The 112,968-nt window shown below is 61.5% G+C and carries 105 protein-coding genes, 6 tRNA genes and 1 pseudogene (2 of these 112 cut by a window edge); 42 read left to right on the top strand and 70 right to left on the bottom strand.

What is annotated here, in order from left to right; all coding sequences use genetic code 11:
- Window positions 1-2,217: the 3' portion of a TonB-dependent siderophore receptor gene (locus ACQ4WZ_RS05610; protein WP_436572762.1), read on the top strand. 261 nt of this gene lie to the left of the window's left edge; only the last 2,217 of its 2,478 coding nucleotides appear in the window; its start codon lies beyond the left edge, outside the window; its stop codon occupies window positions 2,215-2,217.
- Between the two features lie 9 nt (window positions 2,218-2,226).
- On the opposite strand, the gene ACQ4WZ_RS05605 is transcribed toward ACQ4WZ_RS05610, so the two are convergent.
- From ACQ4WZ_RS05605 to ACQ4WZ_RS05585, 5 genes are all read right to left on the bottom strand, one after another.
- Complete coding sequence (locus tag ACQ4WZ_RS05605) at window positions 2,227-3,114, bottom strand: pirin family protein (protein WP_133990513.1); 888 nt, start codon at window positions 3,112-3,114, stop codon at window positions 2,227-2,229.
- Window positions 3,111-3,509 (bottom strand): OsmC family protein, encoded by a 399-nt coding sequence (locus ACQ4WZ_RS05600; RefSeq protein WP_101481810.1) that lies wholly within the window; start codon window positions 3,507-3,509, stop codon window positions 3,111-3,113. The genes ACQ4WZ_RS05605 and ACQ4WZ_RS05600 overlap by 4 nt, the downstream gene beginning before the upstream one ends.
- A gap of 78 nt (window positions 3,510-3,587) precedes the next feature.
- On the bottom strand, window positions 3,588-4,307 hold the full coding sequence (locus tag ACQ4WZ_RS05595) for an SIMPL domain-containing protein (protein ID WP_243858019.1): 720 nt from the start codon (window positions 4,305-4,307) through the stop codon (window positions 3,588-3,590).
- A 62-nt stretch (window positions 4,308-4,369) separates the two neighbouring features.
- Window positions 4,370-6,676: an SUMF1/EgtB/PvdO family nonheme iron enzyme gene (locus ACQ4WZ_RS05590; RefSeq protein ID WP_436572761.1), complete on the bottom strand. Its 2,307-nt coding sequence runs from the start codon at window positions 6,674-6,676 to the stop codon at window positions 4,370-4,372.
- Window positions 6,677-6,695: 19 nt separating this feature from the next.
- Window positions 6,696-9,011 (bottom strand): coiled-coil domain-containing protein, encoded by a 2,316-nt coding sequence (locus tag ACQ4WZ_RS05585; protein ID WP_436572760.1) that lies wholly within the window; start codon window positions 9,009-9,011, stop codon window positions 6,696-6,698.
- Window positions 9,012-9,376: 365 nt separating this feature from the next.
- Here ACQ4WZ_RS05585 and ACQ4WZ_RS05580 point away from each other — a divergent pair, with 365 nt between their 5' ends.
- From ACQ4WZ_RS05580 to ACQ4WZ_RS05570, 3 genes are all read left to right on the top strand, one after another.
- Window positions 9,377-9,613, top strand: a complete 237-nt coding sequence (locus ACQ4WZ_RS05580) for a hypothetical protein (protein WP_133990507.1) — start codon at window positions 9,377-9,379, stop codon at window positions 9,611-9,613.
- Between the two features lie 188 nt (window positions 9,614-9,801).
- Entirely contained in the window at window positions 9,802-10,500 is a 699-nt protein-coding gene (locus ACQ4WZ_RS05575; RefSeq protein ID WP_243858018.1) for a YXWGXW repeat-containing protein, read from the top strand.
- 116 nt (window positions 10,501-10,616) lie between these two features.
- Window positions 10,617-11,645 carry a transporter gene (locus tag ACQ4WZ_RS05570; RefSeq protein ID WP_436572759.1) on the top strand — a complete coding sequence of 343 codons (1,029 nt, stop codon included), beginning with the start codon at window positions 10,617-10,619 and terminating at the stop codon, window positions 11,643-11,645.
- Between the two features lie 54 nt (window positions 11,646-11,699).
- Here ACQ4WZ_RS05570 and rnk read toward each other — a convergent pair whose 3' ends face one another.
- Complete coding sequence (gene rnk / locus ACQ4WZ_RS05565) at window positions 11,700-12,107, bottom strand: nucleoside diphosphate kinase regulator (protein WP_166674740.1); 408 nt, start codon at window positions 12,105-12,107, stop codon at window positions 11,700-11,702.
- Window positions 12,108-12,688: 581 nt separating this feature from the next.
- On the opposite strand from rnk, the gene ACQ4WZ_RS05560 reads away from it, so the two are divergent.
- The gene (locus ACQ4WZ_RS05560; RefSeq protein WP_436572758.1) at window positions 12,689-14,581 is read left to right on the top strand and encodes a putative bifunctional diguanylate cyclase/phosphodiesterase; all 1,893 of its coding nucleotides are present in this window, start codon (window positions 12,689-12,691) and stop codon (window positions 14,579-14,581) included.
- A gap of 48 nt (window positions 14,582-14,629) precedes the next feature.
- On the opposite strand, the gene ACQ4WZ_RS05555 is transcribed toward ACQ4WZ_RS05560, so the two are convergent.
- Window positions 14,630-16,306 (bottom strand): peptide chain release factor 3, encoded by a 1,677-nt coding sequence (locus tag ACQ4WZ_RS05555; RefSeq protein WP_101484606.1) that lies wholly within the window; start codon window positions 16,304-16,306, stop codon window positions 14,630-14,632.
- A gap of 174 nt (window positions 16,307-16,480) precedes the next feature.
- Between ACQ4WZ_RS05555 and ACQ4WZ_RS05550 the strand changes: the two genes are divergently transcribed.
- Together ACQ4WZ_RS05550 and ACQ4WZ_RS05545 are read left to right on the top strand one after the other, a co-directional pair.
- The gene (locus tag ACQ4WZ_RS05550; RefSeq protein ID WP_436572757.1) at window positions 16,481-18,538 is read left to right on the top strand and encodes a methyl-accepting chemotaxis protein; all 2,058 of its coding nucleotides are present in this window, start codon (window positions 16,481-16,483) and stop codon (window positions 18,536-18,538) included.
- A 225-nt stretch (window positions 18,539-18,763) separates the two neighbouring features.
- Window positions 18,764-19,573, top strand: coding sequence for a Crp/Fnr family transcriptional regulator (locus ACQ4WZ_RS05545; RefSeq protein ID WP_034783188.1), 810 nt, complete (start codon window positions 18,764-18,766; stop codon window positions 19,571-19,573).
- Window positions 19,574-19,655: 82 nt separating this feature from the next.
- Here the strand turns inward: ACQ4WZ_RS05545 and ACQ4WZ_RS05540 are convergent, their stop codons facing one another.
- From ACQ4WZ_RS05540 to ACQ4WZ_RS05485, 12 genes are all read right to left on the bottom strand, one after another.
- Entirely contained in the window at window positions 19,656-21,071 is a 1,416-nt protein-coding gene (locus ACQ4WZ_RS05540; protein WP_101481817.1) for a sensor histidine kinase, read from the bottom strand.
- A 144-nt stretch (window positions 21,072-21,215) separates the two neighbouring features.
- Window positions 21,216-21,848 (bottom strand): response regulator, encoded by a 633-nt coding sequence (locus tag ACQ4WZ_RS05535; protein WP_034783185.1) that lies wholly within the window; start codon window positions 21,846-21,848, stop codon window positions 21,216-21,218.
- A 201-nt stretch (window positions 21,849-22,049) separates the two neighbouring features.
- Window positions 22,050-22,454 carry a MerR family transcriptional regulator gene (locus ACQ4WZ_RS05530; protein ID WP_133990499.1) on the bottom strand — a complete coding sequence of 135 codons (405 nt, stop codon included), beginning with the start codon at window positions 22,452-22,454 and terminating at the stop codon, window positions 22,050-22,052.
- 10 nt (window positions 22,455-22,464) lie between these two features.
- Window positions 22,465-22,812 carry an integration host factor subunit alpha gene (locus ACQ4WZ_RS05525; RefSeq protein WP_010399205.1) on the bottom strand — a complete coding sequence of 116 codons (348 nt, stop codon included), beginning with the start codon at window positions 22,810-22,812 and terminating at the stop codon, window positions 22,465-22,467.
- Window positions 22,813-22,982: 170 nt separating this feature from the next.
- Window positions 22,983-25,409 (bottom strand): phenylalanine--tRNA ligase subunit beta, encoded by a 2,427-nt coding sequence (gene pheT / locus ACQ4WZ_RS05520; protein WP_101481819.1) that lies wholly within the window; start codon window positions 25,407-25,409, stop codon window positions 22,983-22,985.
- A gap of 79 nt (window positions 25,410-25,488) precedes the next feature.
- Window positions 25,489-26,505: a phenylalanine--tRNA ligase subunit alpha gene (gene pheS / locus ACQ4WZ_RS05515; RefSeq protein ID WP_034751917.1), complete on the bottom strand. Its 1,017-nt coding sequence runs from the start codon at window positions 26,503-26,505 to the stop codon at window positions 25,489-25,491.
- A 145-nt stretch (window positions 26,506-26,650) separates the two neighbouring features.
- Window positions 26,651-27,010, bottom strand: coding sequence for a 50S ribosomal protein L20 (gene rplT, locus ACQ4WZ_RS05510; protein ID WP_010399214.1), 360 nt, complete (start codon window positions 27,008-27,010; stop codon window positions 26,651-26,653).
- A 26-nt stretch (window positions 27,011-27,036) separates the two neighbouring features.
- A complete protein-coding gene (rpmI, locus tag ACQ4WZ_RS05505; protein ID WP_010399216.1) occupies window positions 27,037-27,234 on the bottom strand; it encodes a 50S ribosomal protein L35 in 198 nt (65 codons plus the stop codon).
- Window positions 27,235-27,461: 227 nt separating this feature from the next.
- A complete protein-coding gene (gene infC, locus ACQ4WZ_RS05500) occupies window positions 27,462-28,022 on the bottom strand; it encodes a translation initiation factor IF-3 (protein ID WP_205711303.1) in 561 nt (186 codons plus the stop codon).
- Between the two features lie 12 nt (window positions 28,023-28,034).
- Window positions 28,035-29,942 (bottom strand): threonine--tRNA ligase, encoded by a 1,908-nt coding sequence (thrS, locus tag ACQ4WZ_RS05495; RefSeq protein WP_101484607.1) that lies wholly within the window; start codon window positions 29,940-29,942, stop codon window positions 28,035-28,037.
- 211 nt (window positions 29,943-30,153) lie between these two features.
- Window positions 30,154-30,230, bottom strand: a tRNA-Val gene (locus tag ACQ4WZ_RS05490).
- Between the two features lie 79 nt (window positions 30,231-30,309).
- Window positions 30,310-30,386 (bottom strand) — tRNA-Val (locus ACQ4WZ_RS05485).
- A gap of 148 nt (window positions 30,387-30,534) precedes the next feature.
- Here ACQ4WZ_RS05485 and ACQ4WZ_RS05480 point away from each other — a divergent pair.
- Entirely contained in the window at window positions 30,535-30,999 is a 465-nt protein-coding gene (locus tag ACQ4WZ_RS05480; RefSeq protein WP_101481820.1) for a hypothetical protein, read from the top strand.
- A 15-nt stretch (window positions 31,000-31,014) separates the two neighbouring features.
- Here the strand turns inward: ACQ4WZ_RS05480 and ACQ4WZ_RS05475 are convergent, their stop codons facing one another.
- Window positions 31,015-32,124 (bottom strand): acyltransferase family protein, encoded by a 1,110-nt coding sequence (locus ACQ4WZ_RS05475; protein WP_436572756.1) that lies wholly within the window; start codon window positions 32,122-32,124, stop codon window positions 31,015-31,017.
- 139 nt (window positions 32,125-32,263) lie between these two features.
- Between ACQ4WZ_RS05475 and ACQ4WZ_RS05470 the strand changes: the two genes are divergently transcribed.
- A complete protein-coding gene (locus ACQ4WZ_RS05470) occupies window positions 32,264-33,226 on the top strand; it encodes a M14 family metallopeptidase (RefSeq protein ID WP_436572755.1) in 963 nt (320 codons plus the stop codon).
- Here the strand turns inward: ACQ4WZ_RS05470 and ACQ4WZ_RS05465 are convergent, their stop codons facing one another.
- A complete protein-coding gene (locus ACQ4WZ_RS05465; RefSeq protein WP_101484608.1) occupies window positions 33,227-33,556 on the bottom strand; it encodes an SMR family transporter in 330 nt (109 codons plus the stop codon). It lies immediately after the preceding gene.
- A gap of 147 nt (window positions 33,557-33,703) precedes the next feature.
- On the opposite strand from ACQ4WZ_RS05465, the gene ACQ4WZ_RS05460 reads away from it, so the two are divergent.
- Both ACQ4WZ_RS05460 and ACQ4WZ_RS05455 read left to right on the top strand, forming a co-directional pair.
- Window positions 33,704-34,144, top strand: coding sequence for a hypothetical protein (locus tag ACQ4WZ_RS05460; RefSeq protein WP_436572754.1), 441 nt, complete (start codon window positions 33,704-33,706; stop codon window positions 34,142-34,144).
- Window positions 34,145-34,817: 673 nt separating this feature from the next.
- On the top strand, window positions 34,818-35,921 hold the full coding sequence (locus ACQ4WZ_RS05455) for a hypothetical protein (protein ID WP_436572753.1): 1,104 nt from the start codon (window positions 34,818-34,820) through the stop codon (window positions 35,919-35,921).
- Between the two features lie 46 nt (window positions 35,922-35,967).
- Here the strand turns inward: ACQ4WZ_RS05455 and ACQ4WZ_RS05450 are convergent.
- Both ACQ4WZ_RS05450 and sugE read right to left on the bottom strand, forming a co-directional pair.
- A pseudogene (locus ACQ4WZ_RS05450) lies at window positions 35,968-36,303 on the bottom strand (integrase core domain-containing protein); the annotation flags it as partial.
- Window positions 36,304-36,337: 34 nt separating this feature from the next.
- Window positions 36,338-36,658, bottom strand: coding sequence for a quaternary ammonium compound efflux SMR transporter SugE (gene sugE, locus ACQ4WZ_RS05445; protein WP_070217981.1), 321 nt, complete (start codon window positions 36,656-36,658; stop codon window positions 36,338-36,340).
- 213 nt (window positions 36,659-36,871) lie between these two features.
- Here sugE and ACQ4WZ_RS05440 point away from each other — a divergent pair, with 213 nt between their 5' ends.
- From ACQ4WZ_RS05440 to ACQ4WZ_RS05430, 3 genes are all read left to right on the top strand, one after another.
- Window positions 36,872-37,231 carry a DUF1304 domain-containing protein gene (locus ACQ4WZ_RS05440; protein ID WP_101484609.1) on the top strand — a complete coding sequence of 120 codons (360 nt, stop codon included), beginning with the start codon at window positions 36,872-36,874 and terminating at the stop codon, window positions 37,229-37,231.
- A 159-nt stretch (window positions 37,232-37,390) separates the two neighbouring features.
- Entirely contained in the window at window positions 37,391-37,687 is a 297-nt protein-coding gene (locus ACQ4WZ_RS05435) for an ArsR/SmtB family transcription factor (protein ID WP_133990493.1), read from the top strand.
- Between the two features lie 55 nt (window positions 37,688-37,742).
- Window positions 37,743-38,807 carry an alkene reductase gene (locus ACQ4WZ_RS05430; RefSeq protein ID WP_101481827.1) on the top strand — a complete coding sequence of 355 codons (1,065 nt, stop codon included), beginning with the start codon at window positions 37,743-37,745 and terminating at the stop codon, window positions 38,805-38,807.
- Between the two features lie 49 nt (window positions 38,808-38,856).
- Here ACQ4WZ_RS05430 and ACQ4WZ_RS05425 read toward each other — a convergent pair whose 3' ends face one another.
- Window positions 38,857-39,078, bottom strand: a complete 222-nt coding sequence (locus ACQ4WZ_RS05425) for a hypothetical protein (protein ID WP_101481828.1) — start codon at window positions 39,076-39,078, stop codon at window positions 38,857-38,859.
- A 250-nt stretch (window positions 39,079-39,328) separates the two neighbouring features.
- On the opposite strand from ACQ4WZ_RS05425, the gene ACQ4WZ_RS05420 reads away from it, so the two are divergent.
- Complete coding sequence (locus ACQ4WZ_RS05420) at window positions 39,329-39,940, top strand: 1-acyl-sn-glycerol-3-phosphate acyltransferase (protein WP_101481829.1); 612 nt, start codon at window positions 39,329-39,331, stop codon at window positions 39,938-39,940.
- Here ACQ4WZ_RS05420 and ACQ4WZ_RS05415 read toward each other — a convergent pair.
- From ACQ4WZ_RS05415 to tssK, 12 genes are all read right to left on the bottom strand, one after another.
- A complete protein-coding gene (locus ACQ4WZ_RS05415; protein WP_436572752.1) occupies window positions 39,937-40,497 on the bottom strand; it encodes a HupE/UreJ family protein in 561 nt (186 codons plus the stop codon). The genes ACQ4WZ_RS05420 and ACQ4WZ_RS05415 overlap by 4 nt on opposite strands.
- Window positions 40,494-41,132: an urease accessory protein UreG gene (ureG, locus tag ACQ4WZ_RS05410; RefSeq protein WP_092714505.1), complete on the bottom strand. Its 639-nt coding sequence runs from the start codon at window positions 41,130-41,132 to the stop codon at window positions 40,494-40,496. The genes ACQ4WZ_RS05415 and ureG overlap by 4 nt, the downstream gene beginning before the upstream one ends.
- A 23-nt stretch (window positions 41,133-41,155) precedes the next feature.
- Entirely contained in the window at window positions 41,156-41,836 is a 681-nt protein-coding gene (locus ACQ4WZ_RS05405) for an urease accessory protein UreF (protein ID WP_133993384.1), read from the bottom strand.
- Window positions 41,836-42,360, bottom strand: coding sequence for an urease accessory protein UreE (gene ureE / locus ACQ4WZ_RS05400; protein WP_101481831.1), 525 nt, complete (start codon window positions 42,358-42,360; stop codon window positions 41,836-41,838). Before ureE ends, ACQ4WZ_RS05405 begins: the two co-directional genes overlap by 1 nt.
- Window positions 42,361-42,372: 12 nt before the next feature.
- Entirely contained in the window at window positions 42,373-44,073 is a 1,701-nt protein-coding gene (ureC, locus tag ACQ4WZ_RS05395; RefSeq protein WP_436572751.1) for an urease subunit alpha, read from the bottom strand.
- 1 nt (window position 44,074) lies between these two features.
- Entirely contained in the window at window positions 44,075-44,404 is a 330-nt protein-coding gene (locus ACQ4WZ_RS05390; RefSeq protein ID WP_101481833.1) for an urease subunit beta, read from the bottom strand.
- A gap of 93 nt (window positions 44,405-44,497) precedes the next feature.
- Window positions 44,498-44,800, bottom strand: coding sequence for an urease subunit gamma (locus ACQ4WZ_RS05385; protein ID WP_034751936.1), 303 nt, complete (start codon window positions 44,798-44,800; stop codon window positions 44,498-44,500).
- A 25-nt stretch (window positions 44,801-44,825) separates the two neighbouring features.
- Window positions 44,826-45,668 carry an urease accessory protein UreD gene (locus tag ACQ4WZ_RS05380; RefSeq protein ID WP_436572750.1) on the bottom strand — a complete coding sequence of 281 codons (843 nt, stop codon included), beginning with the start codon at window positions 45,666-45,668 and terminating at the stop codon, window positions 44,826-44,828.
- Between the two features lie 154 nt (window positions 45,669-45,822).
- Window positions 45,823-48,027: an EAL domain-containing response regulator gene (locus tag ACQ4WZ_RS05375; RefSeq protein WP_101481834.1), complete on the bottom strand. Its 2,205-nt coding sequence runs from the start codon at window positions 48,025-48,027 to the stop codon at window positions 45,823-45,825.
- Window positions 48,028-48,201: 174 nt separating this feature from the next.
- On the bottom strand, window positions 48,202-50,367 hold the full coding sequence (locus ACQ4WZ_RS05370) for a sensor histidine kinase (RefSeq protein WP_436572749.1): 2,166 nt from the start codon (window positions 50,365-50,367) through the stop codon (window positions 48,202-48,204).
- On the bottom strand, window positions 50,364-53,426 hold the full coding sequence (locus tag ACQ4WZ_RS05365) for a sensor histidine kinase (RefSeq protein WP_436572748.1): 3,063 nt from the start codon (window positions 53,424-53,426) through the stop codon (window positions 50,364-50,366). Before ACQ4WZ_RS05365 ends, ACQ4WZ_RS05370 begins: the two co-directional genes overlap by 4 nt.
- 165 nt (window positions 53,427-53,591) lie before the next feature.
- Complete coding sequence (gene tssK / locus ACQ4WZ_RS05360; protein WP_133990481.1) at window positions 53,592-54,938, bottom strand: type VI secretion system baseplate subunit TssK; 1,347 nt, start codon at window positions 54,936-54,938, stop codon at window positions 53,592-53,594.
- Between the two features lie 175 nt (window positions 54,939-55,113).
- Between tssK and tssF the strand changes: the two genes are divergently transcribed.
- The 7 genes from tssF to ACQ4WZ_RS05325 all read left to right on the top strand — a co-directional run bounded on the left by tssF (window position 55,114) and on the right by ACQ4WZ_RS05325 (window position 64,404).
- Entirely contained in the window at window positions 55,114-56,919 is a 1,806-nt protein-coding gene (gene tssF, locus ACQ4WZ_RS05355; RefSeq protein WP_436572747.1) for a type VI secretion system baseplate subunit TssF, read from the top strand.
- Window positions 56,883-57,908 carry a type VI secretion system baseplate subunit TssG gene (gene tssG / locus ACQ4WZ_RS05350; RefSeq protein WP_133990477.1) on the top strand — a complete coding sequence of 342 codons (1,026 nt, stop codon included), beginning with the start codon at window positions 56,883-56,885 and terminating at the stop codon, window positions 57,906-57,908. Before tssF ends, tssG begins: the two co-directional genes overlap by 37 nt.
- A gap of 28 nt (window positions 57,909-57,936) precedes the next feature.
- Window positions 57,937-58,191, top strand: a complete 255-nt coding sequence (locus ACQ4WZ_RS05345) for a PAAR domain-containing protein (RefSeq protein WP_101481840.1) — start codon at window positions 57,937-57,939, stop codon at window positions 58,189-58,191.
- 12 nt (window positions 58,192-58,203) lie between these two features.
- On the top strand, window positions 58,204-60,801 hold the full coding sequence (locus tag ACQ4WZ_RS05340; RefSeq protein WP_436572746.1) for a type VI secretion system Vgr family protein: 2,598 nt from the start codon (window positions 58,204-58,206) through the stop codon (window positions 60,799-60,801).
- Window positions 60,798-62,726, top strand: coding sequence for an esterase/lipase family protein (locus ACQ4WZ_RS05335; protein ID WP_436572745.1), 1,929 nt, complete (start codon window positions 60,798-60,800; stop codon window positions 62,724-62,726). Before ACQ4WZ_RS05340 ends, ACQ4WZ_RS05335 begins: the two co-directional genes overlap by 4 nt.
- A 2-nt stretch (window positions 62,727-62,728) precedes the next feature.
- Entirely contained in the window at window positions 62,729-63,847 is a 1,119-nt protein-coding gene (locus ACQ4WZ_RS05330) for a T6SS immunity protein Tli4 family protein (protein WP_243858016.1), read from the top strand.
- Between the two features lie 77 nt (window positions 63,848-63,924).
- Window positions 63,925-64,404, top strand: coding sequence for a GNAT family N-acetyltransferase (locus tag ACQ4WZ_RS05325; protein ID WP_436572744.1), 480 nt, complete (start codon window positions 63,925-63,927; stop codon window positions 64,402-64,404).
- Window positions 64,405-64,408: 4 nt separating this feature from the next.
- On the opposite strand, the gene ACQ4WZ_RS05320 is transcribed toward ACQ4WZ_RS05325, so the two are convergent.
- The 6 genes from ACQ4WZ_RS05320 to ACQ4WZ_RS05295 all read right to left on the bottom strand — a co-directional run bounded on the left by ACQ4WZ_RS05320 (window position 64,409) and on the right by ACQ4WZ_RS05295 (window position 67,889).
- Window positions 64,409-64,582, bottom strand: coding sequence for a hypothetical protein (locus ACQ4WZ_RS05320; protein WP_436572743.1), 174 nt, complete (start codon window positions 64,580-64,582; stop codon window positions 64,409-64,411).
- Complete coding sequence (locus ACQ4WZ_RS05315) at window positions 64,575-64,952, bottom strand: DUF2750 domain-containing protein (protein ID WP_436572742.1); 378 nt, start codon at window positions 64,950-64,952, stop codon at window positions 64,575-64,577. The genes ACQ4WZ_RS05320 and ACQ4WZ_RS05315 overlap by 8 nt, the downstream gene beginning before the upstream one ends.
- Complete coding sequence (locus ACQ4WZ_RS05310; protein WP_436572741.1) at window positions 64,942-65,223, bottom strand: hypothetical protein; 282 nt, start codon at window positions 65,221-65,223, stop codon at window positions 64,942-64,944. The genes ACQ4WZ_RS05315 and ACQ4WZ_RS05310 overlap by 11 nt, the downstream gene beginning before the upstream one ends.
- A 1-nt stretch (window position 65,224) precedes the next feature.
- Complete coding sequence (locus ACQ4WZ_RS05305) at window positions 65,225-65,614, bottom strand: Imm1 family immunity protein (RefSeq protein ID WP_436572740.1); 390 nt, start codon at window positions 65,612-65,614, stop codon at window positions 65,225-65,227.
- Window positions 65,611-67,251, bottom strand: a complete 1,641-nt coding sequence (locus ACQ4WZ_RS05300) for a SulP family inorganic anion transporter (protein WP_436572739.1) — start codon at window positions 67,249-67,251, stop codon at window positions 65,611-65,613. Before ACQ4WZ_RS05300 ends, ACQ4WZ_RS05305 begins: the two co-directional genes overlap by 4 nt.
- 68 nt (window positions 67,252-67,319) lie before the next feature.
- Window positions 67,320-67,889 carry a TetR/AcrR family transcriptional regulator gene (locus tag ACQ4WZ_RS05295; protein ID WP_101481849.1) on the bottom strand — a complete coding sequence of 190 codons (570 nt, stop codon included), beginning with the start codon at window positions 67,887-67,889 and terminating at the stop codon, window positions 67,320-67,322.
- Window positions 67,890-68,016: 127 nt separating this feature from the next.
- Between ACQ4WZ_RS05295 and ACQ4WZ_RS05290 the strand changes: the two genes are divergently transcribed.
- The 3 genes from ACQ4WZ_RS05290 to ACQ4WZ_RS05280 all read left to right on the top strand — a co-directional run bounded on the left by ACQ4WZ_RS05290 (window position 68,017) and on the right by ACQ4WZ_RS05280 (window position 72,308).
- Window positions 68,017-68,994: an SDR family oxidoreductase gene (locus tag ACQ4WZ_RS05290; protein WP_436572738.1), complete on the top strand. Its 978-nt coding sequence runs from the start codon at window positions 68,017-68,019 to the stop codon at window positions 68,992-68,994.
- Window positions 68,995-68,997: 3 nt separating this feature from the next.
- The gene (gene ku / locus ACQ4WZ_RS05285; RefSeq protein ID WP_101481851.1) at window positions 68,998-69,873 is read left to right on the top strand and encodes a non-homologous end joining protein Ku; all 876 of its coding nucleotides are present in this window, start codon (window positions 68,998-69,000) and stop codon (window positions 69,871-69,873) included.
- A 122-nt stretch (window positions 69,874-69,995) separates the two neighbouring features.
- Window positions 69,996-72,308 (top strand): PAS domain S-box protein, encoded by a 2,313-nt coding sequence (locus ACQ4WZ_RS05280; protein WP_436572737.1) that lies wholly within the window; start codon window positions 69,996-69,998, stop codon window positions 72,306-72,308.
- Here ACQ4WZ_RS05280 and ligD read toward each other — a convergent pair.
- On the bottom strand, window positions 72,292-74,790 hold the full coding sequence (ligD, locus tag ACQ4WZ_RS05275) for a DNA ligase D (RefSeq protein ID WP_436572736.1): 2,499 nt from the start codon (window positions 74,788-74,790) through the stop codon (window positions 72,292-72,294). The two genes, ACQ4WZ_RS05280 and ligD, sit on opposite strands and share 17 nt — an antisense overlap.
- 232 nt (window positions 74,791-75,022) lie before the next feature.
- Here ligD and ACQ4WZ_RS05270 point away from each other — a divergent pair, with 232 nt between their 5' ends.
- The 6 genes from ACQ4WZ_RS05270 (at window position 75,023) to ACQ4WZ_RS05245 (ending at window position 78,289) form a co-directional block, all read left to right on the top strand.
- Window positions 75,023-75,334, top strand: coding sequence for a hypothetical protein (locus ACQ4WZ_RS05270; protein WP_101481853.1), 312 nt, complete (start codon window positions 75,023-75,025; stop codon window positions 75,332-75,334).
- Window positions 75,335-75,556: 222 nt separating this feature from the next.
- Entirely contained in the window at window positions 75,557-75,907 is a 351-nt protein-coding gene (locus ACQ4WZ_RS05265) for a hypothetical protein (RefSeq protein ID WP_101481854.1), read from the top strand.
- Window positions 75,908-75,948: 41 nt separating this feature from the next.
- Window positions 75,949-76,281, top strand: coding sequence for a hypothetical protein (locus ACQ4WZ_RS05260; protein WP_101481855.1), 333 nt, complete (start codon window positions 75,949-75,951; stop codon window positions 76,279-76,281).
- 212 nt (window positions 76,282-76,493) lie between these two features.
- Window positions 76,494-77,516 (top strand): serine hydrolase domain-containing protein, encoded by a 1,023-nt coding sequence (locus ACQ4WZ_RS05255; RefSeq protein ID WP_218973457.1) that lies wholly within the window; start codon window positions 76,494-76,496, stop codon window positions 77,514-77,516.
- A 115-nt stretch (window positions 77,517-77,631) separates the two neighbouring features.
- Window positions 77,632-77,982, top strand: a complete 351-nt coding sequence (locus ACQ4WZ_RS05250) for a hypothetical protein (RefSeq protein ID WP_101481857.1) — start codon at window positions 77,632-77,634, stop codon at window positions 77,980-77,982.
- Window positions 77,983-78,025: 43 nt separating this feature from the next.
- A complete protein-coding gene (locus tag ACQ4WZ_RS05245; RefSeq protein WP_101481858.1) occupies window positions 78,026-78,289 on the top strand; it encodes a hypothetical protein in 264 nt (87 codons plus the stop codon).
- Window positions 78,290-78,356: 67 nt separating this feature from the next.
- Here ACQ4WZ_RS05245 and ACQ4WZ_RS05240 read toward each other — a convergent pair whose 3' ends face one another.
- From ACQ4WZ_RS05240 to ACQ4WZ_RS05215, 6 genes are all read right to left on the bottom strand, one after another.
- Window positions 78,357-78,914, bottom strand: coding sequence for a fasciclin domain-containing protein (locus ACQ4WZ_RS05240; RefSeq protein ID WP_436572735.1), 558 nt, complete (start codon window positions 78,912-78,914; stop codon window positions 78,357-78,359).
- A 176-nt stretch (window positions 78,915-79,090) separates the two neighbouring features.
- Window positions 79,091-80,536 (bottom strand): efflux transporter outer membrane subunit, encoded by a 1,446-nt coding sequence (locus ACQ4WZ_RS05235; protein ID WP_436573856.1) that lies wholly within the window; start codon window positions 80,534-80,536, stop codon window positions 79,091-79,093.
- A gap of 44 nt (window positions 80,537-80,580) precedes the next feature.
- Window positions 80,581-83,781, bottom strand: coding sequence for an efflux RND transporter permease subunit (locus ACQ4WZ_RS05230; RefSeq protein WP_133990450.1), 3,201 nt, complete (start codon window positions 83,779-83,781; stop codon window positions 80,581-80,583).
- 2 nt (window positions 83,782-83,783) lie between these two features.
- Window positions 83,784-85,028 carry an efflux RND transporter periplasmic adaptor subunit gene (locus ACQ4WZ_RS05225; RefSeq protein WP_133990448.1) on the bottom strand — a complete coding sequence of 415 codons (1,245 nt, stop codon included), beginning with the start codon at window positions 85,026-85,028 and terminating at the stop codon, window positions 83,784-83,786.
- Between the two features lie 281 nt (window positions 85,029-85,309).
- The gene (locus tag ACQ4WZ_RS05220) at window positions 85,310-86,170 is read right to left on the bottom strand and encodes an alpha/beta hydrolase (protein ID WP_436572734.1); all 861 of its coding nucleotides are present in this window, start codon (window positions 86,168-86,170) and stop codon (window positions 85,310-85,312) included.
- Window positions 86,167-86,337, bottom strand: coding sequence for a hypothetical protein (locus ACQ4WZ_RS05215; protein ID WP_166674734.1), 171 nt, complete (start codon window positions 86,335-86,337; stop codon window positions 86,167-86,169). Before ACQ4WZ_RS05215 ends, ACQ4WZ_RS05220 begins: the two co-directional genes overlap by 4 nt.
- Window positions 86,338-86,527: 190 nt before the next feature.
- Here ACQ4WZ_RS05215 and ACQ4WZ_RS05210 point away from each other — a divergent pair, with 190 nt between their 5' ends.
- From ACQ4WZ_RS05210 to ACQ4WZ_RS05200, 3 genes are read left to right on the top strand one after another with little or no spacing between them, the layout of a single operon-like run.
- The gene (locus ACQ4WZ_RS05210; protein ID WP_101481862.1) at window positions 86,528-87,487 is read left to right on the top strand and encodes a LysR family transcriptional regulator; all 960 of its coding nucleotides are present in this window, start codon (window positions 86,528-86,530) and stop codon (window positions 87,485-87,487) included.
- The gene (locus ACQ4WZ_RS05205) at window positions 87,484-88,455 is read left to right on the top strand and encodes a D-2-hydroxyacid dehydrogenase (RefSeq protein ID WP_436572733.1); all 972 of its coding nucleotides are present in this window, start codon (window positions 87,484-87,486) and stop codon (window positions 88,453-88,455) included. Before ACQ4WZ_RS05210 ends, ACQ4WZ_RS05205 begins: the two co-directional genes overlap by 4 nt.
- A complete protein-coding gene (locus ACQ4WZ_RS05200) occupies window positions 88,452-88,904 on the top strand; it encodes a hypothetical protein (protein ID WP_436572732.1) in 453 nt (150 codons plus the stop codon). The genes ACQ4WZ_RS05205 and ACQ4WZ_RS05200 overlap by 4 nt, the downstream gene beginning before the upstream one ends.
- A gap of 3 nt (window positions 88,905-88,907) precedes the next feature.
- Here the strand turns inward: ACQ4WZ_RS05200 and ACQ4WZ_RS05195 are convergent, their stop codons facing one another.
- From ACQ4WZ_RS05195 to ACQ4WZ_RS05160, 8 genes are all read right to left on the bottom strand, one after another.
- A complete protein-coding gene (locus tag ACQ4WZ_RS05195) occupies window positions 88,908-89,420 on the bottom strand; it encodes a DUF1993 family protein (RefSeq protein WP_436572731.1) in 513 nt (170 codons plus the stop codon).
- On the bottom strand, window positions 89,417-89,881 hold the full coding sequence (locus ACQ4WZ_RS05190) for a hypothetical protein (protein ID WP_133990442.1): 465 nt from the start codon (window positions 89,879-89,881) through the stop codon (window positions 89,417-89,419). Before ACQ4WZ_RS05190 ends, ACQ4WZ_RS05195 begins: the two co-directional genes overlap by 4 nt.
- A gap of 96 nt (window positions 89,882-89,977) precedes the next feature.
- The gene (locus tag ACQ4WZ_RS05185) at window positions 89,978-90,853 is read right to left on the bottom strand and encodes a CE1 family esterase (protein ID WP_436572730.1); all 876 of its coding nucleotides are present in this window, start codon (window positions 90,851-90,853) and stop codon (window positions 89,978-89,980) included.
- A 75-nt stretch (window positions 90,854-90,928) separates the two neighbouring features.
- On the bottom strand, window positions 90,929-92,152 hold the full coding sequence (locus ACQ4WZ_RS05180; protein ID WP_436572729.1) for a sensor histidine kinase: 1,224 nt from the start codon (window positions 92,150-92,152) through the stop codon (window positions 90,929-90,931).
- The gene (locus ACQ4WZ_RS05175) at window positions 92,149-92,850 is read right to left on the bottom strand and encodes a response regulator transcription factor (protein WP_436572728.1); all 702 of its coding nucleotides are present in this window, start codon (window positions 92,848-92,850) and stop codon (window positions 92,149-92,151) included. The genes ACQ4WZ_RS05180 and ACQ4WZ_RS05175 overlap by 4 nt, the downstream gene beginning before the upstream one ends.
- Window positions 92,847-93,386 carry a GNAT family N-acetyltransferase gene (locus ACQ4WZ_RS05170; protein ID WP_436572727.1) on the bottom strand — a complete coding sequence of 180 codons (540 nt, stop codon included), beginning with the start codon at window positions 93,384-93,386 and terminating at the stop codon, window positions 92,847-92,849. The genes ACQ4WZ_RS05175 and ACQ4WZ_RS05170 overlap by 4 nt, the downstream gene beginning before the upstream one ends.
- Window positions 93,387-93,405: 19 nt before the next feature.
- Window positions 93,406-93,753 carry an SMI1/KNR4 family protein gene (locus ACQ4WZ_RS05165; RefSeq protein WP_166674733.1) on the bottom strand — a complete coding sequence of 116 codons (348 nt, stop codon included), beginning with the start codon at window positions 93,751-93,753 and terminating at the stop codon, window positions 93,406-93,408.
- Entirely contained in the window at window positions 93,750-94,313 is a 564-nt protein-coding gene (locus tag ACQ4WZ_RS05160) for a GNAT family N-acetyltransferase (protein ID WP_436572726.1), read from the bottom strand. The genes ACQ4WZ_RS05165 and ACQ4WZ_RS05160 overlap by 4 nt, the downstream gene beginning before the upstream one ends.
- 179 nt (window positions 94,314-94,492) lie before the next feature.
- On the opposite strand from ACQ4WZ_RS05160, the gene ACQ4WZ_RS05155 reads away from it, so the two are divergent.
- The 3 genes from ACQ4WZ_RS05155 (at window position 94,493) to ACQ4WZ_RS05145 (ending at window position 96,653) form a co-directional block, all read left to right on the top strand.
- Window positions 94,493-95,260, top strand: coding sequence for a CPBP family intramembrane glutamic endopeptidase (locus tag ACQ4WZ_RS05155; protein ID WP_436572725.1), 768 nt, complete (start codon window positions 94,493-94,495; stop codon window positions 95,258-95,260).
- 41 nt (window positions 95,261-95,301) lie between these two features.
- On the top strand, window positions 95,302-95,952 hold the full coding sequence (locus ACQ4WZ_RS05150) for a hypothetical protein (RefSeq protein ID WP_436572724.1): 651 nt from the start codon (window positions 95,302-95,304) through the stop codon (window positions 95,950-95,952).
- A gap of 194 nt (window positions 95,953-96,146) precedes the next feature.
- Window positions 96,147-96,653 (top strand): P-loop nucleotide/nucleoside kinase family protein, encoded by a 507-nt coding sequence (locus tag ACQ4WZ_RS05145; protein WP_436572723.1) that lies wholly within the window; start codon window positions 96,147-96,149, stop codon window positions 96,651-96,653.
- Here ACQ4WZ_RS05145 and ACQ4WZ_RS05140 read toward each other — a convergent pair.
- The gene (locus ACQ4WZ_RS05140; protein WP_436572722.1) at window positions 96,650-97,795 is read right to left on the bottom strand and encodes an alpha-hydroxy acid oxidase; all 1,146 of its coding nucleotides are present in this window, start codon (window positions 97,793-97,795) and stop codon (window positions 96,650-96,652) included. The genes ACQ4WZ_RS05145 and ACQ4WZ_RS05140 overlap by 4 nt on opposite strands.
- Before the next feature lie 94 nt (window positions 97,796-97,889).
- Window positions 97,890-98,846, bottom strand: coding sequence for a phytanoyl-CoA dioxygenase family protein (locus tag ACQ4WZ_RS05135; protein WP_436572721.1), 957 nt, complete (start codon window positions 98,844-98,846; stop codon window positions 97,890-97,892).
- Between the two features lie 115 nt (window positions 98,847-98,961).
- Between ACQ4WZ_RS05135 and ACQ4WZ_RS05130 the strand changes: the two genes are divergently transcribed.
- Window positions 98,962-99,834 carry a helix-turn-helix domain-containing protein gene (locus ACQ4WZ_RS05130; protein WP_436572720.1) on the top strand — a complete coding sequence of 291 codons (873 nt, stop codon included), beginning with the start codon at window positions 98,962-98,964 and terminating at the stop codon, window positions 99,832-99,834.
- 55 nt (window positions 99,835-99,889) lie between these two features.
- On the opposite strand, the gene ACQ4WZ_RS05125 is transcribed toward ACQ4WZ_RS05130, so the two are convergent.
- From ACQ4WZ_RS05125 to ACQ4WZ_RS05110, 4 genes are all read right to left on the bottom strand, one after another.
- A tRNA-Arg gene (locus tag ACQ4WZ_RS05125) sits at window positions 99,890-99,966 on the bottom strand.
- Between the two features lie 176 nt (window positions 99,967-100,142).
- Window positions 100,143-100,219 (bottom strand) — tRNA-Arg (locus tag ACQ4WZ_RS05120).
- Between the two features lie 78 nt (window positions 100,220-100,297).
- A tRNA-Arg gene (locus ACQ4WZ_RS05115) sits at window positions 100,298-100,374 on the bottom strand.
- An 82-nt stretch (window positions 100,375-100,456) separates the two neighbouring features.
- Window positions 100,457-100,533 (bottom strand) — tRNA-Arg (locus tag ACQ4WZ_RS05110).
- A 425-nt stretch (window positions 100,534-100,958) separates the two neighbouring features.
- On the opposite strand from ACQ4WZ_RS05110, the gene ACQ4WZ_RS05105 reads away from it, so the two are divergent.
- Window positions 100,959-103,430, top strand: coding sequence for a hybrid sensor histidine kinase/response regulator (locus ACQ4WZ_RS05105; RefSeq protein WP_436572719.1), 2,472 nt, complete (start codon window positions 100,959-100,961; stop codon window positions 103,428-103,430).
- 300 nt (window positions 103,431-103,730) lie between these two features.
- Window positions 103,731-104,714 carry a GGDEF domain-containing response regulator gene (locus ACQ4WZ_RS05100; protein WP_101481878.1) on the top strand — a complete coding sequence of 328 codons (984 nt, stop codon included), beginning with the start codon at window positions 103,731-103,733 and terminating at the stop codon, window positions 104,712-104,714.
- A 74-nt stretch (window positions 104,715-104,788) separates the two neighbouring features.
- Here the strand turns inward: ACQ4WZ_RS05100 and ACQ4WZ_RS05095 are convergent, their stop codons facing one another.
- The gene (locus ACQ4WZ_RS05095; RefSeq protein WP_436572718.1) at window positions 104,789-105,184 is read right to left on the bottom strand and encodes a hypothetical protein; all 396 of its coding nucleotides are present in this window, start codon (window positions 105,182-105,184) and stop codon (window positions 104,789-104,791) included.
- Between the two features lie 307 nt (window positions 105,185-105,491).
- Here ACQ4WZ_RS05095 and ACQ4WZ_RS05090 point away from each other — a divergent pair, with 307 nt between their 5' ends.
- Window positions 105,492-106,205: a sensor histidine kinase gene (locus ACQ4WZ_RS05090; RefSeq protein ID WP_133990416.1), complete on the top strand. Its 714-nt coding sequence runs from the start codon at window positions 105,492-105,494 to the stop codon at window positions 106,203-106,205.
- Window positions 106,206-106,282: 77 nt separating this feature from the next.
- On the top strand, window positions 106,283-106,798 hold the full coding sequence (locus ACQ4WZ_RS05085) for a DUF6265 family protein (protein ID WP_101481881.1): 516 nt from the start codon (window positions 106,283-106,285) through the stop codon (window positions 106,796-106,798).
- A 42-nt stretch (window positions 106,799-106,840) separates the two neighbouring features.
- Here the strand turns inward: ACQ4WZ_RS05085 and ACQ4WZ_RS05080 are convergent, their stop codons facing one another.
- From ACQ4WZ_RS05080 to ACQ4WZ_RS05055, 6 genes are all read right to left on the bottom strand, one after another.
- Window positions 106,841-108,139 carry an NAD(P)/FAD-dependent oxidoreductase gene (locus tag ACQ4WZ_RS05080; protein WP_133990414.1) on the bottom strand — a complete coding sequence of 433 codons (1,299 nt, stop codon included), beginning with the start codon at window positions 108,137-108,139 and terminating at the stop codon, window positions 106,841-106,843.
- 20 nt (window positions 108,140-108,159) lie between these two features.
- Window positions 108,160-108,654, bottom strand: a complete 495-nt coding sequence (locus ACQ4WZ_RS05075; RefSeq protein WP_436572717.1) for a hypothetical protein — start codon at window positions 108,652-108,654, stop codon at window positions 108,160-108,162.
- A gap of 93 nt (window positions 108,655-108,747) precedes the next feature.
- Window positions 108,748-109,515 carry a transporter gene (locus tag ACQ4WZ_RS05070; protein ID WP_243858011.1) on the bottom strand — a complete coding sequence of 256 codons (768 nt, stop codon included), beginning with the start codon at window positions 109,513-109,515 and terminating at the stop codon, window positions 108,748-108,750.
- 84 nt (window positions 109,516-109,599) lie between these two features.
- Entirely contained in the window at window positions 109,600-111,255 is a 1,656-nt protein-coding gene (locus tag ACQ4WZ_RS05065; RefSeq protein WP_208327700.1) for a methyl-accepting chemotaxis protein, read from the bottom strand.
- A gap of 184 nt (window positions 111,256-111,439) precedes the next feature.
- A complete protein-coding gene (locus ACQ4WZ_RS05060) occupies window positions 111,440-112,822 on the bottom strand; it encodes a multicopper oxidase family protein (protein WP_101481884.1) in 1,383 nt (460 codons plus the stop codon).
- Window positions 112,823-112,824: 2 nt separating this feature from the next.
- Window positions 112,825-112,968: the 3' portion of a TolC family protein gene (locus ACQ4WZ_RS05055; protein ID WP_436572716.1), read on the bottom strand. The gene runs 1,212 nt beyond the window's last position; 144 of the gene's 1,356 nt are visible here — the last part of the coding sequence; the start codon falls outside the window, past its right edge — the gene reads right to left on this strand; the stop codon is at window positions 112,825-112,827.

Genomic DNA, 112,968 nt, shown 5'->3' with positions numbered 1-112,968 from the left:
GGCAGCTTCAACGTAGCCCAAGGCTTTTCCCAGGTGCTGGCCGGCAGCGGCATGGAAGCGGTGCAGCTGCCGAACGGCGCCTACGTGCTGCGCCAGGCGGCGCCATCCTCCACCTCGGAGGCTGGCGTAGAAAAGACCATGGCGCCCGTGATGGTCAGCGCCAGCATGGAGCGCGACCCCGTCAGTGAGCACAGCAGCTCGTACGCGGCGCGCGCCGTCACCGTCGGCAAGGGCGTGCAGACCCTGCGCGAAATTCCCCAGTCCGTCAGCGTCGTCACGCGGCAGAAAATGGACGACCAGAACCTCAGCACCATTGACGCCGTGCTGGCCAATACCACCGGCATCACCATGTACGATAGCCCCATGGGCGGACGCTATGTGTATTCACGCGGTTTCATGGTCGAGACCTACCAGTTCGATGGCGTCAACCGCGCCATGTACTACCCGCAGGCGAACAGCTTTACCAGCAATACCGCCCTGCTGGATCGCGTGGAAATCGTGCGCGGCGCCACGGGACTGCTGCAGGGCACGGGTTCGCCGGGCGCCGCCATCAACATGGTGCGCAAGCGCCCGCTGGCGGAAAAACAGACGCAACTTGCGCTCAGCGCGGGCCGCTGGAACGACGTGCGCGGCGAAGTCGACGTCACCGGCCCCTTGAACGAGTCGGGCAGCATCCGCGGCCGCGTCGTGGCTGCGCACGACCAGCGCGATTATTTTTATGACGTGGCCAACAGCCGCACCGACGTACTGTACGGCGTGCTGGAATTCGACCTGGCGCCGGGCAGCAAGCTGACGACGGGCGCCAGCTACGAAAAACTGCACTCGACCCCGTTTTTCTCCGGCATGCCCCGCTACCTCGACGGCAGCGACCCGAAACTGCCCCGCTCGACCTACCTCGGCGCCGATTGGAACCGGTGGGACAGCCGCCAGACGGCCGCCTTCGCCGAATTCGAGCACCGTTTCGATGCCGACTGGTCGCTGAAAGCCAGCGCCAACTACACGCGCGAACAGCATGACGTGAAATACATGTTCAACCTGGGTGCGCTCAACCCCGCCACCCTGGCCGGCATGATGATGTACGCCGGCGTGTTCGACTATGGCACCACCAACAAGGGTGTCGACTTGTCGCTCGATGGCAAATTCAACGCCTTTGGCCGCCGCCACGGCTTCAGCGCGGGCATCAGCACGAACCGGCTGGAAAACGACAGCGATTACAGCCTGGCCATGATGAAGCTGCCCAATAGCGCCCTGCAACCCAATCACGGCGTAGCGGAACCGAGCGATGCCTGGCTTCGCGAAAATCGCTATGGCGGTGCTCACAGCCTGACGACCATGACGCAGACGGGCGCGTATGGCGTGGCCCGTTTCAGCGTCAGCGACCCGCTCACCGTGGTGGCCGGCGCGCGCGTGTCGAACTACAAATCGAGCAGCGTGTACCGCGACACGGGCGAGGTGTATCTCGACCCCTACCGCGAAAACGGCGTCGTCACGCCGTATGGCGGCGTGATCTACGCATTCGACAAGGACTGGTCCGGCTACGCCAGCGTCTCCGACATCTTCCAGCCGCAAAACCAGCGCACGGCCGATGGCGCCTTGCTCGACCCGCTCAAAGGGCGCAACCTGGAAGTGGGCGTGAAAGGTGAACTGTTCAACGGCAAGGTCAATACCTCGCTGGCGCTGTTCCGCATCGAGCAGCGCAACCGCGCCGAGGCTGATCTGGTCAATATCTGTACCAGCGGCACGGAGTGCTATTTCTCGACGGGCAAGGTGCGCAGCGAAGGCCTCGACGCGGAAATCAGCGGCGAAGTGGCGCCGGGCTGGCAGCTGTTCGCCGGCTACACCTTGAACAACTTCAAATACCTGGACCAGACCTCGATTGTGGGCGTGATGTTCGCCAGCACCTACTCGCCGCGCCACATGCTGCGCGCGTGGAGCGACTACCGCCTGTCCGGCGCCTTGCAGAAGTGGAGCGTGGGTGGCGGCGTGAACTTCCAGACGGAGAGCTCGCGCACCACGCGCGACGTGAAGGTGGCGCAAGGCGCGTACGCCTTGTGGAGCGCGCGCGCCGCCTACCAGATCGACCGCAACTGGACGGCGGCGCTGTCCGTGACGAACTTGCTCGACAAGCGCTACTACCAGACGGTGAGCGCGCCTGCGTGGGGCAATTTCTATGGCGAACCGCGCAAGGCGCAACTGACCTTGCGCGCGCGTTTCTAAACGAAATGCCTATGCCGAAGGCCGCAATGGCGCCTTCGGCAGCGGAATGAATTCCGTCTCGCCCGGCACCTGCCCCATGCGCTGGGCGCTCCAGTCGTCGGCCGCCTGCGACAAGCGCTCCTTGCTCGATGAGACGAAATTCCAGAACAGGAAGCGGTGGCCGTCCAGCGGCTCACCGCCGATGACAACAAACTGCACCGGGCCGCTGCCTGCCGTCACGACAGGCACCTTGCCCTCCTCCAGCAAGGCCATGGTGTGCGGCAGCAGCGCCACGCCATCGACCAGCACGTCCCCGCTGATCGGGTAAATCGCCGCTTCCGCCGGCAAGCCCTCCAGGCGCAGCGCCTTGCCCGCCTGCAGCGCCACGTCCAGGTACAAGGTCTGCATATAGGTGCGCACGGGCGAGGTCTTGCCAAACGCCGTGCCAATCAACACTTTCACGATGGCGCCATCGAGCGGCACGACGGGAATGTCGGCCTGCGGCGTGTGCGTGAAACTCGGTTCATCCTCTTCATGCGCCTTCGGCAGCGCGGCCCACAGTTGCAAGCCGTGGGTACGGTGCGGTTGTCCCGCCAGGTCGTGCGGCGTGCGCTCGGAATGCACGATGCCGCGCCCGGCCGTCATCCAGTTGATGGCGCCCGGTTCGATGCGCTGATAAGACCCTATGCTGTCACGGTGGTCGATCGCGCCTTCGAAGAGATAGGTGACGGTGGCCAGGCCAATATGCGGATGGGGGCGCACGTCGTGGTTGGCGTCCGGCGCCACGTCGATGGGGCCGAAATGGTCAAAGAAAATGAAGGGGCCGACGGCCTGTTTTACTGCAGAAGGCAGCAAGCGCCGCACGACAAAGCCGCCCCCGAGGTCCTTTTCGTGGCTTTTCAGGATGGCCGCGCTCATGCCAGCACCGTCGTCACTTCGGTGGTCACAGCCGTCATCAGCTTGTGCAGCGGGCATTTGCCGGCTGCGGCCAGCAATTCCTGGCGCTGCGCGTCGCTCAAGTCACCGGTCAGGTGCAGGGTGGCGGCCAGGCGGTACACGCCCTTGCGCTCTTCGCTGGCATCGCGCTCGGTCGACACTTCCACGTGTTCCAGGGGGATGCCCTTGTGCCTGGCGTACCAGACCACCGTGAGCGCCTTGCAGGCCGACAGGGCTGCGTCGTACAGGTCGTGCGGAGACGGGCCTGCATCGCCGCCACCTTCCTCTATCGAGGCGTCGGCGGAGATGATGTGATCGCGCACGTGCACGATGTGGCGCATGGGTTGCGACTGGTCGCGGATGGCTTTGATGGTCATGGCGTTCCTTGGTGCGTTTGGAAAGCCACAATTTACACCGTTTGCCCGCTTTGCGCAGCCCGCTCCCGGGGCGCCTGGCTATTTGATGCGGAACACGGCGTCGACCGTCTGCGCCATCTTCAGGCTGGTGACGATCAGCATGTCGTCGGGATTTTTCTGCGCGCGACTGTTGGCGCGCTGGTAACGATCGGACGGCACCAGGCCCACCGCATTACCCAGGTTTTTCAGCTGGTCCGACGAGATGCCTGCCACGGCGCCCGCCCGCTTGCCGAAGCCGCGCGCCATCGCGTCGGCCTTGCGCTGCGCATCCTTGACGGCCTCGCCCACCAGTTCCTCCTCCAGGCGGACGCGCTGCGTGGCGCCGAAGGTGGTGGCAAACGCATCGAGATTGGGCATGGCCAGCAGCGGGCGCATGACGGCGGGCCACTTTGACAGATCCGCCACGTTGATATGCACGCTGGCCTTGATCAGGTACTGCGGATTGGCCGGGTCCTGCTCGGCGCCCTTGCGGATTTCCTTGCGTACGTCGCGCACCTCGATGCCTGCCGCCGCCTCGGCCAGGCCTTGCTCCAGCAACAGCGCCTTGATTTCCGTGATGCGCGTCTGCACGAGGGCCGTGGCCACCTCCGGCACGGGGTCGTAGACGCTGACGTCGAAGTCGATCTCGCCCAGGTCCGGCATGATGAAACTGTAGGCCGTGCCCGTCGCATGGATGAAGGGGTAGGCAGGCAAGTCGCCGGCAAGGGCAGGCATGGGCAGGCAAACGAAGAGGATGGACAGCAGGCGGTTCTTGAACACGGATACTCCAGCGCAGTTAAGATGCATGAAGTATCCGTCAAGATGACACTTTTGACAATTAATTAGTCGAGCGTGCGCGCCACCCGGAAGCCCACGATGTCGTTCGACAGCACGGTGGAAAAGCTATTGCGCACGGCCGAGCGCAGGTAGCGCGGGTGGTACAGCCAGGAGCCGCCGCGCAGGATGCGCCGGCTGCTGTCGCTGCCCTCTTCCCACGCGCTGCCATCGACGGGCGCGCCTTCGTAATTGTCGTGCACCACGTCCTGCACCCATTCCCACACATTGCCATGCATGTCGAACAAGCCCCAGGAATTCGGCGCGAAACTGCCCAACGGGCTGGTGCCGCCCCGGTACACACCGCGCGGGCCGCCGTTGTAGACATACAGGCCATCGTAGTTGGCTTGCTCGGTGCTGATCGTGTCGCCCACGTTGAAGGCGGTGCGCGTGCCGGCGCGGCAGGCGTATTCCCATTCGGCTTCGCTGGGCAAGCGGTACTGCCGGCCCGTGCGCTCGCTCAGCCACGCCAGGTACAGCTGCGCGTCATTCCAGCTCACGCCCACCACCGGGTGCTGGTCGTTCTGCACGAACCCAGGATTGTCCCAGTCCGTTTCGGAACCGCCCGCCCATTGCGTCGCTTGCACAAAGGCGCGCCATTCTCCCACGCTGACGGGATGGCGCGCCAGCGCGAACGGACGCTCGATGCCGACCCAGTGCTGCGGCGTCTCGCGCTCGAGCCAGGCCTGCTGCGAGCCTGCCTGGATGGCGGCCTTGTGTTCCGTCTCGTGCGCACCCATCTGGAAGCGGCCGCTGGGAATGAGCACCAGTTCCGGCCCCTGCCCCGGGCCATCGAGGAAATCATCGCGCAAGATGCCTTCGGCATTGGCCACCGGTGCCACGTGTTCCGTTTCTGCTGCCGGCACGGATGCCGGCGCCGGGACAGATGCGGCGGCGGCGCGGCTGGCCTCTTCCCTGCGCGCGCGTTCCTGCTCGGCGCGATAGGCCGCCTCCGCCTTGGCGACGATGGCCTTGCGCTGCAATTCCTGGTGTTCCTGCAAGGCGGTGGCGGCATCAGCTTCGCGGCGCGCGCGCAACTGGCCGCGCAGCGCTTCCTTGCGCAGCTTGCGCGCCTCTTCGGCTTCGAAATGGCGCTGCGCCTCCTGCTCGCGGCGCAGTTTGTCCTGCCGCTGCTTTTCCAGCGCAGCGGCCTGGATTTCCGCCTTGCGCCGCTGGTCCAGTTCTTCCTGGCGCGCGCGCGCTTCCTTCAGCGCCGCTTCGCGGGCCTGTTCGGCGGCCAGCGCCGCCTGCTTTTGCTGCTGCGCCGCCCGCGCCTGCTGCTGGCGCGCCTGTTCCGCCAGTTCTTCAGGCGACGGTCCGGCGGCGCGCTCCAGCCCTTCCAGCAAGGCTTGCACGGAGTGCGGCCGCAACTCCGCCATCAAGGAAAAGCCGTTCTGCAGCACCTGCCACTGCGCTGCATTGAGCGACTGCGGTGACGACGGCAAATGGCTGGCGCTGCGCGCATCGTCGAACGGCATGCGCCCTTCGAGCATCTGATAAATCATCACGGCCACCGCATAGACATCCAGGCGCGGGCTGGGCTGGCGCTGATTGGCGCCTGCCTCGGGCGCCCGATAACCGTGCGTGCCCGCATTCGGCGTTTCCAGCGCCAGGCTGCTGTCCGCATTGCGCACGCGTGTAGCGATGCCGTAATCGAGCAGCTTGATGTCGCCTTTCGCCGTCAGGAAGACATTCCCCGGCTTGATGTCGCGGTGCACCAGCTTGTGCTTTTCCCACGCATACGACAAGGCATCGGCTACCGGCTGCAGCAATTGCTGCACGGTCGACAGAGGCAGCGTGCCCTGGCGCCCAAGATAGTGCTCGAGGTCTTCTCCATCGAGGCATTCCATGATGATGAAATAGCTGGCCGTGGCCGGGTCTTGCGCCCACTCATAGACGCGCACGATGTTTTCATGCGCGAGTTTGCGCGCCTGGGTGGCTTCCTCGATCAGCAGCTTGGCATGCGTGGCGCTCTGCGTCAGCTGCGCCGGCAAGATCTTCAGCGCCACCATTTCGCTGCTGCCCAGCTCCGCGTGCGTAGCCAGGTCGGTGGCTTGCCACACCTGCCCCATGCCGCCCGTGCCAATAAGCCGTTCGAGCCGGTAGCGGCGGTTTTGCGGGCCGATTTCCTGGCCCGTCATGAAGCCCAGTTCCGTACCCTGGCGCACGGGCAGAGGCGCGGGCGCGGCGCCCGGCGGCGCGTACTCGGCGTCAAGGATGGCGTTCTTGCGGCGTTCAAATTCCTGCTCGCTGAGCAGCCCGTCGTCGTGAAGGGCGCGCAGTTCCCGCAGTTTGTCTCGTGCTTTTTGCATCATCTGGGGTGAAACGCTTCCATCAAGGCTGCAGGGCGACGCCGCAGGTGGCGCAGAATTTATCTTCCGGATGGCCCGCGCGCTGCGCATGGCCGTTCTTGCAGCGTGCCGGCGCGGCAGCGGCGGCACCTGGCTGCAGCGCCTGGGCCACGGCCACGCCCAGCTGCGCCTGCGCCGACAGGCCATGCGCGTGCGCAGCGTTGTGCAAGTTGATCAGGTCCAACTGCTGGCGCCGTTCACGCTCCGCCTGGCCTTCCAGGTAGCTGCGCTCCTGCGCCACGCTGTCCTGCGCCATGCGCATGGCATCCAGCGGCGCGACGCTGTTCTCGGCCGCCGCCAGCGCAGCCAGCGCGTGGATCTGCTCGGCGCTCATGCCCGCCTGCAACTGTACCTTCAGCACTTGCGCCAGCGCGGCCGCATTCTGCCCGGCGGCCATGGCCACCTTGCCCGTGTCGCTCAGCGTGCCGATTTTCTCGATGCGATCGATGTCGATGCGCGCCAGTTCGGCGGCATGCGCCTGTTGCGCCAGCAAGGCTTCATATTCGCCCTTCCAGCGCGCGTAGTCGCTTTCGCGCTGCTGCGCCATGGCCAGCAGATCGCGCTGCCATTGCGCTTCCTGCTCCAGCTGGCGCAGCTGCTGGCGCTGTTCCTCGATGGCCAGCGCGTCGAGCTGCGCCAGCTGTGTTTGCTGCTGCAACTGGCGTGCGTGCACGCCATCGGCCTCGATGGTGCGCAGCAGCTTTTCCTGCTGCGCGATGGCGTCCTCGCGCGCGCCGCCGCGCCGCAGCACCGCCACTTTTTCCGCGATTTCTGCCGCCTGCACCTGGGCCGCTTCATCCTTGTGCGCCTCGGCGCGCAGCAGCTCGCGCTGGCGCGCCAGCTGCATCTGGTCTTCCCACTCCTGCACCCGCTCGGCCTCGCGCTTGCGCGCCGCATTCGCCAGCATCAAGCCCTGCCAGGCTGCCTGGTGCTGCTCCGCCTCCAGCTGCGCCTCGCGCTGCGCCGCATCCGCTTCGGCCTGGCGCAGGCGCGCCAGCTGGGTGCGGCGCCCGGTCTCGTCGTCGATCAGCAGCGCGCTTTCAATTTGCTGCGCGATCGACTGCAAGTGGACTTGATGGGTAAAGCGCTGCTGCGCCAGCTGGATTTGCTCGCGCCCATGCAGTTGCGACAGTTCCAGCTCGCTGCGCATCTTGATGGTGGCCAGCGCGCGCACGTGTTCCCAGTTGGCCGCTTCATCGGCGCGCTGCGCGCCCTTTTGCGCCAGTTCCTGTTCCAGCTCCCCCAGCGCCAGCGCGGCGCCATGGTCGAGCGCCTGGCGCCGCGATTTCGCTTCCAGGATGCGGCCATACAGGTCGATCTGGCGCCCGCGCAGCGCTTGCAGGCGCTCCGCTTCCTGGTAGCCCAGCTCCGCCTTTTCCACCGTCGCATCCTGCTGCAGCTCGGCGCGCCGGTGCGCATGGCGCGCCGCCAGTTCTTCGCGGCGAATGCGCTGCCACTCTTCCTCGTCATACAGCTGGTCGAGCTGCTTCATGCGCTCCAGACTGTGCTGTTCCAGTTCCTGCGCCGGCAAGCCGCCCAGCCACAGGGTGCCGATGGCTGCGTCGCCGTTGCCCTCGCGCTTGTCGTGCCGCAGGCTGAGGGTGTCCACGCGCGCCACGGCCAGGCCGCTGGGCGCCAGGCGTTGGGTCAGGGCCGATTGCAGGCGTTCGTTCAATTCGGGCCGCAAGTCGGCATTCGCGTCCATTTCGCGCAACGCGCGGCTGCCGATGAATTCCAGCGCAATCTGGCGCACGGACGGCAGCAGCAAGGCGTGCAGGTGGGCGCGCGTGACGGCGCCCGGCGCGCGCATGAACTGGCGCGCGAACGCATCGGGCTGGCCCAGCGCGATATCTACGTGCAGGGATGCGGCGACGTTCAGCAACTCCGTGCTGGCCAGGCCGGGCAGGTCGAATTCCAGGCTGACGGCGTCGGCGCGCGCAATCAGCACTTCCGCCGGACGCGCCGGCAGCAGCGCAGGCAGGCGCGCAAAGAAGGTGGCGCTATCGTAGTCGCCGGCTGGTATCAAGGTGAAAGCGTCCGATTGCACGATCCAGGCACGCGACTCGGCGGGCACCTGCAGGCGGCGCGCCGCGCCGCCGAACAGCGAGGACAGTTCGCGCACGCCGAAGAACAGGGCCAGTTGCCCATCGGCAAGATGCCACTGATTGGCGTGCAGCACCGCGTCGCTGTCGGGGGCGCCCAGCGACAAGCCGCAATGCGCGCAATAGCCGGCGGCAGCGCCGTTCTTGTGCTCGCAGCGCGGGCAGCGGGCGCCGCCAAAACCAAACAATTGGAACATGTGTGACTCCTGATGAGAATGATTGTGTGCACAAGTATGTGCAACACCGCTGCCATGCCGATTCTAGCAGGACAGCTGGCGCAGCACCTGGCACGCGCCATGTGTGCGCGACGCGGCTCACAACAGGCGCACAACACTGTGCAGTGTCAAATAATGCCATAGGGCAATTGCATTCATATCTAGGGATACAGGGCGAATTAGGCCTCAATTCAAGCGGTCGCCCCCAGTACCGGGCGCAGGCATTTCAGCGCCGTTTTTTTGCAGGCCATCCCGCCAAAACCACGGCTGGTCGCATCCGTATGGCGCATGGGCGCGCGCATGGCTACAGTGCAGACATACCCACCCGCCACCAGAAAGGAACGATCATGAAAGCCTTGAAAAACATGGAAGCCATCTTTACCGTCGCCGTCGCCATCGCCTGCGGCGCCAGCTATGCCAGCTTCGCCCAGCCAACGGCCACGAAAACAGCCGCTGCGACGCAAGCCGGCGCCATCCCCGTGGTCGTGGTGAGCGCCAAGCGCCTGACGGAACAGGAAAAGAAAATCTCGCTGATCGAGGAACGGCAAGCCTTGCTGGGCAACGCCACCGCCAGCACCATGTGAAGCATCCATGCTGACTCCACGCCGCCTGGCGCCCCACGGCTAGCCAACGCGTCAGGCCGCCATTTGTATCTGCCACGGATACACGGACACACATTATTGTGTCAATTGTAATAAGTTGAATCAAAGGCGAAAAACCGCCAGCAAGCGCCTATAGTCCATTTCATGCAATCACCGAAATGGAGAACACCATGAAACCCATCACACTCTACGCAGCAGCCATGCTTGCCATCAGCGCCGCGGCCTTTTTGCCCGTGCAGGCCATGGCACAGAATCAGCTCGGCGTCAGCATTGTCGTCGGCAACGCCCCGCCTCCCCCACGCTTTGAAAGCGCGCCAGCTCCGCGTGCCGGCTATGTCTGGGCACCGGGCTACTGGAACTGGGATGGCCAGCGCCATGTGTGGAACAGCGGCGAATGGCTGCGCGAACGCGGCGGCAACGAGTACCGCCGGGCCGCCTGGATACAAGAGAACAACCGCTGGCGCCTGGACCGTGGCGGCTGGGTCGCCGCGCAAGTGCAGCCCGTGCGCTATGACGAGATCCGCATCGCCCCGCCGCCACCGCGCCGCGAAGCCATCCCGCGCGCGCGCCACGGCTACATCTGGGCGCCCGGCCACTGGGAATGGCGCGGCCAGCGCTACGCCTGGACGCCAGGCGTGTGGATCGCCGAACGCCCCGGCTATGTGTATGCGCCGCCCGCCTGGAACCAGCGCGATGGCCGCTGGCAGATGGAGCAAGGCCGCTGGTCGCCACGCGGGCCGAACGGCGACCGCGACCGCGACGGCATCCCCAACCGCTATGACCGCGACAATGGCAATCGCCACGACCGCGACGGCGATGGGGTACCGAACCGCGACGACCGGCGTCCGAACAACCCGAACCGCAGCTAATACGCGGCAGTAGTTCCCACCAAGGCCACCCATCGCGGTGGCCTTGTCATTTTCCGGACATATCCGTGTATTAAAATCGCGCGACGATCAATCACACTGCACGAGAAAGATTCACGATGGCGATGGAAACTGCCGGTTTCACCTATGGTTCGGACACCTCGGGCCTGGTCTGGGGCTTCCTGTTTGGCCGCGCGGCGCAGCCGCTGGCGCTCGATTCGACGGCCGCGCTGGCCTGGCTGGCCGATGGCGCAGCCAGGCCGGCGCAGGAATTTGTCTGGCTGCATTTCAATTTGTCGCATGCGGCCAGCGAAAAATGGCTGATGACGCATACGCAGCTGGCCGACGAATTTTATGAAACCCTGCACCAGGGTTCCCGCTCCACGCGTATCGAACAGGCGGAAAACACCCTGATCGCCGTGGTCAACGATGTGGTGCACAATTTCTCGTTCGAAGCGTCCGATATTTCCACCATGTGGGCCAGCGTGGCGCAAAACCTCGTCATCACGGCGCGCCGCGCGCCGCTGCAGTCGATCGAGCGCCTGCGCCAGGCCGTCATCAAGAACCACGAGCCGATCCGCTCGTCGGTGGAACTGCTGATCCATCTGCTGCGCGACCAGGCCGACGTGCTGGTCAACATCGTGCGCGATGCCGTGGCACGGGTCGACGATATCGAAGACCATTTGCTGGCGGGTCGCCTGGTGCCCAAGCGCGAAGACCTGGGCGCCATGCGACGCGTGCTGGTGCGGCTGCAGCGCCTGCTGGCGCCGGAACCGGCAGCCCTGTTCCGCCTGCTGCAACGCCCGCCGGCGTGGGTATCTGAGCTGGACAGCCTGGAACTGCGCCAGTCTACGGAAGAATTTTCCGTGGTGCTCAGCGACATGTCGTCCTTGCAGGAACGCATCAAGCTGCTGCAGGAAGAGATTGCCGCCAGGGTCAACGAGGAAAACAGCCGCAGCCTGTTCGTGCTGACCATCGTCACCGTGCTGGCCTTGCCGATCAATATTATCGCCGGCATGCTGGGCATGAATGTGGGGGGGATTCCGCTGGCCCAGCACCCGCAGGGTTTCTGGATCATCGTTGCCATTATCATCACGTTTACCGTCGTGGCGGGATGGCTGGTGGTGCGCGTGCAACGCAATAGCTAATGATTGGAAACACGGCCAGACAGGCGAACGGCAGGCGCCGTCCGCCATCACGACTTAACGGTGGTATTCGCCGGCCCGTTCAGGCTGATAAACGATTTCCTCGATCTTCACCTTCACCACGCCGCCCGGCATGGGCCAGGCGATGCTGTCGCCGATGGATAAGCCCAGCAGTGCGCTGCCGACGGGCGCCAGCACGGAAATGCGATCAGCCTGGCCTTCCACATCCTTCGGATACACGAGCGTCAGGCAGAATTCCTCCTTGTTTTCCACCGTGAAGCGCACGGTGGAATTCATCGTCACGACGGTGGGCGGTATTTCTTGTGGCTCGAGCACCTCGGCACGGCCCAGCTCATCGAGCAAGGCGGCCTTGTCCGGCGACAAGTTATTTCCCAAGGCATACAACAACGCTTCCAGTCGTTCCAGGTCTTGTGACGACAAAATAATTTTTGGTTTTTTTTCCAAGATATCCTCACTATTGATCATTAGGGCGACGTCCGGTTTTGCTGGCGGCAGTTTACTTGGCCGCGGCAGACAAAACAAACAGCATCAGAACGTCCATCATCAGCGGATTATGGACGAACTCGCGGAGCAAGGCCATAGCGTTCTCGCATTCTTCATTAAAATTTATTAAAATCAATGACTTGCAATGCCCGATACAGACAAAAATATTAATCCCTGCTGAGATGACAGGAGGCAATCAAGTTATTCTTCATGACATTTTGTTTACCTGCAGCATGTTTTTAAGAGAAAAAACCCACCAGCAAAAAAAGGATTAAAATTCAGTCTGCATTATTATTAGAAAGACACGCCCCGCATTTTCCGCCTGACTTGTCGCCTTGCATGCGGCCATCGGCCTGCGGCATGGCCACTAAATTGCCGCGCACCCTGTACTTTCACGCTGCGAAATGACAATATATCGGCCTTAACAACACGTTGAGAGTTCCGGCTCACTTCGGTTTTCATCAGACTGGAACGTAAAGTATGGCAGGGCGAGGCGGGATCACACGGGGCGGCGGCAAGCGGGGCCGGCAGGAGAATGCGTCATGATGGCGCCATTGATGCTGCCCTTGGTGCAGTTGCGTGGTGACCGAATAGCCAGGCTGAATCTGCTGGCCGCAGCGGCCATGCTGGCCACCGCCAGCATGCTGCTGATCCTCTTCCAGTTGTTTTCCCTCCAGGCATCTTTCCAGCGCAACCTGCGCATCCACGCCGACATGCTGGCGCCTGCTGCGACACTAGCCATGCGCCGGGATGATCGTCTTGCGGCGCAACAGCTGCTCGCTCCCCTCGCCGCCGTCCCGCATGTCCAGCAAGCGCTGCTCTACAGTCCGTATGGCACGCCATTCGCCCGCTACGCACGCAGCGCCAGCGACGCCGCGCCCACGGCGCCGCGCACCGGCCTGCAGATCGATTACCTGGACGGCAGCGCCGCCCTCCTCAAGACCTTGCCCGGCGGCGGCGCACTGTATCTGCGCGCCAGCCTGGCGCCGCTGTTTGGCAGCCTGGCGCAATTTGCCACCTTCACCCTGCTGGTCTGCCTGTGTGCCTTCGGCCTGACGCTCCTGATGGTGCGGCGCACGCGCACCGCCGCCGAGCAAGCGGAAAGCCATTTGCACTACCTGGCCCACGTCGACCCAGTCACGCAACTGCCGAACCGCCATGAATTCAACGGCGCCCTGGCCTACGCGCTGGCGCGCGCCGACCGCCAGGACAGCAGCGTGGGACTGCTGCTGCTGGACCTCGACAACTTCAAGGTGGTCAACGATACGCTGGGTCACCACTGCGGCGACCAGCTGCTCAAACTCGTCGCCGAACGCCTGGTGGAGATCCTGCGCGGCACCGACATCACCTGCCGCATCGGCGGCGACGAATTCGTCGTCATCGTCGAACCGGCCGACGACGCCTCGGAAATGGCCAGCGTGGCGCGCAAGATCCTCGCTGTGCTGGCCCCGCCGTTCGCACTGGAAGGCCACCAGCTGTATGTCAGCGCCAGCATCGGCGTAAGCCTGTATCCGTTTGACGCGCAGGACGTGGCCACTCTGACCCGCAATGCCGACACGGCCATGTACCACGCCAAGCACCAGGGCAAGAACCGCTACGCCGTGTTCAAGGCCGAAATGGAATTGCGCGCCCAGCGCCGCCTGCGCATGGAAGCAAACCTGCGCAAGGCCCTGCAAAACGAAGAACTGTATCTGCACTACCAGCCGCAAATCGACTTGCGCAGCGGGCGCATCGTCGGCGTGGAAGCGCTGATACGCTGGCATTGCCACGAGATGGGGCAGCTCAGCCCCAGCGAATTCATTCCCGTGGCCGAGGAAAGTGGCATCATCGTCGAACTGGGGCACTGGGTGCTGCAAAGCGCCTGCCGCCAGGCGGCCCTCTGGTGCAAGGCCGGCCTGCTCGATTCGCTCGAACACGTGGCCGTCAACCTGTCGGCCTGCCAGGCGCGCGACCCAGGACTGATGGACGGTATCCGCGCCATCCTGCAGGAGACGCAACTGCCGCATGGCTTGCTGGAGCTGGAAATCACGGAAGGGGTCTTGATGGACAATATTCACGCCAACGTGGAACTGATGCGCCGCCTGCAGGAAACGGGCATCCACCTGTCGATCGACGATTTCGGCACTGGCTATTCCTCGATGTCGTACCTGAAGCGCCTGCCCATCGATCAATTGAAAATCGACCGCAGCTTCGTGCACGACCTGCCCGGCGAGGGCGAAGCCATCGTCACGGCCATCATCGCCATGGCGCACAGCCTGCATCTGAAAGTGGTGGCCGAAGGCGTGGAAACGGTGCAGCAGGTGGAGTTTTTAAGAAAGGCCGGCTGCGACAACGTGCAGGGCTTTTTCTTTGCGCGCCCCATGACGGCGGCGCAGTTGACGGCATTGCTGCTGGAGCGGCGCGACTGGAGTACGCGCACCGTCATGACGGCATAAAAAAAGGCAGAACCGCTGGTTCTGCCTCTCAAGCTTACTGCAGATGCATCAAGCCAGCTTGGCCGAGTGTTCCCGCGTCGCATGGAACGTCAGCTTCGGCCAGCGCTCTTCCGTCAGGCGCAGGTTGACGCCCGACGTGGCCAGGTAAGCCATGTTGCCGGCCGCATCGTAGGCCACATTGTGGCCCAGTGCGTTCTCGAAGTCCTGCAGGACGCGCTTGTCGTCGCAGCTGACCCAGCGGGCGCTGCTGATGCTGGTGCCCTCGAACACGGCATCGACGCCATACTCGTTGAGCAAACGGCTGGCCACCACTTCGAACTGCAGCACGCCGACGGCGCCCAGTACCAGTTCGCCGCCCTGCACCGGCTTGAAGACCTGTACCGCACCCTCTTCGCCCAGCTGCTGCAAGCCCTTGTGCAACTGCTTGATTTTCAAGGGATTACGGATGCGCACGGAGCGGAAGAAGTCTGGCGCAAAGTACGGAATGCCCGTAAAGGTCAGCATCTCGCCTTCGGAAAAACTGTCGCCGATCTGCATGTTGCCGTGGTTCGGCAAGCCGATGATGTCGCCCGCGTATGCCTCTTCCACCTGTTCGCGCGAGGACGCCATGAAGGTCACCACGTTCGATACCTTGATCTCACGCCCCAGGCGCAAGTGCTTGACCTTCATGCCGCGCTCGAAACGTCCAGAGCACACGCGCAAGAAGGCGATGCGGTCGCGGTGCGCCGGGTCCATATTTGCCTGAATCTTGAAGACGAAACCGGTAAACGGCTGCTCGGACGGCGCCACCGACCGTACGGTCGCGTCGCGCTCGCGCGGTGCGGGCGCCCAGTCGACCAGCGCGGAGAGAATCTCGCGCACGCCGAAGTTGTTGATGGCAGAACCGAAGAACACGGGCGTCTGCACGCCGGAGAGGAATTCCTCCAGGTTGAACGGATTCGACGCGCCGTGCACCAGCTCCACTTCCATGCGCAACTGATCCATCTCCAGCGGGAACATCTCCTGCAGGCGAGGGTTGTCGATGCCCTTGATGATTTCGAAGGCGCCGTCAGCTTTTTCTTCGCCGGCCTTGAACAGCATGATCTCGTCATTCAGCAGGTGATACACGCCGCGGAAGTTCTTGCCCATGCCGATAGGCCAGGTGACGGGCGCGCACTGGATCTTCAGCACCGATTCGAGTTCGTCGAGCAGGTCCAGCGGATCGCGCGTCTCGCGGTCCATCTTGTTCATGAAGGTGACGATGGGCGTATTGCGCATGCGGCAGACAGCCAGCAGCTTGATCGTCTGCGCTTCCACGCCCTTGGCCGCATCGATCACCATCAGCGCCGAGTCGACTGCCGTCAGCACGCGGTAGGTATCTTCCGAGAAGTCCTGGTGGCCCGGGGTGTCGAGAAGGTTGACGACGTGGTCGCGGAATTCGAACTGCATCACCGAGGATGCGACGGAAATGCCGCGCTGCTTCTCGATCTCCATCCAGTCCGATGTCGCGTGGCGCCCCGATTTACGGGCCTTGACGGTACCGGCCATCTGGATTGCGCCCGAGAACAGCAGCAGTTTTTCCGTCAGGGTGGTCTTGCCCGCATCCGGGTGGGAAATGATGCCGAAGGTGCGGCGGCGTTGTACTTCACGCGCGATCACGGCAGGCGCCTTGCTGCTGACTGACGCTGCGGCGTTGTCCGCATTGTCAGTGGAATCGGGGGTAGTGATGTCGTTCTCGTTGGCCATATTGGTGACCATAATATGGCCCTCGCAAAAAACCCTCAATTTTACAGAAGGATCGCCCTTCCGTGTGAACTGCTTCACTGTGGCGGAAAGCAAAATCACCCACTTCATCAAGGGGTCACAATCCGCAGGCAACATTGCACTGCAGAAATGTTGTAACCCTACCCTGGAAACCCGATGAAAATCCTCCTCACTCCCGCCATCCGACTCATGCAGCGCTTGCGCCTGCTGCCCAAATTCATGCTTGTCTGCCTGGTCTTCCTGCTGCCGCTGGCGCTGGCGACCACCCTGCTGATCTCGGAGCTGGGCAAGTCGCTGGCCCAGGCGCAGGATGCGCAGCGGGGCGTGACCTATGTGCGCCAGCTGCAGGAAAGCACGCGGCTGCTGCAGCAGCGGCGCGGCCTCGAGCACTTGCGCCTGAACGGCAAGTCGGGTATGGACAACTCGGCCCTGAATGCCCGCATCACGGCCGCGCTGGCCTCCCTGGCGCGCTTGCCCGCAGGCGCAGGCCTGCCCCAGGCTGCCGAGCTGACGAAGCAGTGGCAAGCCCTGCTGGGCCGCCAGGCGGGCCTGGCGGCGCGCGACAGCTACGCGGCGCACACGGCGCTGCTGCGCCAGGCGGCCAAACTGGGCCAGCTGGTGGCCGACCGTTCGCACCTGAGCCTGGACCCGGACGCAGGCGCCAACCACCTGAGCGCCGCCTTCACCGCCACCCTGCCCGACCTGGCCGAGAGCCTGTCCGACATCGCCGGGCGCGGCGCCGCCTACATCGACACGGGCCTGTTCGAAGCGAACGAAGATCAGCTCGTCAACGCCAACGCGCTGATCGCGCGCCACGAACTGGAGCGCCTGCCGGCCCGCTTCGACGAAATCATCGCTGCCAAGCCGGAATTACGCACCAGTCTGCAAGGGGCGCTGAAAGCAGTGCCTGCGGCGCTGGCCTTCCTCGAGCGCACGAAAAATGAAGTGACGAATTCCTACGACCAGACCTCGGGCGCGCAATTCCACGCCGGTGGCATGCAAGCCATCGACGCCTTGCAGGCGCTGTCCGGTGCCTCCGCTAGCGCCCTGGACACCCTCCTGGCGCAGCGCATCGCCCGCGACGAGGCGCGCCGCGGCCTGATCCTGGCGGCCATGCTGCTGGTGCTGCTGGCCGCCGCCTACCTGTGCGCGGGCTTCTACGCCGCCTTCGCGCGCGACGTGACGCAACTGCGCGTGGCCGTCGGCGCGGCGGCGGCGGGCGACCTGTCCCAACGCATCACTTCGCAGGCGCACGACGAAATCGGCGACCTGGTGCGCGACTTCGGCGCCATGACGCATGGCCTGGCCACCCTGGTGCAGGAAATCCGCGGCGGCGCGGCCGTCATCGCGGCGGCAGGCGCCGATATCGCTCAGGGCAATGCTGCCCTGTCCGGCCATACGGCCACGCAAGCGGACGCGCTGGGCGCCACCGTGGACTCGATGCGCGAGCTGACGGCCACCGTGGGCCGCAACGAAGCCCATGTAGGACAGGGGCGAACCCTGGTGGCCACGGCGGCCGACGTGGCCCTGCGCGGCGGGCAGAGCGTGGGCGCCGTGGTCGAGACCATGGCCTCGATCAAGGCCAGCTCGCACAAAATCGTTGACATCATCGGCGTCATCAACGGCATCGCCTTCCAGACGAATATCCTGGCCCTGAACGCGGCCGTGGAAGCGGCGCGCGCGGGCGAGCAAGGGCGCGGCTTTGCCGTCGTGGCCTCCGAAGTGCGCAGCCTGGCGCAGCGCTCGAACGAGGCTGCGCTGGAAATCAAGCGCCTGATTGGCGATTCCGTGGCCACCGTGGATGCGGGTGGCGACCTGGTCAATGCCGCCGGCAGCACCATGCGGCAAGTCGTCGATGCGGTGCAGCAAGTAGCCGTGGTGATCGGGCGCATCAGCAGCGCCGGCGCCGAGCAGAATGGCGAGATCGCCCGCATCAACCAGGCGCTGGCACAAATCGACGACATGACGCGCCAGAACGCAGGCCTGGTCGACGAGGCGCGCGCCGGTTCGCAGCGCCTGCACCAGGAAGGCGAGGCCCTGACGCAGGCGGTCAGCCGCTTCCGCCTGGGTGAACACGAGGTGCCTGGCGCGCGCCAGGCGAGCGCCGCGACCATGCGCGACGGCTTGCCCAGCGTGCGTCCGGCCGGCCTGCGGAGCGCCAATAAACCACGCGTCATATCACAAAATCGCGCAGAACGGCGCAAGGCTAGCTAGTCAAAAGTGTGCGCGTAGGACAAGGACTACAAATCCGCCTCAAAAGAGACTACAAAGTGGCGACTGCTAATCTTATGTTCGCCACTTACATAAGCTTTTAAAGTAGCTACATCGCGATCTGCAGCGCGCGGTCGAAAAAAACGTCGTTACCACTTTGAGTCGGCGGCTTTTTTGACCAGCAACGCGGCAGTCGCACTCCGATGTAAAAAGCCTGTGAGGAATACTATGAGCCATACTCAACTTATCGCCCCGGTCCAGAAGAACCAGTTGCTGCCGCGCGCCATGCCGGCGGCAGGACGGGAAATCAAGCTTGCGTCGCGGGTTAGCCTCAGCAGTGCACAACAAAATGAATTGCTGGCCGCCCTGCCGCGCGCCGCGCTCGAATCGCTGTTCGAAGACCTGGAACTGGTGGAACTGCCTTTCGGCAAAGAACTGTATGCCTACGGTAACAACCTGGAATACAGCTATTTCCCCACTACAGCCATCATTTCGCTGCTGTATGTCATGGAAGATGGCGCCACCACGGAAATCGCCGTCGTCGGCCATGAAGGTGTGGCTGGCGCCTCGCTGCTGGCAGGCGAGCGCGCCATGTGCACGGCTGTCGTGCAAAGCGCCGGCTACGGCTACCGCCTTAAAACGCAAAGCTTGCGCGATGCCTTCAACCAAGGTGGCGCCCTGCCCCAGTTGCTGATGCGCTATACCAACGCCTTGTTTGCGCAAATGGCGCAAAACGCCGTTGGTGGCCGCCACAGCTCGATCGAGCAAAAACTGTGCCGCTGGCTGCTGGACCGCCTGGACCGTTCACCATCGAACGAATTGAAAGTGACGCAAGAGCTCATTTCCATCATGCTGGGCGTGCGCCGCGAAAGCATCACGGCCGCCGCCGGCAAGCTGCAGGAAGAAGGCTTGATCCATTATCGCCGTGGCAATATCACCGTGCTGGACCGCGCCGGACTGGAATGCTATGCGGGCGAATGCTACAAGGTCGCCAAGACGGAATATGACCGCTTGCTGCGCGACGTGTCACGCTGCTGATGCGAAACGGCCGCTGACACGGCAGCATGAACAAAAAAATGGCCGGGCTATATGCCCGGCCATTTTCTTGCATCCAGAAACATCAAACGCTGGCGTCTTCGTCGATCTCTTCCGGTTCCGGCGTCAGCGGCAAGGGAATCACGGCTTCCACACAAGTCCCCTTGCCTTCCGGCCCCTGGCGCACAGTCAGGGTGCCGCCCAGCAGCAAGGCCCGTTCGCGCATGCCCAGCAAGCCGTGCGACATGGGTTTTTGCAGGGCATCTTCGGTGATGCCGATGCCGTCATCGGTCACGCGCAGCACCAGGCCATGTTCATTGCGTTTCAAGGTCACGCTGACCATGCCGGCGCGCGCATACTTGAGGATATTCGTCAGCGATTCCTGCACGATGCGGAACAGGGCGATCGTCAGGGTCGCTTCGCGGTTGTCGATATTGATGGCCACGTCCGTTTCGCAGCGCACAGAGCTCATGCGGGCAAAATCCTCGCAATAGCTTTCAATGGCGGCACACAGGCCCAGATTGTCCAGCAGGCTGGGGCGCAAATCCTCGACGATGCGGCGCTTCAGTTCCACCGTTTCCAGCAAGGTGGCCTTGGCGCGGCGCAATTGCGCGGCCAGTTCCGGCCGCGTGTGGGCCAGTTGCTGCGTGACGGCGCCCAGGTCCATGCTGATCGAGGTCAAATTGGCGCCCAGTTCATCGTGCAGCTCACGCGCCAGGCGCGCCTTCTCCACTTCATTGACGCTGATCAAATGGCGCGACAGCACGGATAGCTGCTCCGTGCGCTTGCTGACTGTCGATTCCAGGTTGTCGTTGGCATTTTGCAGCGCATACTCGACGGCCGCGCGGTTCTGGAAGCTGCGCCGCACCAGCTGGTAAAACATGATCAGCACGAGGATGGCCAGGGCATTGATACCGATGCCAAGCAGCACGGCTTTCTGGTACTCATGATAAAAAGCCGCACTGCCGGACGACAGTGCCTCATTCTGCTCGCGCGTCATGATCACCACCTGCAGTCGGATTTCGTCCATGGTGGCGCGATCATCGGTCACGCGCGAGATATTGACGATTTCGGCCAGCCCGCCCTGCTTGTAGACCTCGATCGACTCTTGCAGCATCGACATCTTGCGACGGATCAAGCTTTTCAGCTGGCCCAGGTTTTTCAGCTGCGTGGGACTGCCTGCGAGCAAGGTTTGCAACTCCTTGAATTCGTTTTCGATTTCGGTGTTAGCCGTCTTCGACGGCCCCAGATATGTTTCGGAGCCGGAAATGAAATAGCCGCGCAAGCTGCTTTCCGCGTCCAGCACGAGCACGTTCAAATACTGCAGGCGGTCCGCCACACGGGCGCTCTGGCTGAGCAAGGCGTTCGTGCCCTTCAGCGATTGCAGATTATGGAAGAGACTGAAACCATTGAGTACAAGCAACAAGGCGCAAGCCACGCACAGTATCGTCTTGTAGAGGGGCAGGCGGTGATTCGGGGCCGGTTCAACGGTGAAATACATCCTGATGTGCATCCTTAGCAAGGTTCGGCGCGGGAGAAAGCGCCGGCGCCGGCCAATTATAGTCCTCGCCACAGACTGCTGCACCGCACAAATCGTGCTGGCTAGCTGGCTGAGCGATCATGTTTCCATGATCGCACTGCAGCGCTAGTCAAGCAAATTGTTTTTCATTGCGTAATAGGTCAAGTCGCTGTTCGATTGCAAGCCCATTTTTTCCATGATGCGCGTACGGTAAGTACTCACCGTCTTGATGCTCAGCGACAAGGCCACACCGATATCGGACACGGTGGCGCCACGCGCCAGGCGCAGGAAGACCTGGAATTCGCGGTCCGACAATTCTGTATGCAGGGCGGCATTCGTGTCGCGGTCGAACGACTGCGCCAACAACTCGCCCACGGTGGAACTGACGTAGCGGCGCCCCTGGAACACGGTGCGCACGGCCGTCATCAGCTCATCGGCTTCGCATTCCTTGTTCAAATAGCCATTCGCGCCCATCTTGAACAGGTTCAGCGCGTATTGTTGCGCGGGATAGCCGCTGAGTATCAGCACGGGCAATTCCGGCTGGCCCTGGCGAATCGTGCGCAAGGTATCGATGCCGCTCTGATCGGGCATGGCGATATCGAGCAGCAATACATCGCATATTTCGCGGCGGGCGATATCGAGCGCTTCACGCCCCGTACCGGCTTCCGCCACCACACTGAAATCGCTTGACGACGAAAAAATTTGCTTGAATCCAGCTCGTACTATTTGGTGATCATCACAAATGGCAACGCGTATCATTGTTTCCCCTTAAATTTTCCTGGCCTGGGAAAGACTACCGGAACCTGAACGCTGCTCCGGCTTAGCGTCACTAACAAAAACGCAACATTAACATTATATTCAAAATAGGGCGCGCCGCAGGCTACCGGCAGCGCCCGGGCAGCCAGCCCATACAATATAGTCAGCCCGTATTGGACAACCCCACCTATATTGGTACAAATCTTATTTTAGCAAGTTTAAAATCGCAATTAATTCATTGCGTATCCACGCGCGGTCCAGCGGCTCTTCCTGCGGCGCGACGGGCATGGCCGGCAGCACAGGCAACTCATCAAGGATGGCATGCGATGCACCACGGCTATCGAGCTTGTTGCGCGCACCACTGATGGTAAAGCCTTGCTCATACAGCAATTCGCGGATACGACGTATCAGCAGCACCTCGTGGTGCTGATAATAACGACGATTGCCACGTCGTTTGACCGGCTTGAGCTGGGAAAACTCCTGCTCCCAGTAGCGCAGTACGTGCGGTTTGACGCCGCACAACTCGCTCACCTCGCCGATCGTGAAATAGCGTTTCGCCGGAATGGGCGGCAAGGCGATCAACTCGGTTTTACTGATGCGCTCGTTCATCGCCACTCACTCAGGCAGCACGTGCCAGCGGACTAGTCTCTTCGACCATGCTCTTCAGCTTCTGGCTCGCATGAAAGGTCACGACACGGCGTGCGGTAATGGGAATCTCTTCGCCCGTCTTCGGATTGCGGCCCGGCCGCTGCGGCTTGTCGCGCAGTTGGAAATTGCCGAAACCGGACAACTTGACGGCCTCGCCACGCTCGAGCGCATTGCGGATCTCATCGAAAAAGGTCTCGACCATATCCTTCGCTTCGCGCTTGTTCAGACCCACTTGCTCGAACAACAGTTCGGCAAGTTCCGCCTTGGTCAAGGTGGGTAAATCTTTTTCCGCTTCCTGGCGCACTTTGGCAACCAGCATGGCCCGATGCAGATCGGCGGCCAGTGCTGATTGCAGTACGGCGGAATCAACGTCGCTGTTATTAATTTTCCTGCCCTGCCTTTTCTGTGCGCCCGAGCCCGCCACATGGCAGGCTCGTCTACTGTTGACGACGGAAAGGCCGTCACGCTAGGCGACGGCCAGTCCGCAAATTACGAACGCAGTTTAGCGTCGTGGCCCTGCTTGGCGGCATCGATCAGAACAGCCATCAAGCCATCGACGACATCGTCCTGCAGGGTGTTTTGAGTATCTTGCAAGCTAATCCGGAAAGCAAGGCTTTTTTCATCCGCTTCCAGCCCTTTTCCACGATATTCATCAAATAAAACAATGGCTTGCACGATACGCGCTGCAGGGCTTGCCTTGACGGCAACGTGGAAGCTGTCGAGCAGATCCTGCACCGCCACCGATTGCTTGACGACCACGGCCAAGTCGCGGCTGGCGCCAGGGAATTTGGAGATTTCCTGGTACACGGGCACGACTCTTTGCGTCAAGGCAGCGGCGTCGACCTCAAACAGCACGGGCGCCAGCGGCAAGTCGTACTTTTGCATCCAGCGCGGGTGCAATTCGCCGATGAAACCGATGACTTTGCCATCGAGTTCCACGTTGGCCGAACGGCCCGGATGCAGGGCCGGGTGCTCCGCCTTGGTGAAACGCAAGACCAGCGGCGCGAACAGCGCTTCCAGGTCCGCCTTCACGTCAAAGAAATCGACCGTGCGTGTAGCCTGCCCCCACTGCTCGTCGGCCACCGGGCCATACGCCATGGCTGCCACACGCTTCGGCTGGGCGTAGCCAGCCACCGACAAGGGGCCGTTTTCCACGCTGTCGTCGCGCTGGTAGATGGCGCCCACTTCGAAGATGCGCACGCGGTTCGTCTTGCGGTTCAAGTTGTAGCGCACATTGGCGATCAGGCTGCCGATCAGCGAGGAACGCATCACGCTCATCTGACTGGCGATCGGATTCTGCAATTTGATAGGATTCGTGTTGCCCGAGAAATCGCGCTCCCATGCCGTATCGACAAAGCTCATATTAACCACTTCCTGGAAGCCCAGGTCAGCCAATTCATGACGTACCGCAAACAGGGAGCGAGTATTTTCTGGTGCAATCTGCATCACGTTCGCTGCCACGGGCGGCAGGGTCGGGATGTTTTCAAAGCCGTACACGCGCGCCACTTCCTCGATCAGGTCTTCCTCGATCTCGATGTCGAAACGGTAGCTGGGCGACGTCACGGAAAAAACGCCGTCCGCCAGGGTGAATGGCAGGGCCAAACGCGTGAAGATATCGGCGATCAACTCATCGTTGAGCGGCACGCCGATGACCTTTTGCGCGCGCGCCGTGCGCATGGACACTGGCTGGCGTTGCGGCAAGTTCACCACATGGTCGTCCACGGGGCCGACGGTCGTTGCCGGCGTACCGCAAATTTCCACGATCAGGGCCGTGATGCGCTCGATGTGCTCGACGTTGGTGGCGAAATCGACGCCGCGCTCGAAGCGGTGCGCCGCATCGGTGGAGAAATTCAAACGGCGGGCGCGGCCTTGAATCGCGTTAGGCCACCAGAATGCCGCTTCCAGGTAGATGCTGTCCGTATCGTCCGATACCGAACTGGCGTCGCCGCCCATGATGCCGGCCAGCGATTCGATTTCCTGGTCATCGGCAATGACGCCGATCCACTCGTCGACGGCGACGGTGTTGCCATTCAACAGTTTGACCGATTCGCCCGCCTTGCCCCAACGCACGTCGAGGCCGCCGTGGATCTTCGCCAGGTCGAACACGTGGCTGGGACGGCCCAGTTCCAGCATCACATAGTTGGAAATATCGACCAGGGCCGACAAAGGACGCTGGCCGCTGCGCTCGAGACGCTGCTTCATCCAGTCAGGCGTGACGGAACGGGCGTTCAAGCCGCGGATGACACGGCCCGTGAAACGGCCGCACAGGTCCGGCGCGCTGACTTTTACGGGCAAGACTTCGTCGCTCGACACCGGCACGGTGCGGAACTGCGGCACATTCAGCGCCACGCCCGTGAGAGCCGACACTTCACGCGCCACGCCCAGCACGGACAGGCAGTCCGCTTTGTTCGGCGTCAACTTGATGGTGAATTTCAAGTCGTTCAAAGCAAAGTAATCACGGAAATTCTGGCCAATCGGCGCGTCATCCGGCAATTCCATCAAGCCGGCGTTTTCTTCCGACAATTTCAATTCGCGCGCGGAGCACAGCATGCCTTGCGACTCGACGCCGCGCAGCTGGCCAACCTTGATTTCAAACGGCTTGCCATCGGCGCCAGGGGGCAGCACGGCGCCCGCCATCGCGCAAACGACTTTCAAGCCCGGGCGCACGTTCGGCGCGCCGCAGACGATGTTGAGCATGGTGCCCGTGCCGACATCGACCTGGCACACATTCAGGCGGTCCGCATTCGGATGTTTTTCCATCTCCAGGACCAGGCCTACCACCACGTTCGAGAACGGTGGGGCGACGGGATCGACGTCCTCGACTTCAAGACCGGACATGGTCAGCAGATGGGCCAGTTCGTCCGAAGTCATCTTCGGATCGACCATGGTACGGAGCCAGTTTTCGGAAAATTGCATAATCAAGCCTTCAAAGGGTCAAAGCTCACAGCGCGAGCGCACAGGCGCTCAAGCGCCATGAATCAAACGGAACAACGCTTTAGTTGAATTGCTTCAAGAAACGCAAGTCGCCTTCATAGAACAGACGCAGGTCGTTGATGCCATAGCGCAGCATCGTCAAGCGTTCCAGGCCGGAGCCGAAAGCAAAACCGATGAATTTCTCAGGGTCGAGGCCGAAGTTCTTCACCACGGTCGGATGGACCTGGCCGGCGCCTGACACTTCCAGCCAGCGGCCCTTCAATGGACCCGAGCCAAAGGCGATGTCGATCTCGGCCGACGGTTCCGTGAACGGGAAGTACGACGGACGGAAGCGCACTTGCAAGTCGTCCGTTTCAAAGAAGGCCTTGACGAAATTCAGGTACACGCCCTTCAGGTCGGCAAAGCTGATGTCTTCGGCGATCCACAGGCCTTCGACCTGGTGGAACATCGGCGAATGGGTAGCATCGCTGTCGACGCGGTAGGTGCGGCCCGGCGCGATAACCTTGATCGGCGGCGTATGCGTGCGTGCATAGCGCACTTGCATCGGGCTGGTATGCGTACGCAGCAGCAAAGGCTTGCCATCCGTGTCGTTACCGTCGATATAGAAGGTGTCCTGCATGGAACGGGCTGGATGGTTTTCCGGGCTGTTGAGCGCCGTGAAATTGGTCCAGTCGTTTTCGATTTCAGGGCCGTCGGCCACGTCAAAGCCGATCGAGCGGAAGATTTCCTCGACCCGCTCCCACGTACGCATCACGGGATGGATGCCGCCGGGCATGCGGCCACGGCCTGGCAGGGTCACGTCGATCGCTTCGGCGTTCAGACGGCCTTGCATCTGTGCATCGGCGAGTGCATCACGGCGCGCCGTCAGCGCATCCTCGATCTGCACTTTGACGGCATTGATCAGGGCGCCCTGCGCCTTGCGCGCGTCCGGGTCCAGTTTGCCCAGGCCCTTCATCATTTCGGTAATCTGGCCAGTCTTGCCCAGGTAGCGGGCTTTGGCGTTTTCAAGTGCGGCAGCGTCTGCGGCGGCGATAAAGTCAGCCTGAGCCGAGACGACGAGTTCTTCTAGGGAGTTCATGCGGCATTTCCTGTTTTGGACATCAATTCTGGACTCGGTTATCAAAAGTCCAACAATCAAAAACGGAAACGGGGCATAAGGTTCACACCCCTGCCCCGCTCTTTATGACGTCACCCTACGGATGACGTTGTGCAATCACCGATGCTTACGCAGCGATTTTTGCTTTAACTGCGTTGACAATCGCAGCGAATGCTGGCTTGTCCATCACAGCCATATCGGCCAGGACTTTACGGTCCAGTTCGATATTTGCTTTTTTCAAGCCGTTCATGAATACGCTGTACGTTACGCCATGCTCACGGGAAGCGGCGTTGATACGGGCGATCCACAGGCGGCGGAAAACGCGCTTCTTGTTGCGGCGATCGCGGTAAGCGTATTGGCCAGCGCGCATAACTGCTTGCTTGGCAACACGGTATACACGGCTGCGGCGACCACGGTAGCCTTTAGCTTGAACAAGAATCTTTTTATGACGGGCACGAGCTGTAACCCCACGTTTTACTCTAGGCATAGTAACTCCTTAAATTGAGTGTGAGATTAAGCAGTCGGCATCATGCGGTAGACGGATTTCACGTCAGACGCAGCGACATTGGTGGTACCGCGCAGAGCGCGTTTCAGCTTGGTGGTTTTCTTGGTCAAGATGTGGCGTTTGAACGCATGACCACATTTAACAGTTCCACCCGGACGCACGCGAAAACGTTTTTTCGCAGAGCTTTTGGTCTTCATTTTAGGCATAGCAATCTGTCCTCTTACGGACAGCTCCATTTATAACAGGATTGCAGGTGGCAACACGACGCTGCGCTTAGATGCCTGCTTTCACATGTTGTGCAGCGGATGCGAGTCCGCTACAGTTTGCGCGGCCCGCACATTGCTGAGCGGGCCGCGCAAATTCTGCCTGGAATCTGGTGTCGCACCAATGCTGGCACAAACCACGTCGATCCACAGTAAAACGCTATTGTAGCTTACTTCTTCTTCTTAGGCGAAAGAACCATGATCATTTGGCGCCCTTCCATCTTCGGGAACTGCTCGACCTGGCCGTACGGCTCCAGATCGGCTTTCAGACGTTCCAGCATGCGGAAGCCAATATCCTGATGCGCCATCTCACGACCGCGGAAACGCAGCGTGATTTTGGTTTTATCGCCATCCTCAAGGAACTTGATGAGATTACGCAACTTGATATTGTAGTCACCATCATCAGTCCCCGGACGGAATTTGACTTCCTTCACGAGGATGATCTTTTGCTTCAATTTGGCTTCGTGAGCTTTCTTTTGCTCCGAATACTTAAATTTGCCGTAGTCCATCAAACGGCACACCGGTGGCTGCGCGGTAGGCGCAATTTCCACCAGGTCGACGTTTGCCTCTTCCGCCAGGCGGAAGGCTTCAGCCAAACTTACGATACCGAGTGGCTCGTTATCGACCCCGCTTAAACGCATTTCAGGGGCAGTGATTTCGCCATTGATGCGATGTGACTTGTCAGTAGCTATTGTAATTTCCTTTAAAAATCTTGTAAGACGGTCGTGCAGCGAGTTTCCTCGTCAGGCCTTGGTGTCGACTTCATGTTTGAGTCGCTCAATCAGGGCATCGACGGACATGACGCCCAGATCGACATTGCCCCGCGCCCGCACGGCCACTGTATTTGCATCCCGCTCTTTGTCGCCAATTACTAAGATGTAAGGTAATTTTTGTACGGAATGTTCACGTATTTTATAGGTAATCTTCTCGTTACGCAAATCAGCCTGTACGCGCAGCCCCGCTTTGCGCAGTTTTGTTGTAACTTCCTGTACATAGTCGGCTTGAGCGTCGGAAATATTCAACACCGACACTTGCACCGGCGACAACCACAACGGCATGGCACCCGCATAGTGCTCGATCAGGATGCCGATGAAACGCTCCAGCGAACCCACGATCGCGCGGTGCAGCATGATCGGCACCTGGCGCGTGTTGTCCACGGCCACGTATTCGGCGCCCAGACGGCCCGGCATCGACGGGTCGATCTGCACGGTACCCACTTGCCATGCGCGACCCAGACTATCTTTCAGGTGATATTCGATCTTCGGACCGTAGAACGCGCCCTCGCCCGGCAATTCCGTCCATTCCACGCCGCAGGCGCGCAGGGCCGAACGCAAGGACTCCTCGGCGAAATCCCAGGACTCTTCCGTGCCGATGCGATTATCGGGGCGCAAGGCCAGTTTCACGTCGATATTCGTAAAGCCGAAAGCCGTGTACACATCCATGGCCTGCTGGTGGAAAGCCGTCACTTCGCCGGCGATCTGTTCTTCCAGGCAGAAAATGTGACCATCATCCTGCGTAAAGCCGCGCACGCGCATCATGCCGTGCAAGGCGCCCGAAGGCTCGTTGCGATGGCATTGACCGAATTCGCCGTAGCGCAATGGCAGGTCGCGGTAGCTGCGCATGCCATTGTTGAAAATCTGGATATGGCCAGGGCAATTCATCGGCTTCAGCGCATACGCGCGGTTTTCCGATTCCGTGATGAACATGTTTTCACGGTAATTGTCCCAGTGACCCGTTTTTTCCCACAGGCCGCGGTCGAGGATTTGCGGCGCCTTGACTTCCTGGTAACCATTGACTTGGTACACATTGCGCATGTATTGCTCGACCTGCTGCCAGATCGACCAGCCCTTCGGGTGCCAGAAGATCAGGCCTGGCGCTTCTTCCTGGAAATGGAAGAAATCGAGTTGCTTGCCCAACTTGCGGTGATCGCGCTTTTCGGCCTCTTCCAGGTTGTGCAGGTACAGTTCCTGGTCTTCCTTCTTGGCCCAGGCCGTGCCATAGATACGCTGCAACATCTCGTTTTTCGAGTCGCCGCGCCAGTAGGCGCCAGCCAGCTTCATCAGCTTGAAGACTTTCAGCTTGCCCGTCGATGGCACGTGGGGGCCGCGGCACAAGTCCGTAAACTTGCCTTCGGAATACAGCGACACTTCCTGGTCGGCCGGAATCGAACCGATCAGCTCAGCCTTGTAGGCTTCGCCGATACCCTTGAAGTATTCGATGGCTTCATCGCGGGCAACAACCTTGCGCGTGACTTGCTCGTCCTTCTTGGCCAGTTCGGTCATTTTCTTTTCGATCGCCGTCAAATCTTCCGGCGTGAACGGGCGTTTGTAGGCGAAATCGTAGTAAAAGCCGTTGTCGATCACGGGACCGATGGTCACTTGCGCTTCCGGGAACAATTCCTTGACGGCATACGCCAGCAAGTGAGCCGTCGAGTGGCGGATCACTTCCAGGCCATCGGCGTCCTTGTCCGTGACAATCGCCAGTTCCGCGTCTTGCTCGATCAAATAGGAGGTATCGACCAGCTTGCCATCGACCTTGCCGGCCAGGGCAGCCTTGGCCAGGCCAGTACCAATATTGGCCGCAACCTGGGCCACGGTGACCGGCCCGTCAAATTGACGGACGGAACCATCGGGAAGTCGGATTGTAAGCATATTGATCTCCATATCGGCGCTGACGCCAGGTAAAACTGCGATGTGATGGGTGAAATAACTGAAAGGAAAACGCAGACGCAAAAAAACGCGGACTAGCCGCGTTTTTCACTTTCTTGAGACAAAGGAAACCCGTTCGACTAGCGTCACTCCCAAAGCTTGGTAGTAGTTCGCGGTGTCATAACCGGTTTTACCTTTCTCTCTAACTGCATTCTGGTGGGCGGTGAGGAATTCGAATCCCCGACCCCTTGGATGTCGACCAAGTATTCTAACCAGCTGAACTAACCGCCCGTAAAACTTTTGTTGATCATTGTATTTCAAATGACCGCTTGCGGCTTGCGCCAGCTTAAAACCATCTACTGCCAAATTCTGGTGGGCGGTGAGGAATTCGAATCCCCGACCCCTTGGATGTCGACCAAGTATTCTAACCAGCTGAACTAACCGCCCCGAAGACCAGCATTATAGAGAGGCTTTCCCAGAATGACAAGGGCTGTTTTGCAGGAAACTTTAATCTGTTTTTCATCCGCCTCCCGGGCGTCAGCCCCCTTTATACAGAGTCGGCCCGGCGCACGCGGAATGCCGCTAGAATCGCGGCATGAACTCCACCTTATTAGCCTGGCTGAAAACCCTGAGCCGCGTCTGCGGTTTCGAAACGGCCGATTCCTTCCCGCCCGGCCACCCGTATGCCCGCACGCGCTGGAATGCGGCGTACTTCGATATCGCTTCCGACGTGAAACCGGACGAGATGGAACGGCGCATCTGCGCGGCCATTGCCAACACGCCGAGCGTCTTCGCCTACATCAGCAATCCCACGCCGCGCATGCAGCGCGCGCTGCTGAGCGTGATCCACGACCGGCTGCGGCGCCAGCCCGGTGCGGGGGCCACGGACCTGGTCTTGTTATTGATCAATGCCTACGCCAGTCCCCACATCACGGAAGCCGTGCCCGGCCTGCGCACCCTGATCTTCAACACGGAACATGAAGACACAAATCTGCGCGTGCATGCCATCCTGGAATTGCTGGTGGGCACGCCACGGGGGCTGGACGTGATCGATATGTAGTGAACGAGCTGTCAATCAGGCGTGATTGGCGGGCACATAGCGCGCCCGCAAGCGCATGAATGGTGTTTCCACCACTCTATACAAGAGCCAGCCCGTGACGATGCTGAGCACTATCATCACCAGCATGGCCGGCAAGGTGTCCGGCCCGTAACCCATATCCTGCAAGATCGGGCGCAGCAGGATGCACAACTGCTTGTGCAACAAATAAATCGCATACGACCACAACGCCAGGCTGGCAGCACCCGGCACGCGCACTGTGTAGAGGACACTGGCGGGACTCAGCGCGGCAATCAGCAGCAGGGTAAAGCTGGCGGCCAGCACCGGATAGCCGAACACCGTCACCCAGTAGCCATAATGATCGGCAAGAAACACATAAAACATCAGTGCCGTACCAGCGATACCCGCCAGCAAGGCGCGGTTGCCATATGAGGTCAGGCGCGTCCAGGCGCCCGGATGATGGTTTTTCAGCAGCGCCAGCGCCACGCCCGCCACCAGCTCGTCGAAGCGGCACCAGGATGCGTAGTAAATGTACTTGTAATAGCCAAGGCCGCCGCGCGGCACTTGCACATATTCATCCCACAGAGTCGCGCGCACCAGCATGCCGACGATAAAGCTGGCGGCCACGGCCACCCACGCCCACAGCAGCGACTTGCGGCAGGCGGCGACAAGCAAGGCCACGGCCGGCAGCAGCACATAGAACTGCTCTTCCACGCATAGCGACCATGCATGGGAAAACGCCGTGCCCGGTGTCAAATTGATGTTTTGCGTAAAGGTGAGGAATTTCCACAGGGGCAGCAGCGCACTATCGCCGCGAAACGCGGGCCACAAATAATACAGGGCCAGCACGACATAGAAATTGGGCAAGGTGCGCAGGAAGCGCCGCGCATAGAAGCGGGGCAAGGAAAAGCCGCGCTCGCTGCGCAAGGAGGCGAAGATCTGGTTGCCGATCAGATAGCCGCTAAGGGCAAAGAACAGGTCCACACCCGTCCAGCCGATTTCTCCCCAGAAACCAAATGCCCCGCCATCGCTGACGAACAACAAATAGTGGTTCATGAACACCAACACGATGGCCAGCGCGCGCAAGGTATCGAGACCGTACAGGCGTGAAGAAGATGAAGACGACATGGATATCAGCAATGGAAAACAACGGTGGCGCCGATCATGCCATGCCGCACACTGCCATGGTCAACTTTTTCCAGGCGGCCAAGGCGAATCCCGCTAAAATATGCCGACCCCGCTTTCCCTTCCCGCAACCGCATAGGATATGTCCAGCATGAGCAGCGCACTCCACTTCAAGTCCATCAACTACACGGGCCAGGGCAGCGGCCCGCGCCTGATCGTCACGGGCGCCGTGCACGGCAATGAAACCTGCGGCACCAAGGGCATCCACCGCGTGATGGCTGAACTCGACAGCGGCGCCCTCTCCATTCTGGCCGGCAGCGTCACCTTCGTGCCCATCACCAATCCACTGGCCTTCGCCAAAGGCGTGCGCAGCGGCGACCGCAACCTGAACCGCAATCTGTTTCCGAACGACAATCCGCAGGATTTCGAAGACCGCATCGCCAACTGGCTGTGCCCCTTGCTGGGCCAGCACGACGTGCTGCTGGACTTGCACTCGTTCAATGCCGACAGCCAGCCTTTTGTCATGGTGGGACCGCGCAACAACGACGGCCCGCTGCAACCGTTTCAACATGAAGACAAGGAACGCGCGCTGGCGCGCCGCCTGGGTGTGCGCCGCTTCGTTGATGGCTGGCTGCACGCTTACGGCCAGGGCGTGCAACGCCGCCTGGGCAATAGCGACCAGGTGGGCCTGGTCTTGCGCTACGGCGTGGGCACCACTGAATACATGCGCTCGACGGGTGGCTACGCCTTGACCCTGGAATGCGGCCAGCACGCGGACCCTGCTGCGCCGGATGTCGCCTACCGCGCCATCAAGAATACGCTGGCCTTCCTCGGTTTCATTGATGCACCGCAACCGGAAGCCATCGCGGACGCCGACATGGAAGCACTCAATATGGTCGTCGTGCACGACAAGCTGCACGCGGACGACCGCTTCATCAAGACCTGGTCCAGCTTTGACAAGCTCAAACAGGGCGAGCAGATCGGCGTGCGCGCGGACGGCACGCCCGTGACGGCCGAATTCGACGCCTACATCCTCTTCCCGGACGTCAACGCGCAAGCCAATGCCGAGTGGTATTACCTGGCAAGAGTTGCCGCCAGTTTCTGATTAATGACCTACTGACTTGGAGAAAAGGTTAATCACCAGCACGCCGGCAATGATCAGCCCCAGGCCGATCAAGGCTGGCGTATCCAGGCTCTGCTTGAACCAGAACCAGCCCACGGCAGAAATGAGCACGATGCCCACGCCGGACCAGATCGCATACACGATGCCGGTAGGAATGACCTTCAAGGTCAGGGACAAGCACCAGAAGGCGATACTGTAGCCGACCACGGTGATGACGCTGGGCCACAAGCGGCTAAAGCCCTCGGACGCCTTCAAGGCGCTGGTAGCGACGACTTCGGCGACGATGGCGATGGCCAGGTAGAAATACGTCATGGCAAGGCTCATGCGACAGTCCTTTCAAGGTAAATAGGAACAACAACGCCCTGTCCGCCCACCGCCTGTTCGATCAGGGCGGCACGGCGGCGCAGGGCGCATCGGGGAAAACGACGTTACTGCGGGCTGAGCAGCTTCAAGCCCAGGATGCCGGAAACGATCAATGCGATGCAGGCCAGCGCAGCCGCCTTAGGTATTTTTTTGCTAAATACGGAAGCGATGCTCTCCCCCACCAGCCAGCGCCCGTCGCGGACTTTGCAAACCTGCACCGCACTGTTTTCAGCAAAACCTGTCTGCGCCGGCACGAAGGCATTCGATCAACTGTCGCCGAAAAAAGTAGCGCTCTGTTTTTTCGAGGACAACCTTGGCATCAGTCATGATGCGAAAACGCACGTCATTGATTTTCAGTCTTTCCGTAATTTCATCCATGGCGATTCCCAGCTGCAGCAGACTCGGAACCTCACCCTGGCAACCGCCATTATGACCCATATGGTGTTATCAAACTCCAGGATGCCGCAGCCGCGCACGCATGGCCGGCGAATGCCGGAAGCAGTGAGGGCCCTCTTCGAGATCTTCGCCACCGAATAGTCCGGCAGATACCCTCTTCGCCACTTGAACACAATGCTAGATCGCTCGCTCCAACTGAGATTGCAATATGACCGGTGCATAAACCTCAACAGTCACCTTCAGCCTGAAGCTGCGTGGAATTCATGGATGGAAAGTTTGCCCCCTTACAGCCAAGCTAACTTAGGCCCCCTGAAGCACTCAATTTGATCTGACAGTCACAGGCTTGAAACCGAATAATTGTCAATGATAGCTCGATCATTACAGCTCGATCCGTTCGCATGTCACTAGCCCAGACACGGATTTTTTTGCGGAAGTTGAAATGAAATGTCTACCTGAATTTCCTCAACTCCACCTAAGAATTCGAACTCTTAATGGCCTTTATAGTTACATAAAAGATATTATTGCCATGTTTGAATTTATGATGTAGAGTTGCAAGAAAATTCACTAAATACTTCCTGGAGTGGACTGTCAAGTGTGTACGATACTTCCCGTCGAGGAAAACACGATTTCTCAACGACTGATCCGGCGGATAGCCATTTTCTTGCGCGTTCGGCTCGCAATTACTAATGTGATTTTACTTATTTCAGTGGCATTTTGCACAAACGCGCTCGCGGAGAATTTTTCTTATATGCATAGCCTAAAGTCAGCTGAGAAGTCCATTGGGGATCTAGATATTTTTTCCAGGCTTGAAAACTTGAGCCCGGACAAAGTAGAGTCGCTGTACGAGAGTAAGGGCAATGACATTCAGAAACTAATGACAATGCGTTCTCTTACTGGAGACTCAACGGGTGCGGCCGAAGCCTTCCGCTGGTGGTATTTTCTGTCAAAGTCAAAACCAAGCATTACTCAAGAAAATCAGGAAACATTGGCATCAGTAACTGCAGAAAATGCACTTGAAGCGATTGTGGCAAAGGCAAAAATGCATCAAATCGTTATCCTCAATGAAGCTCACCAAGAACCGACACATCGTGTTTTTGCGGCTAAGGTCGCCCGCGAGTTGAAAAAAATCGGATTCAATTATCTGGCAGGTGAAACGTTCCGGCCGAACATTCCACAACAGCCAGGGTACGTCGACACCAGTATGGGGTTTTATTTACGTGAACCTATGTTCGGAGAATTTATACGGAATGCGATTAAAGACAAATGGAACTTCGTTGGATATGACGTCTATCCAGAAGGCCAAAATATCGCCGATCTGGCCAGGGAACGGGAATTTGGTGCGGCGCAAAATATCATCCTCCAGATTTTTTCCAAAGATCCTAATGCCAAGGTATTTATTTATGTCGGCTACGGACATGCCCGAAAAGAACCCGCATATACGGACGAAAAAACATACGCTTCATTGGCAGCAGTGCTGCAGCATCGGCTCGGTGTAGAACCACTCACAATCAATCAATCGGATATGTTTAGCCACGGCGAGAAAGAAACAGATAATCCAGTATATCGGAAGGTGCTTGAGCGCTTTCCAAGTTCAAATCCCATTGTTCTCAAGAAAACAGAAGGAGAATATGCAGTTTTAAGCGGCCGACCGGGATATGACATGGAGGTATTTCATCCCGATGGCACAATGCTGTCAGAGACTGGACGCCCAATTTGGATGCAGAAAGCAGCTGGCCTGCATGCTCTCGCTATCCCGTCTGAGCTTTTACCGAAGGACAGGCGACGACTAATCCAGGCATTTCACGTAGAGGACGGTCCGAATGCCGTTCCAGCTGACATGGTAATGGTTGAAGTCGGTCGCCCGCCCAAGGCTTTAATGCTACCAGCAGGCAAATTTCGTCTGACTTACGAGGAGTGAACAACCAGTAACCCCCTTTTTTAGAGCGCGCGAAAAGTAGCGGTTGAGCAGCAAAGACAAGCTTTTGTTTTGGCGTGATGCCGCCAAGTGCCATATTGGGCCGGTCGTGATCGTAAGCCCACCACCAGCGGCTTGCGAAATCCTGAATCTCATCGAGCGTTTCAAACAGGTGATGGGCCAACCAGTCGTAGCGTGCCGTGCGGTTATAGCGCTCGACATCAGCGTTCTGCTGCGGCTGGCCAGGCTGGATAAAAACGATGCGTATGGCACGCCTGGCGGCCCAGGCCAGCGTCACAGCGCCGATGTACTCCGGGCCGTTATCGCCGCAAATGACCTGGGGTTTGCCACGCCATTCGGTGATCCTGTCGAGGAACCGGCTGACTGGAGGATTACCACATGGCGCATCAGGAAATGTATTACTGCGGGCTGAGCAGCTTCAAGCCCAGGATGCCGGAGACGATCAATGCGATGCAGGCGATGCGCGCGGCGCTGGCCGGCTCACCGAGCACCATGATGCCGAAAATGGCAGTGCCGACAGTACCGATGCCGGTCCAGATGGCGTACGCCGTGCCCAGCGGCAAGGTGCGCAAGGCCAGGCCCAGCATCACCACGCTGCCCAGCATGGAAACGGCCGTCAGTACGGAGGGCACGAGGCGGGTAAAACCGGCACTGTATTTGAGGCCGATGGCCCAGCCAATTTCAAGCAAACCCGCCAATACCAGAATGATCCACGCCATCTCTTTTCTCCCGAGGCGGCAGGGTCGTCCCCGCCATACAGCCCCCACATCGAGCGGGGTCGTCCCCACAGGAGCAAAGGGGAAAGTATACCATTGGGTGAAAAGTCTTGCCGCAAGCACACTATCGCTAGTACGGCCGCTCTAATCGAAAATTGCCAGAAAACAGGCGCTTGGCAGCATAATTGCTGCATCCATTCACTCTCGGGAACAATGATGCTGCTTATGGCCCAAATCCTTACCGCCCTCATCTTGCTGCTGCACGTCTACATCGTGCTGCTGGAAACCGTGCTGTTCGATGCGCGCGGACGCAAGGTGTTTGGCCTGTCCAAGGAAAAAGCGGAGATCGTGCGCCCCGCCATGTCGAATCAGGGTTGCTATAACGGCTTTCTTGTCGCGGCGCTGGCGCTGGGCTTTTTTCACCCGGACGCCGCCATCGCCCATGCGTTCACCGTGTTCGGCCTGGCCTGCATCGCCGTGGCCGGCGCGTGGGGTGCGGTGACCGTCATGACGCGCATCCTTTACCTGCAAACCGTGCCTGCCGTCATCGCCCTGCTGCTGTTCCACTTCAATTGATTCCTGCCGGGCGGAGCTGACGGCCGCCCATCCCCTTCCCTCCTTGAAAAATGCACGCCGCCAGCACGTTATTTACATATATCGTACTATAGCGATATTGAAATTTGCAAAAGACGATACATATATCGTCCACAGACGAACATCGACAGGAGAAACACCATGGACATCGACGCCATCCACAAGGCGCTGGCCAATCCCGTGCGGCGACAGATCCTGCAATGGCTGAAGGAGCCGGAGCAGCATTTCGCCCAGCAAGACCATCCGCTCGAATTCGGCGTCTGTGCCGGACTGATCGACCGCAGCCTGGGCCTGTCGCAATCGACGGTCTCGGCCCACCTGGCCACCTTGCAAAAGGCCGGCTTGATTTCCGCCAGAAAAGTCGGGCAGTGGAGTTTCTTCAAGCGCAATGAAGCCACCATCCAGGCTTTTCTGGAACATATGCAGCAAGGTTTGTAACCGTAGCCCATCCATATCGCCGTCCGCGGCACTCTCGACAGGAAAAATAGCAATCATGACAACCTTATTCGACCCCATCACCATTGGCAGCCTGCAACTGAAAAATCGCATCATCATGGCGCCGCTGACGCGTTCGCGCGCCGGCAATCCTGGCCGCGTCCCCAACGCCCTGATGGCCGAGTACTACACGCAGCGCGCTTCGGCCGGCATGATCATCTCGGAAGCGACGGCTGTCACGCCGCAGGGCGTGGGCTATGCCGACACGCCGGGCATCTGGTCAGAGGAACAGGTGGAAGGCTGGAAACACATCACCAAGGCCGTGCATGACGCAGGCGGCTTGATCGTGCTGCAACTGTGGCATGTCGGCCGCATTTCGGCGCCCGCCTTCCTCGATGGCGACTTGCCCGTGGCACCCAGCGCCGTCAAGCCGGCCGGCCATGTCAGCCTGCTGCGCCCGAAACAGGAATTCGTCACGCCGCGCGCGCTAAATACGGAAGAAATTCCCGGCATCGTGGCGGCTTACCGCCTGGGCGCCGAGAATGCGAAAAAAGCCGGCTTCGACGGCGTGGAAATCCACGGCGCGAACGGTTATTTGCTCGACCAGTTCCTGCAGGACAGCACCAACTTGCGCACCGACAACTACGGCGGCTCGATTGAAAACCGCGCACGCCTGATGCTGGAAGTGACGGATGCATGCATCGAGGTATGGGGTGCCGACAAGGTGGGTATGCATCTGGCACCGCGCCGCGACGCGCACGACATGGGCGATTCCGACCCGCGCGCCACCTTCGGTTATGTGGCACGCGAGCTGGGCAAGCGCGGCATCGCCTTCATCTGCGCGCGCGAAGCGCTTGGTGAAGACCGCCTGGGTCCGTACTTGAAGCAGGAATTTGGCGGCGTATACATTGCCAACGAGAAAATGGACAAGGCGGCGGCCGATGCCTTGCTGACCAAAGGCGAAGCCGATGCCGTGGCCTTTGGCCTGTGGTTCATCGCCAACCCCGACCTGCCCATCCGCCTGCACAGCGACGCGCCATTGAATCCCCTGAATCCGGACACGCTGTACGCACCCGATGCGGCCGGCTACACGGACTACCCGGCACTCGCGGCACAGGCTTAAACAACACTCCGGACGACAGCAGCGGCACTTCGTCGCTGCTGTCTGTCCCTCAGCGCCATCGGCGCCTTGCCGGCCGGGCCGGGCGGCGCGCGTGCACACTGCTGAACACACGGCGTATCACCTCGGCCGGCACCGCGAGCCCACGCAAGCAGGCTGTCGCCACCGTCCGGCCAAGGGCGTGATGAAACGCCACACCCCGCTCGACGAGCCCGGCCATCACCTTGTCCGTTCGGACATGCTCCCCCGCCACTTCATCGATACTGTTTTTCATGCCATGGCTCCCTGTCGCGTGGATCTACCTTGCATCAAGTTTTGACCACATTGTGTGCATTTGGTGCCCGGCACTGTGGCAAAGCATCGTTAAAATAGCAGCAATAAACACCCCGATGCCGCATGAATAGCGGCCTCGGCTGCTTGTCGCCACCGCCAGCCCCGTATAGAATGCCTGCGCAGAATTTTTGCTTCAAGGAAAATGGCCGCTAGCGCCATCCCATTAAGAATAGTGTCACTGAAGGGTATCAATGGACGATTTATTTGTACAAGCGGGCGACTTGCCGACCTGGCACCAGCGTTGCGCGCTGCGCGTGCTGCAGCTGTTTGGCTGGCGCATGCGCTTCCGCCCCTTGCCGGGGCCGCGCGGCATCGCCGTCGTCTACCCGCACACGTCCAACTGGGATTTCATGGTGGGCCTGTTCGGCAAATGGGCGCTGTCCCTGCCGTTCCGCTGGCTGGCCAAGGATTCCTTGTTCCGCGGCCCCATGGGCAAGGTGCTGCGCTACCTGGGCGGCGAACCCGTCGACCGCAGCACCACCAGCGGCACCATCGGCCGCCAGGCCGAGCGCATGCAGGCCGCCGACTGGTACTGGCTGGCCATCACGCCGGAAGCGACGCGCAGCTACCGACCGAACTGGAAAAGCGGCTTTTATCACCTGGCCCTGGCCGCCAAGGTGCCCTTGCTGCTGGTCTATATCGACTATCCGAACAAGGTGCTGGGCGTCGTCGACCATTTATACTTGACGGGCGACAAGGACGCCGACATGGCGGCCATCGCCGCCGTGTATGCGGGCCACCAGGGCTTGCACCCGGAAAAGGCGGCGCCCATCGTCTTGTCGGACAAGCGCCCCGGCGCTTAAGCAAGCCCCATCAAGACCACGCCGGCGGCCGTCAAGGCCACGCCGGCCACGCGCAGCATACGCTCGGCCAGCACCTGGCCAAGGAGACGCCCGGCACACAGCAAGCTGGCCGAAGCCAGCATGAAGCCGCACGCGGCCGAGGCGGCTGGCAATTCCTGGCCATGCGCATTGCCGTGCGCCAACGCAAATACGCCCACCAGGCCCATGCCGAGCCAGTTCGGCAAGGCCAGCGCCAGCGCGATGGCCAGCCCCACCAGGGCCACCGTGGCGGCGACGCCCGTTTCCAGCCCGGGCACCGTCAAGCCCGCCATGCCGGCCAGCGCACCGAGCAGCATCATGCCGAGGAAGGTGGCGGGCTGAGCCAGGCTGCGGCGCTGCTGGCCGCCCCATATGCCCACACCCAGCATGGCCAGCAAATGGTCGATGCCCGTGAACGGATGGGCAAAACCAGCCAGGAAGCACGCGCTCTCGCCATGGCCGGGATGCGCCATGACTGGCAAGGCCAGCAGGCACAGTGCCGCCACGGCGGCTGTTTTTATCATCACTCTTGCGCTCATTGCAGCTCCTTGCCTGGTTGGTCGAGCAAACCTTGCTCGCGGATAAAATCGATGACGACCTGCACACCGTCGCCGCTGCGCAGGTTGGTAAACACAAAGGGGCGCTCGCCGCGCATGCGCTTGGCATCCTGCGCCATCACGTCCAGATTGGCGCCCACATACGGTGCCAGGTCCGTCTTGTTGATAATGAGCAAATCCGAGCGCGTGATGCCGGGACCTCCCTTGCGCGGGATTTTTTCGCCACCCGCCACGTCGATCACGTAAATCGTCAGGTCCGACAGTTCCGGGCTGAAGGTGGCGGCCAGGTTATCGCCGCCCGATTCGACCAGGATCAAGTCGAGATTCGGAAAATCAGCTTGCATGCGCGCGATCGCTTCCAGGTTGATGGATGCATCTTCGCGGATGGCCGTGTGCGGACAGCCGCCCGTCTCCACGCCCATCAGGCGCTCGGCCGGCAAGGCGTCCGCGCGCAGCAGAATTTCCATGTCTTCCTTGGTGTAGATGTCATTCGTGATGACGGCCATGTCGTAGCGCTCGCGCATGCCCTTGCACAGCATTTCGCACAGGGCCGTCTTGCCCGAGCCGACCGGGCCGCCGATGCCTACGCGCAGGGGATTTGAGGTAATCGATGTCATGTTGTAGTCTCTCGGTGTAGTGTTCAGGAACGGTACAAACGGCTGTACTGCACTTCGTGCCGCATCGACAGCAGCGACAGGCCGGGCGCCCAGTTGTCCATCTCTTCGTCTTGCAAGGTTTGCGCCGTGCAGGCCGCCGCTTCCAGCTCCGGCCGCAGCGACAGCAGCAAACGCTGGCCCGCTACCTGCCCCAGCGGTACGGATTTCACGCAGACCAGCACCTGGTTTTCCGCCCAGGCGAACAGCATGGCCAGCAGCGCCTCTTCGCGCGGAATGGCCAGCGCCGCCACGGCGCAGGCATAGGCCGTGGGCAGCGCCACTTCCGGCTGGCCCTGCAGCATGTCGATCAACACGCCATCAGCCACGCCCAGCTCGGCCAGCAGCTTGGTCAATGAATAACCCATCTGAATGGTTTCGGCGCGAAATTCCGCCGTGTCGCGCGAGGCGATGAAGCGTTCGCTCCAGCGCTGCACGCCATACAAATCCTGCGCTTCGAAGGCCTGTATCAAACGCCAGCACAGGGGCGCTTCCCAGCGCGCCACCACCAGCGTCAGATGCTGCGCGATCCAGTCGCGCGCCGTGGCCGCATCCACCACCAAGCCGCATTCCAGGGCCGCTTCCAGCCCCTGCGAATAGCTGTAGGCGCCAATCGGCAAGGCCGGGCTGGCGAACTGCAGCAAATGCAGCAGGGCCGATGCCTGCATCATGCGGTGCCCGGTGTGTCGCTGGGGCGGTGAATCTTCTGGCGCAGCGGCACGGGCGCCAGCAAGTGCTGGCCATGGCCGTCGTGGTGGCCATGGCCGCCGCCATACGCGCCCGCTTCCGGCTCGAATGGCGCGCTTTCCTCCGTCACACTCGCCTGCAAGCCTTCCAGCATCTCCTTCAGCACCACGTCCTTGCGGATGCGCAAAAAGCCGTCACCCACCTGCGCCTGCGTGTGGCGGTTACCCAGGTGGAAAGCGCAGCGCAGCAGGGTGTGGGCGTCAAGGCAGCGCACCAGGTAGGTCGGTTCGCGCGCGGCGACGATCTGCACTACGAGCCCTTCCGGTCCCGTCATGCGCTCGCCGTCGCGCAGCACCGTGCCGCGCACGGTGAACACGGCTACCTCGTCGCCATTCGACAGCACGGCGCGCAGCCGGCATTTTTCGCGCTGGTCGTAGGGCAACACAAGTTGGGCAACGGCGGCGCGACTATCGTCAGCCGCCAGCTTGGTATGCAAAGTGAGCATGATGTCTCCTGCTTAAAATAGAAAATAGCGCTGCGCCATGGGCAGCACGGCGGCCGCCTCGCACACCAGCAGCTGGCCGTCGGCGCGCACGGCATAGGTTTCCGGGTCCACTTCCATGTGCGGCGTGGCGCTGTTATGTATCATGTCGTGCTTGCGCAAGCCGCGCATGTTCTTCACGGCGATGACGGATTTATTCAGTTTCAGCTGATGCCCGATATCGAGGTCGTAGGCCGCCTGCGAGACAAAGGTGAAAGACTTTTTCAGGCCGCCGCCGAAGGCGCCGAACATCATGCGGTAATGCACGGGCTGCGGCGTGGGAATCGACGCATTCGGGTCGCCCATCTGCGCAGCGGCGATCATGCCGCCCTTTAAAATCATCGATGGCTTGACGCCGAAGAAGGCGGGCTTCCACAGCACGATGTCGGCGATCTTGCCCGCCTCGATGGACCCGACCACGTGGGAAATCCCATGCGTGATGGCCGGGTTGATCGTGTACTTGGCGATATAGCGCTTGGCGCGGAAGTTGTCGCTGCGCGCCGTGTCGGGCGCCAGCGCCCCCCGCTGCACCTTCATCTTGTGCGCCGTCTGCCAGGTGCGCATGATCACCTCGCCGACCCGGCCCATGGCTTGCGAGTCGGACGACATCATCGAGATGGCGCCGATGTCGTGCAGGATATCTTCCGCGGCGATGGTTTCGCGGCGGATGCGCGACTCGGCAAACGCCACGTCTTCGGCAATCGCCGGGTCCAGGTGATGGCACACCATCAGCATGTCCAGGTGCTCGTCGAGCGTGTTGACGGTAAACGGGCGCGTCGGGTTGGTCGACGAGGGCAGCACGTTGGACTGTCCCACGGCGGCGATGATGTCTGGCGCATGGCCGCCGCCCGCCCCTTCCGTGTGAAAGGTGTGGATGGTGCGGTCCTTGAAGGCGGCAAGGGTGTGCTCCAGAAACCCGCCCTCGTTGAGGGTATCGCTGTGCAGCGCAACCTGAATATCCATGCGGTCCGCGACGGACAGGCAATTGTCGATGGCGGCCGGCGTGCTGCCCCAGTCCTCGTGCAGTTTCAGGCCGATGGCGCCCGCGCGCACCTGCTCTTCCAGTGGCAGCGGCAAGCTGACGTTGCCTTTCCCCATGAAGCCAAGATTCATCGGGAAGGCGTCGGCGGCGGCCAGCATGGCGTGCAAGTGCCATGGTCCCGGCGTGCAGGTGGTGGCGGCCGTGCCCACGGCCGGCCCCGTGCCGCCGCCCAGCATGGTCGTCACGCCGCTCATCAGGGCTTCCTCGATCTGCTGCGGGCAAATGAAATGGATGTGCGTATCGACGCCGCCGGCCGTAACGATCATGCCTTCACCGGCGATAATCTCGGTCGCGCCGCCGATGGGCAAGGTCACGCCAGGCTGGATGTCCGGGTTGCCCGCCTTGCCGATGCCGAAGATCATCCCATTCTTCAAGCCGATATCGGCTTTCACGATGCCCCAGTGGTCGAGGATGACGGCATTCGTGATGACGGTATCCATCACCTCGGCCGCGCAGCGCTGCGACTGGCCCATGCCGTCGCGTATCACCTTGCCGCCACCGAATTTCACTTCTTCGCCGTAGATCGCATAGTCATGCTCGATCTCGATGAACAGTTCCGTGTCGGCCAGGCGGATGCGGTCGCCCGTGGTGGGGCCGAACATTTCGGCGTATGCGCTGCGGGGCATGCTGGCCATCTCAATCCTTTCCTGGTGGAGTGTCTTGCAGTTCGCCCATGACTTCACCATTGAAGCCGTAGACCTTGCGCTCCCCCGCCAGCGCCACCAGTTCCACCGTGCGCTGCTGGCCAGGTTCGAAGCGCACGGCCGTGCCGGCCGTGATGTTCAGGCGCATGCCGTAGGCGCGCCAGCGCTCGAAGGCCAGCGCCGGGTTGACTTCAAAAAAGTGAAAGTGCGAACCGACCTGTATCGGCCTGTCGCCCCGGTTGGCCACCACCACGGTGGCCGTGGCGCGGCCCACATTGAGGCTGATTTCGCCTTCTTCCAATTTGTATTCGCCTGGGGTCATGAGGGACTCCTTCAAAGATCGCGTTACGCTTGCCGGCGGGTCGCCAGCGCAAAAACAGCCATGACGCGGGTGGCGCCCTGGCCAATCAAAAAACTACGGTATCGGGTGGTGCACGGTTACAAGCTTGCTGCCATCGGGAAAGGTCGCTTCCACCTGGATATCGGGGATCATCTCGGCGATGCCATCCATGACGTCCGCGCGTGAGAGTATTTTCGTACCGTCCGACATCAGCTGCGCCACCGATTTTCCATCGCGCGCACCTTCCATGATGGCGGCGCTGATCAGGGCCACCGCTTCCGGGTAATTGAGCTTCAAGCCGCGCGCCAGGCGCCGTTCGGCCAGCAGCGCGGCCGTAAAAATGAGCAGCTTGTCTTTTTCGCGGGGAGTCAGGTCCATGGTTTTCCTTGCGCTTCTTTCCTGATTAAGTGTTCCAGATGCGGGGCACGACGGCGTCGCGTCCCAACATGGCGGGGCGTAGCAGCTGCCAGGCGGCCAGCATGATCGTGCGCGCCGCCTCGCTGTCGCCGCACAGCAGGCGCACCACCACCAGCGATTTCATCTGCGTGGCGCCAAACGCGGCGCCGGCAGGCACCTTGATCTCGCGCAAGGCAGCCAGCACGGCGGCAGAAACGGGTGTGCCGACGGCGATCAGGGTGGCGCACACCGTGTGCCCCCCCAGTCCCAGTGGGCTGGCCATCAGCGCGCCGCCGGCGGCCAGCACGCCCTGCTCCCACCACAGCAGCTTTCCGCCGCGGCGGATCTGCACCTGCTGGGCGATGCTGCCTTCATTAAAGATTTCGCCAGAGGCGCTGCGGCCCAGGCAGACGATGTCGCAGCCGATATAGCTGGCGTCCGCCGCCAGTTCCACCTCGTGACGCAGGCGCACGCACGCCTGGTCGAAGAAAATGCTTTCCTGCGGCAGCCACTCGATGGAAGCGCCGCTACCGGCGCGCAGCACGATGTGCTGGCCCGAGACGTGGCCATTCGCGCGGTACCACTTGGCCGCCCCCGGCGACGTGAGAAACGCGTGCGCGCCTTCGCCCACCGTGACGTCGACAGCCAGCTGGTCGCCGCCCACCACGCCGCCGGGCGGATGGATGATGATGGCGTGGCAGACGGCATCGCCTTCCGGATACAAAGGCTTTTGCACGCGCAGGGGGCCGCTGTGCGTGCGCTCGACCAGACGGCTGACGCCATCGTGCCAGGCAAATCCCAGGCGCAAGTGCGCCTGCCAGGCGTCATGTGCGCTGGCCTGTGAGGGCATGGCTGGGTGAGTACTGTCTGGCATGCGGGGCAATCGCGTAAATAAGCGATTACCTAAGCAGGATATGTGCCAGCATCAAGGGATGGAACCGTGAGAATTGCGCACCACGCTGCGGCAGACGCACCCGCATGGTGCATCGGCCGCACCGCGGCGTCTACGCCACGGCCAGCGCGCGCCGTTCGCGCAGCAAGGCCGTGAATGGTGCAGCAGCCAGGGGACGGCTGAAATAATAACCCTGCATTTCGTCGCAGCCGTGTTCCGTCAGGAAGTCCACCTGTTCGCGCGTTTCCACGCCTTCGGCGATGACGCGCATGTCCAGGTTGTGCGCCAGCGAGATGACGGAACGCGCGATGGCCGCGTCGCTGCTGCTGGTGGTGACGTCGTCGACGAAGGATTTGTCGATCTTCAGCACGTCGATGGGAAAGCGCTTCAGGTAACCCAGGCTGGAATAGCCGGTGCCGAAGTCATCGAGCGAAATGCCCACGCCGATATCCTTCAGGCGCGTCAGGGCGGCCACCGCCTTGTCCGGGTCGCCCATCACCGTGCTTTCCGTGATCTCGATGCCCAGGCAGGCGGGCGCGATGCCGTATTTGCGCAATGCCGCTTCGACGAAAGGCACCGTACGGTCCTGCGCGAACTGTTTACCAGACAGGTTGACGGCCACCTTGATGCTGCCCAGGCCCGCGTCGTGCCAGGCACGGATCTGCGCGCAGACGGTTTCGAGCACCCATTCGCCGATGGCGGTGATCAAGCCGTATTCCTCGGCCAGCGCGATGAACAGACCGGGCGGCACATTGCCCAGCACCGGGTTATTCCAGCGCAGCAGAGCCTCCGCGCCCAGCATGGCGCCCGTGCGCAAACACATTTGCGGCTGATAGTGCACTTCGAATTCCTCGCGGCCGATGGCGCCGCGCAGCTGCTGCTGCATGGCCAGGCGGGCGCGGATATCGCTGCCCATGCGCTCCGTGAAGAAAGCGTAATGATCGCGCCCCATTTCCTTGGCGCGCACCAGGGCCGTGTCGGCGTGGCGCAGCACGTCGTCGAGGCTGTCGCCGTCGGCCGGGCACATGGCGATGCCGATGCTGGTGGTCAGCGCCAGGCGCTCGCCACCGACACTGAGCTCTTCGCGCAAGCCGGCCAGGATGGTCTGCGCCAGCGCCAGCGTGCGGCCCAGCAGGGCATCGTCCTGCAGCAGGATCTGGAATTCGTCGCCGCCCTGGCGCACCACGGTGTCGCCCTCGCGCACGCAGCCGGACAGAAAACGCGCCACCACTTGCAGCGCCTTGTCGCCCACGGCCTGGCCGTGCGAATCGTTGATGTTCTTGAAGCGGTCCAGATCCAGGCACATCAGCACCACTTGCTGGCTGTCGCGCAGGGCGTTGGCGCGCGCCTGTTCGAAGCGCTCGCGCAGCAGCACGCGGTTCGGCAAGCCAGTCAGCGCGTCGTGGTAGGAAAGGAAGTCGATCAGATGCTGCTCGGCCTTGCGCTCGCTGATATCGAGGAAGACGCCCACGTAGTTGACAACGCCGCCGTCCGGGCCATGCACGGTGGACACGCTGAGCAAACAGGGATAGGTGTCGCCGCTCTTGCGCCGCGTCTGCACCTCGCCCGACCAGCAGCCGCTGCTGCGCAAGCCCTGGCGCATGGCCAGCAGCACCGCTTCACCCGTATATTCGGCGTGCAGGCGCATGATGTCCGTGCCCACCACATCCTGCGCCGCGTAGCCAGTGATGCGGGTAAAGGCAGGATTGGCCGTGACGATGATGCCGGCCGGATCCGTGATCAGGATGGCGTCCTGTGTGGCTTCGAAGACCTGGCCCGAGAGGCGCAGCAATTCCTCGTTGGCGCGGCGGATCTGCACTTCGCGCGCCAGGGTGCTGGCCACCTGTTCCAGTTCGGCCGTGCGTTCGGCCACGCGCCGTTCCAGGTTGGCGCGCTCCTGCGCCAGCTGCAGCTGCGCCCGCGCCAGGCGCACATGCGCATCGGTGCGGGCCAGGATTTCCTCGGCCTGGAAGGGCTTGGCGATGAAATCGACGGCACCCAGCGCAAAGCCGCGCACCTTGTCGTCCGTATCGTACTGGGCCGACAGGAAGATTACTGGCACCTGGCGCAGGGACGGAATCTCTTTCAGGCGGCGGCAGACTTCAAAGCCGTCGAGACCCGGCATGCGCACGTCGAGCAGGATCAGCTCAGGCGGGCGCGCCTGAGCCGTCCACAGGGCCAGCTCACCGTTCGGCGCCTGGCGCACCGCATAGCCGGCGCCGCCCAGCAAATCGCTCAACAGCTTCAGCGAAGCCGGCGTATCTTCAACGATCAGTACTTCGCCCTTAGCATTCACTTCGGAAAAATCGCGGTGCATGTAGCAGTTCTCTCAGCTTTGGATGAGGCGCGGCGGTCAGTTGCCACGCTGGACAAGACATTTCTTTGCGATGAACTACGTACTATCATCATAATCTTTATTGCAATTTAGCACCATCCATCGGCGGCACTTAGTCCGTCTTTTCATCGAATCCGATGTTGTCAGCCCACACTTTCAGGCATGTGCCAGCGCGCCCTCGCTATCCAGCAAGACACTCAACTGACGGTACTGGTGCTGGTCGAGCATGGCCTGCAGCGGCGCCAGCAACGGCGCCGCCGACGCAGGCAGGGCCGCCAGCAGCTGTGCCACCCTGGCCAGGTTCAATTCGCGCAGCGCCACCAGCAAGGCGGCGCGCTCTTCCCAGGCCAGCAGACGCAAGTCTTGCGCCTGCAGTGCCGGCAGTACTGCCGCCTGCGCTGGCGGGGCCGGCGGTACGGATGGCAGCATCCGTACCTGCGCCGCCTGCGCTGGAATACTGAAACGGAAGGTGGCGCCCTGCCCCGGCGTGGACTCCACCGTCAGTTCGCCCTTCATTAACTGCACGAATTCGCGCGAGATGGCCAGGCCCAGGCCCGTGCCATCCTTCGGTCCCGCGCTATCGGCCTGCACGAAGGGTTCGAAGATGCGCTGCTGGTCTTCCGGGGCGATGCCGATGCCCGTGTCGCTGACTGCGAAAGACAGGCGCCACGTGGCATCGTCGCGCCGCTCGCCGCGCACGCGCAAGGTAACCTTGCCGCTGCCGGCGAACTTGACGGCGTTCGACATCAGGTTCAGCAGCACCTGGCGCAAGCGCGTCGCATCAAGCAGTACCGCAGCCGGCAGGTCCGCGCAATCGAGTTGCAGGACCAAGCCCTGCTGCTCGGCGGGCATGCCCAGCATGTCCATCACTTCCTGCAACAGCGGCGCCAGCGCCACCACGGTCGCCTGCGCCTGCAAGCGCCCCGCCTCGCCCTTCGACAGTTCGAGGATTTCATTGATCAATGTCAATAAATGATTGCCGGAGCGGTGGATGATGGCCAGGTTGCGCTTTTCATCGTCCTGCATGTTGGGCGAGGCGGCCATCAGGCGCGAAAAGCCGATCACGGAATTCAAGGGCGTGCGCAGTTCATGGCTCATGTTCGCCAGGAAGGTGCTCTTGGCGCGGTTCGCCGCCTGCGCTTGGCTGACGGCCACCGACAGGGCGCTCGTGCGCTCGACCACCAGTTCTTCCAGGTGATGGCGGTGGCGCAGCAGTTCCAGTTCGGCCTCGCGGTGCGCGGTGATGTCGTAGTTGGAACCCACCAGGCGCACGGGCCGGCCCCGCCCGTCGCGGAAGATCACGGCATCGGCCTTGATGTAGCGGATGGCGCCATCGGGCCACAGGATGCGATACTCGTGCGTGAACGCATGGCCTGTGCCCAGTACGGCGCGCAAGGCCTCCTTGGCGGCCGGCACATCGTCCGGCACCAGCGCCGCGCGCCAGATCGCCGCCGGCGACATGTTGCCGGCCGCATCGGCCTTGAACTGCGCGTACATCTGTTCATCCCACTGCAATGCGTCGCTGCTGACGTTCCAGTCCCATATGCCGATGCTGGCCGCGCCGGTGGCCATCTGCACGCGCTCCTCGCTGCGTTGCAGGGCGCGGTAACGGCTGTCGAGCAGCGCCACCATGTCGCGGATGGAACGGTACAGGGTGCGCAGCTCGCCCAGGAACCACGCTTTCGGCGGCGTGCCGAAGGCTTCGCCCTGCCCCGCCTTGACGCCGGCCGCATACTGGCCAATCGCCTTCAGGGGCTTGAGCATCAGGCACCACATGAGCAGCCAGATGCTCGCCACCAGGATCACGTCGAGCGCCACGATCATGGCGCCGATGCCCAGCGCGCGCTGCCGCAGCTGCGCGTGCAGCAAGGCCGGCGTCGCATACACGGCGACGCTGCCGATGACTTGTCCACCCATCGTCACGGAGCGCCGCTGCACCAGCCAGCCCGGTTCGGCGGGCAGCGCGGCGAGGCTGTCGATGGCGCCGTCCGCATTGCGGCGCAGGACCAGCGCTTCCTTGCCGATGCCCGGCATCAGGGAGCTGGCCACCAGTTCGCGCTTGCCCAACATGCTGCGCATGATGGCCTGCATCTGCTTTTCATCCAGGTTCCACAAGGGCAGTTCGATGGCCACGGCCAGCTGGTCCGCGCTGACGGCCAGGCTTTGCTGCAGCTGCTGCCAGCGCTGTTCGCGCTCGGATTGGTAAAACAGCACGGCAAACACCAGCAGCAGCACGGTGACGACAAAGGTCAACGTTACGCTGACGGCCAGCACGATGGACACGCCGCCCAGGCGGGCGCCCTTGGGTGCGTAAAAAGTCATGCGTCTTCGCCCTGCGGTTCGCTGGCCATCTGCGCCAGCAAGGCGCACAGTGGCTGGTACTGGTGTTGTTCCAGCATGGCGGCGATATGCGCGGATAGCTGCGGCAGGCCGGTCGCCACGCTGGCCAGCACAATGGCGCTGCGCCGCAAATCGAGGGCTTGCACGGATTCGAGCAGCGCCTGCCGTTCGGCTGCACCCAGCTGGCCCAGCGCCTGCGACAGGTCAAAGGCCGGCGCGGGCACGCGCGGCGACGCGGCGGTGGTGCGCTGGAAGCGCACGCCCAGTTGCTGCTCCAGCATGGCGAACAGGTGTTCCTGTTCGATCGGCTTGCGCAGGAAACCGTCGGCGCCGGCCGCCAGCGCCTCCTGCTTTTCTTCTTCGAAGGCGGAGGCGGTCATGATCACCAGGCGCGGCTGCACCAGCACCGGCTGCGCGCGCAGCCAGCGCGTCAGCGCCAGGCCATCCATGCCTGGCATGCGCCAGTCGCTCAACACCATGTCGTAGCGCTGCGCCGCCAGCATGGCTTGCGCCTGCGCGCCGCCCGCCGCTTGCTGCAACTGGAAGCCCAGTGGCGCCAGCAAGCCGGCCAGCAGCTTGCGGCAGTTGTCGTCATCATCGACCAGCAGCACCATGCGCCCGCGCTGGCCCGGCGGCAGGCGCGCCACGCGGCCTGGCGCCAGCGCCGCGATGGCCGGTTGCTGCAGCACCGGTGCGCGCAAGTCGAAACGGAATACGGAGCCCGCTCCCAGCGTGGAATCGACGCGCAACTCGCCGCCCATCAGGCGCACGAATTCGCGCGAAATGGTCAGCCCCAGTCCGGTGCCGGCCTGCGCCACGGCGCTGTCGGCCTGCACAAACGGTTCAAAGATACGTTCCAGATCCGCTTCCGCGATGCCGCTGCCCGTATCGCGCACGGCAAACGACAGCGCCGTCTGCCCATCTTCTGCCGCCTGGCACGCCAGCGACAAGATCACACTGCCCTGCTCGATGAATTTGAGCGCGTTCGACAACAAATTGAGCAGCACCTGGCGCAGCTTGGCGCCATCGAGGCGCACCAGCGGCGGCACGCCGGAACGTTCGATCTGCAGCGCGATGCCCTGGTCGCTCGAGCGCATGCGCACCATCTCGAGCACCTCGTCGAGCAAACCATTCAAGTCCACGGGTCCCGTTTGCAGCTGCATGCGGCCCGCTTCGATTTTCGACAATTCCAGGATATCGTTGATCAAGGTCAACAAGTGGTGGCCGGCGCGGTTGATGATGGCCAGGTTATGCTTTTCTTCCTCGAACATGCTGCTCGAATCGGCCATCATCTGCGAAAAACCGATCACGGAATTCAATGGCGTGCGCAATTCGTGGCTCATGTTGGCCAGGAAAACGCTTTTCGCGCGATTCGCCGATTCGGCCTCGGTGACGGCCACAGACAGGGCGGCCGTGCGCTGCTGCACCAGTTCTTCCAGGTGGTCCCGGTAGCCGAGCAATTCCCGCTCGCTGTGCTTGCGCTCGGAAATGTCGACGATGCCGCTGCGCACCAGGCGCCGCCCTTCCATGGGCAATTTGACCAGCCGCACCTCGCAGGGAAAAATGCTGCCGTCGGCACGCCGCACATTGCGCTCCACCAGGACAGGCTCGCCCAGCATGGCGCGGCGCAGATGCTCTTCCATCATCAGTCCCAGCGGAAGGCCATCGGGCTGCTTGCCGGTATACAGGTCGAACGGCCCGCGCGCCAGCAGCGCTTCGCGCGACAGGCCCAGCATGCACTGCGCGCTGCTGTTGGCGTCGACGAAGCGATCCAGGTCCAGGTCGTACACCAGGATGGCTTCCGGCGCATGCTCGACCAGGATGCGGAAGCGCTGCTCGCTCTCGCGCGCATCGCTCTCGGCGCGCCGCAGGCGCCGCCGCTGCAGCAGCAAGGCGCTCAGCAAGCCGACCATCACGATAAAGACGCCGCCCACCAGCAGCACGGCAACGCGGTGTTCATGCCACAGTTGCGGTGGCCGGTTGAGGAACAGCGTGTGCGGCGGCAGGCGGCTGATGTCGGCATCCCAGCGCTGCAGCTGTTCCCAGTCGTACATGGGCACCGGGCGAGCGGGCTGCAGCAAGGCGCCCGGCGCCGCGGGCGCCTTGCCCGCCAGCACTGCGAGCGACATTTGCGCCACCTGCTGCGCGGCCTGTTCGATGTGCAGGATGGAGCCACCCAGGATGCCCTTGCCGACCGTCGCGTTGTACATGCCAAAGGTGGGCACATTCGCCAGCCGCGCCAGTTGCACGGAAAACTGCACGGGCGTGGCGATGGCGCCGTCCACGTCGCGGTTGACATTGCCCGCCACCAGCACGGCATCGGAGGGCAGCCGCGCCACGGCCGCGCGCATCTGCTCCAGGGTCAGGTTGTCGAGGTAGCGCATGGCCACCTTGCCCTGCCACGCCAGCGCCGCCTGCTGCATGTTGCGCTTCAAGACCTGGTCGGCCTCGCTGGTGCCGACGGCCATGACGATGGTCTTGGTGTCAGGGAACAGCGCCATGGCTTGCGCCAGTGTGCCGGGAAAATCGACATTCGCCTTTTGCTGCCAGATGGCAGCCGGGCTGCCGGCAGGCAAGGCCATGCCTGAGGTGTTAATCGCCAGCACGGGCACGTCGCGCGCCAGCGGCGCCAGGTCCGACAGCAAAAAATCGAGCGCTGGCTGCTGCATGGCGACGATCAGGTCGGCCTTGCGCCCCATTACCTCAGTGTATCTTAAAAGCAACAAATCGCGCATCTCATTGCGCAGCGCCGGGTCTCCCTGGGTATTCATGTTCAGGTGCTCGACCATGATGTCTTCGCTGGCCAGGCCCGCGGCGGCCATGGCGGCGACATAGGTGCGCGTGTACGATTCCACGCCGGCGCGGCCATAATCGTAAGCGTTGAGGAACAGCACGCGCTGACCCTGGTGCGGCGACGCGGCGGCGGGCGCCGATGCCGGCAAAGCGGCGCAGGGCGCGGCGACACAGAACGCCAGCAGCAATGCGCGGCAGCAACGGCGCACCGCTGCCCTGCCCTGCCCACCGCCCGGCACTTCACGCATCACTCGCCATGCCCATGCTCACTCCCGCCTGTCACCATGTTTCAACCATGCGCTGGCTGGTCAGCCACCGACACTTACAAAAACATGATAACGTCAACTGCAGGGGCAAGTCTATTGCTTAGGACAATCTTTTCACGATGCACCCAATCCCAACGCCAACCATCGTTACGCGGCGGTGCCGCTGATACCGAACAATTCCAGCTTCAGCCCTTTTATACCAGACGGCACATAAATCGCAATCGCCTGGGCCTTGATCATGCTGTCATAAATACTGCCCTTGTTATCGATCGAAAAGTAATACGTATTCGGGCGCACCGGCACTTCAGCAGGAACCTGTGCCATATGGCGCAACTCAGCACCCGGAAGTGCCCGGCTCAGTAATAGTTCGATATTGTCCGGAGACGAAATTTTGAATTGCAACGGCACCGTGGCGACCAGTTCCAGCGCAGGCATATCGGCGTTTACCGCAAGACAGAATTCGGTCTGACGGTCAATCCGCGTGGCATCGAGCAAGCCGTGATAGTGGGTGTTTTGTTGCATGTCATTGTTCAATGCAATCGGGAAGTAACGCGACAGGAGCACAGTATCGATCAGGTCGCGAATGATGCCATCGAGCTTGCCGAAACCGGGAGCAGCGTCATCGTGACGATAAGCCGGCAAGTCGCTCAATGTGTATTTTTTGGAAAATGTCATCAAGCCGCCAGCCAATGCCATCAATTTTTCAAACAAATACACGGGATGGTGGCGCCGGTAACTGGCGCAATGACTGAGCGTGGCGCCCGCCGTGCTCAACGTATTGAGCATCCAGAACGAGGAGACGTCCCCGCCATGAAATTCAACCGTATTTTTACCGGGCTGACGGTGACGGCTGTACAGCGCTTCAATTTTCGCGCCCATACGATCGATCAGCGAATCGAGCATTTTCTGCAGCGAAGACTCGGCGCTGATGGTCAGGCAAGGCGGAATGAAGGAAGTATCGATTTCAAAGCCGCCGTTACCCGCGCGGTACAAGCGGATCACCGGGATGGCAAGGTAATCATTCAGTGGGTCCAGTTGCGACAGCAGGTGCACGCGTTTTTTCAGGTAGGCCACGTCTATGCTGACTGCCTCGCTGTACAAATCCGGGGTCTCGATATCCGCCTGGACATAGCGCGCGCCCGCAGAGCTCAAATTGCCGCCATGTGCCTGCATCCCGGGCAGCGCGGCATAAAAAGTAAAACTATGTTCACTGGAAGGTAGCTTGGACAGGTCTACAGCACTGGGCAGTACATCGCCAAGCGGCGCTTCGAACAGTTCTCCATCCTGAAAGACGAGCGACATGGTGTCCGCCCGCAGGCTATTGTTGGCCAGTGCATCCGCATTCCAGCTGACGCCATGCACGCCCCATAAATGTGGATTAATTAATGAGGCCAGACGCTGCAGGCGCGCTTCATGGTAGCGGTCCAGTTGCTGGAATTGCTGGGGACCGATGGCCAGGCCCTCGGACCACAGTAATTTGGATGGCAATGTCATTGCGTTCTCCATGTTGACCGTTGGAATCTTGCTGCCTTGCCATTCTGATGTTGCCAGCTTGGACGTCCTTGATGTTGCGCAGCAACCCTGTTCAATTATTTGCGCAAACGCAATTTCCCCTTGAGCAAACGCTCGGATACTGGCCATTCCACCGCAAAGACACAGGGAAAGTGAGATGGAGGACTTGCTGCCGTATTTCGAACGCGAGCTGGTGATGCTGCGGCGGCATTGCCGTGAGTTTGCCGAACGTTATCCGAGAATCGCAGGCAAATTGCACATGTCCGGCGAGTCTTGCGAAGATCCGCACGTCGAACACTTGATCGAATCGGTGGCCATGCTGGCGGCACGCATTTCAAAACGGCTTGATGACGACTTTCCGCAATTTACCGAAGCCTTGTTCGAAGCCCTGTTCCCACATTTTCTGCGCCCCTTCCCATCGTGCACCATCGTGCACCAGTCCGCCCCGGCAGCCGGAGCGGGCGTATTGCACCTGCCGGCCGGCAGTGAAATGGACGCAACGCCTGTGCGCGGCGTGCGCTGCCGCTTCAAGACGGCCTACGACATGACGACAGGAGCATCGATACTGGAAAGCGCAGGTTTCGATGCGAAGATCAAGGCACCGCCTGGCGTACGCCTGCCAGCATCGGCCAGCTCCTCGCTGAACATCGGCATCCGGCATCTCGATGCGGCGCCCGCATCCCTGCGCGTGTTCATTGATGGTGAAGCTTCTTTTTCCGCCGCATTGCGCGATGCCTTGTTCATGCATACAGTCTGCGCTTTTGTGTCAATCGACGCGGCACAATGGATGGCATTGCCCGCCGTACCTTTGACGCCCGTCGGCTTCGCCGACACGGATGCCTTGATACCTTTCGGTGCCCGCTCGCAGCCGGCCTACCGCATCTTGAGCGAGTATTTTGCATACCCGGAAAAATTCAATTTCTTTGACATTGATATCGCGGCGCTGGGTGCGGCCCTGCCACCTGGTTGCCAGCGCTTTGGCCTGCATCTGTGCATGGCCGGCTTGCGGCCCGATTCCGCTTCGGCACGCATGTTGTCCAGTATTTCCAGTGCAAACTTGAAACTGGGCTGCAGTCCCGCTGTCAATCTCTTCCGCCAGGAAAGCGTGCCGATTGCCGTCACCCGGCAGAAAACCGACTATTCCGTGCTGGCACATGCTACCCATGCCCATGGTTACGAAGTCATCACTGTCGATGCTGTGCGTTTGTTGCGCCAACGGGGAGGCGAAAGCACGCTGACCGAATTTCGCCCGCTGTACAGCCTGCGCCATGGAGAGGGTGCGGCGCAACAAGGCCATTACTGGATCATGCGGCACGACATGGCTTTGGCCATCAGAAGTCCTGGCCATGAAAAGAAAATCACATTGGTCGATAGCGACTTCAATCCCCTGATCCATGAAAAGGCAAGCCTGTCGCTGTCGCTGACATGCAGTAACCGAGATCTTCCCCTTGCACTCAAATACGGCCAGCCGCAAGGAGACTTGCAGCCGTGTGACGGCGGACCTGCGCTGCACATGCTGCGACGTCCCAGCCAGCCACGGCGTTTTTCACCGGGCGCGGGCCTCCACTGGCGCCTGATTTCGCATCTGGCGCTGAATCATCATGCACTGGTCCAGGAAGGCATGCCGGCGCTGCGTGAAATGCTGACGCTGTACGACTTATCCCAATCGGCCACCTCGCAACGCCAGATCAGCGGCATCGTCGCGTTGGCGCACTCGCCGACCACGACGTGGCTGCGACACAAGCGCGGCACCTCTTTGGCGCATGGCGTGGAAGTGCGCATCACGCTTGACGAGGAAGCGTTCGTCGGCAGCGGCATGCACCTGTTTGTGCAGGTGATCGATCACTTCCTTGGGCTGTATGTGCAAATCAACAGTTTCATCGAACTGGTGGTGCTCTCACTGCAAAGCGGAGAGGAGCTGATCCGATGCAAACCAAGAAGCGGACTGCAGAATCTGGTGTAGTCCGACACTTGCTAGCCGAGCCGTACCGTTACCAGTTCGTGCAGGCGGTACGTATTCTGCTGTGCTGGCTACGTAGTCAGCATGTGTCACAGGCGCAAGCCTTCAGCCAGGTGTTGCGCTTCAAGAACAGCATGTCCTTGAATTTCCCCGCCAGTGAAATTGAGCACCTCTCGCTCGACGACAATGAACAACTGATATTGATACCGACGTTCATGCGTTTTCTGGGCGTCGGCGGCACCTTGCCCTTGCACCACTCAGAACGCATTGCCGCCTACCGCATGTCGAGCAAAGACGCTGGCGTCTCGGCCTTCCTCGATATCTTTTCGCACCGCATGGTCGTGCTGTATTACCAGGCGTGGGAAAAGTATCGATTGGAATCCACGCTCCAGACCCAGGCAAACGATGCCCAATTGCCCTTGTTGCTGGCACTGGCCGGCGTGCGGCGCACTGCGCTGCCGTCGAGCGCCGAACCTGAAGCCGTGACACAGGACGTCGCGGCCTGGTACGCGGGTCAGCTGCGCTGCCGCCCCGTCTCCGCGCAAGCGATTGGCCCCGTACTGGCCGAGTACTGCGGTGTGCCAGTCGTCCTGCAACAATTTGTCGGTGGCTGGGACTATCTGGGAAAAAATCGGCGCAGCCTGCTGAGCAGTGCCAACTTTACCCTGGCGCGCGGCGCAACCGTTGGCCTGCGGCTTTGGCGCCAGGACATGCGCGTATGCCTGCATATCGGCCCGCTGGATCCCGCCGGCCTGCAACGTTTCCTGCCGCGCAGCGCAGGTGCGGCGGCACTGGCAAAGATGCTCGCGCTGTTCGGCGTACCAGACTTGCAGTATGAAGTTCGGCTGATATTGAGTCCGCCATGCATTACGCCCCTTCTCCTGAGCTCCCAACCTTCAGAAAGGCGGCGCCTTGGCTGGACGACGTTCTTGCAGACCGCACAAGGCAAGGCAGGCGGCGCGGAAGTGCGTTACTTGCTGCAACTGACTTGAGCAGTCATCCCTGGAAAGCGAGGCAAACATGAAACATGCGGGACGCGGCGTCATCCGGCTAGGAGACGCAACTGATCACGGCGGGAAGGTCACCAGCGCATCGTCTGGCAGCACCGTGATGGGGAAGACGGCGGCGCTGGCAGATGACACGACCTTCTGCCCAAAGTGCAAAGGCAGCTTTCCGATCACGCCGGATGGCGCTGGCGCAAAACACATGGGCAAGGCGTACGCCTATGACGGCGATGCCACCGCCTGTGGCGCCCACCTGATCACATCCCTATAACGGAGGCAGGCCATGCATGCAAGCATCCAGGCGGCACTGTCGGCCTTCGACCTCGCCGCGCAAGAGCGGCGCCTGCTGAAGATCGACTTCCCCCATGAAGATGGACCGGGCGGCACCATCCTGCTGGTCAATTCGCTGACCGCTAGGGAAGAGGTATCGCGCGACTTCCGTTTCGAGGCCGAATTGCTGTCCGATGACGCGCACATCGCGCTCAAGGCCATGATGGGCCGCATGGTAACCATTTCCATGGTGCGCGACGATGGCACGCTGCGCCACTTTAACGGCTATGTGGGCGAGTTTTGCCTGCTGCGCGCCGATGGCGGCTTTGCCTGGTACCGCATGGTGCTGAAACCCTGGCTGGCCTTCGCCCGGCTGCGTCAGGACAATGTGTCCTTTCATGGCCAAAGCGTGATGCAGCTGACCGAAACAACATTTGCGCACTACGGGCAGCGCGACTGGAAAACCAGCATTCAGGGCGACGATCCACAGCTCACCTGCGCCAATCAGCACAATGAAACCGACTACAACCACCTGCACCGGCGCTGGGAAGCGCTGGGCTGGCATTACTGGTACGAGCACCGCGCCGACGGCCATACGCTTTGGCTCGCAGACAACAGCACCCTGGCGGACATGATCGCCACGCTATCGGGCGACGGCGCGATGCGCTTCCACTGCGAATCGGGTTCCATGGAAGACGATGGTCTACGACAGTGGCAAGCCGTGCGCCGGATCGGCTCCGGGCAGCTGACCTTGGCCAGTTTCGACTATAAAAATCCGCAGCCACGGCTTGCCAGCGGCTACTCCCTGAACTGCCAGGGTGATGTATTTGCCCACGAACTGTACGAAAACACGGGCGCCTATGGCTATAAGAATGTCGATGATGGGGAATCGCTGGCACAACGCCGCATGGAGGAAAGCGACCATCTGCGCCAGTATTTCGAGGCGGCCGGCAATCACCGTGGCGCACAGTCTGGCCTTTGTTTCCGGCTCGATGGACATTTCAGCGCCGAGGAAAAACGCTACCAGCCTGGCCAGGAGCGCCCTGACAGTATTGCCGAACGCGAATACCTGATCCTGTCAGTGCTGCATAGCGCCAGCAATAATTATCAGGTTGGCCCGAACGCCCCCTCCCACTATGTCAACAATATGATGTGCGTGCGCCGGGACATCCGCTGGCGGCCGGGCCGTGGCTACAACAGCACGCCATGCATCGTTGCCGGCGTGCAGACGGCGCTGGTGGTCGGGCCGGCCGGAGAAGAAATCCATACCGATGCCCTGGGACGCATCCGCCTGCAATTTCACTGGGACCGCCTGGGTACATTCGATGAGCGCAGCTCGCCATGGATACGCGTCATGATGCCGATGGCGGGCCCGCAAATGGGGCAAATCGCCTTGCCGCGCGTGGGTCAGGAAGTCGTCGTGCAATTCCAGGACGGCAATATCGACCATCCCATCGTCATCGGCGTGGTCTACAACAGCGCCAATCCGCCTCCTTGGCAATTGCCACAGCAACGCGCCCTGTCCGGCTTGCGCAGCCGCGAACTGGGCGCCCGCAGCGCCAACCATCTCGTGCTCGACGACACCAAGGGCGCGATCCAGGCACAGCTGCGCAGTGCGCACCAGGATAGCCGGCTTTCATTGGGCAATATCACCCGCATCGACGACAATGCTGGTCGCAAGGAAGCGCGCGGCGTTGGCTTTGAATTGGCCAGCAACGCCTGGGGTGCACTGCGCGCAGCCAAAGGCATGCTGATCACCACCGAAACATCAACAGGAACGGAATCAGTCAAACAGCTCGACGAAACACAAGCCCGCCTGGCGCAGGCACGCCAACTGCAAGAGGGACTGGCCGGCATGGCCGTTGACGCGGGTGCGCAAGACAGCGCCGCACAACAGGGCGCCGTCGCCGTATCCATCCAGCGGCAAAACGCCGCCATCAAAGGTGCCGGCGACGATTTCCCTGAGCTGTCCGAACCACATCTGCTGCTGGCCAGCCCGGCCGGCATCGAACTGAGCACGGCCCAGTCCATCCACCTGGCCGCCAGCGAGCATGTGGCGCTCACCAGCAGCAAGCATATTTCACTCGCCAGCGGCGACAGCATGTTTGCCAGCATCGCCAAAACCTTCAGCCTGTTCGTGCACAAGGCCGGTATGAAACTGATCGCCGCCAGCGGCAAGGTATCCATCCAGGCGCACAGCGACGAGGTCGAAATCCTCGCCCAAAAAGTGCTGTCGCTGATCAGCGAAGCAGACTGGGTCAACATCAAGGGCAAGAAAGGCATACGCCTGCACGGCGCCAAGCACATGCTGGAAATCAGCGACAAGGTGCAGTTCTTCACCTCATCCCCCGTGCTCTTCAACGGCAACCTGGAAACCTTGGCGCCGAAGAGCGTGTCGCAGGAATTTAATGAACGGCCAGTAGCGCGTTTTGATCAGGCCGTTCGACTGCTGCAAGTCGATGGCACACCCGCTCCCGATATAGCTTTTGAGTTAATACGCGAAGATGGCCACAGAATCAGTGAAAAGAGTAGCAGTGGTGGACTTACCCCAGTACAGAAAGGGGACGGCATGGATAGCTACACAATACGCTACAAAGGAGAACTTCCATGAATGACGATACGGATCTGAATGAACACGGCAATCACCAAGGCGAGTTTCGGCAGAGTGTTGGCGGATGGGCTGAATACACCGTCAATATGACTGAAATAATAGATACGATTCGTCATGACGTAACTATTCCGCCCAGGAAAATAATACCAATCATATTTCTACCGGGTGTTATGGGTAGTAACTTAAGAATGACAAAAAAACGTCAAGATGATCTGAAGCGACCAGATAACAGATCATGGAGGCCTGATGACATGGTAGACAAATCTGGAAATTTGGCGGTTGCAACCGGTAGCGGTCTAGGTGGTTGGTTCAGGAGTGCGTCCCCCAGAGATCGACAATTGGCTTTTGATCCGAATGAAACTGAAGTTGAGTACTATCAATATTCAATTGAAAATGAACGCTTCTTTCCAGGTGGTGATATCACCAAAGGATCCGACGTACGCCACAATAATGTTCCTGACGATTTCCTTGGAGTTCCACCATTGATTTCTGTTAGCACTAAAAAGAATGCACAAGTAGATTCTATTCAGAAACCTGGAGTAATGGGAAGATTTATTCCCCGCGAGGTACGTGAAACGCCAGCACATATTGCACGGTGGCGCGGATGGAGTGAAGTTCTTTTCGCCGGAGCCTATGGAGAAATGCTTCAAAAGACAGAATTTTTCATGAATAATATAACAAGAAAAGGACAAGTTTTACCTCATTGGAAAATTGATCCTTCCGATCAACAAACTGGTAGATATTCATTTGGCCAACAAGCCTACCCACCTATTGCCAAGCTTCTGATAAAATATCCAAAAGAATTTGGCGGTTCTTCCGGAGTACCAATTAACAATTCTGACATGCTAAAGATTGCTCCATGTTGGTATCCGGTTCATGCGTTGGGATACAACTTCCTACAGAGCAATGCCATTTCTTCCACTGTTATTGCCGAACGCATACGCGGCATAGTAAAAGGATATCAGAAATGCGGCTTCAAATGCGGCGAGGTCATTCTCGTCACGCATAGTATGGGAGGTTTGCTCGCCAGATCCTTGATGCACCCTAGATATGGAAATATGCTTAATGACAAGGATATAAAAATACTTGGAATATATCATAACGTGATGCCTACCTTAGGCGCCGCCAGTGCATATAAACGCATGCGTTTCGGTTTTCAGGAAAAGAGTGGCCCATTAAATACTCTCGCAGCCCAAGTTCTTGCCATTGACGGCGAACATGCCACAGCAATTCTCGCAAATACGCCAGCTCCTCTAGAGATGATGCCCGGCATGGCATATGGTCAAGAGTGGCTCAAAGTTGTTGACGCAAGTGATAAGTTGCTTTGGAGTTGGCCACGAGATAAGGAGAGTGCGCTGGAGGGCATTTACCTGCAACCTGCAAATGCTTGGTGGAGGCTAATAAATCCTTCGTGGGTGAACCCGGCAAATATTCCACTTAACAAAGGAGGAGGCATCGACAATGTCATGCAACGATTGAAAGATGCCTCTGCCTTATTAAAGGAAATAGAGAAAATTTTTCATCCAAATACATATGCAAGCTATTGCGCATCAAAAGAGTTCCTAAGCTATGGAGAAATAACGTTCAAAGTCATTGAAGGTTTTGAAATAAAAAAATCAGCCAACCAGGAAAATACAACGCCCCCACCAAATAAATGGAGGCTACTGACTGATGATGCAAAAGGCAACCTTACTATACAGGCGGGAACACGTGTTTTGAAGCTAAAATTACAACCAGCAAATTCCGCTGGCGATGAAACCGTCCCATCGGATCGTTCAGCAAAACACATACCTGGAAAAAAATTTGTCCATGGAGAGAAAGCTGGAACTGGATATGAACATCAAAATAGCTATACTCATCCACATGTTCTAGCATCTATGCTTTATTCAATTGTGCAAATTGCAAAAACAGCCAAATGGGAATGAGTATGCCAAATTATAAAAAAGTCCTTATATTCATCATTTCTATTCTATCGATCCAAACAAAGGCAAATGAGATTGAGCCGCAAAAAATACATGAGGCAAAAGAAATGAACGAAAACAGCATTCAAAGAAGAAAAATAGAAACATTATTCCAGAGGACAAAAAATATATGCTTTGGCAGATACCTGTTAAATCTACCGAACGAAGCAGAATTAATAGTCGGAAATTCGGCAGTGGATTTATTTAAAGGAGGCCCGGATAATTTAAAACGCCAGGCAGAAATTGATTTAAAAAAGATTCAATCCTTGAACATCTCACCTGAAATTATTTACAATGACAATGGTCCAATAGAAAACAGCTGGCAACTTCGATACTACAATAGCAGCTCAGCCAAAGAAGCCAATTTTATAATTTACCGGACGTTAATCAACAAAGGGGATTTCATATTTGCCATAGGCGATGCTGTAGGTAATGGCGACACCGAAAGAGCAACTGCAGAAAGACAGCTCATTCAAGCAAAAAGTCTCCGCTTGCGCGCTACTGAAGAGGTGCCAACCATGCCAGGCATTTGCGTAGAACACGGATTCATGAGCGAAAATCAGTATAAATATCAAGAAATAGACGACGTAGGTATTTATTTACCCAGCTTGCCAGATGTTACTTTCTCCATCAGCTCAAATAAAGATGCATACGGTGACTACCCACCGGCAGAATTTGAGTCAAGATTGCGCGGAGAACTATCGCTACTCCATCGCATACAAGACGCAAAAAAAATTCAAGGCAACAACTACCCCAAGCGCACTCTGCTGCGCGAAGGCAAGCGCACAGTTCAACACTGGAAAGGCGAAGAGTCGCTGATACGACGTACCGATGGCGTACATGATTTTGAATGGGCATTGGTGGGCAAACCGAAAGACATCGCAAATCCGTCTGTGCTGGAAGTCAAGATGTACACCAAAGTCGCCCACAACATGGTCGGTGCCGCCGAAGCAGCGTCGCTGACCGACGAGGAGGCGATAGCCTTGTGGGACAAGCTGCTGTCCGGCCTGAAGTTCCGGGTGAAAGTGCCGGGTGCGCCGCCGGGTTCGTACTATTTCGATCCGGACAAGCCAGCGCAGCGTTGACTGGACAAACATGGCAGGCACTCTTGCTGGCGTGATCCTGGCGATTACGCTAGCATGGCCTTTTGCCCGGAGCTTCCATGCCCATCACCCTGCGCCCTGCCCTGCCCGACGATATAGTTGCCCTGTGGGCCTTGCGCACGGTGGCCGTGCGTGTCAGCTGTGCCACGCATTATGCGCCGGAGCAAATTGCTGTATGGACGGCTTCGCCCGTGCCGCCTGCGTATGCCGCCATGCTCGCTGCGGGCGGCGGCATCGTGGCGATGCAGGATGATGCCATCACCGGCTACGCCATGCTGGACGCAAATAAGCAGGAAGTCGATGCCGTGTTTGTCGACCCCGCGTGCGCGGGCCTGGGCATCGGCAAGCGGCTGCTGGCGGCGCTGGAACTGCTGGCGCGCCAGCGCGGCATAGTCCGCCTGCACCTGTCCGCGTCGCTCAATGCCGTGCCGTTTTACGCTGCCACCGGCTTTGTTGCCTTGCGCGAGGAAGCGTATGCGCATCCCAGCGGCATCAGCCTGGCCAGCGTGGCGATGGAAAAGGCGCTAGCGGCCGCCTGAGCCGTCAATCGCCTGTCGCAGCAGCTTCGGACTCGGCCAGGCAGTGCTGCAGTTTCGCGATCAGGGCGCGCACTTCGTCGTCGCCCAGGTCCAGCGGGTCGCCCTGCGCGCCGACGGCGATCAGGCAGATGGCCGAGCCGTCGTACCAGGCGTCGAGGCGTTCTTCGTGATTATTCATAGTGTCTGGCTTCCTCTCGCAGGTCGGCATGCAGATCGGCAGGAGCCGCGATGCTGGCGCTGCCCTGCGGCACGGGAAACACGGAAGCCCGTTGCTCATTGCCCGCCATGCCAGGCAGCCACTTGGTCAGAAAATCGTCGAGCGCGATGGCGCGCGGCTGGAAATACTCCCAGTCGCCGCTGGCGCACGCTTGCGCGAATGGCGCTTCCGGCCAGAACGGGATGGCGACCTTGCCGTCGACTTGCGCCGTGGCCCAGCCGTCGTGGTACAAGCCCCACACTTCTTGCGTATCGGCCACTTTGCGCACAAAGTAGGCATGGCGTTCGGCGGACGGCAGCCCCGCCACCTGCTTGAATTTTTCAGGATGCACGGTTTTCCCCTACCCCGTCCCATAATCGTAACTCCGGCCCGCACCAGCCCGTCACCATGTCGAGGGTGTCCAGTATCACGTCTTCCAGCGGGCCTTCCTGCGTGGCGGGACGCAGTTCGTGCAGCAAGGCGGCCACTTGCGCGGCCGTCACGCCGCTGGCCTTATAGCGCAGCAAGATGGCGCGCAGCGTGAGCAAACCTGCCCTGGCGTCCAGCGCGGCGAACAAGTCCCGGTCGATATCGGCGATGATGGTTTGCGTGGTGTGCGCCATCTCAATCTGCCTCCCATGCGATGGCGGCCGGCCGCGCGCCGCCTGTCCTGAAAAACGCGACAAAGGCACGCTGGCAGTGTTCCACCTCCACGCACCATGCCTCGGGATACTCGTCCACCTGGCCGTTGGACAGCAGATAGCTGCAGGTGCCCTCTGCCGCCTCGTCACCCAGTGTATGAAAACTCAAGTCGTCCTGCCCCGACAGATACATCAGCCAGGCATTGCCGCCATTGCGCAGCATGCACAGGGCCGGGCCCTGTTCCGCCTCCGTGGCCCTGGTCAGCCACAATTCGCATTGCGCCAGCGCACGCGCTTCCTGCAGTGCCTGTTCCAGCGCCTGCACGCTGTCGAGCACACGCGGCTCGCCATGCAAATTCAATTCCATCATCATGTTTTGCTCCCGCTCAGATCGTTTGTCGCCAGCGCCGTGCTCAGGTACAGCTTGCCGCTCAGGTCTTGCAGCAGGCTGCTCTGGCGCAGGCGGTCCATCACGGGCCCTTTCACCTCGGCCAGGTTCAGGCTGATGCCGCGCTTGATCAGCGCGCCGTTGAGCTCGATCAAGCCCAGCAAGGCCGTGCTGTCGATCTGGTTGACGGCCGACAAGACCAGCACCAGGTGGCGCGCCGTCGGATGGCCACGCAATTCGTCCTCGACGCGCTCCGTGACGGCTTCCACATTGCCGAAGAACAGGCCGGCATCGATACGCAGCAGCAACACGTCCGGCAGGGTCTGGGCCTCGTAGCGCTCCACGTTGCGGAAGTGCTCGCTATTCGGAATACGCCCCAGCACGGCGATGTGCGGACGGCTCGCGCGCCAGATCAGGGTGCCCATCGACAGCAGCACGCCGATCACCACGCCCGCCTCCACGCCCAGCACCAGCACGCCGGCCGTCGTTGCCAGCAGAGCCAGCGCATCGCTGCGGTCGTAGCGCCATGACAATTTCAAGGTGTCCCAGTCCAGCAGGCTGGCCACGGCAAAGATGATGGTGGCCGCCAAGACCGGCAGCGGCAACAGGGCCAGCCAGCCCGTGGGCGCCACCAGCGCCAGCGCCAGCAAGCCCGCAGTGATGATGCTGGCCAGCGGCGTATTCGCGCCCGCCTGGAAATTGACGGCCGAGCGCGAGATGGAACCGGTGACGGGGAAGCCGCCCGACAGCGCGCTGGCCACGTTGGCGGCGCCCAGACCCAGCAGTTCTCGGTTCGTGTGCAGTTTTTCACCGCGCTTTTGCGCCAGCGTCTGGGCGGCGGACATGCTCATCAAAAAGATGATGAAGGCGATCAGCAGCGCCGGCGACAGCAAGGTGCGCCAATGAGCGCTGGAGGTGGCCAGGTTCAGGCCCGGCAAGCCGCTGGGCACGTGGCCCGTCGTCTGCACGCCCATCGCTTCCAGGCCGCCATAGGCGACGAGCGCGATGCCGGCCAGCACCAGCGCCATCGGCGCCAGGCGCGCGCCCACGTCGGCCGCCACCTTGTTCAAGCCGCAACGCTGCATCAGGCGCGACGCGTAGCGCTTGGCCAGCCAAAGGAACAACAGGCCGGACAGCCCCAGCACGAGGCTGGGCGCATGCCAGTGGGGAATGCTGGCGCCCAGCAAGGGCGTGATCTGGCCCCAGATGATCAGGATGGCGGCGCCATTGCTGAACCCGCTAATCACGGGGCGCGACAAAAAGCTGGCCATGAAGCCCAGGCGCAGCACGCCGCACAGCAGCAGGACCAGGCCGCTGATGAAAGCCAGCTGGGCGGCCAGGACGATATATAAGGAGGAGCCGGGGTCGGCCAGCGGCCCCAGGGCGGCGGCCGTCATCAGCGAGACGATGGCCATGGGGCCTACCGATTGCGTCATGCTGCTGCCGAACAAGGCGTACAGCACGGGCGGCAGGATGCTGGCATAGATGCCCACCACGGGCGGCAAACCGGCCACCAGCGCATAGGCCATGCCTTGCGGCACCATCATCATGGCGACAACGATACCGGCAGTGATGTCCCCGGCCAACAGAGGACGCCGGTATTGCCTGAGCCAGAGCAGCATGATGAAATCCCAAAATCTGAAAACCGAAGCCTATCATGCGACGAGGCCGGCTGACAGGGGGAGCGTGCTTAGTCTGCTAGCAATTGCGCCTTCACGGCATCGAGGATTTCCGCCGACAGGGCCTCGTCATCGACGGAACGGGCCAGCACCATGGCGCCCACCATGGCGGCAAACGTGGCGATCGCCTGCTGGCGCCGCTCTTCCGGCGCACTATCGGGCAGCAAATCCTGCAGCAGCGCGAACTGCTGCTGCGTGGCTTGCGTAAACGCAGGACGCGCGCCAGGCGACATGCGTGCCGCATCGACGCCCATGGCCGCCGCCGGGCAACCGCTGCCCGGCTGGTCGCGGTGCCTGGTGGTCAGATAGTTCTCGATAATGGCCGGCAGCGCCCGCTGCGGGTCGCTGGCAACCTTCCCCCGCCAGCCTTCCAGCGATTTATTCAAGGCATGCTGGCACGCCTCGATCATCAAGTCTTCCTTGGACGCGAAATGACCGTAGAAGCCGCCATGCGTGAGGCCAGCGTTCTTCATCAGGTCAGCCACGCCGATGCCGTCGTAACCCTTTTCGCGGAACAATCTGGCCGCCACGTCCACGATGCGCTCGCGGTTCAACGCCGCCTGTTCCCTGCTCACTTTCATGCTGGCCTCCCACTATGATGTCAATCATCATATAATTTTACACCCGTTTGCGCCACTCTGTTAGCAAGCGCACCGTCGGATGCTGGCGCCGCGACGATACTGAATCTTCGTTTCCACGGAGGCCAGCATGAACGAGAACAAGGACCAGTCCGCCGGTAACTTGCAGCGCCGCATACAGCAGGAGCAGGATGGCCGCGATGCAGCCAAACCCGCCGAGCAAAAAAGCAAGTCCCCCGTGCAGACAGGCAGCCGTAGCCAGCCAGTCCCTCCCCTGCCCGCCCAGCACCTGGCCAAGCCCGGCATCGAAGCGCAGATGCAGTTGAAACCCCGCTTCCTGGCACCCGACTACTGCGGCAGCGGCAAGCTGGCCGGCATGGTGGCCATCATCACGGGCGGCGATTCGGGCATCGGCCGCGCCGTGGCCGTGCTGTACGCGCGCGAAGGGGCCGATGTCGCCATCATTTACCTGAACGAGCACGCGGACGCCAACGAGACGCGCCGCTATGTGGAAGCGGAAGGCCAAAGCTGCCTCCTGATCCCCGGCGATGTGCGCGAACAGGGCTTTTGCCAGCAAGCCGTCAGCCAGGTGATGGAACGGTTCACACACATCGACGTGCTGGTCAACAACGCGGCCTTCCAGGAACATGCCGAATCGCTGCTGGACTTGAGCGAGGAACGCTTCGACCTCACCATGAAAACCAATGTGTACGGGTACTTTCACATGGCCAAGGCCGTGCTGCCCCATTTGCAGCGCGGGGCTGCCATCATCAACACGGGGTCCGTGACGGGTTTGCGAGGGTCGAAGCACTTGCTCGACTATTCCACCACCAAGGGCGCCATCCATGCCTTCACCATGGCGCTGGCCGGCAACTTGCTCGACAAGGGCATCCGCGTCAACGCTATCGCACCGGGCCCCGTCTGGACGCCGCTTAACCCAGCCGACAAGACGCCGGAGGACATCCAGAAATTCGGCGCGGACACGGACATGCGCCGGCCGGCCCAGCCGGAGGAATTATCACCCGCCTACGTCTTCCTGGCTTCGCCCGCCTGTTCCAGCTACATCACGGGCATCGTCCTGCCCGTCACCGGCAGCGCGGGAGAATAAGCGATGGCGCGCGCACTGTGGAAAGGCGCCATCAGCTTCGGCCTCGTGCACATCCCGGTCGAGCTGATTTCAGCCAGCCTCGAGCACGAACTGGATTTATCCATGCTGGACCGGCGCGACTTCGCGCCCATCGGCTACAAGCGCTACAACAAGCGCACGGGCAAGGAAGTCGAGTGGGACGACATCATCAAGGGCTATGAGTACAAGAAGGATGAATACGTGGTGCTGTCCGATGAAGATTTAAGGCAGGCGAATGTGAAGGCCACGCAAACCATCGCCATCGACACCTTTGTCGATGCGGTCGAGGTGCCGCTGACCTTTTACGAGCACCCGTATTACCTGCTGCCCGCCAAGGGCGGCGAAAAAGTCTATGCGCTGCTGCGTGAAACCTTGCGCAAGGCCAATAAGGTGGGTATCGCCAGCGTGGTCATGCGCACCAAGCAGCACCTGTGCGCGCTTGTGTGCGTCGGCGACGCCATCGTGCTCAACACCCTGCGCTACGCCGATGAACTGCGCCCTACGGATGACCTGGACTTGCCCGGCAGTACCCTGAAGGCAGCGGGCATATCCGAGAAAGAACTCAAGATGGCCATGTCGCTGGTGGAAGGCATGAGCGACACGTGGCAAGCGGCGCAATACCACGACAGCTATCGCGCAGACGTGCTGGCGCTGGTGAAGAAAAAGATCAAGGCGAAACAGACCAGGACCATCACGCCGCCTGCGCCCGAAGCGGCCGAAGAACGCAGCGGCAATGTGATCGACCTGGTCGCCCTCTTGCAGCAAAGCCTGGGCAAGAAAATGCCCGCCGCGCCAGTGCGCAAGCGCACGGCCTCCTCCACCTCCCGAAAACCGCCGCCAGCCAGACACAAGGCGGCCTGAAGCACGTATGGCCCCCGGGAGACTCTTTAATAATATAAATGCATTGACTTTGATCAAGCTTCTCGCTAGCGTATGCACACAGCCTGCCGCCCGGCAAGCCCTGTCATGCCTGCGGAAGAACAATGGATGCCGAGTTAGATCAGCTTATCCTCAACGGCGCCCCTGGCGGCGTTGTCATCACCAACGAAGAGCATGTCATCGTGCGGTGGACCGCCGGGGCGCAGCGCATTTTTGGCTATGCCATCGACGAAGCACTGGGCCGCACACTGTGGGAACTGGTCTCGCTGCCGGGTCAGGCGGAAGCGGCCCCGCTCATCAACGAGCAACTGGCGCTGCATGGCTGCTATGACCGCGAATCGCTGCGGCGACGCAAGGATGGCGAACTCATCTACGTCGATGTGGCCTGCCAGGCCGCACGCGCCACGCCCGACTCCCCCTGCTACCTGATTTCCACCATGAAGGACACGACCTTGCTGAAGGCGGCGCGCGACGCCCAGTTTGTCGATGTGCACTACCGGGTGCTGTTCGAATCGACGCCGGACAGCGTCATCATGGTCAATGCCACGGGCGCCATCGTGCTGGCCAACGAGCAGGCGCAGCGCCTGTTCGGCTATGCGGAGGGCGAATTGAGCGGCCGGCAAATCGATACCCTGTTGCCGCAACGCCTGCGCCACGCGCATGTGGGACACCGCGTGCGCTACTTTGACCAGCCCCGTACGCGCACCATGGGCGCCGACCTGGAATTGCTGGGCTTGCGCAAGGACAATGTCGAGTTCCCCGTCGAAATCAGCCTCTCTCCCATCCAGACGGAGATCGGCACCTTCGTCATCAGCGCCATCCGCGATGTCAGCGACCGGCGCCGGGCCGAGCAGAAGTTCCGCGGCTTGCTCGAATCGGCGCCGGACGCCATCGTCATCGTCAACGGCAATGGCGAGATTGTGCTCGTCAACTCGCAAACGGAACGCCTGTTCGGCTATTCCCGCGCGGATCTGCTGGGACGCAATGTGGAAGTGCTTATCCCGGCCCGCTACGCGCATGATCATCCGCAACACCGGCAAGCCTTTTCCACGGCGCCGCGCGCCCGCTCCATGGGCGCAGGCCTGGAACTGTATGGCTTGCGCCGCGACGGCACCGAATTTCCCGTCGAAATCAGCCTGTCGCCGCTGGAAACGGACGAAGGCGTGCTGGTTTCGTCAGCCATCCGCGACATCACCGAGCGCAAGCGCATCGAACACACGCTCAATGAGCAGAAAATCGAACTGGAACGGGCCAGCCAGGCGAAGGACCGCTTTCTCACCAGCATGTCGCACGAATTGCGCACACCGCTGAATGCCATCCTCGGCTTTGCCCAGCTGCTGGCCAACGAATCGCTGCCCGCGACCGTGCTGCAAAAGCGCGCCTTCGTGCAAAACATCGTCACCTCGGGCCGCCACCTCCTTACCCTGATCAATGAAATCCTCGACCTGGCGAAGATCGAGTCAGGCAGCCTGAGCCTGTCGATCGAGCCGGTGGCGCTGCCCGCGCTGATCGAGGAAGTGCGCGTGATGATGGAAGAACAGGCGCAGCAGCGCCAGCTCGAGATGGCCTTTTCGGACTGCGAGCAGCTGACCGTCAGGGCCGACCATACGCGCCTCAAGCAGGTGCTTCTGAACCTGCTGTCGAACGCCATCAAATACAACCGTCCCTCCGGCAAGGTAGTGCTGGAAATTTCGCAGCCCGATGTGCAGCGCGTGCGCATCGCCATCCGCGACACGGGCAAGGGCCTGGACGAGGCGCAGATGGAAGAACTGTTCCAGCCGTTTAACCGCCTGGGGCAGGAAGCGGGCAGCGAGGAAGGTACGGGCATCGGCCTGGTCGTCACCAAGCGCCTGGTCGAACTGATGGGCGGCACCATGGGCGTGCACAGCTGCGTCGGCGTGGGCAGCGTGTTCTGGATAGAACTCGACACCATGGCCGCGCCGCCCGAAAGGATGTCACTGGCCACGGAGGGGCTGGCCGAGCCTGCTGGCGACGCCGCGACCGATGCCGGCGGCCAGGCCCTGCTGCTGTACGTGGAAGACAATCCGGCCAGCCTGCGGCTGGTGGAAGACATTGTCAGCTTCCTGCCCCATCTGCGCATGATCTCGGCCACCGACGCGCGCCAAGGCATCGCGCTGGCGCTGGAGCGCCGCCCTGATGTGATCTTGATGGATATCAACCTGCCCGGCATGAATGGCAACCAGGCGCAGCGCATCCTGCGCAACGATCCGCGCACGGCGCACGTCCCCGTCATCGCGCTGACGGCCAATGCCATGAAAGGCGACATCCGGCACGGCCTGGCCGCGGGCTTTTTCCGCTACCTGACCAAACCCGTCGAGATTCCCCAGCTCAACGCTGCCATCGACGAAGCCCTGCAACTGACGCGCGCAGCCCTGCCATTCAAGCCGGCGGACTGAAACCCAGCTTTTTCATGGCCGCATCGATGCCCCTGGCGCTGCGCGCATAGCCAGCCCAGGGCGCATTGCCCACGTCGAGGCGGCTGTGGACGTTGCTCACCGTCCATTGATCGCCTGCCTTCAGCTTGTCGAGCTCATCCCAGGCCAGCGGCACGGAAATACCCAGCCCCGAACGCGTGCGGGCCGACCACGCGCATACGGTGGTGGCGCCCCGGCCATTGCGCAAATAATCGATGAAAGTCTTGCCGACGCGGTTGGCGGGACCGCTCTTGACGACAAAACGCGCCGGTATATGCTGCGCCAGGTGCGCCACGATGGCTTGCGAAAACGCCTTTACCGTGTCCCAGTCGTATTTCGGGCGGATCGGCACGACCACATGCAAGCCCTTGCCGCCGCTGGTTTTCAACCAGGCGGGCAGCCCCAGCTCCGTCAGGAAGGCGCGCAGCAGCACCGCCGCTTCGCGGATGGCTGGCCAAGCCACGCCCTTGCCCGGGTCCAGGTCGAACACCAGGCGGTTCGGCATGTCGTAGGCGCTGGCGAGCGCGTTTTGCGTGTGAAATTCCACCACATTCCACTGCGCCGCCGACAACAAGCCCTGTACGCTGGCCACTTCCAGCATGGGGGCATGCTGCGGGTCCAGGCCGGGATCGAGCTGTCTGATACCCGGCATTGTCGCGGTATCCGCGTGCTTCTGGAAAAACAGTTCGCCGCCCACGCCGGCCGGCGCGCGCACCAGCGACACGGGCCGGCCCCGCAGATGCACGAGCATCAGCTTGCCCACCAGCGCGTAGTAGCGCACCAGGTCGATCTTCCTGGCGCCGCTGTCCGTGTCGATCACCCTGTCCGCATGGCTGACCTTGAAACTGGCCGGCAAGACGCTGTCGGGCGTGGATTGCTTCTGCATGGTCTTCTCCCTGTCGATCCGCTGCGCCCGCTCGCGCACGATAGCGGCCGGCTTTTTATCCTCGCGCAAGCCGTGAAACACGCCATGGCGCACGGCCCCGCCACTGGTCCATTGCGCAAAACTCACTTCGGCCACCAGCTGCGGCTTGACCCAGATGGGCTGGCGCACGCCGCCCGCCTTGCCAGCAAACGGACTCGTCCCGATAGCCAGCGCTTCCAGGCGGCGCCGCAAGTCGCGCAAGACGGCATCGTCAAAGCCGCTGCCCACATTGCCTGCGTAGCGCAAATCCCCGTGCGCATCATGCACGCCCAGCAGCAGTGAACCGATCCCTACACGCGCGCCCTGCGGCGCCGTATAGCCACCGATGACGAATTCCTGGCGCAACCCGCATTTGAGCTTGATCCAGTCGCCGGAGCGCCGCGTGACGTAGGGCGAACCACGCCGCTTGCCGATCAACCCTTCCAGCCCCAGGCGGCAAGCCTGGTCCAGCAGTTGCTGCGGCGCAGCATCGAGCGCCACACTGAAACGCACCAGGGGCGAGACGGGCAATTTTTCCAGCAACCCCTGCAGCAGTGCCCTGCGCGCCTCGACGGGCTGGCTCCGCAAATCGTGACCATCGAAATACGCCACGTCGAACAGGTAATACACAATGTCGCTGCTCGTTTGCGCATCGAACGCGCGCTGCAAGGCACCGAAATCCGGATGGCCGCTGGCGTCGTTGACGACGATCTCACCGTCGTACCAGCCTGGCGGCAAACCCATCTTTTCCAACGCCTGCCGCAGCGTCGGCAATTTGGCCGTCCAGTCATTGCCATTGCGCGTGATTAAAACAACATGATCACCATCGCTACGCGCGAGCAGGCGGTAGCCGTCGAATTTCACCTCGAACAACCATTCCTGCGGGTCTGGCGGCGGAGCGTCAACCAGGGTGGCCAACTGGGGCGACAGGGTGGCGGGCAGCCTGGCGGCTGGCGCTGCAGCCTGCTCCACGCTCTTCTTACGCCTGGGCATGGCCTTGTTCTTGACGCTGTCGGGGAATTCGTCCACGACGGAAAATTCCACTGCCGGCCGGGCAAACGCGTCTTTTTCCTTGATCAGCAGCCAGGCAGGCTGCTTTTCGCGGCGCTTGTCTCCCCTGCCTTTCATGCGCACCAGCACCCAGTTCCCCTGCATCTTATGGCCATGCAAGGTGAATTTCAGCTCGCCGGCCGCCAGAGCCGCGCGCGCGTCCGGCGTCGCAGACTGCGCTTGCCATGTCCCGTGGTCCCATATGATGACCTTGCCCGCGCCATACTGTTTTTCGGGGATCGTGCCTTCAAAACCGGCGTAGGCCAGGGGATGGTCTTCCACCTGCACCGCCATGCGCTTGTCGCGCGGGTCGTAGCTGGGCCCTTTCGGTACGGCCCAGCTTTTCAGCGTGCCATCGAGCTCCAGGCGAAAGTCATAGTGCAAACGGCTGGCCCAGTGCTTCTGGATCACGAAGGTGAGCACCTCATTCGCATCCTCGCCACCACCTGCCGGCTCCGGCGTGGCGGCGAAATTGCGCTTGGCTTGATAGGTTTTCAAGGCGGCTTTCATGGCGGACCCATGCGGTGACGATGGCATCGAGTCTAGGCTGCCGAAGGCTGTGGCGCGGTACGCCAGCTAACAGAGTGCGTCTACGCCGCAGGCCATGCGGCAAGGCAGTCACACGGCAAGTGTAAGTATTTGTAATGGCGTGTCAACGCAATTGCCGCACGGCGCGTTTTTGGCTCAGTGACAGGGGAAATGCATCTCCTGAACGACAACCCACTTCTCGAGGAACTGCACCATGAAAAAAGTAATCGCTACTCTGATCGCCGGCTTGTTCGCTACCGCAGCCTTCGCTCAAACGCCAGCAGTGCCTGCCAAGGCCGAAGCCAAGCACACCAAGGAAGTGGCTAAAGCAGAAGCGAAAGAAACCAAGGCTGTCGTGAAAGCCGATGCCAAGGAAGCCGCCGTCGCAGCTGATGCAAAAGCCGATGTCGCCAGCGCCAAGGCCGATGCCAGCGCCACCAAGGCCAAAGCCCATAAAAAAGCGAAAAAAGCCAAGGCCAAGGCTGACGAAGCCAAAACTGAGGCAACGGCAGCAGCAGCCAAGTAATCAGTTCCGCGCGTTTTCCGCGCCACATAAAAAGACAGCTTCGGCTGTCTTTTTTCGTTTTCATGCCGCCATCATTCAGCAACAGCCGATAAAACAGCTGATTGTAAGAAAGTGTAAACAAGGTCAACGGCAAGCTTGCGGGGCGCGTTTTATGCTCAGTGACACGGGAATCATCCCGGCACCAACAGACATACCAGACAAACCACCACTGAGGACTGCACCATGAAAAAACGCATTTTCAACCTGAGCGCTACCCTGATCGCCGGCCTGTTCGCTACCGCTGCCTTTGCTCAAACACCCGCAGCGCCAGCAGCCTCGGTTCCCGCCAAAGTGGAAGCGGCCCATACCAAGGCTGTCGTGAAAGCCGACGCCAAGGAAGCGCAAGCCGTTGTGAAAGCGGATGCCAAAGAAGCGAAAGCCGTCGTCGCCGCTAAAACGGAAGTGGCAAGCGCCAAGACCGAAGCAACTGCCACCAAAGCAAAGGCACATCACAAGGCCAAGCACACCAAGGCCAAGGCCGACGCAAAAATGGCTTCGGCCACCGCTGAAGCAGCACCAGCAGCAGCCAAGTAATCATCGACACACCATCGCTCACCACTCGCCAGGAAAACAAAATGAAAAAAGTTATCGCCACCCTCGTCGCCAGCCTGTTCGCTACCGCAGCCTTCGCCCAAACCCCTGCCGCCCCGGCAGCGCCCGCCAAGGCGGAAGCGGCCCACACGAAAGCCGTGGCCAAGGCAGAAGCCAAGGAAACCAAGGCTGTCGTGAAAGCAGATGCCAAGGAAGCGGTCGTCGCCGCCGATGCAAAAGCCGATGTCGCCAGCGCCAAGGCCGATGCCAAAGCCACCAAGGCCAAGGCCCATCACAAGGCAAGCAAAGCCAAGGTGAAAGCGGATGCAGCGAAAGCGGCAGAAACCGTTCCGGCAACGCCAGCACCAGCGAAGTAAACGCGAACACAGCCACGGGAGCGCGTCCGCCGGGTCTGCGCTAGCGTGGCCACTTCGCCTGCAATACCAGGGACAGCTTCGGCTGTCCCTTTTGCATGGCGCAGTCTCCGCCGCGCCTTCATGCGAACTTCATCGAACAGGTCAGCTTGCGCGCGACAAAGCGCTGCACATGAGCGACACTGGCACTCCGTCCATCGCCACGAAAGCTGTCCATGCGCCGCCTGCCCCTGTCATTCCTCGCTACTCTCCTCATGTCCTGCGCCGCCCTGGCGCAGGACAGCGCCTCCGCCACCATCGCGCAAGTCCTGCAAGCCCAGGACGGCGACATCCATGGCGACCTGCGCGCCGTCGTCGTGCTGCGCGACGGCGCCATCGTGGCCGAGCGCTATTACAACGGCGAGACGGCCGACACCCTGCACGACATCCGCTCGGCCGGCAAAAGCATCACCGCGCTGCTGGTGGGCGCGGCCGTGGAGCGTGGCCAGCTGGCGACAACAAAAACGGCGGGCGACTACTGGCCGGGAGTGGCAGGCAGCCCCGCAGGCAAAATCATCCTCGACGACTTGCTCACCATGCGTTCGGGCCTGGCCGCCTTTGACGAAGACGAACACTCGCCGGGCAATGAAGACAAGCTCGACGAGGCGTCCGACCCCGACGCCTTTGTGCGCGGCGTGCCGGCCGCCGCTGCACCGGGCAGCATCTACCGCTACAACTCGCTGGGTTCGTATATCGCCGGGCGCGTGGTGGAAAGCGCCAGCGGCGCCGACCTGGAAGACTATGCCGCCAAGGTCCTGTTCGCGCCGCTGGGCATCACCCGCTGGAGCTGGGGCCGCGACGTCGCCAACCACCCGAAAGGACAGGGCAATCTGTCGCTGCGCGCACGCGACACGGCGAAGATTGGCCAGATGGTGCTGGACAAGGGCACGGTCGATGGCCGACCGGTCATCGACGCCGCCTGGCTGCAAGCCGCGCTGGCGCCGCGTGCAGCCATCGGCGCCGTGGACCGCTACGCCGACAGCTACGGCTATTTCTGGTACGCGAAAACGCAGGACATAGGGGACAAGAAGATCGCCGTGCATTTCGCCTCGGGCAATGGCGGCAACAAGATCTATGTGATCCCCGCGCGCCGCATGGTGGTGAGCATCGCATCGAGCGCGTATGGAAAGGGCTATGGACAGCGCCGTTCGGAAGACATCCTGAAGGCCATCCTGAAGGCGGATGCAACGCAGATGTAAGCGTTTGTAATGACCGTCAACGCAAGCGTTCGGGGGCGCGTTTTATGCTCAGTGACACGGGAATCATCCCGGCACCAACAGACACACCAGACAAACCACCACTGAGGACTGCACCATGAAAAACGTAATCGCCACCCTGATCGCCGGCCTGTTCGCTACTGCTGCCTTTGCTCAAACGCCTGCAGCTCCTGCCACCCCGGCAGCCTCGGTTCCCGCGAAAGTGGAAGCGGCACACACCAAGGCCGTCGTGAAAGCGGACGCCAAGGAAGCCAAAACGGTCGTCAAAGCCGATGCGAAAGAAGCGAAAGCAGTCGTTGCCGCGAAAACGGAAGTAGCCAGCGCGAAAACCGACGCTGCAGCTACCAAGGCCAAGGCGCACCACACCGCCAAGAAAACCAAGGCCAAAGCTGACGAAAAGCTGGCATCGGCCACCGCCGCTGCACCAGCACCGGCACCAGCCAAGTAATTCCGACACACTATACTGACCACACCATACCAAGGATCTCATCATGAAAAAAGTTATCGCCACCCTGATCGCCAGCCTGTTCGCCACCGCCGCTTTCGCCCAGACGCCAGCCGTCGCGCCAGTCGCTCCCGTGGCGCCGGTTCCTGTCGTCGCCCCTGTCGCCAAGGCAGAAGCGCCGGCAGCCGCAGTCAAGCCAGCGGCGCACAAGAAAGCCAAGCATCACAAGGCGAAAAAAGCCGCAGCGGCAACGCCAGCAGCTCCGGCCGCAGCGGCAGCTTCCGCACCGGCAGCAGCGCCAGCCAAGTAATCGCGGCGGCACCAAGCAAAAAGACAGGGTTTTCCCTGTCTTTTTTTTCGTCCGATTTTTCGTCTGTTTATTTCGGCATCAGCACCGTGTCGATGACATTGATCACGCCATTCGATTGATACACATCGTAGGTACTGATGTTGGCGCTATTGCCGCCCTCATCCATTACGACGATGTTGTGCATGCCGTTCATGGCGAACATCAGCTTGCCCCCGCTGGCCGTGGGCAGGATCGCTTTGCCGTCGTGCATCTTGATTTCCTTGGCCAGCGCCTTGAAGTCATATTTGCCGGGCACCACGTGGTAGGTGAGGATTTTGCTCAGCGTCGCCTTGTTTTCGGGTTTGACCAGGGTCTCGACAGTGCCGGCGGGCAGCTTGCCGAAGGCCGCATTCGTCGGCGCGAACACGGTAAATGGCCCCTTGCCTTTCAAGGTATCGACCAGGCCGGCAGCCTTGACGGCAGCCACCAGGGTCGTGTGGTCAGCCGAATTGACAGCGTTATCGACGATGTCCTTGGACGGATACATGCTCTGACCACCCACCATGGTCATCATGTCGGCGGCAAAGGGGGCGCTGGCGGCCAGCATGGAAGTGATGAACAGTGCTGCGGGAACGAAGGTGCGCATGGTGATATCTCCTGGATGACTGCGTTTGCGTGATTGCAGGAGTATTTACGCGCCCTTTGCGCAAACGGATTCAACTGACTGCAAACAAAAAAACGGCGCCGTGCAAACGCACGACGCCGTTCCCGATATGCATCCCTTGCCGCGGGCAGGACACTCCAGCCCGCGGTGCCGGGAAACTAGTTGGCCGCGACCTGCGGCTCCGCCTCGCCCCAGCCGCCGCCCAGGGCGCGGATCAGCGCCACCGTGGTGACGGCGCGGTTGCCGCGCAATTGGACGGCGTTGCGCTCGATGGTCGCCAGGTTGCGCTGTGCGTCGAGCAGATCGAGGTAGCTGGAACGACCCGCGTCGTACAGCTTTTGCGCCAGGTCGGCCGAACGGCGCGCCGAGACGACGGCTTCGTCGATCTGCTGCGTCTGGCCCGACAGGATGCGCAGGCCGGCCAGGTTGTCTTCCACCTCGGCGAAGGCCACCAGCACGCTCTGGCGATACGTCGCCACCGACTCTTCCAGCTGCGCTTCGCTGCGGCTCACGGCAGCTTTATTACGGCCGCCGTCGATGATGGGCATCGACATCAGGGCGCCCAGCAGCCAGGAGCGGCTGCTCCACTTGAAGATGTCCGAGAAGGTGTCGGACGCACCGCCGCCGGAGGCGTTCAGGGTCAGGGCCGGGAACATGGCAGACTTCGCCACGCCGATGCGCGCATTCGACGCTTCCATGGTGCGCTGCGCCGACGCGATGTCGGGACGGCGCTCCAGCAGGGACGATGGCATGCCGGCCGGGATCACGGGCAGGAAGCCGCTGTCCTGCAGCGGGTTGACGGTCGCCGTGAAGCTGGCGGCCGGCTTGCCCAGCAGGACGGCCAGCGCATGTTCGCTGGTGGCGCGCTGGCGCTGCAGACCGATGGCTTCGGCGCGCGTCGTCGACAGCTCCGTGCGGGCACGGGACAGGTCGAATTCGCCGATGTCGCCCAAGTCATAGCGGCGCTGGTTCACATGCACGCTTTCCTCGCGCAGGCGCACCGTCTGTTCCAGGGTCACCAGTTCGGCATCCGTGGCGCGCAGCTGGAAGTAGGTTTGCGCCACGTCCGCCTGCAAGGACAGCAGCACCGAACGGTAGGTCGCTTCCACGGCCAGCGCATCGCTGCGCGAGGCGCTGACATTCGATGCCACCCTGCCGAACAAATCGACTTCGTAGCTGGCCGTCAGGTTGGCCTGGTAGACGTTGGTCGCCGCCACCGGTGCGCCGTTCGGCAAGCCGAGCGACACGGCCGAAGCGCGGTTGCGCTGGCCGCCCACGTTGACGCCCACTTGCGGAATGCGGTCCGCTTCTGCGATGCCGGCAATGGCCCTCGCCTGCTTGACGCGGGCCGCGGCCACCGCCAGATTGGCGTTGGCTTGCGTGGCTTCGTTGATCAGGCTGGTCAACGCCGGATCATTGAAGGCCAGCCACCATTCGCCGCGCGCCTGGCGCTCGGCAGGCACGCCCTGCTTCCAGCGCGTGCCATCGGCTGCCGTCTGCACGGCCGGCAAGGTTTGCGCTTCCTTGAACGCCGTCGGCGTCTCGATCTGCGGCTGCTTGAACTCCGGCGCCGCGCAGGCGGCCAGCAGCACGGCGGCGGCCATGGCGGTCAGCACGGGCTTGACGCGCCCGACGATTTCCTTGGTTTTCAATATATATCTCCTTCCAGGTCCAGCGCTGGCGCGGCGACAGGCTTGGCGGCAGCGGCGGCTGGTTTTTTCTCAAAACGCTGCGCCAGGGTGCGCAGCAGTACATAGAACACGGGCGTCAGGAACAGGCCGAAGAAGGTCACGCCCAGCATGCCGGCGAACACCGCCACGCCCATGGCATGGCGCATTTCCGAACCGGCACCGTGCGAGAACACGAGGGGCACCACGCCCATGATGAAGGCGATCGACGTCATCAAAATCGGACGCAGACGCAAACGGCAAGCTTCCAGCGCCGCTTGCACGACGGTGCGGCCATGTTCTTCCAGTTCGCGGGCAAATTCCACGATCAGAATCGCATTCTTCGACGCCAGTCCCACCAGCACGAACAGCGCGATCTGGGTGAACACATTGTTGTCGCCACCGGTCAATTTGACGCCCAGCAAGGCGCACAGGATCGACATCGGCACGATCAGGATCACGGCCAGCGGCAGGGTCCAGCTTTCGTACTGGGCAGCGAGCACCAGGAACACCAGCAGCACGCACAGCGGGAACACATAGATCATCGTATTGCCGGACAAGATGTCCTGATAGGTCAGCTCCGTCCATTCATACGAAATCCCCTGCGGCAGCACTTCCTTGGCGATGCGTTCCAGCGCGACTTGCGCCTGGCCGCTCGATACGCCAGGGGCTGCGCCGCCGTTGAAATCGGCTGCGGCGTAGGCGTTGTAGCGCTGCACGCGGTCCGGACCATAGCTATCCTTGACGCGCATCAACGACGACAACGGGATCATTTCGCCCTTGTTATTGCGGACTTTCAGCTGCGCGATATCCTGCGCATGCGAGCGGAACTCGGCATCGGCTTGCACGCGCACCTGGTAAGTGCGGCCAAACTGGTTGAAGTCATTCACGTACAGCGAACCGAGGTTGATCTGCAAGGTCTGGTAAATCGTTTGCAGCTGCACGCCCATCTGCTTGGCCTTCACGCGGTCGACGTCGGCGAACAGCTGCGGCACGTTGATCTGGTAGCCCGAGAACACGCCCGCCAGTTCCGGCGTCTGGTACGCTTTCGCGGCCAGCGCCTGGGTGGCGTTGTACAGCGCGTCGTAACCGAGGTTGCCGCGATCTTCGATCATCATCTTGAAGCCGCCGATGGTGCCCAGGCCGTTGACCGGCGGTGGCGGGAAGACCATGATGAAGGCGTCCTGGATGCCGCCCAGGCGTTTGTTGATCTCGGCCGCGATGGCACCGCCCGACAATTCCTTGGTGGTGCGCTCGTCGAACGGCTTCAGCGTGGCGAAGACGATGCCGGCGTTCGGCGCATTGGTAAAGTCGTTGATCGACAGGCCGGGGAAGGCGATGGTCGACTCGACGCCAGGCACCGACTTGATGACGTCGGACATGCGGCGCACGACATCTTCCGTGCGGTCCAGCGAAGCGGCGTCAGGCAATTGCGCAAAACCCACCAGGTATTGCTTGTCCTGCGCTGGCACGAAGCCGGCCGGCACGGACTTGAAGGTGAAAATGGCGGCGACGACCAGCAGTGCATACACGCCCAGCGAGGCGCTCTTGCGGCCCAGGACGCCCTTCACGCCCGCTTCATAGCGGTGCGAAGCGCGGCCGAAGAAGCGGTTGAACCAGGCGAAGAAGCGGCCGAAGATCATGTCCATTCCGCGCGTCAACGCGTCTTTCGGCGCATCGTGCGGTTTCAGCAGCGCGGCCGACAGGGCTGGCGCCAGGGTCAGCGAGCTGAAAGCGGAGATCACGGTCGAAATGGCGATGGTCAGCGCGAACTGGCGATAGAACTCGCCCGACAAACCAGGCACGAAGGCGATCGGCACGAACACGGCGCACAGCACCAGGGCGATGGCGACGATGGGACCACTGACCTCTTTCATGGCCTGGATGGTGGCGTCGCGCGGCGACAAGCCTTCCTCAATGTTGCGCTCGACGTTTTCCACCACCACGATGGCGTCATCGACGACGATACCGATGGCCAGCACGAGGCCGAACAGCGACAGCGTGTTGATCGAGAAGCCAAAGCCCAGCATCACGGCAAAGGTACCAACGATGGAGACAGGAACAGCCAGCAGCGGAATGATGGACGCGCGCCAGGTTTGCAGGAAGATGATCACCACCAGCACCACCAGGGCGATCGCCTCGAGCAGGGTATGGATCACGGCTTCGATGGACGAGCGCACGAACTGCGTGGGGTCGTACTCGATGCGGTATTCCACGCCCTGCGGAAAGTCTTTTTTCAGCTCGTCCATCTTGGCGCGCACGTCGGAAGACAGTTGCAGCGCGTTGGCATTCGGCGCCTCGAAAATACCCATGCCGACGGCAGGATTATTGTTCAGCAGCGAACGCAACGAGTAGCTGTTGGCGCCCATTTCCACGCGCGCCACGTCCTTCAGGTGCGTCACGGCGCCGTCGGCATTGGTGCGCACGATGATGGCGCCAAATTCCTCGGGCGTCTGCAGACGGCCCTGGGTATTGACGGTCAGCTGGAAGTCCGAGTTCTTCGCTGGCGAGGCGCCGATCACGCCGGCGGCCACCTGCACGTTCTGCTCGCGGATGGCGTCGACGACGTCATTGGCCGTCATGCCGCGCGCCGCTACCTTTTGCGGGTCGAGCCAGATACGCATGGCGTAATCGCCCGCGCCGAAGATCTGGATGTCGCCCATGCCGGGCAGACGGGCCAGCTGGTCCTTGACGTTCAGCACCGCATAGTTACGCAGATACATGTCGTCATAGCGCTTGTTCGGCGAGACCAGATGCACCACCATGGTCAGGTTGGGCGAGGACTTGACGGTCGTCACGCCGATCTGGCGCACTTCCTCGGGCAGGCGCGGCAAGGCGCGCTGCACGCGGTTCTGCACCTGCGTCTCGGCCTGCTCGACGTTGGTACCGATCTTGAAGGTCACGGTCAGCATCATCGAACCATCGGACGTGTTTTGCGAGGACATATAGAGCATGTTCTCGACGCCGTTGATCTGTTCTTCGAGCGGCGCGGCCACGGTTTCGGCGATCACTTTCGGGTTGGCGCCCGGGTACTGCGCGCGCACCACCACCGATGGCGGCACGACGTCGGGATATTCGGAGATGGGCAGGCCGAATATCGACAGCAGCCCGGCCACGAATATGACAATCGACAGCACCGCCGCGAAAATCGGCTTGTCGATGAAAAAGCGGGAAAAATTCATGTTTATTCCTTGGAAGTCGATGCTGCTTTCGCGGCGATCTTGGCGTCTTTTGCTTCAGGTTTTGCGGGGGCGACTGGCGCGGTCGGGTCAAAATCCATGGCCACCATCTGCGGCGTCACGGGCGCGCCGGGGCGTACGCGCTGCAAGCCGTTGACGACGATCTTTTCGCCCGCTTTCAAGCCTTCGCGCACCACGCGCAAGCCGTCCGAGTTCGGGCCCAGCTTCACGGCGCGGTATTCAGCCTTGTTGTCTGCGCCTACCACGTAGACGTATTTGCGGCTCTGGTCCGTGCCGACGGCGCGGTCGGAGATCAAGAGCGCCGTGCTTTGCGCCTGAGGGCCATTGCCGCCATCGAGCTGGATGCGCGCGAACAGGCCGGGCACCAGCTGGCGCTCGGCGTTGGCAAAGGTGGCGCGCATGCGCACGCTGCCTGTGGCCGGGTCGAGCTGGTTGTCGACGAATTCCAGCTTGCCTTCATGCGGGAAGCCCGTTTCATTGGCCAGGCCCACCTTGACGGTGACGGGCGTGCCCTTTTGCGCCGTGCCGGCCACGCGCAAATACGTATCTTCATCGCCGTCGAAGCTGGCGTAGATGCGGTCCGTCGATACCACGGAGGTCAAAATGGCGGAAGCGTCGATCAGGTTGCCGACCGTGATTTCCGCCTTGCTGGCACGGCCGCTGATCGGCGCCTGCACCTGCGTGTAAGACAGGTTCAGTTTGGCCGCTTCATACGCGGCTTGCGCCGAGCGGGCGTTAGCGTCCAGCTCTTTCAGACCCGAGGCCTTTTCATCGAATTCGCGCTGGGCGATGGCTTTTTCAGCCAGCAGCTTTTCAGCACGCGACAGTTCCAGCTTGGCCAGTTCCGCCTTGGCACGGGCCGAGGCGGCCGTACCTTCGGCGCGCGACACTTCGGCCTGGAAGGGGCGTGGATCGATGACGAACAGCACATCGCCCTTTTTCACTTCGCTGCCCGGCTTGAAGTTGACGGCGGTGATGAAGCCGCCGACGCGCGAGCGGATTTCCACGCGCTCGATCGCTTCCAGGCGGCCCGAGAATTCCTGTGTTTCCGTGATCTGTTTTTCGATGACGGCGGCGGCCGAGATGGGCGGGCCGCCGGCCGCTGGCGCGTCGGGCACCTTGCTATTGGCCGTATCGCAACCGGCCAGGCTCACGGCCACCAGTCCTGCCAGCGCGAGCGAGGCAGCCAGGGGCTTCAGCAGAGTGGAAAATTGTTGAACGTTTTTCATTTTATTTCCCTGTTTTATGAAAATTTTTAATGGTATGGGCGGCAGAAAGCAACCCAGCTAAAAGTGGAAACTACAGCGTATGGTGGTGCCATGGCGCCCGACGGCGCTCGATCAAAGGTAAACAGGCCGCCAGCTGCGTAAAAGCGGACGGGGACGACGAAGCTGGCTGTGCGAGCGCACAACGCAGACAAGATGGGAACTACACTGCGTAGTGTAGCAACCGAAACTCAAAAAGTAAACTAGTTAGTGTAAGTTTTTTTGCGTTGCCGCAGATGGCGGCGTCATGACTCGGGCTCCTGCCCCAGTCCAGCGACAAAGCTGGCGATTTCACCCAATACCTGCACCTTGCAGGCGCACTCATTGCGGGCACCTGCATCCTGCAGCGGCGCGGCGGCCATGCGCCTTACGGTGGTCTTGATGCCGCAGGCGATCAATTTGCTGCCGTATTGTTCAGCCTCGTCGCGCAATGGGTCATCTTCGCTGGACAATATCAAGGCTGGCGGCAGGTTCTTCAGGCGACTCGACTGCAATGGCGACGCGTACGGATGGGTACGGTCAGCGGCATTCGGCAGGTAGCCACGGTAGGCGGCGGCGCATTGATCGGCCACTTCCGCCAGGTCCGGACAGGTCGGCAAGTGGCGCATCGAGCAGGTCGACAGGCCGGGGTCGAGCATGGGCATGATCAGCACCTGGCCCGCGAGGGGCGGTCCGCCCCGGTCGCGCGACATCATGGCGCATACGGCAGCCAGGTTGGCGCCCGCTTCGATGCCCGACACCACCATCTGCTTGCCCGTCCAGCTCAGCTTGGACTTGTTCTTTTTTGCCCACAACAGCACGGCATGCGCGTCTTCCACGGCGGCGGGGAATGGCCGCACCTTCGCCAGCGTGTAGTTCGCGGCCAGCACCACGTGGTCGGGATTGCTCAGTACGAGGCAGCGCAGGAAATCGTCCGCGTCTTCCAGGTCGCCGTCGACAAAACCGCCGCCATGGAAGAAGACGATCAGGCTGGACTGCTTGGCGCCCGGCACGCCGGCCGTGTAGACGCGCGCGGCGAGCGCATCTTGCGCGCCCTGCACCTGGATGTCGCGTATCTTCAGCGCCTGGCCAGGTGCCAGTTCGGCCGAGGTCTCGGCAACGCTCATTGCGCTACCACCGGCTGCACCGCAACATCGCGTACCGCGTCGTTCAGGCACAACAGGGCGACGCCGCCCACCTCATGGGTCAGGGCGCTATACGCACTGGCTTCGCTTTGCGCCGCCAACGAATATGCATCCGTCGATACCATCGCGGCCAGAGCGAGCGAGCTCATAGCGAGAGCAAGCACTGCAAAGATTCCATTCCGATGACCCATGATTTTTCTCCTGTTGTACTTCCTGCGGCATCACATTTATGCTGCAGTACAACAACTATAGACTTGATCTACAATCTAATAAAGAGTGCAATGACGAATTGATTGTTCAGGATTACGAACAATCGCGCATAACATGATAAGGAATCAAGTGAACAAGCTGCAAGCCATGGAAGTTTTCATCCAAGTCGTCGATGCGGGCGGCTTTACGCGCGCGGCGGAAAACATGCAGCTGCCGAAAGCCACCGTATCGACGCTGATCCAGTCGCTGGAAGCGAGCCTGTCGGTCAAGTTGCTCAACCGCACCACGCGCCATGTCAGCATCACCTCCGACGGCGCCGCCTATTACGAACGCTGCGTGCGCATCCTGTCGGACGTGCGCGAGGCCGAGGAATCGCTGTCGCGCACGCGATTGAGCCCCAGCGGACGGCTGCGCGTGGATGCGCCCACGGCCCTGGCCAGCGAACTGATCATCCCCGCCCTGCCCGACTTTTTCGCCCGCTACCCCGACATCTCGCTGGAGCTCGGTTGCAGCGACCGCCCCGTCGACCTGATCGAGGAAGGCGTCGACTGCGCCGTGCGCGGCGGCGAGCTGGGCGACCTGAACCTCATCGCGCGCCGGGTCGGCGTGCTGCATTTCATCACCTGCGCCGCGCCCGGCTACCTGGCGCGGTATGGCACACCCCTGCACCCGAACGACCTGGCGCAGCACCGGGGCGTGAATTTTTTCTCCGCCAAGACAGGCAAGACGTTCGATTGGGATTTCACGCGCGCCGGTGAACGCATCCAGATGTCCATGCCCAGCCATATCGCCCTGAACGACTCGAACGCCTACGCGGCCGCCGGCCTGGCCGGCCTGGGCATCGTGCAAATGACGCATTTCATGCTTGCGCCGCTGATAGAACAGGGCAAAATGGTGGAATTGCTCGATGAATGGGAATCCGACCCGCTGCCCATCCACGTGATCTATCCGCCCAACCGCCATCTGTCCGCCAAGGTGCGCGTGTTTGTCGAGTGGGTCGCCGACATGTTTACCAACCACCCGGCCACGCAACTGAAGGGCAAGAGCAATCTTCCCGCGCGTGCCGCCCAGACCGAGGCCCAGCCATGACCGCAGCAAGCACAACGCCCCACCGCATCGTCTTTCTCGACCGCGACAGCCTGATCGCCAAAGTGCGTCCGCCCGCCTTCGGCCACAGCTGGGAAGAGTATCAGCACACCAAGGGCAGCGAACAGACGGTTTCCCGTCTGCAAGGCGCCAGCATCGCCATCACGAACAAGGTGCCGCTGCGCGCAGCCGAGCTGGACCAGCTGCCGGACCTGAAGATGATCGCCGTAGCCGCCACCGGCACGGATATCCTCGACCTGGCCGCCTGCCGCGAGCGGGGCATCGTGGTGGCGAATATCCGCGACTATGCGCGCGCCACCGTGCCCGAGCATACGCTGGCCCTGATGCTGGCCCTGCGCCGCCAGCTGGTCGCCTACCGGGCGGACGTGGAAGCAGGCCTGTGGCAGGCGTCCGACCGCTTCTGCCTGTTCGGCCACCCGATCCGCGACCTGGCCGGCAGCCGCCTGGGTTTGCTCGGCTATGGCGCGCTGGGCAAGTCCGTGGCCCAGCTGGGGCGCGCCTTTGGCATGCAAGTGCAGGTACACAATCGCTCGCCCATCGAGGACGACGGCGTGACGCAGGTGAGTTTCGACGAACTGCTGGCCACGTCCGACGTACTGAGCCTGCACCTGCCGCTGACGGACAAGACGCGCAACATCATCGGTGCGCAAGAACTGGCGCGCATGCAGCCCACGTCGCTCCTGATCAACACGGCGCGGGGCGGCCTTGTCGACGAGGCGGCCCTGGCCACAGCATTGACGAACGGCGTGATCGCCGGCGCCGGTTTCGACGTGTTATCGAAGGAGCCGCCGCTGCCCGACAACCCGCTGTTGAACTTGCGCCTGCCCAACTTCATCCTCACCCCGCACACGGCCTGGGCCAGCGGGGAAGCCATGCAAAAGCTGGCTGACATCTTGATCGGCAACGTGGAAGCGTTCGAACGGGGCGCCCCAACGAACGTCGTGGCATGAGCGTATTGCACGAGCTCGATGAACTGCTGTGCAGCGACGACGAATACGACCGCCTCGACCTGTTTCTCGAAGCGGCCGAGCTGATCGGGCAACTGCGGACGGCTGACGTGCCTGCGCTGCTGGCCCTGTGGCAGCAGCGCGATCTATCTTGGCAGCAGCGCTACACGCAAGCGAGCGCTTCCATCGACGGCGCCGTCCTTCGCGCACTGCTGGCGGGCTTGCTGCAGATCAAGGAGACACCGCACGGCGTGTTTGAACTGATGACACGCTTGCCTGCGACAGCCGACGCCTCCCCGCTCAGCGACGCCCTGCTCGACTACGCCGAGCAAGCCTGGCATGCGAACCGGGAGCGGCAGCGGCAAATCCAGATGAGCTGCTGGAGCTGCGGGCTGTCGGGCCGGCTGCTGAAGCGGTTGGGACTGGCATCGTGGAAGGATGCGGGGCTGTAGGAACTAAGGCGCGTCGGACCGCTCGAATGAAAATCCCGGCGCATAGGCATGATAGCCGTCGAAATCGCCCTTGCCGATGGCCGCGCCGGCGCTGCGGGCGATCGCATACACCATGCCGAAGTGAAAATAGAAATTCGGCAGGATGTACAAGTTCAGATATTCGCCGGAAGGCAGCGCGATGTCGGCGAAGCCGGCGCGGTCGCGGCAGATGCGGCCGGGCGGCCCGTCAAAACGTTCCGCAGGAATGGCCATGAGGTAGCACATGGTTTGCGCGATCTGTTCCTGCAGGCTGGGGGCGGCGCTGAAATCGGCCACGTCCAGCCCCGCCAGCGGGCAGCAGCCGCGCAGGGAAAAGCTCACGGCCGCGCGCACTTGCTGGGCGAATGGCAGCATGTCCGGGTGCAGACGCGCCGCCAGCAGTTCCGGTGCGGTGCCGGTCTTGTCGAGCATGACGGACAGCTGTGCCAGCGAGCGGCAAAAGATGGTGGCGGGGTTGGTCCGCATCAGCTCCGTCATGACTGGCCCTCCTGTGTGGCCACCTTCTTCAGCACGCGAATCAGCCGGCGTTCATGGCGACCCACGGCATCCCAGTGCCAGGCGTCGGGCGAACCGAATGCCGGGTAATGGCGCTGCCATTTTTCCGCGCGTTTCTGCGTATTGACGCTCACGTTCGAGTCCAGGCCCTTGCCGCTGGACAAGCGCAGGTAGACGCGGATGACGCCCCAGCCTTCGCACACGTAGCGGTAGGTGAGACCATCGCACTTGGCCGGGTCGAGCGCGATACGGGTCGGGGCAAACTGCCCGCCCATGTCCGGGTAATGCACGGCCAAAAGAACCTCGCTGGCGCCTTCGGCCTCCAGCCTGGCCGCATACGCACACAGTTCCGTGGCCGAATGAAAATGCAGCGTTTCCTGTTCCGCCTCCGAATACGCTTCTGCCACGGCTGCGCCGGGCTTGGCGAAGATTGCCTCGGCCATGGCCGCGATACCTGCCTCTGACATTGCCACCGTGCTACCCCTTCCCCCTGATTTGCCGCATAGCACTGCAGCGATGGCCGCCATCCTAGCATGGCGTCAGCGGCGATGGCGGCTGAAAAATTCCCACATCACCTCATTCGCATCGATGGCGCGCGTGGTCTTGCCGATGGGCAGGCCGATATTAAAGGCATCGGCGCCGGGCCACGTGTGGCCGCCGTCCTGGACGGTGAGCAAGGCTACACTGACGCCGCCGGCACCCTGCTCCAGCCAGTTCACCTGCGTGGTGTCGCCAGCCGCGCCAGGGAGCAAGCGCGGTTGCGGCGTGGCACCGCCGATGCCGTTGTGCCTGCGCCAATAGTCGAAGGTGTCTTCGGCCGACAGGTAGCTGGCAGCCTTGCCCTCAAACAGCACCACCTTGTCGGCCCTGCCCTGTATCAGCAGCATGCCCACCTTGTCCGTCTTCTGGTGATGCTGCAGCACCGGTTCCGGCATGGGCGCGCCCACCGAGGCGACGGCAGCGAACTGCTGTGGCAGCTCGGCCGCCAGGCGCAGGGCAAAGAAACCGCCGCGTGACAGGCCCGTGGCATACACGCGTTTGTCATCGATGCGGTAATCCTGCTCGAGTTTACGCAACAAGGCTTGCGTGAAACCGACGTCATCCGTGCCCGCCAGATAATCCATGCCGAAACCCACGTTCCAGTCCTGCTGGATGCCTTGCGGATACACGACGATGAACTGGTGCCGCTCGGCCGCCCCGTTCATCTGCGTGTACAGCATGTGTTCCGCCATGCTCATGCCGCCGCCATGGAAATTGAAGACGACGGGAAAGGATTGCTGCGGCTGGCGTTGGTAGGCTGCGGGCGTATAGACGATGTAGCGGCGTTTTTCTTCTTTATGGACGAGGCTGCTCACTTGCGCCAGCGCAGGAATGCATGTGCACGCCAGCACCAGCAGGCTGATAAACAATTTCATGCGGCTTTCTCCGTTAATCAAGAGCTTGCAGCTTAGGCAGGCGCCGGTGAAATCGCGGTGAAATCCGTCTGGTTTTTATTGTTTTTGGAGAGTGAAAATATCGACACGGTAGTGCGCCTCGCCTGGATGAAAACGGATGTCCCAGCGCATGGCCTGGGCCAGGCGCAGCAGCAGGTTCTGGCCGTGCGCAAAACCCTGGACGCGCTGTGGCTGTCCCGGCGGCACGGTATTGACGATGCTCAAACGGCCTTGCGCAAACGCCATGCTGATGCGGCAATCAGGACCGCCATGGAACAGGGCATTGGCCAGGCAATTATTGATGAGCAACATGATCAGCTGCCCGTTGCCGGCCACGTCCAGCCGCTCGGGCAGCTCCAGGGTCAGCAAACCGGCATCCCATGAAAAATCGTCAAGCAGGCGCAACAGGCACTGCTCTATGCAGCCGCGCAACTCCACCAGCTCGCCGGGCAGCTGCTCTGCCCGCGCCAGCGCAAACAGCACCTCGATGGTGGCGCGCATGTCGTCGACGCCCTGCTGCAGCTGCGCCTGCCCTTCTGCCGACAAGGGATGCGCATCGGCCAGCGCCAGGGTGTTGTGCATCAGGGTCAGCGGCGTGCGCAGTTCGTGGCTGACGTCGCGCGCAAAGGCGTGTTCGCGCTGCAACGCCGATTGCAAGGCGTCGAACGTGGTTTCCAGGCGACGCGCCAGGAAACCGATTTCGTCGGGGCGGTCGCGCGCGCTGAAATGGACGGCGCTGCCGGGCGCGCATTGCTTTGCTTCCTGGGCCAGGCGTTGCAAGGGCTGCACGAGAAGCCGCGCCAGCCAATAGGCCAGCAGCAGGGCCAGGGCGATCAGCGCCAGCGCCACGCCCAGCACGACGCCGCCCACTTCCGGCACCAGGCGGGACACCACCAGCACGGGCGCCACGTCGGCCAGCAGATAGCTGCGCTGCGGCTGGCCAGCGGCAACAAGGTCCAGCGCCAGCACGTGATAATGCTGGCCCGTCGTGGTAAACACTTCGGCACGCGTGGCCGATGCTGGCATCTTCTCACGCACCGCTTGAGGCAATGCAAGGTAGCTGCCATAAATCGTGATGAGGTCGCTGCCAGACGGCGTCAGCTCACCGTGCTGTCGCAGGCGCTGGCCGACCGCCACCGCTTCGCGTTCGAGCAGGCGCTGCACCAGCATGTCTTCCGTCACATACGCAATCACCAGCGCCAGGCCCGTATAACACAGGCACAGCAGAACGGTGAAGCCGGCCAGGACCGCGAACAGGCTGCGGCGGATCGACTTGCTCATGGGGGCGCCGCAGAATCGAGCGCAAGGCGGTAACCCAGCTGCGGTATGGTCACCAGCACACCCGCCGCGCCGGCCAGCTCCAGTTGCTTGCGCAGTGCATAGATATGCGATTTCAGGGCGTCGCTATCGGGCGGCTGGCTGCCCCACAGATGTTGCAGCAAGGCCGAGCGCGATACGGCATGCGGATGTTCGCGGCACAGCAGCAGCAAGATCTTGACACCCGTCTGCGTCAGCGGCAGCGCCGCATCGCCGTACGTGGCGCGTCCTGTGCGCGTCTGCAAGGTGAACGGCCCCACGCGCATTTCCTGGTGCACGTGCAACTGGTGGCGGCGCGCCAGCGCTTCACAGCGCAAGGCCAGTTCACGCAATTCGAAGGGCTTGGTCAAATAATCGTCGGCGCCATCGCGAAAGCCCCGCGCCTTGTCTTCGTAGGCGTCGCGTGCCGTCAGCATCAAGATCGGCACATTGCTGGGCGCTCCCGCCTTGATGGCGCGGCACACTTGCAAGCCATCGATGTCAGGCAGGTTCAGGTCCAGCAGCACCACGTCATAGCCATTGCGCGTCGCCAATTGCACCGCTAGCGCACCCGTGCCCGCATGGTCCGTCTGCCAGCCCAGGCCGTCGAGAAAATCGAGCACCTGGCGCGCGATGCCCAGGTGGTCTTCCACCAGCAGGATGCTCAAGGGAAGCTTGCTCATGACATGCCGGCAATGCACGCGTACAGCCAGAAGTTACCGGATCTTCCACGAATTTGCCGGTAGCTGCGCAGATAACCTTCGCGTGCAAAATGGCAGCGCTCCAGCACGCGGATCGAACGTTCATTGCTCTCCAGTACGGTCGCCTGGATGCGCAGCAAGCCGAGGCGCTGGAAGCCCCAGCCCACGACAGAATTCACGACGGAGGTGGCCACGCCCTTGCCCCACACGGCAGGCGACAGGTCGTAGGCGATCTCCGCCGTGCGATGCTGGAGGGAAATGGCATTCAAGCCGATGGTGCCCACCAGTTGGCCACCGTCGCGCAGCACGACGGCCAGGCGCATGGGCGACGTAGGCCGGGCCGATGCATAGTCATCGAAATTGGACTGCAAGTCGTCTATGCTGCGCAAGTCCCAGCTCGTGTGCTCCACGACAACAGGGTCGGCCAAATACGCATACCAGGCGCGCGCATCGTCGCGCTCCAGGTGGCGCAAGGTCACCAGCGGATGGGCGGAACAGGGCAAGTCAACCGGTTTCATCGTTCGCTCCTGCAATACTTCAATCGACGGGGCAATCATCGGCCAGCCAGGCCGCGAAATCATCGGCCGCCAGTTCGAAATCGTCGCGCTGCATCGAGCCATGCCCCACCAGGTACACAGCCGTTGAGGCGCCATCGAGCGCCAGCATGACGGCGCGCCCGCCGCTGTCATCGCCGATGGCGATATAGCCGGGACATGCTTGCTGCGTGTCATACGTTTCGTTACGTTCCCGCAAGCTGTCCAGTCCGTACAACATGACCTGTTCGCCGCGCAGGCCATCTTGCCAGTCCGCGAGAAAACGCAGGTAGTGCGCCGGCAAGGCGTGGCCCAGCCAGCGCTGCACGGCGTCGATGTCTTGCCCGCTCACGCGGCGCCCTTGCGCCGTGCTTCCCACGTGCGCCGCAGCAAACCATACAAGGCCGAGTCGCTGACATGGCCGTCGACGATCCAGCGTTCGGGCAGGATACCCTCCTGCTTGAAACCCTGGCGCTCCAGGGCGCTGGCCGAACCGGCGTTGTGCGGGTCGATATCGGCTTCCAGGCGGTTCAGGTCGCGCTCGATGAAGGCAAATTCCAGTAGTGCCGACAGGGCTTCGTGCATATAACCGTTGCCCCAGTACGGACGGCCCAGCGCATAGCCGATCTCGGCGCGGCGGTTCTGGCGGTGCTCGGAAAACAGGCTGCAACTGCCCAGGTACTCACCCGTCGCCTTCAACTCGATGGCGAAGCGGAAAAATTCCTCCTTCTCGAAAGCGGCGATGTCTTCGGCAATCTGGCGCGTGGCGCGGCTGGCATCGGTCCATGGCGGTTCGCTGAAGTAGCGCATTACTTCCGGGTCGGCATGCATGGCGAATTGGGCCGCTTCATCGGATGGCTGCGGCTTGCGCAGGATCAGGCGTTCAGTGGTGATGGTCTTGCTGTAGGTCATGGCGCTCCAGTGTGGCGGCAAACGGACGAAGGCTTATTATTTCATGCAACTATAACGATGTGGCAACTTTGTGATCTTGTTTTTTAATGTAGTATGGCAAGGTTTTACCATATCATTGATGCAACTTCATGATCCGCTTATGCATGCAGCAGAGAATGCCACACAGACCGAAGCCGACCATGTCCATCCCTAGAATCCACCTCACCATGCCGCTCGCCGTCGGCGCACTGGCCGTCTGGCTGTGCTTGAGCCTGGGCGGCCGCTGGCTGGAATCGGCCGGCTACGCCTTACCGGGCGCAGCCGTCACCGGCCGTATCGGCCTGTCGTGGGCGCTGGCCGCCGTGTTTGCACTGGCGCTGCTGCTGGCATCAAGCCGGCGCCGCGAAGCGGGCCTGGGTGTGCCGCAGCCATGGAAAACGCTGTGGCTGGTCTGGCCGCCCCTGCTGTATGCGCTGCTGATGCTGTTGCTGGCCTGGGCAGGCGGCTGGCCACAGCCGCGCGTGCTGCTGATCGTGGCCTGCAATGCGGCGCTGGTGGCCATTTCGGAAGAACTGATGTTCCGCGCCATTTTGCTCCAAGGCATGCTGGATCGGTACGCCGTCTGGCCTGCCGTCTTGATTTCCTCGGCGCTGTTCGGCCTGGCCCACACGGCCAATGGCCTGGCCACGGGCGACGTCAGCGGCGCCCTGTGGCAAGCCGTCGCCGCCACCTTGCAGGGCGTCGGCTATGCCGCCATCCGCCTGCGCACCCGCTCGGTATGGCCCATGGTGCTCGTGCATGGACTGTGGGATTACGCGCTGGTGACGGCCACCTTGCCGAACCCTGCCGAAGACGGCGCGTCTATCCTGCCGGCTATCGCCCTGCTGGCCGTGCTGCCCTTGTGCCTGTATGGCGTCTACCTGCTGCGCCCCAGCCAGCGCGCCACCATATCGCAGCTACAACGATAATATTGCGACAAGATTTTCCATCCATAGACTGAGGAAGGTGCATGGCGTTTTTTTCACGTGATTACGAAGTGTTCCTGCTGCTGGCGGCGCCCGATGCTCCGCCGCTGTGGGAGGCGGCGCAATGGCTGCCATTTGCCGCCAGCCTCGATGGTGTCGTGGCGCAAGCACGAGGCAAGGCCAGCGTGCGCAGCCATCAATACAATCCCAAGGGCAAGCCGATTCCCTTTGGCCGCCTGGGCTGGGACGCCAAATCGCACGCCAAGTGGACGCACACGCCGGCCACGACGGAAGCCCGCTTCATGAGCCTGGAAGCGTGGGCGCCCACCTGGACCATTTGCGAAAAAGACGACCAGGCACCCGATCTGTTCCTCGCACTGGCCAATGAATCGTTGCTGGGACTGGCAGGCAAAACCTTGCAGTTCAGCCAGCGCCTGGTGTGCGCCATCGCCACGGACATGGGTCCGGAAGCGACCGCCACCTTGCGACTATCGCTGGCCCAACTGGCCGCGCAGCAAAACGCCGTCATCTTCGCCCATACGCAGCGCCAGTGGGGCCGCGCCACGTACGGCGGTTTCACGGGCGCCATCCAGGATATGCTGATCGGCGGCCTGTTCCAGCCCGACGACCCGCATGCGCGGCCGCTCGATGCGGCCACGTTCCGCGAGCCATGGACGCGCATGGAGCAGGCTTGACAGTGCGAGCCATCGCATGGCATCGTTCAGCCATGCAATCGACATTTCCTCCCCTGACCACCATTATTGCCACCATTCGACCGATGGTGGCTTAGCAGGATAATGATTGCCAAAGCCGCCTGCAGGGCGGCTTTGATATGCAGCAACTGGTCAAGACGTCTCGCAGGTTTTATTTTTCACTTCAGCGAGCGACCATGCAAACCACTTCCAGCACCCCAGTTACCCCCACCCTGCACCTCGTGTGCGGCAAGATTGCATCCGGAAAATCCACGTTGACGGCCCGGCTGGCCTGCGCGCCGCAGACCGTGCGCATCAGCGAAGACAGTTTGCTGGCGCAGCTGTATCCGGGCCAGATCGCCAGCCTGGCCGACTACGTGGCCTGCGCGGCGCGGCTGCGCGCGGCCATCGCCCCTTTGTGCTTGCAGATGCTGCAGGCGGGCGTGTCCGTCGTGCTCGATTTTCCCGCGAATACGCCCGCCAGCCGCGCCTGGATGCGCGAACTGTTCCAGCAGGCGGGCACGCCGCACGTGCTGCATTACCTGGACGTGTCGGACGACGAATGCAAGGCGCGCTTGCGCCTGCGCAATGCAAGCGGACTGCACCCGTTTTCCACCAGCGATGCTGATTTTGACGCCATCACGCGCCACTTCGTGCCGCCCGACGCGTCGGAAGGCTTTGATATCGTGCGGATCGCCCCTTAAAACGTGCCCGGCAGCAGGATTTTCTTGTCCACATGCTGCAAGTCGCGCAAGCCGCAAAAGGCCATCGTCAAGTCCAGTTCATTGCGGATGATGTCCAGGCATTTGGTGACGCCGGGGCCGCCCATGGCACCCAGACCGTACAGGAAGGGGCGGCCGATGTACACGCCTTTCGCGCCCAGGGCCACGGCCTTGAGCACGTCCTGGCCCGAGCGGATGCCGCCATCCATGTGCACTTCGATCTGGCTGCCGACGGCGTCGACAATGGCAGGCAAGGCTTCGATCGACGATTGCGCGCCGTCGAGCTGGCGCCCGCCGTGGTTCGAAACGATCAGCGCGTCGGCGCCACTGTTGACGGCCAGGCGCGCATCTTCCGGGTCCATGATGCCCTTGATGATCAGCTTGCCACCCCAGCGCTGCTTGATCCATTCCACGTCCGCCCATGACAGGCTCAGGTCGAACTGCTGCTGCGTCCAGGCCGACAGCGAGGACATGTCGGAGACGGACGTGGCGTGACCGACGATATTGCCGAAACCGCGGCGTTTCGTGCCCAGCATGCCCGCCACCCAGCGCGGCTTGGTGGCCATGTTGATGATGTTGGGTATGGTCAGTCTCGGTGGCGCCGACAGGCCGTTGCGCAAATCCTTGTGGCGCTGGCCCAGCACCTGCAAGTCCAGTGTCAGCACCAGCGCGCCGCACTTGGCGGCCTTGGCGCGGTCGATCAGGCGGTTGATGAATTCGCGGTCTTTCATCACGTACAGCTGGAACCAGAACGGTTTTGTCGTGTTCGCCGCCACGTCCTCGATCGAGCAAATGCTCATGGTCGACAGGGTAAACGGCACGCCGAATTTTTCAGCGGCCTGGGCGGCAAGGATTTCACCATCCGCATGCTGCATGCCCGTCAGGCCCGTGGGCGACAGGGCCACCGGCATCGATACGTGCTGGCCCACCATGGTCGAGGCCAGGCTGCGGTTTTCCAGGTTGACGGCCACGCGCTGGCGGAACTTGATCCTGGCGAAATCGCTGTTGTTGGCGCGGTACGTCGATTCCGTCCAGGAACCGGAATCGGCGTAGTCGTAAAACATGCGCGGCACCCGTTTCTGGGCCAGCACGCGCAAGTCTTCGATGCAGGTGATGATACTCATGCGTTTCCTCGGTCGATGGCAAGTCGAACCATGATCGTGCATTTGCCGGCAATTGTCTATCCGACAGGCAATGCCAGCGGCCCTGGCGCCACACTTACCAGTCGCGCGCGCCAAGGATCTTCTCGCCCAGCGCAGTCAAGCGCGCCTGCGGATAGCGCAGCTTTTCCTTTTCTTCGGGGTCGCCGGGAAACGCATAGCCCTGCGGCGCGCTGCGCTCGCGCCAGCTTTGCACACGCCAGCCGCGCAAGGTTTGATTGTCTTGCTGGGCTGGCGTAAAGGAAATGTATTGTGCCAGGCGCACCTGGTGCGTCGACGTGTTCGGGCGGATGCCGTGCGCCAGCAGGCTGTTAAAGATCAACAACTCCCCTTTCTTCATGGCGATGAATTCCATCGGGTATGGCACCGTCGCCAGGTCCGGCTGCCACGGGTTGCGATCAAGCGGCACCGTCTTGCGCCAGGCCAGCAAGTTGTTGAACAATTCTGGATAGCACTGAAAACCGCCGCTCTCGGGCGAGGTGTCGGACAGGGCCAGCACGCCCTGCACGTTGACGGGCAGCGGGTCGAGCGTGGTGTCCGCATCCCAGTGGATGAAGCCGCCAAACTTGCGCTTGCCCTTGTTCGGCGTGTTCAGGTTGGCGCGGTCGATGGTCACCCACAAGTCTTCGCGGTCCCAGATATCGACAAAAGCGTCGTACACGCGCTGCGTCTGGCGGTTATCCCACAAGGTCTGGTTGTGATAGGCCTCGACCATGCCGGAACCATTGAGTTCCTTCATCGCGTGGTCGCGCAGCTGGTCCCGGTTCCAGGTGGCGGAGTCGTGCTGGTCCAGCCCCTGGAATTCCCACAGGAAATCCGTCGTGCGCCGTACCTGCTCGGGCGACACTGCATCCTTGACGATGACGTAGCCATAGGTTTGCCAGTGCAAAAAATCACTGTCGGACAGCACGCGCAAAGGCAGCTGTTTCTGGATGTCGCGCAACTGGGTCTGCTCCGTGTAGGCTACGGACGGATTGCCGGGACGGCCTTCGCCGTATTGGTATGGGATCTGCATCGCTGTCTCCTCTGTTGGTATGGGACAGATTGTGCGATGGCACGGCCAGTTGAAATGCGCGCTAAGCGGCCAATACTGATACTATCCTGACTATCCATACCATCAAATCGTCACAATGACGCCTTTATTCGAACAAGTCACGATCCCCGTGGGCCACTCCTGGGGCTTGCTGTGGCGCGAACTCGAGGCCATCCCCTTCATCTGGCATTACCACCCGCAGTTCGAGCTGACCCTGACGGTCAATGCCAGGGGCCAACGCTATATCGGCGACCACCTGGGCGATTTCGAGCCGGGCGACCTGGTGCTGCTGGGGCCGAATTTGCCCCACACCTGGTCAGCCAGCGAGCGCATCGATCGCGCGCAGCCCATGCTGGCCGTCGTCGTGTGGTTTTCACTGGAATGGGTGGAGCAGTTGGCGGCCTGTTTTCCCGAGTTGCACAGCTTGCGGCAACTGGCGGCCCGCGCCGGTCCCGCACTGCACTTTTCGCCGGCAACGAGCGCGCACAGCGCGGCCAAACTGCTGCAACTCAATGCCCTGCCCGTGCCGCAGCGCTTGCCGCTTCTGCTCGACGTGTTGCTGGCACTGGCCGGCGATGCAGGTGCGCGGCCGCTGGCCTCAACAGCGCAGGCGCCGATGCCCGATGGCCAGCAAAAGCGCATGGCCAGCGTGTTTGATTTCATGCACGGGCATTTCAGGGAAGAGATCGCACTGGAAACCCTGGCGCGGCAGGCGGCCCTGTCGCTGGGCGCCTTTCACCGCTGTTTCAAGCGCCACGCGCATTGCACGCCGGGCGAATACCTGGCGCGGCTGCGTATCGGCCGCGCCTGCCAACAGCTGATCGAAAGCGATCTCGCCATCGCCGTCATCGCGCAAGAGGCGGGCTATCGCAACCTCGCGCATTTCAACCGCCAGTTCCGCGCCGCCAGGCAAGTCACGCCGCGCGCGTTCCGCCTGCAATACCGGCGCGGCGCCAAAGGCGCATCATAAATCCATTCGGAAACGAAAAAGGGGATCAGATTTTACAATCTGACCCCCAATATTCTGGTGCGGCTGGCAGGAATTGAACCCACGACCCCTTGGTTCGTAGCCAAGTACTCTATCCAGCTGAGCTACAGCCGCCTAAGACAAGATTATAGCAGGGCTTTGCAGAATGGCAAAGGGCGTCGCGGCGATATTTCACAATTGACGGCCGCCCCCTGTTTTTCAACAGCAGGCAGCACCGCTGCCGACCGGACGAACGAACGAAAAAAAACCCGGAAAGTCACCTTTCCGGGTTTTTTCTTTACTGCTAATACTGGTGCGGCTGGCAGGAATTGAACCCACGACCCCTTGGTTCGTAGCCAAGTACTCTATCCAGCTGAGCTACAGCCGCAAACTCTGACACACTTCGCCGAACGGCACGAAGCTTGAAACTTTCATCAAAACCAGGCAGACCTGATCTTGGCAATACTGGTGCGGCTGGCAGGAATTGAACCCACGACCCCTTGGTTCGTAGCCAAGTACTCTATCCAGCTGAGCTACAGCCGCAAAACTTCTACAACAGCTCCGGTACAACATGGAGGTCAAACTTTTTACAACAAAACCAGGCAAAGTCTGATTTTCAGTATTCTGGTGCGGCTGGCAGGAATTGAACCCACGACCCCTTGGTTCGTAGCCAAGTACTCTATCCAGCTGAGCTACAGCCGCGCAGGCAAACATTATAGCGTATTCATTTCGCTTTGAAAAGTTCGATTTTTCAATCGCTTAGCTGATTTTGCAGAATACCGCCCCGCACCATCGCCCACCTTTTCACTGCCGAAAAGCCTACGCCTTTCATCGATGTACACCGCTGCTTTCACAATGGTATCCAGCGTATCGAGAAGTTGCTGTCTCGAAAGAAGCGGGATTATAGGGACTGCCTTCCCGCCTGTCCAGTGCTATCTGCAGGCGGCAGGCAAGCGTGCGGTGGCGCCGCCCCGCTTGGGGCTACAATACCAGCCAGACAGGGACACTTGTGCCTCCTCTTCTTCATGACGGCAGGCACTCCCCTCATGACCCATTAACTGAGCTTAGCGACGGCGGCCCGGCTGGGCAAAAGCCCGTGCGGCAGACTCACCGTTGCAGGATTTCCGATGGCTAAGCATGACCGCAAGCAAGATCTGCTACCCCCATCAGCGCCGCTGAGCCTGTCAGACGAGCGCTTGACCAACTTGCTGGAGAGCATAGCCGACGGCTTTTGCCTGCTCGACCACGACTGGACCATCCGCTACATCAATACGCGCGGCGCCGACATGCTCGCGCCGCAGCGTCCGCCCGGCAGCCAGCTGGCAGGCAGCAGCCTGTGGCAAGCCTGTCCCCACTTGCAGGGCACGGAACTGGAAGTGCAATACCGCCGCAGCATGGCGCAGCAGCACAGCGGCAGTTTCGAGCTGCAGTATCCGCCGCTGGGGCGCTGGCTGGAAGTACGCATCTTCCCGTCCAGCGAAGGCTTGACCACGCATATCCAGGACATCAGCCAGCGCAAGGCGGCCGAGGAAAGCTTGCGCCACAGCGAGGACGATTTGCGCACGCTGGCCAATTCCATCCCGCAACTGGCCTGGATCGCCAGCTTCGACGGCACCATCGCCTGGTACAACCAGCGCTGGCACGACTACACGGGCACCAGCGCGGAACAGATGGCGGGTGACGGCTGGAGCATCGCCTATGACGCGCAATACCTGCCGCCCATGCTGCAAGGCTGGAAGGCCGCTTTGCACGATGGCACGCCCTTCGAAATGGAATTTCCCATCCGCGGCGCCGACGGCCAGTACCGCTGGTTCCTGACGCGCGCCAATCCCGTGCGAGACCGGGGCGGCCAGCTGCTGCGCTGGTTTGGCACGAGCACCGACGTCGACCAGGTCAAGCGCGCGCAGGAAGCCTTGCGCGATGAAACCTGCGTGCTGGAACTGCTCAACAACACGGGCGCGGCCCTGGCCGCCACCCTGGACTTGCCGGCCCTGCTGCAGGAAACCGTCGATGCGGCCACGCGCATCAGCGGCGCGCGCTTCGGCGCCTTTTATTATGACGATGCGGGCGATGTCCACCCTGCGGCGCGCGCCGTCAACGGCATCAGCCTGCGCCAGGCCGAGACCATCGCCACGGCACTGCGCCAGGGACCGGCTATGTGCCAGAACGACTTGCTGGCCGCGCCCGAAGCCAGCGCCGATGGCGCGCCGCCCCTGCGCAGCTGCCTGAGCCTGCCCATCAGCTCGCGCTCGGGCCTGTTGCTGGGGCGCTTGCTGCTGGGCCATCCACAGGCGGGCATGTTCAGCGCGCGCAGCGAACGCATCGTCTCGGCCATCGCGGCGCAGGCCGCCGTCGCGCTCGACAATACGCGCCTGTACGCGGCCGCCACGCGCGCCGCCGAAGAGCGCAAGGTGCTGCTCGACAGCGAACGTGAGGCGCGTGCCGAGGCCGAGCGCACGAACCAGCTGCAGGATGATTTTCTCGCCACCCTGTCGCATGAACTGCGCACGCCACTGTCGGCCATCCTGGGCTGGGCGCAGGTGCTGCGGCGCGGCACGCGCGACCAGGCGGACCTGCACCGTGGGCTGCAAAGCATCGAACGCAATGCGCGCGCGCAGGCGCAACTGATCGAAGACTTGCTCGACATGAACCGCATCACCTCCGACAAAGTGCTGCTCGACCTGCAGCCCCTCGCGCCCGCCAGCGTCATCGCCTCGGCCATCGAAACCCTGCGCCCGGCGGCCGACGCCAAGCACATCACCATCCACAGCAGTATCGCCAGCGATGCGGACACGATCATGGGCGACCCCGGCCGTATCCAGCAAGTGATCTGGAACCTGCTGTCGAATGCCCTGAAGTTCACGCCGCAAGGGGGACAGGTCGATATCGGCGTGTGCCGCGAGGCGACCCGTCTGGCCATCACGGTGGCCGACAATGGTGTGGGCATCAAGAAAGACTTCCTGCCCCACGTATTCGACCGCTTCCGCCAGGCCGATGCCTCCACCACGCGCAAGCATGGCGGCCTGGGGCTGGGACTGTCGATCGTCAAGCACCTGGTGGAGCAGCATGGCGGCACGGTCACGGCCAGCAGTGCCGGCGACATGCAGGGCGCCAGTTTCACCGTGCGCCTGCCCCTGGGCACGCCGGCCACTGCGGCGCGCAAGGCGGTCGGCGTCCCGTCCGCCAGCCATGACTTGCGCGGCATCAGGGTGCTGCTGGTCGATGACGAAGCCGATGGGCGCGAACTGACGCAACGCATCCTGCGCGACCACCACGCCGAAGTGCATGGCGCCGGCAGCGTGGAGCAAGCGCTGCAACTGCTGGCGCAGGTGCGCCCACATGTGCTGGTCAGCGACATCGGCATGCCCGATGCCGACGGTGTCGACTTGCTGACGCAAATCCGTGCGCACACTTCCCCGGGTACCGCCCGGCTGCCTGCGTTGGCGCTGACGGCGTTTGCGCAAGCGCAAGATCGCCAGCGGGCGTTGGCCAGCGGCTTCCAGGCCTGGGTCGCGAAACCGCTGGACCCGGCCGAATTGGTGGCAGCCGTGGCGCAACTGGCGGCGACGCGCGTCACGGCTACGCCCTTAAAAAGATGATGCAAAGAAATACATAGTGCAGAATAAAATGACTATTTTTGTGGGTTGGCCTTCCTACTTCCAGACGCGGCACTGTCCTACAAGCAACTAAGCTGAAGTTTGCTACACTTAAATGCAGTAGCACACCTGCACGGCAGGCAGGAGACAGGCAGCCTTGGCTGCCATCAGTGGCAGAAGCGAGTTCAAGCGCTGTTGTGCGCCTCATCTTGTTGCAAGGCGCTACTATCTTTCTCACCGCCGTCAGCCGATCACCAGCGGTAGAAGCCAGCGTTGCATAGACCGTATTAACCGAGACCCTACATGCCCAGCCAAGATGAGATTTTGAAAGCCAAAATTTTGGTCGTCGACGATTCGCCCGACAATGTCGACCTGATGCTGGAAATCCTGCGCGATGCCGGCTATACCAATGTCACGGCCACCATGCGTCCGGCCCAGGTCTGCCCCCTGCACCGGGAGCATTGCTACGACTTGATCTTGCTGGATCTGCAAATGCCGGAACTGAATGGTTTCCAGGTCATGAAGGGCTTGAAGGAAATCGAGCATGGCGGCTACCTGCCCGTGCTGGCCCTGACGGCGCAGCCGAGCTTCAAGATCGCCGCCCTGGAAGCGGGGGCGCGCGACTTCATCAGCAAGCCCTTCGACCTGATGGAAGTGCACAAGCGCATCCATAACATGCTGGAAGTGCGCCTGCTGTACAAGGAACTGGCCCAGTACAGCAAGCAGCAGCAGGAACTGGCCCTGCACGACCCGCTCACGGGCCTGCCCAACCGGCGCCTGCTGGAAGACCGCATCGAACATACCTTGCGGCAATCGGCCCGCAACCGGGGCAAGTCGGCCATCCTGTACCTGGACCTGGACGGCTTCAAGACCATCAACGACAGCTACGGCCACGGCTATGGCGATGAGATCCTGAAGATGGTGGCGGCGCGCCTGGTGGGCGCCTCGCGCAAGGAAGACACGGTGGCGCGCATCGGCGGCGACGAATTCGTCATCGTGCTGGGCAACCTGGCCGGCAAGGGCGACGCGCGCGAACCCGCCGCCAAGCTGATCGAGGTAATTTCCGAACCGTATTTCATCAATGACCTGACCCTGCGCCTGTCGACCAGCATCGGCATCGCCATCTACCCGGACGACGCCAGCACAGTCGAATCGCTGCTCGGTGCAGCCGACACGGCCCTGTATGAAGCCAAGCGCGCGGGCAAGAACCGCTTTTGCTGCTCGCCCCACGAAGTAATCGCCTCGCAGGTGAACATGCAGAAAAGCGGCATGCCCTTGATCGCCTGAGCTTACTTTCCGCGCGACACATGAAAAAACCGGCAAGCCTCACGGCCAGCCGGTTTTTTTCTGCCTGGGAGGCTTTATTTCTTGCCAGCCTTCACTTGATGCTGGCCCGCGTGCTGATGGTCCGTTTGCGCATTCACGGTGTCCGGCGCCACTTCGATGCGCGTGATACCCGCATCGACGGAAATCGGGTCGCTGGCGGGGAAAGTCATTTCCACGGCGTCGTCGAGCAGTTCTTCCTTGGCCCGTTCTTCGCCGCTCATGCCCTCCTCATCGGCCAGGATGGCTAGCGCACTGGCCCATTTGACGAAATTGAGGTTGGACAGTTCGCGCACGGTGTGCACGCCAAACGCCTGCTGCAAGGCCTTGGCATCCTTCGCGCTGACGCCGCGCAGGGCGCTGATGGGGGCATTGACGATGTCGCGGAAGCTTTTGTCGGCATATTCCTGGTCGACGATGGTATCGATATTCATGGCATGTCCTTTCGTTTCGGTAAGCGGGCCTCTGCGCCCTGCGCCGCGAGGCGCCAAGGCTGCATGGGGTAATGCACAGCCCCACTATGGCAGCGTGCGGTGCCCCGGTATGTGCGCAGCCGTACGTAACGACGGTAACTGTGCCCCCTTGGCGCAAACGATAATCTTGCCTATGATATAAAAATGATGGGAGGAGATTAAAATTGTCGAAAAGACAGAAATTTTCCATCCATGCGCCCTGCGATGAAATCCTCATGTATGATCCACCACTTGAATTTGGTCCACCTTTCACCATTCACGGGGCGCTATGTCCGCACAAACAGATCCGAACAAGGAAGCGGCCCAGGCCGATGCGGAACGCGCCGCCGATCTCAGCGAGTTGCTGGGTCATGTCAACACCAGCTGGGATAATGAACGGCGCGCCCTGTCGCGCCAGCTGCACGACAGCCTCGGTTCATCGCTGACGGCGCTGACCATGCACCTGTCGCTGCTGACGCAAAAAATGCCGCAGGAAGCGGCCCTGCTTGACCGTGCTGCGACCATGAAGCAATTGCTGCTGAATGTGATTGAAACCAACCGGCAAATGCAGATGAAGCTGTGGAACGACAAGCTGGAGTTTCTTGGCGTCAATGTGGCGCTGGGCGAACTGGCCGCGCAATTTGCCGAACAGCACAAAATCACCGTGCGCTGCAGCCTGCCCGACGATGAACTGATTTGCCCCCGTAACGTGGGCGTGGCGCTGCTGCGCACACTGGAAGAGGCGCTCAGCAACATCGCCACGCACGCCAACGCCACCGAAGTGGACATCATCATCGATGACAATGACGAAGCGCTGATGATGACCGTCAAGGATAACGGCAATGGACTGCCGGCCAGGGAAACCGTCGAAATGAGCAAGCACGGCCTGCGCTCCGTGCGCGAGCGCGTGCACTACCTCGGCGGCAGCCTGAGCCTGACCGCCAACCCGCAAGGCGGCACGGCCCTGACCGTCGTTTTGCCGCGCATTAGTCCGAAAGAATAGTCCTTACCAGGCAGCACCAAGCCAGATGCCTGCGGGAGCGCTCTGCCCCGCGCAGCGATTCGACGACAGGAGACCTCATGCAACGACTCATCCCCACCCTGCTGGCAGCGCTGCTGGCCATGAGTACCGCCCAGGCTGCGGAAAAAACCGTGCCGCCGCCCGAAACCGTGGACAAGCTGGCCTGGCTGGCCGGCTGCTGGAACGTCGACGGCGCCGAACCCGGCTCCGGGGAACAATGGAGTACGGCCGCCGGCGGCACCCTCCTCGGCACCAGCCGCACCGTCAAGGGCGGCAAGACGACAGCCTTTGAATTCGTGCAGATCCGCCTCACCGAACCGGGCCAGTTGGCCTACATCGTGCAGCCGTCAGGCCAGCCGCCTGTGATTTTCAATCTATTGCGCCAGGACAAGCCGAATGAATTCATCTTCGCCAACCTGGACAATGACTTTCCCAGCCGCATCATCTACCGCCACGACAGCGAGCGCATCTTGCACGCCAGCATCACCGGCACGATGAAAGGCAAGCTCACCACCATAGCCTTCCCCATGACGCGGGGCCGCTGCGAAGCGGCGCCAGTGGCGCGAAGCAAATAAAAAGGGGCCGCAAGGCCCCTTTTTATTGTTGACATCAACGGTTTAATGCAGCTTGACCTGCGGCGTACTGCGCTTGATCAGGAAGCGCCCCATGGCCATGACGGCCGTGCGCACGCTGCCCAGCACGGCATTGTGGTGCATCAAATGCAGGCTGACATACATCATGCGCGCAACAAATCCTTCCACGAACCAGCTCAGCCCCTTCAGGGAACCCATCAGGGTGCCCACGGAGGTAGTACGTCCGAACGACACGAGCGATCCGTAGTCGAGGTACTCGTACGGCTTGGTTTGCGGCGGCTTGCCCTTCGCTTGCAGCAGGAAGGTTTTCAGCAGGTAATCGGCTTGCTGGTGGGCAGCCTGGGCGCGAGGCGGCACCAGCTTGCCGTCCGGCCCCGTGCAGGCGGCGCAGTCGCCCAGCGCGAAGATATTCGCATGGCCCTGCACATTGAGCATGCCCGTCACTTCCAGCTGGCCGGCGCGGTTGGTCGGCAAGCCCAAAGTCGACAGGAATTCCGGCGCGCGGATGCCGGCGGCCCACACGCAGATATCGGCCGCATAGCTGGTGCCGCTGGCCACCGTCACCTTGTCGGCTTCGATCGTGGTGACGCGCGTATCGGTCACCACGCTAATGCCATGCTTGTGCAGCAGTTTCGAGGCGGCGATGGACACGCGCTCGGGCAGCGGCGCCAGGATGCGCGGCGCCCCTTCGAGCAGGGTGATGCGCACGTCCTTGATGGCGTTGAGATTCTGAAAACCATACGCGGCATACACGCCGCTCGCTTCGCGCAATTCGGCCGCCAGTTCCACGCCCGTGGCGCCGCCGCCGATGATGACGATGTCAACCCCAGGATGACCTGCATCGCCCTGGCGCTGCTCGGCCATGGCCAGCAGTTTCAACAGCGTCAAACGGAAACGTTCGGCGTCTTCCGTGGCATTCAGGGAAATGGTGTTTTCCTTGGCACCGGGCACGCCGAAGTAATTCGAGGTGCTGCCCACGGCCAGCACCAGTTGGTCATAGCTGACCGTGCGCTGCGGCAAGAGCTGTTCATCCTTATCGGTGGCGATGGCGCCCACGGTGAGGCTGTTCGACGCGGCGTCGAGCGCGATCAGGGGGCCATAGACATAGGTAAAACCATTGTCATGCGCCAACATCTGGTACGACAGACCCTCTTGGTGAATATCCAGGGTACCGGCCGCCACCTCATGCAGCGACGGCTTCCATATATGGTAGAGGCGGCTGTCGACCAGGGTCACCTGGCCGGGGCCGAGCTTGCGGCTGAGTTTGCAGGCCAGCTCCAGGCCGCCTGCGCCGCCACCTACGATGACGATTTTACTATGCAAAGATCCTCCTGCTTGCTTGTTTAGTCCCTGCGCCCGTTGCCGTTGCCGTTGCCATGGCCTCTGCCCGGATTATCATCATGCTTGTCGCGCTTGCCTTCATGCTTGTCGCGCTTGTCATCATGCTTGTCATAATGGCCGCGATCACGGTCATGGTCCCGATAATCGGGACGGCCATGATCGCCATGCTGCTGGCGATAGCGGGGAGCATATTGATTGTTATACCAACTATCTTGGACGAAATAGACCTCTTGGTTACAGGCATTATACTTGCGGCAGTGCTTGGACCAGTTTTTCGCATGCCCGGGGGGCACGCGCAAATAGATGGGACGGGCCGAATAGTATTGCGGGCGCTGCACGATGACGGGCTGGGCGTAGATCAATTGCGGCGCGGGATAATCGCCTATGTCGAGGCGTCCGTAAAAGCCGGGCTGGCCGACGGTGACGGAGACACCGACCTGGGCAACAGCGGCGGTGGCGGCCGACAGCAAGACGGCGGCAAGCAACAGGGTTTTCATGGGGACACTCCTTTTATCAGTTATGCCGCCATTGTAGACCTTGTCCGCCACCCTGTTTGTTCGCAAGGACACATAAGGACTGGCGTTACCATCTCACCACAGCTTGCCCAAAGGCACGACCAGTCCGCTGAATAGCGACCAGTCCGGCGACGACGCCGTCAAGCCGCGCGCCATGCCGATATCGACGGCCAGCCGTGGCGTGGGACTGTAAGTGGCTGCCAGCAGCAACTGCGCCGTGGCCGGCGCACCGCGCAAACGCGTGCCAGACACTTCCGCCGTGGCGCCCCAGCGCGCGCTGACTGGCGTGGAAAAGGAGGCCGCCCAGCCCGTTTGCACCCTGCCCGTCGCCGGGTCGGATGCGCCCAGGCGCGTGGCATTCAGGTTGACGTCCATGTGCACGGCGCCCAAGTCGCGGCTGACAATGCCGTTCAGCGACACGTCGCTCTTGCCGCTGCCGATGGCGTCCTTGGCCGTCGCTAACTTCCAGCCCAGTTCCAAGCCCAGCGCCGTGGCGCTGTCGAGCTCAAAGGCGCGCTTGAGCACGACGGTCGTGTCGCCCAAGCCCGTCTCGCGCCGGCCCGTTTCATCGCGCGCACGCACGATCCCCTCGCCTTCGAGCAGCACGCCCCATTCGGGCGTGAACGCCAGCTTGAAGGTGTATGGCAGGCTGGCGCGGCGCGTATCGTCCGTTTTCGACAACAGGCCACCGGCCTCGAATTCCAGCTGGCCCGGCACGGGCAGCTGGGCGGGGCTGGCCACGGAAGGCCGGTAAGGCAGGACAGGATCACCGTCCTGCGCCAGCGCCAGGGCCGGCAAGGACAGCAGGGAGAAACACAGCAACGGCAAGCGGAGAGAAGACATGGAAGACCCGGAAGTGGCAAATGCGCAAAAGCGACAGCCTACCACCAAGCTCAGGCGTGCGTGTTGCGCCCGGTACTGCCGCGGTCAAGCCAGGCGCCGCACTCCCTGCCTGGCGGCGGGCGCTGGCCGGCGCAGCGGCGTGACGTTGCTGGCCGGGGCCGCGGCCAGCTGTTGCGCCTGGGCATGCAGGCGGAACACGCCCACCAGTTCCGTCAAGGTCTGCGCCTGGTCTTGCAGCGATTCGGCGGCGGCGGCCGCCTCTTCCACCAGGGCCGCATTCTGCTGCGTCACCTGGTCCATTTGCAAGACGGCCTGATTGACTTGCTCGATGCCTGCGCTCTGTTCGGCGCTGGCGGCCGTGATTTCCTGCATGATATCGGCCACCTGGCGCACGCTGGCGACGACTTCATCCATCGTCTTGCCCGCGTCATGCACGAGCCTGGAACCGATTTCCACCTGTTCGACGGAGTCGCCGATCAGGGTCTTGATTTCCTTGGCGGCCTGGCTGGACCTCTGTGCGAGGTTGCGCACTTCGGACGCCACGACGGCGAAACCACGCCCCTCCTCGCCCGCCCTGGCCGCTTCCACGGCCGCGTTCAAGGCGAGGATATTGGTCTGGAAGGCGATGCTGTCGATGACGCTGATAATGTCGACGATCTTGCGCGAAGAGGCATTGATCGATTCCATCGTCTGCACCACCTGCCCCACCACGGCGCCGCCCTTGCCGGCCACGTCGGACGCGGCGCCGGCCAGCGTATTGGCCTGGCGCGCATTGTCCGCGTTCTGGCGCACGGCCGAGGTCAGCTGCTCCATCGAGGACGCCGTTTCTTCCAGCGAACTGGCCTGCTCTTCCGTCCGGGATGACAGGTCGAGGTTGCCCTGGGCAATTTCACTGGAGGCCGTATGGATGGTGTCCGTACCCGAACGCACCTGGCTGACGATGCCCACCAGCTTGTCGCGCATGGTTTTCATGGCGAACAGCAGGCTGGCGTTGTCATGGCTGGCCGTGCGGATATCCACGGTCAGGTCGCCCTCGGCGATGGCGCCCGCGATCTTGACGGCATACGCCGGTTCGCCGCCCAGCTGGCGCGTCAGTCCGCGCGTAATCAGCGCCCCCAGCGCCAGCCCGGCCGCCATACTGCCCAGCACCAGTGCGAGCATGAAGCTGCGGCTGGCCTGATACACGCCCGACGCCTGCGCCGCTGCGGCCTTGGCGCGCTCTTCTTTCTGCAGCGAGAGTTTATCCAGCATGCCGTCGAGCTCGTCCGCATGCTGGCGCGTCTTGTTGAGCAGTTCAATCAGCTGCGCGCTGCGCTGGGACAGCGGCTCGGCTGCAGCCAGCGCCAACGCCTGTTGCATGGTGGCGATATATTCCGCTTCGACGGCGGAAAAACGGGCAAACAGCTCCTTGGCGGCCGGCGTGACAAACAGCGGTTCCGCCTTGGCAAGGTAGCTTTTGTTTAATTCGAGGAATTTTTCGATGTCGGCCTGGCGCATGGCGCGCTCCTCGGCGGTAGTGGCCAGCAAGAAATTACTACGGGCGCGCCCCACTTTGATCAGGGCGATGTTGGCTTCCTTGATGTGCGACAAGCCCAGCAATTCGCTGTTGTACATCTGCCCCGCCATGGTATCGATCTTGCCCATATTGAAGATGCCGATACCGGCCACGACGGCCCCCATCAGCGCAACACAAAAAAATGCCGCCAGCAAGCGCGTTCCCACCTTCATCCGGTTCAACATGTTTTCTCCCGTAGACTGGCCGATACTCGATGCAACTGGAGCTTACTGGCTTGAATATAAAGAAAAAACACAGAAAAAAATGCTCGGATTGTCACCAAATAATAATTCCTTGATATGCAACAACATGCAAAACGGCTTGCCATGCTAGGCAAGCCGTTCGACCTGACACCGGTCATGCGGGAGACTAATGCCCGCTGTGGCCGGCCGGCTTGCGCACCGTCATCTCGACGCCGCCCTTCACGGCCGGTTTGCCGGCGCCCTGGCCGCGCACCGGCTCCGGCAACGCGCCCGTCCATTCATATGCCACGCTGCCGGCCGGGTGCTTGTACCAGCCCGGGTCGCGGTAGTCGCCCGGCTTCTGGTCCTTGCGCACCTTCACCGTGGTAAACATGCCGCCCATGCCGATGGCGCCGAAGGGGCCGTCGCCGGCCATCATCGGCAAGGTATTGTCGGGAATCGGCATCTGCATCTCGCCCATGTCGGCCATGCCGCGCTCGCCCATCACCATGTAGCCGGGCACAAGCTGGTTGATCTTCGCCGCCACGCCCTGGTGGTCGACGCCGATCATGGTGGGCACGTCATGCCCCATGGCATTCATCGTGTGGTGCGACTTGTGGCAGTGGAAGGCCCAGTCGCCCAGGTCCGTGGCCATGAATTCCACGGCCCGCATCTGGCCCACGGCCACGTCCGTCGTCACTTCGGGCCAGCGCGATTCGGGGCGCGTCCAGCCGCCATCGGTGCCCGTCACCTCGAATTCATGGCCATGCATGTGAATCGGGTGGTTGGTCATGGTCAGATTGCCCACGCGCACGCGGACCTTGTCGCCCTGGCGCACCACCATGGGATCGATACCTGGGAAGACGCGGCTATTAAACGTGAACAAATTGAAATCCGTCATGGTCATGATCTTCGGCGTGTAGCTGCCGGGATCGATGTCGTAATTACTGAGCAAGAAGACGAAATCGCGGTCCACCTTCATGAAGTTCGGGTCTTTCGGGTGCGTCACCCAGAAGCCCATCATGCCCATGGCCATCTGCGTCATTTCATCCGCATGCGGGTGGTACATGAAGGTGCCAGGCCGCTTGGCGACGAATTCATACACGAAAGTCTTGCCGGGAGGAATGCCCGGCTGGGTCAGGCCCGTGACGCCATCCATGCCGTTGGGCAAACGCTGTCCATGCCAGTGCACGCTCGTGTGTTCCGGCAATTTATTGGTGACAAAAATGCGCACACGGTCGCCTTCCACCACTTCGATGGTGGGGCCAGGCGACTGGCCGTTGTAACCCCACAGGTTGGCTTGCATGCCGGGCGCCAGTTCGCGCACGACAGGCTCGGCCACCAAATGGAATTCCTTGACGTTGTTGTTCATGCGCCAGGGCAAGGACCAGCCATTCAGGGTGACGACGGGGTGGTACGGACGCCCGTTCGGTGGTGGCGGCGGCGCCTTGGTGTCGGCGCCAGCCATGCTGACGGCTTCCGGCAACGATGCCGCACCCACGCGACTCACCGCTGCCGCACTCAGGGCGACGGCACCCGCATTCATGAAAAAGTTTCTACGTGTAATCATCATTATTCCTTCGCGGCTGGGCCGCTGCCATTGATGGCCGATTGCAATTCGGTTTGGGCGATCCAGAAATCGCGCTGGGTCTCGATGGCGCTGTTCACGCTGGCGACCTGTTCGCGCGCATCGGCCAGCAATTCGAACACGCTGGC

The organism is Janthinobacterium darwini (assembly GCF_051380905.1).
GTDB lineage: Bacteria > Pseudomonadota > Gammaproteobacteria > Burkholderiales > Burkholderiaceae_D > Janthinobacterium.
Note: the sequence above shows the minus strand (reverse complement) of the source record. Positions and strands in the feature narration are given on the sequence as shown.

Coding starts and splice junctions, on each gene's coding strand:
- ACQ4WZ_RS05605 (WP_133990513.1), bottom strand. CDS start 3,114: ATGAGCGCGGCCATCCTGAAAAGCCACGAAAAGGACCTCGGGGGCGGC.
- ACQ4WZ_RS05600 (WP_101481810.1), bottom strand. CDS start 3,509: ATGACCATCAAAGCCATCCGCGACCAGTCGCAACCCATGCGCCACATC.
- ACQ4WZ_RS05590 (WP_436572761.1), bottom strand. CDS start 6,676: ATGATGCAAAAAGCACGAGACAAACTGCGGGAACTGCGCGCCCTTCAC.
- ACQ4WZ_RS05585 (WP_436572760.1), bottom strand. CDS start 9,011: ATGTTCCAATTGTTTGGTTTTGGCGGCGCCCGCTGCCCGCGCTGCGAG.
- ACQ4WZ_RS05580 (WP_133990507.1), top strand. CDS start 9,377: ATGAAAGCCTTGAAAAACATGGAAGCCATCTTTACCGTCGCCGTCGCC.
- ACQ4WZ_RS05575 (WP_243858018.1), top strand. CDS start 9,802: ATGAAACCCATCACACTCTACGCAGCAGCCATGCTTGCCATCAGCGCC.
- ACQ4WZ_RS05570 (WP_436572759.1), top strand. CDS start 10,617: ATGGCGATGGAAACTGCCGGTTTCACCTATGGTTCGGACACCTCGGGC.
- ACQ4WZ_RS05560 (WP_436572758.1), top strand. CDS start 12,689: ATGATGGCGCCATTGATGCTGCCCTTGGTGCAGTTGCGTGGTGACCGA.
- ACQ4WZ_RS05555 (WP_101484606.1), bottom strand. CDS start 16,306: ATGGCCAACGAGAACGACATCACTACCCCCGATTCCACTGACAATGCG.
- ACQ4WZ_RS05550 (WP_436572757.1), top strand. CDS start 16,481: ATGAAAATCCTCCTCACTCCCGCCATCCGACTCATGCAGCGCTTGCGC.
- ACQ4WZ_RS05545 (WP_034783188.1), top strand. CDS start 18,764: ATGAGCCATACTCAACTTATCGCCCCGGTCCAGAAGAACCAGTTGCTG.
- ACQ4WZ_RS05540 (WP_101481817.1), bottom strand. CDS start 21,071: ATGTATTTCACCGTTGAACCGGCCCCGAATCACCGCCTGCCCCTCTAC.
- ACQ4WZ_RS05535 (WP_034783185.1), bottom strand. CDS start 21,848: ATGATACGCGTTGCCATTTGTGATGATCACCAAATAGTACGAGCTGGA.
- ACQ4WZ_RS05530 (WP_133990499.1), bottom strand. CDS start 22,454: ATGAACGAGCGCATCAGTAAAACCGAGTTGATCGCCTTGCCGCCCATT.
- ACQ4WZ_RS05525 (WP_010399205.1), bottom strand. CDS start 22,812: ATGCTGGTTGCCAAAGTGCGCCAGGAAGCGGAAAAAGATTTACCCACC.
- pheT (WP_101481819.1), bottom strand. CDS start 25,409: ATGCAATTTTCCGAAAACTGGCTCCGTACCATGGTCGATCCGAAGATG.
- pheS (WP_034751917.1), bottom strand. CDS start 26,505: ATGAACTCCCTAGAAGAACTCGTCGTCTCGGCTCAGGCTGACTTTATC.
- rplT (WP_010399214.1), bottom strand. CDS start 27,010: ATGCCTAGAGTAAAACGTGGGGTTACAGCTCGTGCCCGTCATAAAAAG.
- rpmI (WP_010399216.1), bottom strand. CDS start 27,234: ATGCCTAAAATGAAGACCAAAAGCTCTGCGAAAAAACGTTTTCGCGTG.
- thrS (WP_101484607.1), bottom strand. CDS start 29,942: ATGCTTACAATCCGACTTCCCGATGGTTCCGTCCGTCAATTTGACGGG.
- ACQ4WZ_RS05480 (WP_101481820.1), top strand. CDS start 30,535: ATGAACTCCACCTTATTAGCCTGGCTGAAAACCCTGAGCCGCGTCTGC.
- ACQ4WZ_RS05475 (WP_436572756.1), bottom strand. CDS start 32,124: ATGTCGTCTTCATCTTCTTCACGCCTGTACGGTCTCGATACCTTGCGC.
- ACQ4WZ_RS05470 (WP_436572755.1), top strand. CDS start 32,264: ATGTCCAGCATGAGCAGCGCACTCCACTTCAAGTCCATCAACTACACG.
- ACQ4WZ_RS05465 (WP_101484608.1), bottom strand. CDS start 33,556: ATGACGTATTTCTACCTGGCCATCGCCATCGTCGCCGAAGTCGTCGCT.
- ACQ4WZ_RS05460 (WP_436572754.1), top strand. CDS start 33,704: ATGCCGGAAACGATCAATGCGATGCAGGCCAGCGCAGCCGCCTTAGGT.
- sugE (WP_070217981.1), bottom strand. CDS start 36,658: ATGGCGTGGATCATTCTGGTATTGGCGGGTTTGCTTGAAATTGGCTGG.
- ACQ4WZ_RS05440 (WP_101484609.1), top strand. CDS start 36,872: ATGCTGCTTATGGCCCAAATCCTTACCGCCCTCATCTTGCTGCTGCAC.
- ACQ4WZ_RS05435 (WP_133990493.1), top strand. CDS start 37,391: ATGGACATCGACGCCATCCACAAGGCGCTGGCCAATCCCGTGCGGCGA.
- ACQ4WZ_RS05430 (WP_101481827.1), top strand. CDS start 37,743: ATGACAACCTTATTCGACCCCATCACCATTGGCAGCCTGCAACTGAAA.
- ACQ4WZ_RS05425 (WP_101481828.1), bottom strand. CDS start 39,078: ATGAAAAACAGTATCGATGAAGTGGCGGGGGAGCATGTCCGAACGGAC.
- ACQ4WZ_RS05420 (WP_101481829.1), top strand. CDS start 39,329: ATGGACGATTTATTTGTACAAGCGGGCGACTTGCCGACCTGGCACCAG.
- ACQ4WZ_RS05415 (WP_436572752.1), bottom strand. CDS start 40,497: ATGAGCGCAAGAGTGATGATAAAAACAGCCGCCGTGGCGGCACTGTGC.
- ureG (WP_092714505.1), bottom strand. CDS start 41,132: ATGACATCGATTACCTCAAATCCCCTGCGCGTAGGCATCGGCGGCCCG.
- ACQ4WZ_RS05405 (WP_133993384.1), bottom strand. CDS start 41,836: ATGCAGGCATCGGCCCTGCTGCATTTGCTGCAGTTCGCCAGCCCGGCC.
- ureE (WP_101481831.1), bottom strand. CDS start 42,360: ATGCTCACTTTGCATACCAAGCTGGCGGCTGACGATAGTCGCGCCGCC.
- ureC (WP_436572751.1), bottom strand. CDS start 44,073: ATGGCCAGCATGCCCCGCAGCGCATACGCCGAAATGTTCGGCCCCACC.
- ACQ4WZ_RS05390 (WP_101481833.1), bottom strand. CDS start 44,404: ATGACCCCAGGCGAATACAAATTGGAAGAAGGCGAAATCAGCCTCAAT.
- ACQ4WZ_RS05385 (WP_034751936.1), bottom strand. CDS start 44,800: ATGGACCTGACTCCCCGCGAAAAAGACAAGCTGCTCATTTTTACGGCC.
- ACQ4WZ_RS05380 (WP_436572750.1), bottom strand. CDS start 45,668: ATGCCCTCACAGGCCAGCGCACATGACGCCTGGCAGGCGCACTTGCGC.
- ACQ4WZ_RS05375 (WP_101481834.1), bottom strand. CDS start 48,027: ATGCACCGCGATTTTTCCGAAGTGAATGCTAAGGGCGAAGTACTGATC.
- ACQ4WZ_RS05370 (WP_436572749.1), bottom strand. CDS start 50,367: ATGACTTTTTACGCACCCAAGGGCGCCCGCCTGGGCGGCGTGTCCATC.
- ACQ4WZ_RS05365 (WP_436572748.1), bottom strand. CDS start 53,426: ATGCGTGAAGTGCCGGGCGGTGGGCAGGGCAGGGCAGCGGTGCGCCGT.
- tssK (WP_133990481.1), bottom strand. CDS start 54,938: ATGACATTGCCATCCAAATTACTGTGGTCCGAGGGCCTGGCCATCGGT.
- tssF (WP_436572747.1), top strand. CDS start 55,114: ATGGAGGACTTGCTGCCGTATTTCGAACGCGAGCTGGTGATGCTGCGG.
- tssG (WP_133990477.1), top strand. CDS start 56,883: ATGCAAACCAAGAAGCGGACTGCAGAATCTGGTGTAGTCCGACACTTG.
- ACQ4WZ_RS05345 (WP_101481840.1), top strand. CDS start 57,937: ATGAAACATGCGGGACGCGGCGTCATCCGGCTAGGAGACGCAACTGAT.
- ACQ4WZ_RS05340 (WP_436572746.1), top strand. CDS start 58,204: ATGCATGCAAGCATCCAGGCGGCACTGTCGGCCTTCGACCTCGCCGCG.
- ACQ4WZ_RS05335 (WP_436572745.1), top strand. CDS start 60,798: ATGAATGACGATACGGATCTGAATGAACACGGCAATCACCAAGGCGAG.
- ACQ4WZ_RS05330 (WP_243858016.1), top strand. CDS start 62,729: ATGCCAAATTATAAAAAAGTCCTTATATTCATCATTTCTATTCTATCG.
- ACQ4WZ_RS05325 (WP_436572744.1), top strand. CDS start 63,925: ATGCCCATCACCCTGCGCCCTGCCCTGCCCGACGATATAGTTGCCCTG.
- ACQ4WZ_RS05320 (WP_436572743.1), bottom strand. CDS start 64,582: ATGAATAATCACGAAGAACGCCTCGACGCCTGGTACGACGGCTCGGCC.
- ACQ4WZ_RS05310 (WP_436572741.1), bottom strand. CDS start 65,223: ATGGCGCACACCACGCAAACCATCATCGCCGATATCGACCGGGACTTG.
- ACQ4WZ_RS05305 (WP_436572740.1), bottom strand. CDS start 65,614: ATGATGATGGAATTGAATTTGCATGGCGAGCCGCGTGTGCTCGACAGC.
- ACQ4WZ_RS05300 (WP_436572739.1), bottom strand. CDS start 67,251: ATGCTGCTCTGGCTCAGGCAATACCGGCGTCCTCTGTTGGCCGGGGAC.
- ACQ4WZ_RS05295 (WP_101481849.1), bottom strand. CDS start 67,889: ATGAAAGTGAGCAGGGAACAGGCGGCGTTGAACCGCGAGCGCATCGTG.
- ACQ4WZ_RS05290 (WP_436572738.1), top strand. CDS start 68,017: ATGAACGAGAACAAGGACCAGTCCGCCGGTAACTTGCAGCGCCGCATA.
- ku (WP_101481851.1), top strand. CDS start 68,998: ATGGCGCGCGCACTGTGGAAAGGCGCCATCAGCTTCGGCCTCGTGCAC.
- ACQ4WZ_RS05280 (WP_436572737.1), top strand. CDS start 69,996: ATGGATGCCGAGTTAGATCAGCTTATCCTCAACGGCGCCCCTGGCGGC.
- ligD (WP_436572736.1), bottom strand. CDS start 74,790: ATGAAAGCCGCCTTGAAAACCTATCAAGCCAAGCGCAATTTCGCCGCC.
- ACQ4WZ_RS05270 (WP_101481853.1), top strand. CDS start 75,023: ATGAAAAAAGTAATCGCTACTCTGATCGCCGGCTTGTTCGCTACCGCA.
- ACQ4WZ_RS05265 (WP_101481854.1), top strand. CDS start 75,557: ATGAAAAAACGCATTTTCAACCTGAGCGCTACCCTGATCGCCGGCCTG.
- ACQ4WZ_RS05260 (WP_101481855.1), top strand. CDS start 75,949: ATGAAAAAAGTTATCGCCACCCTCGTCGCCAGCCTGTTCGCTACCGCA.
- ACQ4WZ_RS05255 (WP_218973457.1), top strand. CDS start 76,494: ATGCGCCGCCTGCCCCTGTCATTCCTCGCTACTCTCCTCATGTCCTGC.
- ACQ4WZ_RS05250 (WP_101481857.1), top strand. CDS start 77,632: ATGAAAAACGTAATCGCCACCCTGATCGCCGGCCTGTTCGCTACTGCT.
- ACQ4WZ_RS05245 (WP_101481858.1), top strand. CDS start 78,026: ATGAAAAAAGTTATCGCCACCCTGATCGCCAGCCTGTTCGCCACCGCC.
- ACQ4WZ_RS05240 (WP_436572735.1), bottom strand. CDS start 78,914: ATGCGCACCTTCGTTCCCGCAGCACTGTTCATCACTTCCATGCTGGCC.
- ACQ4WZ_RS05235 (WP_436573856.1), bottom strand. CDS start 80,536: ATGGCCGCCGCCGTGCTGCTGGCCGCCTGCGCGGCGCCGGAGTTCAAG.
- ACQ4WZ_RS05230 (WP_133990450.1), bottom strand. CDS start 83,781: ATGAATTTTTCCCGCTTTTTCATCGACAAGCCGATTTTCGCGGCGGTG.
- ACQ4WZ_RS05225 (WP_133990448.1), bottom strand. CDS start 85,028: ATGAAAAACGTTCAACAATTTTCCACTCTGCTGAAGCCCCTGGCTGCC.
- ACQ4WZ_RS05220 (WP_436572734.1), bottom strand. CDS start 86,170: ATGAGCGTTGCCGAGACCTCGGCCGAACTGGCACCTGGCCAGGCGCTG.
- ACQ4WZ_RS05215 (WP_166674734.1), bottom strand. CDS start 86,337: ATGAGCTCGCTCGCTCTGGCCGCGATGGTATCGACGGATGCATATTCG.
- ACQ4WZ_RS05205 (WP_436572733.1), top strand. CDS start 87,484: ATGACCGCAGCAAGCACAACGCCCCACCGCATCGTCTTTCTCGACCGC.
- ACQ4WZ_RS05200 (WP_436572732.1), top strand. CDS start 88,452: ATGAGCGTATTGCACGAGCTCGATGAACTGCTGTGCAGCGACGACGAA.
- ACQ4WZ_RS05195 (WP_436572731.1), bottom strand. CDS start 89,420: ATGACGGAGCTGATGCGGACCAACCCCGCCACCATCTTTTGCCGCTCG.
- ACQ4WZ_RS05190 (WP_133990442.1), bottom strand. CDS start 89,881: ATGGCCGAGGCAATCTTCGCCAAGCCCGGCGCAGCCGTGGCAGAAGCG.
- ACQ4WZ_RS05185 (WP_436572730.1), bottom strand. CDS start 90,853: ATGAAATTGTTTATCAGCCTGCTGGTGCTGGCGTGCACATGCATTCCT.
- ACQ4WZ_RS05180 (WP_436572729.1), bottom strand. CDS start 92,152: ATGAGCAAGTCGATCCGCCGCAGCCTGTTCGCGGTCCTGGCCGGCTTC.
- ACQ4WZ_RS05175 (WP_436572728.1), bottom strand. CDS start 92,850: ATGAGCAAGCTTCCCTTGAGCATCCTGCTGGTGGAAGACCACCTGGGC.
- ACQ4WZ_RS05170 (WP_436572727.1), bottom strand. CDS start 93,386: ATGAAACCGGTTGACTTGCCCTGTTCCGCCCATCCGCTGGTGACCTTG.
- ACQ4WZ_RS05160 (WP_436572726.1), bottom strand. CDS start 94,313: ATGACCTACAGCAAGACCATCACCACTGAACGCCTGATCCTGCGCAAG.
- ACQ4WZ_RS05155 (WP_436572725.1), top strand. CDS start 94,493: ATGTCCATCCCTAGAATCCACCTCACCATGCCGCTCGCCGTCGGCGCA.
- ACQ4WZ_RS05150 (WP_436572724.1), top strand. CDS start 95,302: ATGGCGTTTTTTTCACGTGATTACGAAGTGTTCCTGCTGCTGGCGGCG.
- ACQ4WZ_RS05145 (WP_436572723.1), top strand. CDS start 96,147: ATGCAAACCACTTCCAGCACCCCAGTTACCCCCACCCTGCACCTCGTG.
- ACQ4WZ_RS05140 (WP_436572722.1), bottom strand. CDS start 97,795: ATGAGTATCATCACCTGCATCGAAGACTTGCGCGTGCTGGCCCAGAAA.
- ACQ4WZ_RS05135 (WP_436572721.1), bottom strand. CDS start 98,846: ATGCAGATCCCATACCAATACGGCGAAGGCCGTCCCGGCAATCCGTCC.
- ACQ4WZ_RS05130 (WP_436572720.1), top strand. CDS start 98,962: ATGACGCCTTTATTCGAACAAGTCACGATCCCCGTGGGCCACTCCTGG.
- ACQ4WZ_RS05105 (WP_436572719.1), top strand. CDS start 100,959: ATGGCTAAGCATGACCGCAAGCAAGATCTGCTACCCCCATCAGCGCCG.
- ACQ4WZ_RS05100 (WP_101481878.1), top strand. CDS start 103,731: ATGCCCAGCCAAGATGAGATTTTGAAAGCCAAAATTTTGGTCGTCGAC.
- ACQ4WZ_RS05095 (WP_436572718.1), bottom strand. CDS start 105,184: ATGAATATCGATACCATCGTCGACCAGGAATATGCCGACAAAAGCTTC.
- ACQ4WZ_RS05090 (WP_133990416.1), top strand. CDS start 105,492: ATGTCCGCACAAACAGATCCGAACAAGGAAGCGGCCCAGGCCGATGCG.
- ACQ4WZ_RS05085 (WP_101481881.1), top strand. CDS start 106,283: ATGCAACGACTCATCCCCACCCTGCTGGCAGCGCTGCTGGCCATGAGT.
- ACQ4WZ_RS05075 (WP_436572717.1), bottom strand. CDS start 108,654: ATGAAAACCCTGTTGCTTGCCGCCGTCTTGCTGTCGGCCGCCACCGCC.
- ACQ4WZ_RS05070 (WP_243858011.1), bottom strand. CDS start 109,515: ATGTCTTCTCTCCGCTTGCCGTTGCTGTGTTTCTCCCTGCTGTCCTTG.
- ACQ4WZ_RS05065 (WP_208327700.1), bottom strand. CDS start 111,255: ATGTTGAACCGGATGAAGGTGGGAACGCGCTTGCTGGCGGCATTTTTT.
- ACQ4WZ_RS05060 (WP_101481884.1), bottom strand. CDS start 112,822: ATGATTACACGTAGAAACTTTTTCATGAATGCGGGTGCCGTCGCCCTG.